The 114,351-nt window shown below is 57.8% G+C and carries 104 protein-coding genes and 2 tRNA genes (2 of these 106 only partly in view); 38 read left to right on the forward strand and 68 right to left on the reverse strand.

What is annotated here, in order from left to right:
• Positions 1 to 161, forward strand: the final stretch of a protein-coding gene (locus tag HKD40_RS00510) for a GyrI-like domain-containing protein (RefSeq protein ID WP_169193766.1). The gene continues 337 nt to the left of window position 1, outside the view; the window shows 161 of its 498 coding nt (coding positions 338-498); its start codon lies off the left edge, out of view; the stop codon is at positions 159 to 161.
• A gap of 1 nt (position 162) precedes the next feature.
• Here the strand turns inward: HKD40_RS00510 and HKD40_RS00515 are convergent, their stop codons facing one another.
• The 6 genes from HKD40_RS00515 to HKD40_RS00540 form a co-directional block, all read right to left on the reverse strand.
• Positions 163 to 939 (reverse strand): APH(3') family aminoglycoside O-phosphotransferase, encoded by a 777-nt coding sequence (locus tag HKD40_RS00515; RefSeq protein WP_169193767.1) that lies wholly within the window; start codon positions 937 to 939, stop codon positions 163 to 165.
• Positions 914 to 1,570: a leucyl/phenylalanyl-tRNA--protein transferase gene (aat, locus tag HKD40_RS00520; RefSeq protein ID WP_169193768.1), complete on the reverse strand. Its 657-nt coding sequence runs from the start codon at positions 1,568 to 1,570 to the stop codon at positions 914 to 916. The genes HKD40_RS00515 and aat overlap by 26 nt, the downstream gene beginning before the upstream one ends.
• Positions 1,571 to 1,609: 39 nt before the next feature.
• Positions 1,610 to 2,956 (reverse strand): acetyl-CoA carboxylase biotin carboxylase subunit, encoded by a 1,347-nt coding sequence (gene accC / locus HKD40_RS00525; RefSeq protein ID WP_169193769.1) that lies wholly within the window; start codon positions 2,954 to 2,956, stop codon positions 1,610 to 1,612.
• Between the two features lie 10 nt (positions 2,957 to 2,966).
• Positions 2,967 to 3,458 (reverse strand): acetyl-CoA carboxylase biotin carboxyl carrier protein, encoded by a 492-nt coding sequence (gene accB / locus HKD40_RS00530; RefSeq protein WP_169193770.1) that lies wholly within the window; start codon positions 3,456 to 3,458, stop codon positions 2,967 to 2,969.
• Positions 3,459 to 3,491: 33 nt separating this feature from the next.
• Positions 3,492 to 3,929: a type II 3-dehydroquinate dehydratase gene (gene aroQ, locus HKD40_RS00535; protein WP_169193771.1), complete on the reverse strand. Its 438-nt coding sequence runs from the start codon at positions 3,927 to 3,929 to the stop codon at positions 3,492 to 3,494.
• A 93-nt stretch (positions 3,930 to 4,022) separates the two neighbouring features.
• On the reverse strand, positions 4,023 to 4,883 hold the full coding sequence (locus tag HKD40_RS00540; protein WP_169193772.1) for a DsbA family protein: 861 nt from the start codon (positions 4,881 to 4,883) through the stop codon (positions 4,023 to 4,025).
• 152 nt (positions 4,884 to 5,035) lie between these two features.
• Between HKD40_RS00540 and HKD40_RS00545 the strand changes: the two genes are divergently transcribed.
• From HKD40_RS00545 to HKD40_RS00555, 3 genes are all read left to right on the forward strand, one after another.
• Positions 5,036 to 6,181, forward strand: coding sequence for an aminotransferase class I/II-fold pyridoxal phosphate-dependent enzyme (locus HKD40_RS00545; RefSeq protein WP_248305849.1), 1,146 nt, complete (start codon positions 5,036 to 5,038; stop codon positions 6,179 to 6,181).
• Between the two features lie 10 nt (positions 6,182 to 6,191).
• Positions 6,192 to 6,704 carry a GNAT family N-acetyltransferase gene (locus tag HKD40_RS00550; protein ID WP_169193773.1) on the forward strand — a complete coding sequence of 171 codons (513 nt, stop codon included), beginning with the start codon at positions 6,192 to 6,194 and terminating at the stop codon, positions 6,702 to 6,704.
• A 156-nt stretch (positions 6,705 to 6,860) separates the two neighbouring features.
• The gene (locus tag HKD40_RS00555; protein ID WP_169193774.1) at positions 6,861 to 7,436 is read left to right on the forward strand and encodes a hypothetical protein; all 576 of its coding nucleotides are present in this window, start codon (positions 6,861 to 6,863) and stop codon (positions 7,434 to 7,436) included.
• Positions 7,437 to 7,470: 34 nt separating this feature from the next.
• On the opposite strand, the gene HKD40_RS00560 is transcribed toward HKD40_RS00555, so the two are convergent.
• Positions 7,471 to 10,191 (reverse strand): ribonuclease E/G, encoded by a 2,721-nt coding sequence (locus HKD40_RS00560; protein ID WP_169193775.1) that lies wholly within the window; start codon positions 10,189 to 10,191, stop codon positions 7,471 to 7,473.
• Between the two features lie 672 nt (positions 10,192 to 10,863).
• Between HKD40_RS00560 and HKD40_RS00565 the strand changes: the two genes are divergently transcribed.
• From HKD40_RS00565 to HKD40_RS00575, 3 genes are all read left to right on the forward strand, one after another.
• Entirely contained in the window at positions 10,864 to 11,958 is a 1,095-nt protein-coding gene (locus tag HKD40_RS00565; protein WP_169193776.1) for an N-acetylmuramoyl-L-alanine amidase, read from the forward strand.
• 76 nt (positions 11,959 to 12,034) lie between these two features.
• Positions 12,035 to 14,500: a penicillin-binding protein 1A gene (locus HKD40_RS00570; RefSeq protein ID WP_169193777.1), complete on the forward strand. Its 2,466-nt coding sequence runs from the start codon at positions 12,035 to 12,037 to the stop codon at positions 14,498 to 14,500.
• A gap of 97 nt (positions 14,501 to 14,597) precedes the next feature.
• Positions 14,598 to 14,681: transfer RNA gene (locus HKD40_RS00575), tRNA-Leu, on the forward strand.
• 157 nt (positions 14,682 to 14,838) lie between these two features.
• Here the strand turns inward: HKD40_RS00575 and HKD40_RS00580 are convergent.
• Entirely contained in the window at positions 14,839 to 15,147 is a 309-nt protein-coding gene (locus HKD40_RS00580) for an AzlD domain-containing protein (protein WP_169193778.1), read from the reverse strand.
• Complete coding sequence (locus HKD40_RS00585) at positions 15,131 to 15,859, reverse strand: AzlC family ABC transporter permease (protein ID WP_169193779.1); 729 nt, start codon at positions 15,857 to 15,859, stop codon at positions 15,131 to 15,133. The genes HKD40_RS00580 and HKD40_RS00585 overlap by 17 nt, the downstream gene beginning before the upstream one ends.
• Positions 15,860 to 16,075: 216 nt before the next feature.
• Here HKD40_RS00585 and HKD40_RS00590 point away from each other — a divergent pair, with 216 nt between their 5' ends.
• Complete coding sequence (locus tag HKD40_RS00590) at positions 16,076 to 17,437, forward strand: MATE family efflux transporter (protein WP_169193780.1); 1,362 nt, start codon at positions 16,076 to 16,078, stop codon at positions 17,435 to 17,437.
• Between the two features lie 23 nt (positions 17,438 to 17,460).
• On the opposite strand, the gene HKD40_RS00595 is transcribed toward HKD40_RS00590, so the two are convergent.
• Complete coding sequence (locus HKD40_RS00595; protein WP_169193781.1) at positions 17,461 to 17,733, reverse strand: hypothetical protein; 273 nt, start codon at positions 17,731 to 17,733, stop codon at positions 17,461 to 17,463.
• 110 nt (positions 17,734 to 17,843) lie between these two features.
• Positions 17,844 to 19,418 (reverse strand): SPOR domain-containing protein, encoded by a 1,575-nt coding sequence (locus HKD40_RS00600; protein WP_169193782.1) that lies wholly within the window; start codon positions 19,416 to 19,418, stop codon positions 17,844 to 17,846.
• 388 nt (positions 19,419 to 19,806) lie between these two features.
• Between HKD40_RS00600 and clpS the strand changes: the two genes are divergently transcribed.
• Together clpS and clpA are read left to right on the forward strand one after the other, a co-directional pair.
• Entirely contained in the window at positions 19,807 to 20,223 is a 417-nt protein-coding gene (gene clpS / locus HKD40_RS00605) for an ATP-dependent Clp protease adapter ClpS (protein ID WP_169193783.1), read from the forward strand.
• Positions 20,224 to 20,232: 9 nt separating this feature from the next.
• Positions 20,233 to 22,575 (forward strand): ATP-dependent Clp protease ATP-binding subunit ClpA, encoded by a 2,343-nt coding sequence (clpA, locus tag HKD40_RS00610; protein WP_169193784.1) that lies wholly within the window; start codon positions 20,233 to 20,235, stop codon positions 22,573 to 22,575.
• A 79-nt stretch (positions 22,576 to 22,654) separates the two neighbouring features.
• Here the strand turns inward: clpA and HKD40_RS00615 are convergent, their stop codons facing one another.
• From HKD40_RS00615 to sulP, 4 genes are all read right to left on the reverse strand, one after another.
• Entirely contained in the window at positions 22,655 to 23,074 is a 420-nt protein-coding gene (locus HKD40_RS00615; RefSeq protein ID WP_169193785.1) for a type II toxin-antitoxin system VapC family toxin, read from the reverse strand.
• The gene (locus HKD40_RS00620) at positions 23,071 to 23,322 is read right to left on the reverse strand and encodes a plasmid stabilization protein (protein ID WP_169193786.1); all 252 of its coding nucleotides are present in this window, start codon (positions 23,320 to 23,322) and stop codon (positions 23,071 to 23,073) included. Before HKD40_RS00620 ends, HKD40_RS00615 begins: the two co-directional genes overlap by 4 nt.
• 242 nt (positions 23,323 to 23,564) lie before the next feature.
• A complete protein-coding gene (locus tag HKD40_RS00625) occupies positions 23,565 to 24,035 on the reverse strand; it encodes an alpha/beta fold hydrolase (RefSeq protein ID WP_169193787.1) in 471 nt (156 codons plus the stop codon).
• Between the two features lie 178 nt (positions 24,036 to 24,213).
• Entirely contained in the window at positions 24,214 to 25,920 is a 1,707-nt protein-coding gene (gene sulP / locus HKD40_RS00630; RefSeq protein ID WP_169193788.1) for a sulfate permease, read from the reverse strand.
• 367 nt (positions 25,921 to 26,287) lie between these two features.
• On the opposite strand from sulP, the gene HKD40_RS00635 reads away from it, so the two are divergent.
• A tRNA-Asp gene (locus tag HKD40_RS00635) sits at positions 26,288 to 26,364 on the forward strand.
• A gap of 211 nt (positions 26,365 to 26,575) precedes the next feature.
• On the opposite strand, the gene HKD40_RS00640 is transcribed toward HKD40_RS00635, so the two are convergent.
• From HKD40_RS00640 to HKD40_RS00680, 9 genes are read right to left on the reverse strand one after another with little or no spacing between them, the layout of a single operon-like run.
• Positions 26,576 to 27,604 carry a GntR family transcriptional regulator gene (locus HKD40_RS00640; RefSeq protein WP_282567870.1) on the reverse strand — a complete coding sequence of 343 codons (1,029 nt, stop codon included), beginning with the start codon at positions 27,602 to 27,604 and terminating at the stop codon, positions 26,576 to 26,578.
• A 42-nt stretch (positions 27,605 to 27,646) separates the two neighbouring features.
• Positions 27,647 to 27,976, reverse strand: a complete 330-nt coding sequence (locus HKD40_RS00645; RefSeq protein ID WP_169193790.1) for an L-rhamnose mutarotase — start codon at positions 27,974 to 27,976, stop codon at positions 27,647 to 27,649.
• On the reverse strand, positions 27,973 to 28,809 hold the full coding sequence (locus tag HKD40_RS00650) for an amidohydrolase family protein (RefSeq protein ID WP_169193791.1): 837 nt from the start codon (positions 28,807 to 28,809) through the stop codon (positions 27,973 to 27,975). The genes HKD40_RS00645 and HKD40_RS00650 overlap by 4 nt, the downstream gene beginning before the upstream one ends.
• Positions 28,810 to 28,817: 8 nt before the next feature.
• Positions 28,818 to 29,792: an aldo/keto reductase gene (locus tag HKD40_RS00655; protein WP_169193792.1), complete on the reverse strand. Its 975-nt coding sequence runs from the start codon at positions 29,790 to 29,792 to the stop codon at positions 28,818 to 28,820.
• Between the two features lie 9 nt (positions 29,793 to 29,801).
• Complete coding sequence (locus HKD40_RS00660) at positions 29,802 to 30,908, reverse strand: mandelate racemase/muconate lactonizing enzyme family protein (RefSeq protein ID WP_169193793.1); 1,107 nt, start codon at positions 30,906 to 30,908, stop codon at positions 29,802 to 29,804.
• Positions 30,905 to 32,431: a sugar ABC transporter ATP-binding protein gene (locus tag HKD40_RS00665; protein ID WP_169193794.1), complete on the reverse strand. Its 1,527-nt coding sequence runs from the start codon at positions 32,429 to 32,431 to the stop codon at positions 30,905 to 30,907. The genes HKD40_RS00660 and HKD40_RS00665 overlap by 4 nt, the downstream gene beginning before the upstream one ends.
• A 1-nt stretch (position 32,432) precedes the next feature.
• On the reverse strand, positions 32,433 to 33,386 hold the full coding sequence (locus tag HKD40_RS00670) for an ABC transporter permease (protein ID WP_169193795.1): 954 nt from the start codon (positions 33,384 to 33,386) through the stop codon (positions 32,433 to 32,435).
• Positions 33,383 to 34,390 (reverse strand): ABC transporter permease, encoded by a 1,008-nt coding sequence (locus HKD40_RS00675; RefSeq protein ID WP_169193796.1) that lies wholly within the window; start codon positions 34,388 to 34,390, stop codon positions 33,383 to 33,385. Before HKD40_RS00675 ends, HKD40_RS00670 begins: the two co-directional genes overlap by 4 nt.
• 57 nt (positions 34,391 to 34,447) lie before the next feature.
• Positions 34,448 to 35,482 carry a sugar ABC transporter substrate-binding protein gene (locus tag HKD40_RS00680; RefSeq protein ID WP_210256985.1) on the reverse strand — a complete coding sequence of 345 codons (1,035 nt, stop codon included), beginning with the start codon at positions 35,480 to 35,482 and terminating at the stop codon, positions 34,448 to 34,450.
• 805 nt (positions 35,483 to 36,287) lie between these two features.
• Here HKD40_RS00680 and HKD40_RS00685 point away from each other — a divergent pair.
• Positions 36,288 to 36,929 (forward strand): hypothetical protein, encoded by a 642-nt coding sequence (locus HKD40_RS00685; protein ID WP_169193797.1) that lies wholly within the window; start codon positions 36,288 to 36,290, stop codon positions 36,927 to 36,929.
• On the forward strand, positions 36,919 to 38,928 hold the full coding sequence (locus tag HKD40_RS00690; RefSeq protein WP_169193798.1) for an autotransporter outer membrane beta-barrel domain-containing protein: 2,010 nt from the start codon (positions 36,919 to 36,921) through the stop codon (positions 38,926 to 38,928). Before HKD40_RS00685 ends, HKD40_RS00690 begins: the two co-directional genes overlap by 11 nt.
• Positions 38,929 to 39,049: 121 nt before the next feature.
• Here HKD40_RS00690 and HKD40_RS00695 read toward each other — a convergent pair whose 3' ends face one another.
• The 12 genes from HKD40_RS00695 to HKD40_RS00750 form a co-directional block, all read right to left on the reverse strand.
• Positions 39,050 to 39,727: a hypothetical protein gene (locus HKD40_RS00695; protein ID WP_169193799.1), complete on the reverse strand. Its 678-nt coding sequence runs from the start codon at positions 39,725 to 39,727 to the stop codon at positions 39,050 to 39,052.
• Complete coding sequence (gene ugpC, locus HKD40_RS00700) at positions 39,727 to 40,773, reverse strand: sn-glycerol-3-phosphate ABC transporter ATP-binding protein UgpC (RefSeq protein ID WP_169193800.1); 1,047 nt, start codon at positions 40,771 to 40,773, stop codon at positions 39,727 to 39,729. Before ugpC (HKD40_RS00700) ends, HKD40_RS00695 begins: the two co-directional genes overlap by 1 nt.
• A 3-nt stretch (positions 40,774 to 40,776) precedes the next feature.
• The gene (locus tag HKD40_RS00705; protein WP_169193801.1) at positions 40,777 to 41,619 is read right to left on the reverse strand and encodes a carbohydrate ABC transporter permease; all 843 of its coding nucleotides are present in this window, start codon (positions 41,617 to 41,619) and stop codon (positions 40,777 to 40,779) included.
• Positions 41,609 to 42,526, reverse strand: a complete 918-nt coding sequence (locus tag HKD40_RS00710; protein WP_169193802.1) for a sugar ABC transporter permease — start codon at positions 42,524 to 42,526, stop codon at positions 41,609 to 41,611. The genes HKD40_RS00705 and HKD40_RS00710 overlap by 11 nt, the downstream gene beginning before the upstream one ends.
• 181 nt (positions 42,527 to 42,707) lie before the next feature.
• Positions 42,708 to 43,979 carry a sugar ABC transporter substrate-binding protein gene (locus HKD40_RS00715; protein ID WP_169193803.1) on the reverse strand — a complete coding sequence of 424 codons (1,272 nt, stop codon included), beginning with the start codon at positions 43,977 to 43,979 and terminating at the stop codon, positions 42,708 to 42,710.
• A gap of 22 nt (positions 43,980 to 44,001) precedes the next feature.
• Positions 44,002 to 45,615: an FAD-dependent oxidoreductase gene (locus HKD40_RS00720; RefSeq protein WP_169193804.1), complete on the reverse strand. Its 1,614-nt coding sequence runs from the start codon at positions 45,613 to 45,615 to the stop codon at positions 44,002 to 44,004.
• 14 nt (positions 45,616 to 45,629) lie between these two features.
• Entirely contained in the window at positions 45,630 to 46,646 is a 1,017-nt protein-coding gene (locus HKD40_RS00725) for a LacI family DNA-binding transcriptional regulator (protein ID WP_169193805.1), read from the reverse strand.
• A gap of 469 nt (positions 46,647 to 47,115) precedes the next feature.
• Entirely contained in the window at positions 47,116 to 47,826 is a 711-nt protein-coding gene (locus tag HKD40_RS00730) for a ribonuclease activity regulator RraA (RefSeq protein ID WP_169193806.1), read from the reverse strand.
• 36 nt (positions 47,827 to 47,862) lie between these two features.
• Entirely contained in the window at positions 47,863 to 49,020 is a 1,158-nt protein-coding gene (locus tag HKD40_RS00735; protein WP_169193807.1) for a mandelate racemase/muconate lactonizing enzyme family protein, read from the reverse strand.
• A 48-nt stretch (positions 49,021 to 49,068) separates the two neighbouring features.
• Positions 49,069 to 49,857, reverse strand: coding sequence for a GntR family transcriptional regulator (locus HKD40_RS00740; protein ID WP_169193808.1), 789 nt, complete (start codon positions 49,855 to 49,857; stop codon positions 49,069 to 49,071).
• The gene (locus tag HKD40_RS00745; RefSeq protein WP_169193809.1) at positions 49,854 to 51,815 is read right to left on the reverse strand and encodes an ABC transporter permease subunit; all 1,962 of its coding nucleotides are present in this window, start codon (positions 51,813 to 51,815) and stop codon (positions 49,854 to 49,856) included. Before HKD40_RS00745 ends, HKD40_RS00740 begins: the two co-directional genes overlap by 4 nt.
• Before the next feature lie 121 nt (positions 51,816 to 51,936).
• The gene (locus HKD40_RS00750) at positions 51,937 to 53,331 is read right to left on the reverse strand and encodes an extracellular solute-binding protein (RefSeq protein ID WP_169193810.1); all 1,395 of its coding nucleotides are present in this window, start codon (positions 53,329 to 53,331) and stop codon (positions 51,937 to 51,939) included.
• Positions 53,332 to 53,703: 372 nt separating this feature from the next.
• Here HKD40_RS00750 and ugpC (HKD40_RS00755) point away from each other — a divergent pair, with 372 nt between their 5' ends.
• Positions 53,704 to 54,762, forward strand: coding sequence for a sn-glycerol-3-phosphate ABC transporter ATP-binding protein UgpC (gene ugpC, locus HKD40_RS00755; protein ID WP_169193811.1), 1,059 nt, complete (start codon positions 53,704 to 53,706; stop codon positions 54,760 to 54,762).
• A 71-nt stretch (positions 54,763 to 54,833) separates the two neighbouring features.
• On the opposite strand, the gene HKD40_RS00760 is transcribed toward ugpC (HKD40_RS00755), so the two are convergent.
• The 8 genes from HKD40_RS00760 to HKD40_RS00795 form a co-directional block, all read right to left on the reverse strand.
• On the reverse strand, positions 54,834 to 55,667 hold the full coding sequence (locus tag HKD40_RS00760) for a sulfite exporter TauE/SafE family protein (protein ID WP_169193812.1): 834 nt from the start codon (positions 55,665 to 55,667) through the stop codon (positions 54,834 to 54,836).
• Between the two features lie 8 nt (positions 55,668 to 55,675).
• The gene (locus HKD40_RS00765) at positions 55,676 to 56,680 is read right to left on the reverse strand and encodes a 2-dehydropantoate 2-reductase (RefSeq protein ID WP_169193813.1); all 1,005 of its coding nucleotides are present in this window, start codon (positions 56,678 to 56,680) and stop codon (positions 55,676 to 55,678) included.
• Positions 56,681 to 57,472, reverse strand: coding sequence for an SDR family NAD(P)-dependent oxidoreductase (locus HKD40_RS00770; RefSeq protein ID WP_169193814.1), 792 nt, complete (start codon positions 57,470 to 57,472; stop codon positions 56,681 to 56,683).
• An 8-nt stretch (positions 57,473 to 57,480) separates the two neighbouring features.
• Positions 57,481 to 59,238, reverse strand: coding sequence for a M28 family peptidase (locus HKD40_RS00775; RefSeq protein WP_169193815.1), 1,758 nt, complete (start codon positions 59,236 to 59,238; stop codon positions 57,481 to 57,483).
• On the reverse strand, positions 59,235 to 60,068 hold the full coding sequence (locus tag HKD40_RS00780; protein ID WP_169193816.1) for an ABC transporter permease: 834 nt from the start codon (positions 60,066 to 60,068) through the stop codon (positions 59,235 to 59,237). The genes HKD40_RS00775 and HKD40_RS00780 overlap by 4 nt, the downstream gene beginning before the upstream one ends.
• 2 nt (positions 60,069 to 60,070) lie before the next feature.
• Positions 60,071 to 60,970: an ABC transporter permease gene (locus tag HKD40_RS00785; protein WP_169193817.1), complete on the reverse strand. Its 900-nt coding sequence runs from the start codon at positions 60,968 to 60,970 to the stop codon at positions 60,071 to 60,073.
• Positions 60,963 to 62,039 (reverse strand): ABC transporter ATP-binding protein, encoded by a 1,077-nt coding sequence (locus tag HKD40_RS00790; protein ID WP_169193818.1) that lies wholly within the window; start codon positions 62,037 to 62,039, stop codon positions 60,963 to 60,965. The genes HKD40_RS00785 and HKD40_RS00790 overlap by 8 nt, the downstream gene beginning before the upstream one ends.
• 61 nt (positions 62,040 to 62,100) lie before the next feature.
• Positions 62,101 to 63,153, reverse strand: coding sequence for an extracellular solute-binding protein (locus tag HKD40_RS00795; RefSeq protein WP_169193819.1), 1,053 nt, complete (start codon positions 63,151 to 63,153; stop codon positions 62,101 to 62,103).
• A gap of 173 nt (positions 63,154 to 63,326) precedes the next feature.
• Here HKD40_RS00795 and HKD40_RS00800 point away from each other — a divergent pair, with 173 nt between their 5' ends.
• The 3 genes from HKD40_RS00800 (at position 63,327) to HKD40_RS00810 (ending at position 66,705) form a co-directional block, all read left to right on the forward strand.
• Entirely contained in the window at positions 63,327 to 63,815 is a 489-nt protein-coding gene (locus HKD40_RS00800) for an Lrp/AsnC family transcriptional regulator (RefSeq protein ID WP_169193820.1), read from the forward strand.
• Positions 63,816 to 63,943: 128 nt separating this feature from the next.
• Positions 63,944 to 65,677 carry a gamma-glutamyltransferase family protein gene (locus tag HKD40_RS00805; protein ID WP_169194170.1) on the forward strand — a complete coding sequence of 578 codons (1,734 nt, stop codon included), beginning with the start codon at positions 63,944 to 63,946 and terminating at the stop codon, positions 65,675 to 65,677.
• 17 nt (positions 65,678 to 65,694) lie between these two features.
• A complete protein-coding gene (locus HKD40_RS00810) occupies positions 65,695 to 66,705 on the forward strand; it encodes an NADPH:quinone reductase (protein WP_169193821.1) in 1,011 nt (336 codons plus the stop codon).
• 19 nt (positions 66,706 to 66,724) lie between these two features.
• Here HKD40_RS00810 and HKD40_RS00815 read toward each other — a convergent pair whose 3' ends face one another.
• The 6 genes from HKD40_RS00815 to HKD40_RS00840 form a co-directional block, all read right to left on the reverse strand.
• The gene (locus tag HKD40_RS00815) at positions 66,725 to 67,237 is read right to left on the reverse strand and encodes a peptidylprolyl isomerase (RefSeq protein WP_210256986.1); all 513 of its coding nucleotides are present in this window, start codon (positions 67,235 to 67,237) and stop codon (positions 66,725 to 66,727) included.
• Positions 67,238 to 67,304: 67 nt separating this feature from the next.
• Complete coding sequence (locus tag HKD40_RS00820; protein WP_169193823.1) at positions 67,305 to 68,885, reverse strand: peptide ABC transporter substrate-binding protein; 1,581 nt, start codon at positions 68,883 to 68,885, stop codon at positions 67,305 to 67,307.
• The gene (locus tag HKD40_RS00825) at positions 68,882 to 69,904 is read right to left on the reverse strand and encodes an oligopeptide/dipeptide ABC transporter ATP-binding protein (protein ID WP_169193824.1); all 1,023 of its coding nucleotides are present in this window, start codon (positions 69,902 to 69,904) and stop codon (positions 68,882 to 68,884) included. The genes HKD40_RS00820 and HKD40_RS00825 overlap by 4 nt, the downstream gene beginning before the upstream one ends.
• The gene (locus tag HKD40_RS00830) at positions 69,901 to 70,905 is read right to left on the reverse strand and encodes an ABC transporter ATP-binding protein (protein ID WP_169193825.1); all 1,005 of its coding nucleotides are present in this window, start codon (positions 70,903 to 70,905) and stop codon (positions 69,901 to 69,903) included. The genes HKD40_RS00825 and HKD40_RS00830 overlap by 4 nt, the downstream gene beginning before the upstream one ends.
• The gene (locus tag HKD40_RS00835; RefSeq protein WP_210256987.1) at positions 70,902 to 72,074 is read right to left on the reverse strand and encodes an ABC transporter permease; all 1,173 of its coding nucleotides are present in this window, start codon (positions 72,072 to 72,074) and stop codon (positions 70,902 to 70,904) included. Before HKD40_RS00835 ends, HKD40_RS00830 begins: the two co-directional genes overlap by 4 nt.
• The gene (locus HKD40_RS00840; RefSeq protein WP_169193826.1) at positions 72,071 to 73,000 is read right to left on the reverse strand and encodes an ABC transporter permease; all 930 of its coding nucleotides are present in this window, start codon (positions 72,998 to 73,000) and stop codon (positions 72,071 to 72,073) included. Before HKD40_RS00840 ends, HKD40_RS00835 begins: the two co-directional genes overlap by 4 nt.
• Positions 73,001 to 73,540: 540 nt before the next feature.
• Between HKD40_RS00840 and HKD40_RS00845 the strand changes: the two genes are divergently transcribed.
• Together HKD40_RS00845 and HKD40_RS00850 are read left to right on the forward strand one after the other, a co-directional pair.
• Complete coding sequence (locus tag HKD40_RS00845) at positions 73,541 to 73,786, forward strand: DUF2798 domain-containing protein (protein ID WP_169193827.1); 246 nt, start codon at positions 73,541 to 73,543, stop codon at positions 73,784 to 73,786.
• Between the two features lie 115 nt (positions 73,787 to 73,901).
• A complete protein-coding gene (locus tag HKD40_RS00850; protein ID WP_169193828.1) occupies positions 73,902 to 75,383 on the forward strand; it encodes a SulP family inorganic anion transporter in 1,482 nt (493 codons plus the stop codon).
• On the opposite strand, the gene HKD40_RS00855 is transcribed toward HKD40_RS00850, so the two are convergent.
• The 6 genes from HKD40_RS00855 to HKD40_RS00880 form a co-directional block, all read right to left on the reverse strand.
• On the reverse strand, positions 75,380 to 76,027 hold the full coding sequence (locus HKD40_RS00855; protein ID WP_169193829.1) for a DUF1275 family protein: 648 nt from the start codon (positions 76,025 to 76,027) through the stop codon (positions 75,380 to 75,382). The genes HKD40_RS00850 and HKD40_RS00855 overlap by 4 nt on opposite strands.
• A 6-nt stretch (positions 76,028 to 76,033) precedes the next feature.
• A complete protein-coding gene (locus tag HKD40_RS00860) occupies positions 76,034 to 76,456 on the reverse strand; it encodes an HIT family protein (RefSeq protein ID WP_169193830.1) in 423 nt (140 codons plus the stop codon).
• 208 nt (positions 76,457 to 76,664) lie between these two features.
• A complete protein-coding gene (locus HKD40_RS00865) occupies positions 76,665 to 77,834 on the reverse strand; it encodes a GNAT family N-acetyltransferase (RefSeq protein WP_169193831.1) in 1,170 nt (389 codons plus the stop codon).
• Between the two features lie 128 nt (positions 77,835 to 77,962).
• Positions 77,963 to 78,424 (reverse strand): RidA family protein, encoded by a 462-nt coding sequence (locus HKD40_RS00870; protein ID WP_169193832.1) that lies wholly within the window; start codon positions 78,422 to 78,424, stop codon positions 77,963 to 77,965.
• Positions 78,421 to 79,752: a DNA polymerase IV gene (locus HKD40_RS00875; protein WP_169193833.1), complete on the reverse strand. Its 1,332-nt coding sequence runs from the start codon at positions 79,750 to 79,752 to the stop codon at positions 78,421 to 78,423. The genes HKD40_RS00870 and HKD40_RS00875 overlap by 4 nt, the downstream gene beginning before the upstream one ends.
• Positions 79,753 to 80,031, reverse strand: a complete 279-nt coding sequence (locus tag HKD40_RS00880) for a DUF3572 family protein (RefSeq protein WP_169193834.1) — start codon at positions 80,029 to 80,031, stop codon at positions 79,753 to 79,755.
• Positions 80,032 to 80,156: 125 nt separating this feature from the next.
• On the opposite strand from HKD40_RS00880, the gene HKD40_RS00885 reads away from it, so the two are divergent.
• Both HKD40_RS00885 and HKD40_RS00890 read left to right on the forward strand, forming a co-directional pair.
• Positions 80,157 to 80,528, forward strand: a complete 372-nt coding sequence (locus tag HKD40_RS00885; RefSeq protein WP_169193835.1) for a response regulator — start codon at positions 80,157 to 80,159, stop codon at positions 80,526 to 80,528.
• Between the two features lie 91 nt (positions 80,529 to 80,619).
• Positions 80,620 to 81,990: a PleD family two-component system response regulator gene (locus HKD40_RS00890; protein WP_169193836.1), complete on the forward strand. Its 1,371-nt coding sequence runs from the start codon at positions 80,620 to 80,622 to the stop codon at positions 81,988 to 81,990.
• A 307-nt stretch (positions 81,991 to 82,297) separates the two neighbouring features.
• Here HKD40_RS00890 and rpmG read toward each other — a convergent pair whose 3' ends face one another.
• The 3 genes from rpmG to rnr form a co-directional block, all read right to left on the reverse strand.
• Positions 82,298 to 82,465 carry a 50S ribosomal protein L33 gene (gene rpmG / locus HKD40_RS00895; RefSeq protein ID WP_046104197.1) on the reverse strand — a complete coding sequence of 56 codons (168 nt, stop codon included), beginning with the start codon at positions 82,463 to 82,465 and terminating at the stop codon, positions 82,298 to 82,300.
• A 96-nt stretch (positions 82,466 to 82,561) separates the two neighbouring features.
• Positions 82,562 to 82,957: a DUF983 domain-containing protein gene (locus HKD40_RS00900; protein ID WP_169193837.1), complete on the reverse strand. Its 396-nt coding sequence runs from the start codon at positions 82,955 to 82,957 to the stop codon at positions 82,562 to 82,564.
• Positions 82,958 to 82,959: 2 nt separating this feature from the next.
• Complete coding sequence (rnr, locus tag HKD40_RS00905; RefSeq protein ID WP_169193838.1) at positions 82,960 to 85,239, reverse strand: ribonuclease R; 2,280 nt, start codon at positions 85,237 to 85,239, stop codon at positions 82,960 to 82,962.
• A 198-nt stretch (positions 85,240 to 85,437) separates the two neighbouring features.
• Here rnr and plsY point away from each other — a divergent pair, with 198 nt between their 5' ends.
• Together plsY and dprA are read left to right on the forward strand one after the other, a co-directional pair.
• Positions 85,438 to 86,046 carry a glycerol-3-phosphate 1-O-acyltransferase PlsY gene (gene plsY / locus HKD40_RS00910; protein WP_169193839.1) on the forward strand — a complete coding sequence of 203 codons (609 nt, stop codon included), beginning with the start codon at positions 85,438 to 85,440 and terminating at the stop codon, positions 86,044 to 86,046.
• Positions 86,046 to 87,176 carry a DNA-processing protein DprA gene (dprA, locus tag HKD40_RS00915; RefSeq protein ID WP_169193840.1) on the forward strand — a complete coding sequence of 377 codons (1,131 nt, stop codon included), beginning with the start codon at positions 86,046 to 86,048 and terminating at the stop codon, positions 87,174 to 87,176. Before plsY ends, dprA begins: the two co-directional genes overlap by 1 nt.
• Here the strand turns inward: dprA and murB are convergent.
• Positions 87,169 to 88,188 carry a UDP-N-acetylmuramate dehydrogenase gene (gene murB / locus HKD40_RS00920; RefSeq protein ID WP_169193841.1) on the reverse strand — a complete coding sequence of 340 codons (1,020 nt, stop codon included), beginning with the start codon at positions 88,186 to 88,188 and terminating at the stop codon, positions 87,169 to 87,171. The genes dprA and murB overlap by 8 nt on opposite strands.
• 126 nt (positions 88,189 to 88,314) lie before the next feature.
• Here murB and topA point away from each other — a divergent pair, with 126 nt between their 5' ends.
• Entirely contained in the window at positions 88,315 to 91,050 is a 2,736-nt protein-coding gene (topA, locus tag HKD40_RS00925; RefSeq protein WP_169193842.1) for a type I DNA topoisomerase, read from the forward strand.
• A 73-nt stretch (positions 91,051 to 91,123) separates the two neighbouring features.
• Here topA and HKD40_RS00930 read toward each other — a convergent pair whose 3' ends face one another.
• From HKD40_RS00930 to ruvX, 4 genes are all read right to left on the reverse strand, one after another.
• Complete coding sequence (locus tag HKD40_RS00930; protein ID WP_169193843.1) at positions 91,124 to 92,170, reverse strand: dipeptidase; 1,047 nt, start codon at positions 92,168 to 92,170, stop codon at positions 91,124 to 91,126.
• A 120-nt stretch (positions 92,171 to 92,290) separates the two neighbouring features.
• Positions 92,291 to 93,583 carry a dihydroorotase gene (gene pyrC / locus HKD40_RS00935; RefSeq protein ID WP_169193844.1) on the reverse strand — a complete coding sequence of 431 codons (1,293 nt, stop codon included), beginning with the start codon at positions 93,581 to 93,583 and terminating at the stop codon, positions 92,291 to 92,293.
• Positions 93,580 to 94,554, reverse strand: a complete 975-nt coding sequence (locus tag HKD40_RS00940) for an aspartate carbamoyltransferase catalytic subunit (protein ID WP_169193845.1) — start codon at positions 94,552 to 94,554, stop codon at positions 93,580 to 93,582. The genes pyrC and HKD40_RS00940 overlap by 4 nt, the downstream gene beginning before the upstream one ends.
• Before the next feature lie 66 nt (positions 94,555 to 94,620).
• Positions 94,621 to 95,094: a Holliday junction resolvase RuvX gene (gene ruvX, locus HKD40_RS00945; protein WP_169193846.1), complete on the reverse strand. Its 474-nt coding sequence runs from the start codon at positions 95,092 to 95,094 to the stop codon at positions 94,621 to 94,623.
• Positions 95,095 to 95,155: 61 nt separating this feature from the next.
• Here ruvX and HKD40_RS00950 point away from each other — a divergent pair, with 61 nt between their 5' ends.
• The 8 genes from HKD40_RS00950 (at position 95,156) to gatB (ending at position 101,261) form a co-directional block, all read left to right on the forward strand.
• Positions 95,156 to 95,677, forward strand: coding sequence for a hypothetical protein (locus HKD40_RS00950; protein WP_169193847.1), 522 nt, complete (start codon positions 95,156 to 95,158; stop codon positions 95,675 to 95,677).
• 85 nt (positions 95,678 to 95,762) lie between these two features.
• The gene (gene gatC, locus HKD40_RS00955; protein WP_169193848.1) at positions 95,763 to 96,050 is read left to right on the forward strand and encodes an Asp-tRNA(Asn)/Glu-tRNA(Gln) amidotransferase subunit GatC; all 288 of its coding nucleotides are present in this window, start codon (positions 95,763 to 95,765) and stop codon (positions 96,048 to 96,050) included.
• 1 nt (position 96,051) lies between these two features.
• Positions 96,052 to 96,537, forward strand: a complete 486-nt coding sequence (locus HKD40_RS00960) for a GNAT family N-acetyltransferase (RefSeq protein WP_169193849.1) — start codon at positions 96,052 to 96,054, stop codon at positions 96,535 to 96,537.
• A gap of 32 nt (positions 96,538 to 96,569) precedes the next feature.
• Positions 96,570 to 98,054, forward strand: a complete 1,485-nt coding sequence (gatA, locus tag HKD40_RS00965; protein ID WP_169193850.1) for an Asp-tRNA(Asn)/Glu-tRNA(Gln) amidotransferase subunit GatA — start codon at positions 96,570 to 96,572, stop codon at positions 98,052 to 98,054.
• A 135-nt stretch (positions 98,055 to 98,189) separates the two neighbouring features.
• Positions 98,190 to 98,507, forward strand: coding sequence for a hypothetical protein (locus tag HKD40_RS00970; protein WP_169193851.1), 318 nt, complete (start codon positions 98,190 to 98,192; stop codon positions 98,505 to 98,507).
• Positions 98,508 to 98,936: 429 nt separating this feature from the next.
• A complete protein-coding gene (locus tag HKD40_RS00975) occupies positions 98,937 to 99,251 on the forward strand; it encodes a chorismate mutase (RefSeq protein ID WP_169193852.1) in 315 nt (104 codons plus the stop codon).
• 9 nt (positions 99,252 to 99,260) lie between these two features.
• Positions 99,261 to 99,749: a GNAT family N-acetyltransferase gene (locus HKD40_RS00980; protein ID WP_169193853.1), complete on the forward strand. Its 489-nt coding sequence runs from the start codon at positions 99,261 to 99,263 to the stop codon at positions 99,747 to 99,749.
• 12 nt (positions 99,750 to 99,761) lie between these two features.
• Entirely contained in the window at positions 99,762 to 101,261 is a 1,500-nt protein-coding gene (gene gatB, locus HKD40_RS00985) for an Asp-tRNA(Asn)/Glu-tRNA(Gln) amidotransferase subunit GatB (RefSeq protein WP_169193854.1), read from the forward strand.
• Positions 101,262 to 101,590: 329 nt separating this feature from the next.
• Here gatB and HKD40_RS00990 read toward each other — a convergent pair whose 3' ends face one another.
• The 3 genes from HKD40_RS00990 to purM form a co-directional block, all read right to left on the reverse strand.
• Positions 101,591 to 102,475: a DMT family transporter gene (locus HKD40_RS00990; protein ID WP_169193855.1), complete on the reverse strand. Its 885-nt coding sequence runs from the start codon at positions 102,473 to 102,475 to the stop codon at positions 101,591 to 101,593.
• A 124-nt stretch (positions 102,476 to 102,599) separates the two neighbouring features.
• Positions 102,600 to 103,178, reverse strand: a complete 579-nt coding sequence (gene purN / locus HKD40_RS00995) for a phosphoribosylglycinamide formyltransferase (RefSeq protein ID WP_169193856.1) — start codon at positions 103,176 to 103,178, stop codon at positions 102,600 to 102,602.
• Positions 103,175 to 104,251 carry a phosphoribosylformylglycinamidine cyclo-ligase gene (gene purM, locus HKD40_RS01000; protein WP_169193857.1) on the reverse strand — a complete coding sequence of 359 codons (1,077 nt, stop codon included), beginning with the start codon at positions 104,249 to 104,251 and terminating at the stop codon, positions 103,175 to 103,177. Before purM ends, purN begins: the two co-directional genes overlap by 4 nt.
• A 134-nt stretch (positions 104,252 to 104,385) precedes the next feature.
• On the opposite strand from purM, the gene HKD40_RS01005 reads away from it, so the two are divergent.
• Genes HKD40_RS01005 through HKD40_RS01020 form a run of 4 tightly spaced genes read left to right on the forward strand, consistent with a single transcriptional unit; the run spans position 104,386 to position 109,902 of the window.
• Positions 104,386 to 105,480, forward strand: a complete 1,095-nt coding sequence (locus tag HKD40_RS01005) for an AI-2E family transporter (RefSeq protein ID WP_169193858.1) — start codon at positions 104,386 to 104,388, stop codon at positions 105,478 to 105,480.
• Positions 105,481 to 106,206, forward strand: coding sequence for a hypothetical protein (locus HKD40_RS01010; protein WP_169193859.1), 726 nt, complete (start codon positions 105,481 to 105,483; stop codon positions 106,204 to 106,206).
• Positions 106,199 to 108,364 (forward strand): RNA degradosome polyphosphate kinase, encoded by a 2,166-nt coding sequence (locus tag HKD40_RS01015; protein WP_169193860.1) that lies wholly within the window; start codon positions 106,199 to 106,201, stop codon positions 108,362 to 108,364. The genes HKD40_RS01010 and HKD40_RS01015 overlap by 8 nt, the downstream gene beginning before the upstream one ends.
• 2 nt (positions 108,365 to 108,366) lie before the next feature.
• Entirely contained in the window at positions 108,367 to 109,902 is a 1,536-nt protein-coding gene (locus tag HKD40_RS01020) for a Ppx/GppA phosphatase family protein (protein WP_169193861.1), read from the forward strand.
• On the opposite strand, the gene rnd is transcribed toward HKD40_RS01020, so the two are convergent.
• Positions 109,903 to 111,072 (reverse strand): ribonuclease D, encoded by a 1,170-nt coding sequence (rnd, locus tag HKD40_RS01025; protein ID WP_169193862.1) that lies wholly within the window; start codon positions 111,070 to 111,072, stop codon positions 109,903 to 109,905.
• A 185-nt stretch (positions 111,073 to 111,257) separates the two neighbouring features.
• Here rnd and aspS point away from each other — a divergent pair, with 185 nt between their 5' ends.
• Together aspS and HKD40_RS01035 are read left to right on the forward strand one after the other, a co-directional pair.
• Positions 111,258 to 113,048 carry an aspartate--tRNA ligase gene (gene aspS, locus HKD40_RS01030; RefSeq protein WP_169193863.1) on the forward strand — a complete coding sequence of 597 codons (1,791 nt, stop codon included), beginning with the start codon at positions 111,258 to 111,260 and terminating at the stop codon, positions 113,046 to 113,048.
• 146 nt (positions 113,049 to 113,194) lie between these two features.
• Positions 113,195 to 114,351 carry the 5' portion of an EAL domain-containing protein gene (locus tag HKD40_RS01035; RefSeq protein WP_169193864.1) on the forward strand. Its footprint extends 445 nt past the window's final position, so only the first 1,157 of its 1,602 coding nucleotides appear in the window; it begins with the start codon at positions 113,195 to 113,197; its stop codon lies beyond the right edge, outside the window.

Here is a 114,351-nt window from a genome sequence, read left to right on the forward strand (position 1 = left end):
TGGGCGAGTGGGTTGAACGGGAAGGCTTGGAGCTTGATGGACGGCGCGACGGGCAGGGCTCGTGGAGCGATAGCACGCGGCTCGAGATTTATCACCTCGACCCCGGCGAGCATCCCAGCGGAATGCCCGTCACCGAGATCGCTTTTCGGTTAATGCGTTGAGTCAGTAAAGCTCGTCTAGTGTGTTGTAAAAGCGAAACTTTTCTGCGTTCCACTCGACCCCGTAAAGGTCGAGAAAGGGCCGGACGTGCTCTTGGCCGACATTGTACGCGATGGAGCGGCAGGCAATTGAAAGGTCTTGCCACACATCGGCCGTTCCCAGGCGGGTGCAATCGACCATGCCAGAAAAGCGCTCATCGTCGCTCAGAATATTGGGGGCTGAAGGATCGCCGTGGGTGACGATCAGCTCACTCTCTGTGGGTCTATTGACGTTGAGCCAGGCGATCACGTCCTCCGCCGTGGAACCGATCCAGTCCTGGTCGAAATCGCTTTCGTCAACGAGCTTTGCCGCAGAGCGTTGGGTGCCGAGATCGATGCGAGCCGCGATGGAGTGATCGAAGGGGCATTGGCGCGGGTCGAGCGCATGCATGCGCTTGAGGCCCTGCGAATAGGCGCGGATGAACAATTCGGGTTTGTCGCGCAAGTGCGTCAGGTCTGAACCGGGCACGGCACTCATCAGCAGCCAGACGCGGTCGGCGCTCTGTTCGGCGTCGATGACGCGCGGGGATTTGAAGCCCATTTTGGTGAGCCAGTTCAGCCGCTCGATCTCGCCGGGGAGTTCGGCGAGAGGGTGGTTGGCTTCCGATTTCAGGAAAACAAAATTGCCGTCGCGAAGCGCAATTTGCCAGACCGAAGCGGCAGACTTGCCGATGGTAATCTTCTGCCACTCGAGGTCCTTGAGAGGCGCAAAGCTCTCAGGCAGGTCGGTCGGTTTGCTCATCTATCTCTTCCCATGCCCACCAATCTCCCATGTGTTCGAGAGATTTAGCCAAGCGTTCCTCATAGTCTTCGCGTGGTATCTCAATTCCGCCTAGCGAGGCTAGATGTGGCGTGAGGAATTGGGTGTCGAGGAGAACGAAATTTCCCGCGCGGAGGCGTTCCACAAGATGGGCCATAGCCGCTTTTGAAGCGTCAGTTTGACGATGGAACATGCTCTCGCCGAAGAAGGCGCCGCCAATGGCGAGACCATAAAGTCCACCAACCAATTGCTCGCCGTCCCAAACCTCAACCGTATGGGCAATGCCGCGCTCAAATAGCTCGCCATAGACGGAGCGAATGGTCGAGTTGATCCAAGTCGAATGTCGATCTTTGCCGACAGTGGAACAGCCATTGAGAATGCCGTCCCAATCACTATCGACGCGAATGGTCCAGCCCGATTTCCGCATGGTTCTGCGCAAGGATTTGGAGGCGTGGAATTTCTCGAGCGGGATGATGCCGCGCTCTTCGGGAGACACCCAAAAGACGTTCTCGTCGGTAGCATCTTCCGCCATCGGAAATATGCCCGAGCAATAGGCGCGGATGATCAGTTCTGGAGTGAGTTCGATGTCGAACGGGTCTTGAGGGTCGGTCATGGGAATATGATAAGGGGCGCTTGCGCGCCCCTCAAATGATTAGACCTTGTTCTCAGCCAAGAACTTTTCCAGCCAATGGATGTCGTAGTTGCCGTTTTGAATATCGGCTTCCTTGATCAGGCGCTGGAAGAGCGGGAGCGTGGTCTTGACGCCATCGATGACGAACTCATCAACCGCACGGCGCAGACGCTGCAGGCATTCTTCGCGGGTGCGACCGTAAACGATCAGCTTGCCGATCAGCGAGTCATAATAGGGCGGGATCTTGTAGCCCTGGTAGACGGCGCTATCGACGCGCACACCAACGCCACCAGCGGGGTGGTAGAAGGTGATCGTGCCGGGTGACGGCGCAAAGGTCTGCGGATCTTCGGCGTTGATACGCACTTCGATCGCATGGCCAGTGAACTTGACCTGATCCTGCGTCATCGAGAGCTTTTCGCCCGAAGCAACACGGATCTGTTCGTACACGAGGTCGATGCCGGTGATGCGTTCGGTGACCGGATGTTCCACCTGCAGGCGGGTGTTCATTTCAATGAAATAGAACTCGCCGTTTTCGTAGAGGAACTCGATCGTGCCAGCACCGGAGTATTTGAGCTTGCGCATAGCGGCAGCACAAATTTCACCGATCTCGTCACGTTCTTCCGGCTTGATGGTCGGGCCACCAGCTTCTTCCCAGACCTTCTGGTGACGACGCTGGAGCGAGCAATCGCGCACGCCGAGGTGCACGGCATTGCCCTGACCGTCGCCCAGGATCTGGACTTCGATGTGGCGTGGCTTGCCCAGGTACTTTTCCATGTACACAGAGTCATTGCCAAACGCGGCCTTGGCTTCCGAGCGGGCAGTGGACCAAGCGACCAGGAGGTCAGCTTCAGTCTGCGCCACCTTCATGCCACGACCACCACCACCAGCGGTTGCCTTGATCAGGACCGGATAGCCGATGCGACGTGCATCTTCGAGGGCCTGTTCTTCGGTTTCCACGGCACCGGCAGAACCGGGAACAACTGGAATGCCGAGTTCAACAGCGGTCTTCTTCGCGGTGATCTTGTCGCCCATGATTTCGATATGGTGCGACGAAGGACCGATGAAGGTGACGTTGTGCTCGGAGAGGATCTTGGCGAAGCGCGCGTTTTCGGAAAGGAAACCATAGCCCGGGTGCACAGCGTCGGCGCCAGTGATCTCACATGCAGCCATGATAGCTGGAATGTTGAGATAGCTGTCCTTGGCGGCGTTCGGGCCGATACAGACGCTTTCGTCCGCAAGGCGAACGTGCATGGCATTGGCGTCAGCCGTGGAGTGAACCGCCACGGTCTGAATACCCAATTCCTTACACGCGCGCAGAATGCGCAGCGCGATTTCACCGCGATTGGCGATCAGGACTTTCTGGAACATGGTCGCCCCCTTACTCGATGACGACGAGCGGCTCGCCATATTCAACGGGCTGAGCATCCTCGACCAGAATGCGGGTGATGGTGCCAGAGCGGTGTGCTGGGATCTGGTTCATGGTCTTCATCGCTTCGATGATGAGGACGGTCTGACCTTCAGAAACCTTGGTGCCGATAGCAGCGAATGCTGGCTTGCCTGGCTCTGGAGCCAAGTAAGCAGTGCCAACCATTGGCGAGGTCAGGGTACCTGGGTTCGATGCCAGATCTTCTGCCTTCGGTGCAGCGGCTGGGACGGAGCCAGCAGGTGCGGCTGGTGCAGCAGCGGCCGGAGCTGGCGCTGCGTACTGGATCGGCGCCTGAGCATAGACAGGAGCTTCGTTCGGATAGGAACGGGTTACGCGGATGCGCATTTCGTCCTGTTCGATTTCGATCTCAGCAAGGTTTTCCTTGTTGAGGAGTTCGGCGATGGCGCGGATCAGATCCTGATCCACTGACGATGACTTGGTCATTCTTGTCGGTCTCCCGCTTCTCGCGTTGAAGCGTTATTTGAGTTTGTCGGCCAAGGCCATGAGGGCCAGTTTATATCCAAGTGCGCCAAAGCCGCAAATAACGCCGAAAGCCACCGACGACACATAGGAATGATGTCGGAAACTTTCGCGCTGATGGATATTGCTCAAGTGAACTTCAGCCACCGGAAGGGTCACGGCGCGTAAGGCATCGTGGATGGCGACTGAGGTGTGGGAATAAGCGGCTGGGTTTATCAAAATGCCGTCGGCCGTTTTCCGGGCATCTTGAATCCAGGTGACCAGCTCACCTTCGTGGTTAGACTGACGAAAATCGATAGCTATGCCCGCGTCTTTTGCAGTCGCGAGACAAAGGTTCTCAATGTCTTTGAGAGTTTCCGAGCCATAGGTCCCCGGCTCGCGCGTGCCGAGCAGGTTGAGGTTCGGGCCATTGAGGACAAGAACGCGTTTCGTCATGATCTTAGTCTTGTGCATTGCCATTCATAGTCGCTGCAAGGGCGGTTATACGAAATGCACCGAAAACGCCAAGGAAAACGGCGTTGGCCGGTTTTAAACACACTGTGCCTTACCGCATTCGCGCATGTTTGCAATTCGTTCCCGCAATGCATCGACGCCTATGGCGCCAGGGATGATTTCATTGCCGATGATATAAGCAGGTGTTCCCGAAATACCCAATGCTTGGGCAACCTTATAGGAATCCTGCAGGACTGTGGCGACGCTCTCGTCCTTCATGCGAAGTTCGAGATCGACAGGCGACAGGCCAAGGCCACGTGCTGCGGCAATGGCGGTATCTTTGGTCACTTTACCGCGGGCTGTGTAGAGCGCCTCGTGGAAGGTCCAGTAGTCGGCATCCGACTCGGCAACCAGAACGCCAATACGGGCCGCATCGACGGAATCGTCCGAAAGGATTGGAAGCTCTTTGAGGATGACGCGCAAATTGGGGTCTTCGGCCATCAGCGTTACGAGGTCAGGCATGGCCTTGCGGCAGTAGCCGCAATTGTAGTCGAAGAACTCGACCAGCGTGACGTCGCCATCAGGATTGCCGAGCACCACTTGATTGGGGGCGTTGTAGATAAGGTCCGCATTGGCCGCGAGCCCTTCTTCGGCCTTGGCCATGGCCTCGGTACGCTCAGTGGCTTCCAAATTCGCCACCATGCGGCGCAGAACCGTGGGGTTTTGCATCAGATAATCTTCAATCATCGGATTGAAGAAACTGGCGTCGAGCGGCGGCGGCGAGAGAACTTGTGGCGCGGGCAGGGCGTCGGCCAGCTTTGCGGTGACAACACTCTCAACCACGGCGCGCAGCTCGGCCTCTGGAAGAGCTGCAGCGGGACGATCAATGACGGCCCAGCCCAAGGCTCCAGCCAAAACACCCGCGAGAGCGGTGAGAGTAATCGTCGTCCTAGCCATGGATGTTCCTCAGGGCGCTGATTCAGTTCACTGCTTCTAGCAGAGGACTATGGTGATGCGTACCCATGATGGCGAAGTGAAGGTCAAGTCGATCATTTCGGTTGAAGCGCTGTTCGGGGCGGGCTAGCACCAGTGTAATTTCTGGAGGCCTCATGACTTCGACTGCTGCTGACGGGCTAATGCCGTTCTTCGCCATGGATATTCTCAAGCAGGCCAAGCTGCTTGAAGGGCAGGGACGCACAGTCTGCCATTTGGAAGTTGGCGAGCCGGGATCGGCCCCCGCGCCAGCCGTGCGGGCGGCTGTGGCCAAGGCCGTCGAAAACCCGCAGGGCTATACCAATGCCAAGGGCCTGCTCGAGCTGCGCGAAGGCCTTGCCGCCTATTACCAGCGCAATCACGGCGTATCCGTTGATCCTGAGCTGATCCTGGCCACCATGGGCTCTTCGGCAGGCTTTATTCTGGCCTTCCACACGGCCTTCAAGCCCGGCGCGCGCATTGCGATCACCCGTCCGGGCTATCCGGCCTATATCAATACCTTGTTTGGCTTGGGCTTTGGCATTGCCGAAATCCCGCTCACAGCCGAGAACGGCTGGCGGTTGACTGGCGCCGATATTGAGGCCGCCTATGCGCGCGAAAAATTTGACGGTCTGCTGTTTGCCAGCCCGGCCAATCCGACCGGCGCATCTGTGTCGCGTGAGCAATTGGCCGAAATCATCGCCACCTGCGAAAAGCTTGGTGTCACCCTGATCTCAGACGAGATCTACCACGGGATCGACTACACCGGGCCAAGCGTTAGTGCCTTGGAACTCACGCAAAACGCCATTATTATCAATAGCTTCTCGAAATACTATTGCATGACGGGTTGGCGCATTGGCTGGATGGTCATGCCCGAAGCCTTGGTGCGTCGCGCTGAAATTTTGCAGCAGAACCTCTTCATTTCCGCGCCGACCCTTAGCCAGATTGCGGCAACCGTCGCCCTTGGCGAAGTCGACTATTCCGAAGAGCAGAAGGCGGGTTACGCGGCAACGCGCGATGTCCTGTTCAATGGGCTCCGCGAGATCGGCTTCTCGTTGCCGCATGACAGCGACGGCGCGTTTTACGCTTATGCGGGCATTGAGAAATTCTCCAATACCTCGCTGGAATTCTGCGAGAAAATGCTCGACGCCATTGGTGTTGCGGCAACGCCGGGGATCGATTTTGACCGTGTCGACGGCAATCGGTTCGTTCGGTTCAGCTTTGCTGGCACTCGCGCCAGTGTCGAGGAGGCACTGGAGCGGATGCGGACCTATTTGAAATGAGGAGGGGCGCGTGGCTATACCCACAATCGAAACAGAACGACTGATCCTGCGGGAGCCGCGGGCCGAGGATTTTGCGGCCTATGCCGAGTTGATGGCGTCTGAGCGAGCCGAGTTCATGGGTGGACCATTCGACAAGAAGGCTGCCTGGGGCATGTTCTGTCACGGCCTAGCGCTGTGGCAGATGTATGGGCATGGCTCGTTGATGATCGAGCTCAAATCCACCGGCCAATGCATCGGCGAGCTTGGGATCAATGCCGGTCCGTTTTATCCAGAAAAAGAACTCGGCTGGATGCTTTACGACGGGCACGAGGGGCAGGGCTATGCCTTTGAGGCGGCGCTGGCGTTCCGCTCTTGGGCCTTTGATGTCCTCAAGCTGCCGGACCTCGTGAGCTATATCGATGACCGCAATGCGGGCTCGAGTAAACTCGCCGAGCGCATGGGGGCGGTGCGTGACGATAACTGCGTAAGGCAACATCCTGAGGATGTTGTTTATCGCCATTATAATCAAAGCCTTACAGCCTAAAGTGAAACAGCTCGCTGAATGTTTCGACATTCTGGCGGGCTGAGCCTCATCACGTCGCTTTGGCGAGATTGGAACTTTTTTAGCGCAACAGTCTTTCTCTTTCGGATCTGCGACAGCCCATAGGATCTAGCCAAAGTGCTACAAGTGGTGCCGACGATGCTGGGAAACTGTAAGGCGATCATTGTGGCCAATGAGGCCCACGGTCGCGTTGAGCTTATGCAATTGGCGCGGAAGATGGGCTTCGGCCAAGTTGTTTCCCACGACACTGTCGATGGCGGCTCTGATGATGAGCCCTTGGTGGTCTTCTTCCTTGTTCACTACAACATTAGCGTCGCTGCGAAACAGCGCCTCTTGGCGCAATTGCGGGTATCAAGCTTGGACCAGGTCCGCTTTGCCCCTATCATTACCTTCCTTCCCGACGGCCCGAGCGAAGACGTCCTCGCCCATATCGAAATGGGCTTTGACGATGTCATTAGCCTGCCGGAAAATCAACACATTCTGCAGTCGCGTCTAACCTCGCAGATTGGCAATGATCAGCTCTATATCGAAACGGCCAACTATCTCGGCCCGGACCGGCGCCGTATGGAGCGCAGTGGGCACCAGTACTCCGGGAGGCGGCAGGGGAATTTCGACCATAGCCGGCTTACGATCCATCGCTCTGTGAAAGAGGGGATAGCGGTTGTCCGGCGCGAAGTCTTTTTATCCGCCGCGCCGATTGGGCAGAGGGCATAAAGAAAGGGCGGTCCGAAGACCGCCCGTTGTGTTTTTAGTTCAGGCCTAGGCGGCGCTGCCACCAACCGACCTTCTTCTTTTCGCCGGGCGCTTCGGCGTTCTCAACTTCTGGCGCTGCTGCCTCAGAAGGCGCGGACGAAGTGACAACCAGACCTTCTGGCGGCAGTTCCTTCTTCACGCGTGGCTTGCGCTTAGGCTTGTCAGAGTCCGCTGGGGCTTCTGCAGCTGGCGCGGCGGCAACTGGCGCGGCCTCGACGACGGCAGGCGCGGCTGCACTCGCATCGGCTGCTGGCGCAGCATCAGCGGCTTCGGCCTTTGGCTTGCGCGCACGAGACTTGCGCTTTGGCTTTTCAGCAGGTTCTGCTTCGGCGGCGGCCGGAGCGGCTGTCTCAGCTGGGGTTGCATCGACCGGAGTGGTTTCTGCTGGCGCAGACTCTTCGGTTTCCGTGACCTTCTTGCGGCGCGTGCGCTTTGGCTTTGCCTGAGCTTCGCTTGCAGCAGGTGTCGCTGTTTCAGCATTTGGTGCTGCGGCAGCGACTTCGAGGACTGGCGTCGGTTCAGAAGCGGTATCAGCTTCTGGTGCGATGTCAGCTTCAACCGTGCTCACTTCTGCAGCAACAGCTTCGCCGATGGTCTGTGCGGCTTCCGCTTCACCGTCACGACGGTTGCGGCGACCACCACGGCGGCCACGGCGACGGCGGCGGCGGGTTTCGCTATCCGCGTCATCGGCTGCGTCCGCTTCAGATGGGGTCGCTTCGGAGGCGCTGGCCTCGTCGCTTTCTTCACCATCGTCATTGGCCGCAACTTGTTGCGCCGCAGGATTGCTGTCGCCATTGCGTTCGCCACGTTCACCGCGACGGCGGCGACGACGACGGCGGCGATTACTGCCTTCGCCTTCTTCGGCGTCGGCAGACTTGGCCGGGGTTTCTTCTTCTTCGTCGTCGCTTTCAGCTTCGGCGACGTCTTCTTCCACTGCGTCTTCGATGACGGCGCTGTCGACACGCACGTGTGCTGCTGCGCGCTGATCAACATAGGACGCGACGCGGGTTTCGCCCTTTTCGATGGCGAACTGGTGGCCGGTCATCTTGCCATCAGCCGTAATGGTGATGGAGAGATTGTTGCGGGCTTCCAGCAGCGTGAGTGTGTCACGCTTGTAGTTCAGAATGTAGAGAGCGACTTCGACCGGAACGCGGACATTGATCGACTGGCCAGGCTTGCGCATGACGTGTTCTTCAATGTGACGCATGATCATCAGCGCCAGGCTTTCGGTCGAGCGAACCAGACCTGTGCCATCGCAAATTGGGCACTTGTGGGTCGAGCTTTCAACCACACCAAAGCGGATGCGCTGACGGCTCATTTCCATCAGGCCAAAGTGCGAAATGCGGCCAACCTGGATGCGCGCGCGATCGTCCTTGAGGGCGTCCTTAAGACGGCGCTCAACAGCACGGTTCGAGCGGTTTTCCATCATATCGATAAAGTCGATAACGATGAGACCGGCAAGGTCGCGCAGACGCAGCTGGCGCGCGACTTCATCGGAGGCTTCCAGATTGGTCTGGAGAGCGGTGTCTTCGATGTTGTGCTCTTTGGTCGAACGACCCGAGTTCACGTCGATGGAGACCAGCGCTTCGGTTGGGTTGATAACGATGTAGCCGCCGGAGGGCAGGGTGACGACCGGAGAGAACATCTGGTCGAGCTGGGCTTCAACGCCATACTTGGAGAACAGCGGCTGATCATCCTTGTAGAGCATCACGTTCTTAGCGTGGCTCGGCATGATCATTGCCATGAAGTCCTTGGCTTCGCGGAAGGCAGCGTCGCCGGCCACGAGAACTTCATCGATCTCCTTGTTATAGAGGTCACGAATGGTGCGCTTGATCAGCGAACCTTCTTCGTAAACGAGGCATGGCGCTTCGCTCTCAAGGGTCAGCGTGCGGACGCTTTCCCAAAGGCGCATCAAATATTCAAAGTCGCGCTTCACTTCAGCCTTGGTACGCGAAGCACCGGCTGTGCGAAGTATGACGCCCATGCCCTGTGGCACCTCGAGATCGGAGGTGATCTCCTTGAGGCGCTTGCGGTCAGCAGCGTTGGTAATCTTGCGCGAAATACCACCACCACGGGCGGTGTTTGGCATTAGCACTGAATAACGGCCAGCAAGCGAGAGGTAGGTGGTGAGAGCTGCGCCCTTATTGCCGCGCTCTTCCTTGACCACCTGAACCAGCATGACCTGGCGGCGCTTGATAACTTCTTGAATCTTATACTGATGACGGCGCTGATGGCTGGAGCGACGACGCTCTGGCACTTCTTCAAGCGCGTCTGCGCCGCCGATGGACTCGACTGGCTCAGTATTGGCTGGTGCCTGCTCAATGTGGCTGGCATCGCCTTCGGAGTCTGCGTCGGCTTCAGCCGAAATTTCTGTTTCGGAAACAGCTTCAGCCGCTGGCGCGGCTTCTTCGACGTGTTCGTCTTCGCTGGTCTCTTCATCGAGCAGCAGGGCTTCGCGATCGGCTACCGGGATCTGGTAGTAATCGGGGTGGATTTCGCTGAACGCGAGGAAGCCGTGGCGATTGCCACCATATTCAACAAAGGCTGCCTGCAGGCTGGGTTCAACCCGAGTAACCTTGGCTAGATAAATATTGCCGCGCAGCTGGCGGCGGGTTGCCGATTCGAAATCGAACTCTTCGAGACGGTTTCCTTCAGTGACTACAATCCGAGTTTCTTCGGGGTGGATGGCATCCACCAGCATTCTCTTGGTCGCCATAATAAGCTCCGCGCACCCGCGCGCCGACAGAGACACGCCGTGAGATAGGCTGTCTGCATGTAGCGCGTTGCGGGGCGAATGGGTTGAGTTTGGTAATGCGCGAACCTCTCACGTTCGGCGCAGTTGTATTGATGGCAAAGGCTGGCTCACTGGGCGAAAGGGGACGGCAATCGACTTCTTCGATCGCGTCGCGCTGTTCTCGCCTGAGGGCCATATGACCTCTTCCTGTTAGGCCGCTACGTCAGTGCAGCAGGCCGTCCGGCTATTGGTACAAGCCGAAATTCTTCAACTGAAAGCGCAACCGCAACGTCCGTCTCGGACCACAGAGAGTGCTAGGGCACTCAGAACTAGTCACGAAACACGCGCGCTTTCATCCTTAGCGTGTAAGAAAGTTGGGACCGATTAGCAACAAGAAAGTCGAAACGCCCTTCTGTCATGGCATTGTCATGGGCATCGGTTGGCGCAGCGCACAAATCATCGCATAAGGCTCGTTCTATGCCGAAGAATCGCCGCAAGCGCGGTGCATTTGGGTGTCAAATCAGTGCGAGGCAAGGTCCAGTTTTGACCAGAGCTATTTTTAAGCGTGTCATAGGTTTGATCGTCGTTTTGGGTGGGCTGTGCGGGCCTGCTTTGGCGCAAAGTGCTGCCTTACCAAACGTCATAGATGCACGAGTGACGATCACGCCCGAACGGGCGCGCCTTGTGATTGATCTGGCTGCAAAGACCGAATTCGCATTCGTTTCTCTCGATGAACCAAATCGCTTGGCCGTCGACGTACGGGCAGGGACCTTCACGGTTCAAGAGACTGAAGGGGAGCCTGCGGGCGAGGGTTTTGTCACCCGTTTCGCCATTGAACAGGCGGCAGGCGACCGTGTGCGCACAGTGCTGAGTCTCTCGGCTCCGGCACAGGTGCAGCAGGCCTATGTCCTTGAACCCTATGACGGACAACCCGCTCGCCTCGTCGTAGACATCATTCCTGCGACACCCGAAGAGTTCGCCGCCAATGTTGCGCGCGATAAGCAAATCTCCGCGGCCACCAGCGAATCGACCCCAGCAGGCGGCTCCGAGCTGCCCATCGCTACGCGGCCTCTCGTGGTCATTGACCCCGGTCATGGTGGTATTGATAGCGGCGCCGAAGCCCCGGGCGGCTTCCGCGAAAAGGACATTGTCCTGGCGTTTTCGCTCAAGCTGCAAGAATTGCTGGTGCAATCGGGACGCTTTGACGTGGCGCTTACGCGTCAGGACGACAGCTATTTGCGCCTCGAAGAGCGCGTTGCCCTAGCGCGCGCCAACAAGGCTGATCTCTTCGTTTCGATCCACGCCGATAGTTTCCAGCAGCCCGAAATTCGCGGCGCGAGCATCTACACGCGCGACGAGCGGGCGACTGACATTCTCGACAAAGTTCTCGCCGACAATGAAAACACTTCGGACGTGATCGCGGGCTTTGTCATGCCGCAGGTGATGGCGCCGGAGGTGGTGGACATTCTGGTCGACCTGATGCGCCGCGAAATGCGGGCGCAGTCCTTTGCGGCGGCACAGGCCATCGTGCATTCGCTGGAGCCAAGCGTGCAACTGCGACGTTTTCCTGTGCGACAGGCGGACTTCTTTGTGTTGCAAGCCCCGGATGTGCCTTCGGTATTGGTGGAATTGGGTTATATGTCCAACCCCGCAGACGTAACCAACCTAACGCAATCGAGCTGGCGCGATCGCACCGCAGAAGCCATAGCGCGCGGAATTTCGACCTATTTCGATAGTTTGGATGAATAGGCCCAGTGACGTCTTCCGACTCAGGGCGTGTGGGATAATGTTTTGCGGGTAATCCGCGTTTGGAGTGTCTGACGGGATGTTTCGTCTACTCGGCTGGCTGTTCGGTTTTGGAATGTTCCTCGCTCTCGGTGGCGTGGGCGCAGCGGCCGTGTATCTGTCCACTGTGACGGCCGAGCTGCCCGACTACACTGTCCTCAAGGACTATCAGCCGCCGGTGACGACGCGCGTTCATGCTGCCGACGGTACGCTCTTGGCTGAATATGCGCGCGAGCGCCGGTTGTTCCAGCCGATTGAAACTGTTCCGCCGCTGCTGATTGAAGCCTTCCTCTCCGCTGAAGACAAAGATTTTTACAGCCACAACGGCATCGCGCTCGACGGCATTATCCGCGCGCTGCGCGACAACGTTCTGGCTCGCATGGATGGCAATAGCTCCATTCAGGGTGGTGGCTCCTCGATCACCCAACAGGTGGCGAAGAATTTCCTTCTGACTTCGGAACAGACTTGGGACCGCAAGCTGCAGGAAGCCTTGCTGGCCATTCGTATCGAAAGCACATTCACTAAGGACAAAATCCTCGAGCTTTACTTGAACGAGATTTTCCTTGGTTTGAACTCCTATGGCGTGGCCGCTGCAGCGCTCAATTATTTCGATAAGGCGCTCTATCAGCTGACCCTGCCGGAAGCCGCATATATTGCTGCACTGCCCAAAGGCCCGAATAATTATCACCCCTTCCGTCGCCCGCAGGCCGCTTTTGAGCGCCGCAATTGGGTGATCGATCGCATGGTCGAAAACGGCTATGTCGCGCCCGCCGAGGCCGCTCAGGCCAAGGAAGAAGCGCTCAACGTTATTCCGCGCGCCTCCGGCAGCCAGCTCTATTCGGCTGAGTATTTTACCGAGGATGTGCGCCGTGAACTGGCCAAGCTTTACGGCGAAGACCAGCTCTATGGTGGTGGCCTCTCGGTGCGCACCACGCTCGAGCCCCGTCTGCAAGAATATGCGCGCCGCGCCTTGATGGATGGCCTCATCCAATTTGACCAGCAGCGCGGGTTCCGCGAGCCTGTGGCCTCGGTTGATCTCAGCGAGGACTGGGGCTTGGCGGTCTCGGCCATCAAGCCACTCAGTGACGTGCCGGAATGGCAGCTCGCAGTTGTGCTGGAAGCCAATGGCAATGAGCTGACAATTGGCCTACGTCCCGAAAGCGACGCGGACGGCAAGCCCGGTGTTGACCGTTTGACAGGGACACTATCGGGCGGCGACGTGCGCTGGGTCTCCAAGCGCCTCGACAGCATTTTGGCTGTCGGTGACGTGATCTATGTGTCCCCGGTCGCCGGTAAGTCTGGCTCCTATACCCTCCAGCAAGTGCCTGAAATTGAAGGCGCCTTGGTGGCGATGGACCCGCGCACTGGCCGTGTTCAGGCCATGGTGGGCGGCTTCTCCTTCTCCGAAAGCGAGTTCAACCGCGCGACCCAAGCCCTGCGTCAGCCGGGCTCCTCCTTCAAGCCGATTGTTTATGCAGCGGCGCTCGATAATGGCTATACGCCAGCCTCCATCGTCCTCGATGCGCCGATTGAAATGCGCATGGCAGACGGGTCCGTATGGCGGCCTGAAAACGCGTCTCAGCAGTTCTATGGCCCGCAGACCCTGCGTCGCGGTATCGAGCGCTCGCGAAACGTGATGACAGTACGTCTTGCGCGTGAAATTGGCATGCCGCTGGTCGCGGATTATGCCAAGCTGTTCGGTGTTTATGACACCATGCAGCCAGTGCTCTCAATGGCCTTGGGCGCAGGCGAAACCACGGCGATGCGCATGACCTCGGCCTATGCCACCATGGCCAATGGTGGTCGCAAAATTCAGCCGACACTCATCGACCGTATTCAGGATCGCTACGGCAAAACCGTCTACCGACACGATCAGCGCATTTGCGAAGGCTGCAATGCCGAAGCGTGGAACGGGCAGGGCGAACCTCGCATCATCGATACGCGTCAGCAGGTGCTTGATCCGATGACCGCCTATCAGATCACGTCCATGATGGAAGGCGTGGTCCTGCGCGGCACTGGTACGGCCGCCGCGCGGCTCAATCGTCCAGTGGCTGGCAAAACCGGTACCACCAATGATTACAAGGACGCCTGGTTCGTCGGCTTCACGCCGGAATTGGCCGTGGGCGTCTACATTGGCTATGACACGCCGCGCTCCATGGGTTCGGCTGGTTCGGGCGCGGGCATGGCCGTTCCTGTCTTCGCTGGCTTTATGGCCAATGCTTTGGAAGGCAAGCCTGCAACGCCGTTTAACGTGCCGACCGGCATGGATCGCGTACGCATCAATCCCGATACCGGGACGGCCGCCTATGAAGGCGAAAGTGGCATTGCCGAAGCCTTTAAGCCCGGGACGGGCCCGAACCTGATGACGTCGGTGATCGGTGTTGGACACGCCGCTAACGACGCGCTGGTGCGCGATCAGATGCTGCAGCAGCAATATAACGGGGGCATCGTCCCCCCACAGCCCGAGCCTGAGCCGCAACCGCGCCGCACCTTGTTCGGCTGGTAAGGCGTGGGTGCAAAATCTGTGCGTAGGTGTTGAACCGCAGGAAAAACGCACAGAATCTGTTGCGTAGCAAAATGGCTTACGGTAACACCCTAAGCGTGCCCCTCTGGCGGAATGGTAGACGCGCTTGACTCAAAATCAAGTATCGAGAGGTGTGCCGGTTCGAGTCCGGCGGGGGGCACCAATCAGTTATCGCTAGAACTGAAATCAAAAGAAAGCCGATCCGGAAACGGGTCGGCTTCTTTGCTTTTTGGGGGCCAATGCCGCGGCCCTAAGTGCGGGCGGCTTTGACCCGCAGCTAGCCGCTCCTCGTATGCAAGCGTGCTATGGCGCGAAAAGCGTTACGCCCCAATCCACATCCGCACCAAATACACCGTGCCCACCCCTGCAACCATGGCGGCAAACAGGTTTTTCGTACCGATAAAAACCAGCGCTGTGGCCGCAGCCGCCACCAGTTCCGCTGGGCTGCCGGTGACGAGGGCAGGCGCGACCAGTGCGGCGAGAACGGCACCGGGAATATGTTTCAGCCAGGCGGCGGCAAAACCGTCGCGGGGGAGCCGGTCCGCTAGGAGCAGGCCCGAGACTTTCACCGCAATGGTGACAAAGGCCATGCCGAGGATGGCGAGGAAAGCTTCAGGGGAGATGTGCATGCTTGCGCACCTCAAAAAATGCGCCCGCGAGCGAACCGGCGATGCCGCCAATGAGAATGTGCCAGCTGCCATCGATCAGTTTTGACGCGATGATGGCGACGAGTGCCCCGACGATCCATGGAATGAGGTCGGCCTTGCCCTTCCACATGCCAAGGAGCAGGGCGAGGAAGGTCGCTGTGAAGGCGAAGTCGAGGCCCCATTGCGCTGGGTCATCAATGGCTGAGCCGAGGCCATAGCCAATGAGATTGGTCAGCATCCACGAGAGCCAAGCCAAAGTGCCGCCGCCCAAAAGGAAGGCAACCGAGCCCTTGCCATGGGCCATGGCCGAGACTGTCATCGCCCAGTTCTCGTCGGTGACGAGATACATCTGCAGGGCTTTAAAGCCGAGAGGGCCGGGCGGGTAGAGCGGGCGCAGGGTGGCAGTGAGCAGCAGATAGCGCAGGTTGACGATCAGCGCTGCCAACATCATTGCCCCTATGGGCAGGGTTGAGGCCGGTGTGCTCCACAATTCCAAAGCGACAAACTGTGAGGCACCGGCAAAGACCATGGTGCTCATCAAAACCACTTCGAGGGCGCTGAGACCGGTTGAGCGGGCGAGCACGCCCCACACCAGGCCATAGGCCGCAACAGAAATGGCGACGGGCACGCAGGCGCGGGCGCCGGCTAGGAACTGATTGCTGAGGGAATCGGGGGCTTGGGCAAGGTGTGACATCGTTCATGTGTCTAGCATGGTAGTTGAGAACGGAAAGATGCCCCGCTCGCAAAGTGATGCACGCCTTAGGTGTGGATGGCCTTGGCTGAATTGACGCTTTGTTAATCCGGGCGTAGAGACGCGACGTAGTCATTGGGCGCGATTGTTTCGACTCAATGACTGTTTCTACGGTTTGCTGAGCCGGGCCAGTCGCACTTTGGCCCTTCGGAGCGTTTCATGAATCCCTTTTCTGCGCGCCCTCTCTGGCAGAGGTTCGCCATTTTTCTCGTCCCGCTTATGGCGTCGAATATCCTGCAGGCGCTGTCAGGAACCGTGAACTCGATCTACGTTGGGCAAATGATTGGGGTGGAGGCGCTGGCGGCTATTGCGACCTACTTCCCGCTGATCTTCTTGCTGATGAGCTTCATGATCGGTCTCTCCGCTGGCGCGACCACGCTTATCGGTCAGGCTTGGGGCGCGAGGGATATTGCCAAGGTCAAGGTGATCGCGGGCTCTGCCTTTGCGGCGACGATTGTCTTCGGTCTTATTGTTGGTGTGTTGGGCGGAACCTTCGCTGAGCAGATCATGATGGCTCTGGGTGCGCCCGAGAATATCCGGGATATGGCGATTAGCTACGCGCGCATTTCGCTGTTTGGCATGCCGGCATTCTTCCTCTTTCTTGTGGCAACCTCGATCCTGCGGGGTGTGGGTGACACCATTACGCCGCTGCTCTCGCTGATCATGTCGATGGTGGTGAGCTTGCTGGTGACCCCAGCGCTGATCCTCGGTTGGGGCGGTTTACCCCAATTGGGTGTCACCGCTGCAGCGTGGGCAACCATTGCGGGCTTTGTGACCGTCCTGATTTTCCTCTTCGTCTATATGCGCGCGCGCAATATGCCGCTCGCGCCAGACCGTGACTTGCTGGCCTCCATCCTGCGTCCTGATTGGAAGCTCTTGCGCCTGACCTTGAAGCTGGGCATTCCGGCAGGTCTGCAGATGATCATCTCTTCCATTGCCGGGATTGTGGTCGTAGGGCTGGTCAACCGTTTCGGCTCTGACGCAACGGCCGCTTATGGCGCACTGGGGCAGGTGATGAGCTATGTGCAGTTCCCGGCCATGTCGATTGGTATCGCGGCCTCGATCTTTGCGGCACAGGCCATTGGTGCCCGCAAACAGGATCAGCTTGGCCCTATCACCCGTACTGCGCTGATCATGAATTTGATCGTTACCGGTACGCTGGTTGTGCTGGCCTATCTCTTCAGTGAAGCTGTTGTGGCGCTGTTCCTGACCGACCCTGAAGTCGTTCAGCTGACGGAAGACCTGCTCCGGGTCGTCCTGTGGAGTATTATCTGCTTTGGTGGCAGCGTTGTGTTCTCGGGCGTGATGCGCGCCAGCGGCACGGTCTATATGCCCATGGTGATTTCGCTGTTCTGTATCATCGGGATCGAGATCCCCGGAGCGATCTGGCTCAGCGGCACCGAACTGGGTCTGCGTGGGATTTGGATTGCTTACGCTGCGAGCTTTACGGCCATGCTGATCTTGCAGGCGGCCTGGTATCAGTTCGTCTGGAAGCGCAAAAAGATTGTAGCGCTCGTTTAGAGCGCCACATCAAAAATTTCTGCTTAGGATTTGTTGCCCAGCGTGAGGCGGATGGCCCGCTTCCCGCCTGGGGCAAACACGTCGAGTTCGACGAAGGCCGGCTCCTGCGCCATGCGGCGGGTTCGAGCCGAGAGCGTCATCACCACACCAAGCAGGTCGCTCACAGAGCGCTTCTTGGGCAGCATGCGTTCCGTCATGCCCGAAAGTGCCTTATTGCGCACTTTCATATCAGGGGAGGCGAGCGGCGAGCGACCAATGAAACTGGCCAGTTCGACGAGAGCTTTACGGTCACTCATTGGGCTACTCCGTACACAAGCACCAATTTTGTTTCCTATAGGATGGGGCTCAAATGAGCTGATCATCCCGGTGGTATGGTTTGGCGGGAAGCCGCCACGTCGTTCGTTCATTAGCCTTGCATGGCCAGGCACTGCATATCCTGGCCCTTTAGGCGCTCGCACATGGCGTTGGCGGCACTGCGGTCACCAAAGCCGACGAAGCGGGCGCGGTAGAAGGTCTTGCCGTTCCGATCAAACGGTTCGACGAAGGAGCGGAAGTCGCCCAGAGAGCCAACCTTGCGGGCGGCATCAGAGAGCATGGTGCGTGCACCGTCTTCCGATGGACCTGCGCCGATCTGCACGATCCAGCCAGCGACTTGGGCAGAGCCCGTCTGTGCCGAAGCTGTATTGATTGGGTCGACGTTTGGCGTCTGGGTGTTCGAGCTGGTTGGGCCGATGCCGAGCGGTGCCGATGGCGTAGTCTGGCCAAGGGCCGATGGCGGCGCACCCAGCTTATAGGTGTCGCTCAGCCAAGCGCCGATCACGTCCGAATTGTAGTCCGGCACGCTTGGCGCTGCCAAAGCATTGGCTGCCTGTGCGGCTGGCACGAGGCCGAGGTCTGCAGGGGCAGGCGCTGGCATCGCAACTGAGACCGCGGGAGCTGGTGCCGATGCGACCGCAACTGCTGCCTGTGGCTGTGCACCATTGGCGGCAACAAGTGCAGCGAGGCGGAACTCAGGCATTGGCGTTGGCATGGCGAAGGTTGCCTTATGCTGCTGATTAGGCTGCGCCAGTGCGAACTGGGTGCTGCCCTGACGGCCAGGCACTGGAACCATAGCGGTCTGCAAGTAGCCGCCGGAACGGCCCTTGTTGAAATAGGTGTTGACCAGCTGGCGGACCTTCTCGTCGCGCGATGCGGCAGAGTTGAAGCCGAAAGCAATAACGACAACGTGGCGATCATCCTTGCGGGCTGCGGTCATCAGGTTCGAGCCAGCCGCATTGATGAAGCCGGTCTTGATGCCGTCCACAGCGCCCATGTAACCGAGAACGCGGTTGTGGTTGCCGTAGGTGCGCTTGCCGTAGGAGAACGAGCGGGTCTGGAAGAATTCGTAATAGTTCGGGAAGTGCTGGTAGACAGCAATCGCCAGAATAGCCTGATCGCGTACAGTGGTGACCTGACCGCCATCGGGAAGGCCCGAAGCGTTGCGATAGGTGGTGCTGCCCATGCCCAGAGCACGCGCAGTGGCGGTCATACGCTCAGCGAACTTGGCTTCAGTTCCCGAGATATGTTCCGCGATAACGCGCGACATGTCATTGGCCGAAAGGGTGACGAGAGACTTGATGGCGTCTTCCACCGAAATAGTGGCGCCAGCGCGCAGGCCGAGCTTAGTCGGAACGGCCGCAGCAGCATGACGGGACACGGTCATCTTGGAATTGAGCGAGAGATTGCCCGCCTGCAATTCTTGGAACAGGACGTAGAGCGTCATCACCTTCGCGACTGATGCCGGATAGCGACGAGAGTCAGCCTGATCTTCATATAGGATTTTGCCCGATTTCGCGTCGACCACGATACCGGCATATTTGCGTAGGTTTTCAATTGCATAGGTCGGCGCTGCAGCAGAAATGCTGACAGTTAGCGCAACGACAAAGGCAGCGGCTGCGCGGGCAATAATGCCGCGCCAAGGGGATTTTGCCAGGGAAGCCACCCGGTACTCCGTTTACTCACTCGGGCGAAAAATGCCCGTACGCAACACAACTAACGCGGCCGTCCAATCGGGGTTTGTCCCCCAAACCTGACTGAGCAGCCTTTTGTAAGCTACGGTGGGGCGGTTACGATTTCGTAAAATGCAAAGCTTTTTCACCGGCACTGTTGAATCAATGTCACGAGAGTTTTTCGGCAATGTGATGGGTGACGTGCCGCTTTGCTGTTTTGTCGCTTCAATGTGCGGCGAATTGAGCTATTCTATGGGCAAGTTTGAGCTGGGTTCTGCACTCTCGCCTGTTCGGGGTGGCCGAGCCCTTAACATGGGTCCATTCTTACCTACATAATGGGTCCAACCCGCTGCTTCGTTTTGTCTGGCGACAGTCTACTTTATGAAAACACTCTCTACGCAGATCCCTGTTTCCTTTTATTCCCAACGCTCTGCTGGGCCCGATGGGCCTTGGCTCGGGCCGAAGGATGATGGGGATGACCGATCGGGCGGAAACGACGCAGATTTCGAAACCGGGACGGTGACCAAAACGCGTCCCAAAACCAAGCGTCCGAACCTCTATCGGGTGCTGCTTCTCAACGACGACTACACGCCGATGGAATTCGTCGTTTCGGTGCTTCAGGACGTCTTCAACAAGTCACGAGAAGACGCCATGACCATCATGCTGCATGTTCACCAAAAGGGGGTCGGTGAGTGCGGCGTATATCCATACGAAGTGGCTGAAACCAAGGTCACTCGCGTCATGGATACGGCACGCAAAAACCAGCATCCGCTGCAATGCGTGATGGAAAAACAGTAGGAACATCATATGCCCTCATTCTCGCGCGGACTCGAAAAGGCCCTGCACCAGGCGATGAACCTTGCCCGTGAGCGCAACCATGAGTTCGCAACGCTTGAGCATCTGCTGCTGGCGTTGACCGACGATCGGGAAACCATCGCCGTTTTAACCGGCTGCGACGTCGATATTGATGCGCTCAAAAGCGACCTCGAAGATTTTATCAATGAAGAACTCGATAGCCTTGTCGTCCATAACGGCCAGGAAGCGCGCCCAACCGCTGCTTTTCAGCGCGTTATTCAGCGCGCGGTGATCCATGTTCAATCCTCCGGCCGCGAAGAGGTGACCGGTGCCAACGTGCTCGTGGCGATCTTCGCCGAGCGTGAAAGCCATGCTGCCTATTTCCTTGAGCAGCAGGACATGAGCCGCCTCGACGCCGTCAATTTCATCTCGCACGGCATCACCAAATCCGGCCCAAATGAAGATCGTCGCGTAAACGGCGCTGAAGATGGGGAAGGTGGCATCAACAACGCGCAGGAAGGCAAGAAGACTTCGGCGCTCCTCGAGTTCTGCGTTAACCTCAATGACAAGGCCAAGAAGGGCAAGATTGACCCGCTGATCGGCCGTGACGCTGAGCTGCGCCGCACCATTCAGGTTCTCTGCCGCCGCTCCAAGAACAACCCGCTCTATGTGGGCGATGCCGGGGTTGGTAAAACCGCCATCGCCGAAGGTCTCGCGCGCAAAATCGTCGAAGGCGATGTGCCTGACGTTCTCAAGGACGCCATCGTTTATTCGCTCGACATGGGCGCGCTGCTCGCTGGCACGCGCTATCGCGGTGACTTTGAAGAACGCCTCAAGCAGGTGATGAAGGAACTCGAAAAGCAGCCGGAAGCCGTGCTGTTTATCGACGAAATTCACACCATGATCGGCGCTGGCGCCACTTCGGGCGGCGCGCTCGATGCGTCCAATCTCCTCAAGCCAGCTCTGGCTTCCGGGGCGATCCGCTGCATCGGCTCGACCACCTATAAGGAATATCGCCAGTTCTTCGAAAAGGACCGCGCACTTGTCCGTCGTTTCCAAAAGATCGACGTCAACGAGCCAACCGTTCCTGATGCGATTGAGATCGTGAAGGGCCTGCGCCCTTACTTTGAAGAGTTCCACAAGCTCAAGTACACCGACGATGCCCTCAAGGCCGCCGTCGAGCTGAGCGCACGCTATATCAATGATCGCAAGCTGCCCGATAAGGCCATCGACGTGATCGACGAAACCGGCGCCAGCCAAAAGCTGCTGCCGGAAGGCGAGCGCAAGGAAATCATCGACGTCGAAGACATCGAAGCAACCATCGCGACCATCGCCCGCATTCCGCCTAAGACCGTTTCCAAGTCTGACGCGGAACTGCTTTCCGGTCTCGAAAAGAGCCTCAAGACCGTGGTCTTTGGCCAAGACAATGCCATCACCGCGCTCTCATCCGCCATTAAGCTGGCGCGTGCGGGCCTGCGCGAACCTGAAAAGCCAATCGGCTCTTATCTCTTCACCGGCCCGACCGGCGTGGGCAAGACCGAAGTGGCAAAGCAGCTCGCCGATACGCTTGGCGTTGAACTCCTGCGTTTCGACATGTCGGAATATATGGAGCGCCACACGGTCTCGCGCCTGATTGGTGCCCCTCCGGGCTATGTCGGCTTTGATCAGGGCGGCTTGCTCACCGATGGCGTTGATCAGCATCCGCATTGCGTCGTGCTGCTCGACGAAATCGAAAAGGCCCATCAGGACCTCTACAACATTCTGTTGCAGGTGATGGACCACGGCAAGCTCACGGACCACAACGGGAAGTCGGTCGACTTCCGCAACGTGATCCTGATCATGACCTCCAACGTGGGTGCGGCGGAACTCGCTCGTGCGCCCATCGGCTTTGGCCGCAAGCGCGAAGTGGGTGACGACGAGGAAGCGGTCAACCGCCAGTTCTCGCCAGAATTCCGCAACCGTCTGGACGCGATCATCTCGTTCGCGCCACTGCCGCGCGAAACTGTGCGTCGTGTGGTCGAAAAGTTCGTGCTCCAGCTCGAAGGCCAGCTGGCCGAACGCGGCGTGACCATCGACCTGACCCCAGAGGCCGCCGATTGGCTGGCGGAACACGGCTATGACGAACGCATGGGCGCGCGCCCCCTCGGACGCGTGATCCAAGAGCACGTCAAGAAGCCACTGGCCGATCAACTGCTGTTCGGCGAGCTGGTGAACGGTGGTTCTGTCACCGTGGCTGTGGTGGGTGAAGGCCGCGAAGCGAAGCTGGAACTGGTGGCCGTGCCCCCACGCCCCGCCAAGCCCAAAGCCCTGCCCAAGCCAAAGAAGCCAAAGGCAACGGCGAGCAAGGACAGCTAATATCCGCTGGATTTTAGTTGGTTGAACAAACAGAAGGCCCGGGGAAACCCGGGCCTTTTTGTCTAGTGCAAACCCTAGCTCAGTTTTCGTGCCAAGGGTCTATGACAGTGAGCCCTGCCGCTAGAAACGCGGCCTTATCGCGAGTGGCGACAGAGCAGTTTTGGGCGCTTGCGATAGCTGCGATATAGCCGTCAGGCGTTGGAAAACCCAAGCCTGCCTGTCGGGCAGAAACGGCTAAAGTGGCATAGTGCTGGGCTGCAATCGTATCGAAAGCCAACGTCCACCCAGCGAACAATTCGGATATCCCGTTGACTGCCTCAGTCAGCGCCGCCTTGCGCCGACCATCAGGCATCACCGCAACGCCGAACAAGAGTTCAGCTAAGGTGACGCTGGTGATGAAGGTTGATTGTGGGTCTTGCCTGTCGAGCCAGTTGACGACTTGTGATGATGGCGTTGGACGCAGTGCTTCGGAAACGACATTCGTATCCAGTACGATCATCGCAAGCTTATTGGCTCAGCGGCAGTTTTGGCCTTTTGCTCTAACGCGTCGACGTCGCCGTCCTCAAGCTCGGCATCACGGCCCAGCTTATAGAGTGCAGAACCCAATGGCACGGTTTTGGGCGCGTCGACGGCAGCGTCAAGGATGGAGCGGATCTCTGCTTCGGTGCTCCGGCCATTCTGCGCCGCACGCAAACGCAGTGCTTTATGCGTGTTTTCCGAAAGGTTTTGTATCGTCACTGCTGGCATCACGCGCTCCATCGGAAGGTGATAACGGCGTTAAATATAGTCGATCTGGCAGGGGTAGGGAAGGTCGGTGGTCTTTCGCGGCCCGGGCACGCTCCGCGTTGGATCATACTCTGCCATCACAACCTCGCATACCACTTCACCTCTCCCTCAGGGGGCTTCGAGCTGGCCGGAGGTAAAATCATCCCTGTGGGATGATTTTAGGTGAGAAGGCCATGAGAGCTATGCTCGAATGGCTTGGTCGGCTAAAGGCCGAGTGAGGGGGCCTTTGTGGGACTAGTGTAGTAGAGAGCCCCGCCGAATTGTCCCTGTTTCGGGTCCGCAACGGCGGCCCAGAGCGCTGTGACTTTTGGGACATTGCTGCGGCCCGCAACGGCAGAGGCGACGAGGCCGCCTTGGCTCCAACCGATGATGCCGATGTTGTCGGCGTCTACGGTGTCGAGCGTCTTGACGAAATCCAGCGCGGCAAGGCCATCGGCGATCTGGCCGGAATAGGTCGTGTCAGGGAATTCGCCATCGCTTTCGCCCGAATTCCGGAAGTCGATGCGCAGGCTCGCGATCCCCTCGGCGGCGAGCTTGTCGGCGGTATAGGTGAAAATGCCCTTGCCCACAGATGGGATTTCCAGCTCATCGCGGGAGCCGCCAAAGCCGTGGAACAGCAGAACCACAGGGGCAGGGTCGCCCTCGGGGGTGACGAGCGTGCCGACGACTTTCATGCCGTCGACCTCATATGAAACAATTTAGTTTCCGGCGCGGCGAAAGCGGTGCTGGTGAGCAGCAGGGCTAGGCCAAAGCCGAGTGCAATGCGTGATGCCATTTGCGTTCCCTCCGGGCCGGACTTTCCGGCCCTACAAGGAGGATAGTCACCAAATTCGCGGACGCGCAATGGCTCGATTACCCCCGCAGCGCAGACACTGCTTGGTGCTGACTGAGAAAAACCTCGCCGGACAAATCACGCAGAAAATCGGTGGATTTGAGCTTGTCCATAACCGGACCTTTCACCTCAGAGAGGTGCAAGTGAACACCCTGAGTGTCGAGGCGATGTTGGATCGCTTCGAGGCTTTCGAGGGCCGATAGGTCGATGAAATTCACCGCCGAACACATCAGCACCACATGCTTCACCCGGTCATTGCCCGCGACTTGATCGGTGATCAAATCCTCCAAAAAGCGCGCATTGGCGAAATAGAGGCTTTCGTCGACGCGGATAGAGAGGATTTCTGGATGCGTTTCCACCGTGTGGCGCTTGATATTGCGAAAATGTTCGGTGCCGGGCACTTGGCCGACCACAGCGGCGTGGGGCTTTGACGAACGGTAGAGAAAAATTAGGATTGAGGTGCCGACGCCAAGCGCGATGCCGGTTTCAACGCCGAGCAGAAGCGTTCCGATCAGCGTAATGGCGACAGCCGCAAAATCGGCCTTGGAATAGGCCCAGGCGCGTTTGAATACGGAGAAATCGACCAGTGTCAGCACCGCGATCACAATGGTCGCCGCCAGTGTTGCCTTGGGCAAAACGGCGAGGAAGGGCGTCAGCAGGAGTGTTGCGAGAGCAATGCCGATGGCCGTGAATGCACCCGCAGCCGGGGTGGCCGCGCCCGCATCAAAATTGACAACGGATCGCGCAAAGCCGCCGGTCACCGGATAGCCGCCACCAATACCTGCCGCCACATTGGCCATGCCGAGGCCAATTAATTCTTGATTGGGCGAGATGCGCTCGCGGCGCTTGGCAGCCAGCGTTTGGGCGACGGAGATGGTTTCTACAAATCCAACGATGGAAATGATCAGCGCCGGAACCAGCAGCTGTTGCACTGTGTCGAGCGAGAAGCTTGGAAGTGACAGCATGGGTAGGCCCTGCGGCACATCACCGACTAGGGCGACGCCCTTAGCGCCGAGATCGAAAATCACCGATAGCGCCATAGTCAGAAAGACCACAAACACCGGACCGGCGCGGACGATGACGTTTGCCACTCCTTTCGGTACATGGAGCCGCTTCAGCCAGTTTTTGAGATCGAAGCGGATCCAGAGCAAGAGCCCGAGCGAAAGCGCGCCGATGCCAAAGGTATAGAGATTGATCGCGCCAATGCTGCTCGCGATGGCGCTGAACAGGCGGGGCAGGGCGTGTCCACTGGTTGAAATGCCCAAGAGCCCGCCAAATTGGCTGGTCGCGATAATCAGGCCCGACGCGGTAATGAAACCTGAAATCACCGGATGGGACAGGAAATTCGCCAGAAAGCCGAGGCGGAATAGGCCCATCAACGTCAGCATCGCGCCTGACATCAGCGCTAGAATGATGGCGGCGCTGGCATAATCCGCCGTGCCTTCGGTCGCCACGCGACCGACCGCTGTCGCCGTCATCAGCGAGATCACGGCCACAGGCCCAACGGCCAGCGCCGAGGCGGTGCCGAAAATCGCATAGGCGATCAGCGGCAGGATCGAGGCATAAAGACCAACCTCCGGCGGCAGGCCCGCCAGTAGGGCATAGGCTAGCGACTGCGGAATGAGCATGATCGTGACGATCACCGCCGCGAGCACATCGCTGGTCAGGGTCTGGCGATTATATTTTCTACCCCAGTCAAGAATGGGGAGGTAGGATTGGAGGCGCACGCTGGGCTCCTGGCGGTTCAATCTGGCCCAGAGGCCGCAGAAATATTCGCGCGCTGGCGGGCCGAATGGAAGCCGACGTCTGGTGACAGAGCGTGTGGCGCGGTTTTCCGGCTCTCTCGCGCAGTATTTTCATTCGTATATACGCAATATCTAATATATAGCAAGCCTATTGTTGCGCCTTTGGGGCGCGATATGCCTTTGCCGGGCCACGCGTGGCGCCCAAAAGTGCCAGCCAAGTGCCAATGATAGGCCCATCGGTGCCACAGATGTTGAAAAGCTTTGAGAATTTTCTTGGGGCCGCTTTACAGGGGCAAATCACGCCCCTATACAGAGCGCACGTTGCGCCGAACGAGAGTTCGCAAGCGCTGCGGGAGTAGCTCAGTTGGTTAGAGCGCCGGCCTGTCACGCCGGAGGTCGCGGGTTCGAGCCCCGTCTCTCGCGCCATTTTCTCTCATGAAATTGTCGCATTTTGACACTCTCAGACGCAGTCTGTAGTGTTCTTGTCTTTCGCAATTCCAGCTCAATAGTGCCGCCGGGTAAGGGTGTTTGGCATGAGTTATGGACTTTCGGAGACCGGATGCTGAGCGTCAGTGCTGCCGATTTTGATTCAGTTTCCGCTTCGGACCTATATGCCGTTGTTCTGTGACGAGCTTGCTCATCCCTGTTGCGGCTGGATGAGGTAGCTTGGAATGCGGGATGTGGGTGTGGTCACGGATGCCTCGAGCACTTTTACGGTGCTGACGAGCGCTGCTTGGAGGTGGTGGAGCATTTCTTTCGCAGCGGTCGCGTCGTCTCCTTTGTAGAGTGCCTCTAGGATTTTGAGGTGCTGTTCGGCCGAGGGCAGTATTTCTTCGTCGTTGAGATAGCGCTCGAAGGTGAGATGCGTCGCGATCAGGGGCAGTTGGCTGCGCTCAATGATCTGGCGGAATTGGGCGTTTGAGCACGCTAGGACGATGTCGCGGTGTAGGTCGTTTTCGAGCAGGACGATTTCCGCCTCACTTGATGCCGTGCCACGCGCGACGAGTGACCGAGCTCTGTCCAAGCGGACCTTTATGTCCTCTTTTTCCAGTGACCTAGCGCCCTGAACCAAGGCGAGCGGCTCAAGCACCGAGCGCACTTCATAGTGTTCTTCAACATCGCGGACCGTGAGCCGCGGCACGTACCAGCGGCCATTGTTGCCCTGCTGCACGAGGCCGACGCGCTCAAGGCGTGTCAGCACTTCGTGGGCCACGGTGCGGCTGACGCCAAAAGTTTCCGCTAAGCTGGTGCCAACGATTTGGAAGGGGCCATAGGCCATGGAGGCGGCCACATCGCGCTCAACAAGCGGATAGAGACGGTCACGCCAGCCGCGTTGCTGCATTTCGTCGAGCTTGTCGGCCTCAAGCGATAATCCCGCTTCGAAGAGATCGAGCCGTAAAGGGATATTGGTCGTTGAGCCGACCAGAAATCCGCGACCATCAAAGCTGCAGATCAAGCCGTCTTGGGCCAGCTTTTCCAGAGCCGCTGCAGCAGGCGAGCGGCTGACACCGAAGGCTCGGGCAATCGCGGATTCTGTTAGCACCAGACCTTGGCTAAAAATGCCGCGCGTCAGGTGATCGTGCAGAACAGCGTAAATGGCATCGGAGCGTTTGCCGGGGGCCGTTGGGCGGCTATCGACCTGTGACGAGATTTCTATGGTCCTCAGCTTAGAGTGGGGCGATTTGGATTGCTTCTTCGAGGATGAGGTTTAGTCGACGTGAAAAACTTCTTCTGTCGATGCCCACCATTCGCCCGGCGCGCGCGTGGTCAGTGGTTCCTGCTTTGGTCCGCAGACCGCCCACCAGCGTTGCGTCTCTGGATCCTCCGCCATTTTGGCCATGTCTGCTTCATAGTCTGAGCCAACATACTCAAAATACGAGAACATCAAATTCTCCGGCTCGCGCAGGAAAATCGAATAATTGGTGATGTTGCAGGCTTCAATTTTGGCCAGCACGCCGGGCCAAACCGCGGCATGGAGCGCCTTATACTCTGCAATCTCTTCTGGCTTGACGCCAATGACCGAGCCAACGCGTTTCATAGCGCAGCCTCCAGACGATAAATCCGCTTGGCATTGCCGTTGAACAGTTTTGCGCGATCGCTTTCCGTTGCGCTGGCGGTGATGGCGAGCGATGCCTCCAGCCAGCGTTCCAAACTGCCGTTGAGCAGCAGCACCGGATGGTCCGAGCCCCAGACAACGCGATCCCAGCCGAAAACCTCGATGAGGTGTTCGACATAGGGTTTGAGGGTTTCAGTGCTCCATCCCGGCGCTGCGTTAACAGCAATGCCGGAAACTTTCGCTGCAACATTGGGCAGGCTGGCGATCTTCTTTAGCCCCACGCTCCAGCTCTTAAAGCCCTCATTGGCGATATCGGGATTGCCACAATGGTCGAGCACAAACTGCACTTTTGGAGCCGAGGCCGCGAGCTCATAGGCGAGATGCAATTGGTTGGCCCGCACGCAGAGATCAAAGCTCAACTCCGCCTCTGCCAAGAGCCGCACATTCTCCACGAACTGCGAACTCTCGCTCAGCTCATCGGGCATGGTGTGCAAAATTCGGCGCACGCCTTTGACGTGGGGCAGGGCTTGTAGTGCCTGAACATGTTTGGCGAAATCCGCATGTTCCGGCCGTCCTGCGGCAATCGCCCCGATCACGCGCGGATGTGTGGTCGCCATAAACTCGGCTTCGGCGAGCATTTGCCCTTCGGCAACATCTGCCTCCATATGCAGCGCCGCGACGATGCCCAGCTTTTCCGCCGTCGCAAAATACTCATCGGCCGTCCACGCACGATCTATCGCCGGATAATTGGCCAGCCAGGGCACATCAAATTGCGGGCGGTAGACCAGATGCAAATGGGTATCGATGATCTGCATGGTTCCTCCTAACCGAGCAAATGGCGTGCTGGATTAGACAGCGGCTTGGCCAGCAAGTCGAGATTCTTCTTGAGATTTGAAAGCTCTGCACCGCCTAGCAGCACACTCGCGACGACGTCCTTGGGTCTTGTTAGCGCAAATTGCAGCGCTGCATGGGCCAGCTCGGTCTCCTCCGCTGCAAAACGGCGTTCGAGCTCTGCGTCCTGCTGCAATACATCCGGCGGCGCCGGCGCATAGTCAAACCAAGCACCCGGTTTCGGCCCAACGGCCAAAATGCCCGAATTGAACACGCCGCCCAGCACCAGCTTTGTCCCTTTTTCCCGACACAGCGGCACCAGTTCCGCCTCTGCTTTGCGGTCGAGCAAAGTCCAGCGCCCCGCCAGCAGGATCACGTCCAGCGCATGATCTTTTAGCAGTTCAAGGCACACTGCCGTTTCATTGACGCCCAGCCCATAGGCGCCGATGAGGCCCTTGGCTTTCAGCTCCGCCAGATAGGGTAGCCCGCTTTCTAGAAGGTCCCGCATATGGGCCGGATTGTGCTCCGCCCCGAGCATGTAAGTGCCAATATCATGCACGAGCACAATATCGATCTTCTCAAGCCCCAATCGCTCTCGACTGCCTCGAAGGCTCTTTTCTATTCCGGCGGCCGTATAGTCGTAGTGCACATCATTGGGCAGTGGATCGATAAATCCATAGGCCTCGGCGCGCTGTGGGCCGGGCGTCAATACCCGTCCCACCTTGGTCGAAACCGCAAACTGATCGCGCGGCTTGCCCGCCAAAAACTGTCCCAAGCGCGCCTCGGATCGCCCACTGCCATAGCGCGGTGCGGTGTCGAAATAACGAATGCCTCGATCCCACGCGAGCTGCAAAACCTGTTGTGCCTGCTCATCGCTAATCGCAACTTCTAGGTTGCCGATTGACGCGCAGCCCATTGATATTTCGCTCACTTCGACCCCGGTCGAGCCAATGCTGCGCCTGTTCATTCCCGCCCCCTAACGCACAATGATATGCGTGCCTTCGCTGGTCTGCTTCTTGATGGCATCCCAATCCCAATCAATCCCCAGCCCCGGCTCCTCCGAGGGCACGGCGCGCCCATTGCGGATCATCATGCCGGTATGGGTCAGGCCATCGAGCTGCGGAATATATTCGACCCACCGACCATTCGGCACAGCCGAGCACAGCGACACATGGAGCTCCATCAGAAAGTGCGGGCTGACCGCGACGTTAAACGTCTCCGCCAGATGCGCCACCTTCAGCCAGGGCGTGATCCCGCCGACACGCGCCACATCGACCTGCACGATGGAGCACGCACGACGCTGCAAATATTCCCGGAAATGGGAGGGGTGATAAATCGACTCTCCCACGGCAATGGGCAGTGTGGTCGATGCGGAAAGCCGCTGGTGCCCATCCAGATCTTCGGCGGGCAGGGGCTCTTCATACCAGCCAAGATCAAGCGGCTCATAGAGCCGCGCGCGACGTATGGCTTCGTCAACGCTCGCGCCCTGATTGCCATCGACCATGATCTCGAAATCGGCTCCTAGCGCATCCCGTACCGCCGTCAACCGCTTGACGTCTTCTTGCGGCGGACGCCCGACCTTGATTTTAGAGCCGCCAAAGCCGGCCTCTTTAGCGCGCAGCGCGTCTTCGATGAGTTCAGAAGGCTCGATGTGCAGCCAGCCGCCCTCGGTGGTGTAAAGCGGCACGGAGCGCTGCGCGCCCCCGGCCTCTTTATAGAGCGGTCGGTTTGCCCTGCGACAGCGCATATCCCACAGCGCGGTATCGATTGCCGCCAAAGCCAAGGCAGTAATCGCGCCCACGGCAGTCGCGTGGGTATGGAAGAAGAGCTTTTTCCAAATCTCTTCGATCATCTCCGGGTCATGCCCAATGATCTGTGGCGCTAGGTGCCGGGCAATCAGATCAACGATGGCATGGCCGCCGTTGCCGATGGTGTAGCTGTATCCGGTGCCAACCAAGCCGTCGTCGGAATAAATCCGGACAATGGGCGTCTCTTGGCTCACAAAACTCTGAATGGCATCGGTCCGTTTCACCTTCGGCACCAGATCGACCATCAGCACCTCAATGCGATCGATTTTGCTCATGCGAGCACCTCCTCCGGCGATGTTTCGGAATTGTGGATGGCAGCAATGATTTGGCTGCTCATATTTTTGTAGATGTGGTCGTTCTTGTACTGACCGGCGATGGCAAAATCCTTCATCACTACGATGTGGTCAGCCAGCGCGATCATTTCCGGCATATCGCTCGATATGACGATTGTGGTCATGCCGCTATCGGCCAGTTCCACGATCAGCTCGTGAATATAGGCCTTGGTTTTGATGTCGATCCCGACGGTGGGCTCATCAATAATCAGGATGTCGACTTCAGCCGCCAGCCATTTGGCCAGCTGCACTTTCTGCTGATTTCCGCCGGATAAATTGCCCACCAATTGCTCTAAGCTTGGTGTACGAATTTCTAGCCGCGCGGCTAGAGGTTTGGCCGCCGCCGTTTCTGCACCTGCATGAAGGAAACCCAAGGCATTGGCCAGGCGTCGCCAGATGGTTACAGCGATATTGGAGCGGATCGGGTGCGAGAGGATCAGTCCTTCGCTTTTTCTGTCTTCGCTGAGATAGCCAATACGATGCCGGGTGAGAGCGTCTTCGACGGATGAAATCTGGACCGGCTTGCCATCAATTTTGACGACGCCTTTGGTAATCTTAGCGTCAACAATCAAGGCCCGAGCCAGCTCCGATCTACCTGCACCAACAAGGCCGTAAAGGCCAACGATCTCGCCTTTCTTGACGTAAAGCGTAATGTCCTTATGGCCTAGGCTCGTTGAGAGGCTTTGCAGTAAGAGCTTGGTTGGAGTGTTCTCGGGTAGGTTACGGTTTTTATAGTCCGTCTCCTTCTCTTCGCGCCCAATCATCAGGGACACCAGCTTGCCGCGTGTCATCTCCGACATAGGCTCGCTACTGGCCGCAATTTTGCCGTCACGTAGAACAGTCACACGATCGCAAATGGCAAAAACTTCTTCCAGTTTGTGGCTGACAAAGACAATAGCGACGCCCCGATCTCGCAATTGCCGCAATAGGGCGAACAGGGCGTCGGCCTCCGTTTCGCTGATCGAGGCGGTTGGCTCGTCTAGCAGCAAGACCTGCGCTTCGTGGCGCAGCGCCTTCGCTATTTCGACAATCTGCATCTGCGCTACGGAAAGGTTCCGCACCTGCGTATGGGTGTCGATTGGTAACCCAATGCGATCGAGATATTTGCGCGCTTCTGCATGCGCCGCCGCATAATCGACGAGCCCGTTTTTGCGCGGCAAATGCTCGAGCACAATGTTTTCGGCCACACTAAACCGAGGGATCAGATTGCGCTCTTGGTGCACCGCCGAGATACCGTGGGCAATGGCGTCGCGCGGTGAGTGTAGCTCAATCGGCTTGCCGTTGAGCAGCACACGTCCACTGTCAGGTCGGTGAACGCCCGTGATGATTTTGATCAGCGTTGACTTGCCGGCGCCATTCTCGCCCATAAGGGCGTGAATTTCGCCCGGACGAAGGTCGAGTGAGACGGTGTCGAGCGCTTTAACACCCGGAAAGGCTTTGGTTGCGCCTTCAATTGACAGCACCATTTCAGTCGCCCCCTGTCCGAATGGCTCGGAGCCGATTGATCCCAACCGCTCCGAGAATGAGCGCACCGAGAATAAACTGGACCCAATATGGGTCGACCTTGACCAGCACCATGCCGTTCTCGATCAGCGCAATCAGCACTACGGCGAGCAAGGTGCCGATGATGGAGATATGCCCGCCCGACAGCGACGCACCGCCGATGATCGGCGCGGCAAAGGAGATGATCAGCCAGTTGGAGCCAATAGTTGGTTGCGCTGATCCAAGCTGTGCAACCGCCAGGACGGCCGCCACCGCTGCTAGGAGGCCCGACAGTGTATGAGCCTTGATGATCGTGCGCGGCAGCGAAATGCCCGAGAGCTGGGCGGCATTGGCATTGCCACCAACCGCCAACATGTGTCGCCCCGTTGGTACACGCGAAAAGAACAGCGCCAGTAATCCGGTGACGATCAGCGGCACAATCAGCAGCAGAGGCAAAATGCCGATACGGCCAGTACCAAAAGACACGAATTCAGCAGGCAAATTGTAGAACGGAATTGAGCGGGTAATGCCAAGATTGATGCCCGCGAAAGCCGAGCCGGTGGCCAGAGTGACGATAAAGCCGTTGATGCCGGTCCGCACGGTCAGCCAACCATTGATAAATCCGGCGAGGCCGCCAACGGCAATCGCCGCCGGCACTGCCAGAACGACTGGCACACCCAGCGCATCCATAAGCCCGCCTACCGTGATGGCGACGAGGCCGCCGAGCGACCCGATAGCCAAGTTCATCTGGCCCACACCCAGCGTCACCATCTGCGCATAGGCAACGAGTAGCGCCACGCAAAAACTGCGCATGAGAACGAAAAGATTGAATTCCGTCAGAAATGACGGTGCGGCGATAGCGAGCCCGACCATGCCCACCAGAATGGCGAGCAGAATGCCCGACCACTCCACCTGCAAAACGCGATTGAAAGAAGTCATGCGCGGCGCACCTGTCGTTTGAGCGCTTGGCTGGCGCGATAGCGTTCGAGCAGCACCGCCGAAAGCAGGATCACACCGAGGAAAAGTTGCAGCCAGAAATTGCCCACCTGCAGCACTAACAGCCCACTGCGAATAGTGCTGACCAGAGCCGCGCCGAGCATGGTGCCGATAACCGAGACCATGCCGCCAGCCAGTGCTGTTCCGCCAAGTACAGGCGCGAGGAACGACGGCAGCAGCCAATCATCGCCGCCAACTGAAGGCATGGCTGCGCCAAGGCGCGAGGTCAGCATGATCCCCGCCGCTGCCGCCAGCACGCCAGAGAGTGCGTGTGAGATGATAAAGGTCCGGCCGGTATTGATCCCCGACATTTGCGCCGCCCGCGTATTGGCCCCCGTCGCCAGGATTTCCCGGCCAAGTCGGGTGAAGCGATAAAGGACGAAAAGCAACGCGCCGATGGCCATTGCGACCCATAAGAGCGAGGGCAGGGTGAGAAAGCTCGACTTGCCAAACTCGCCGACGCTGACGGGCAGGGCATTGTACGGCACCGCCTTGGTCAGGATCAGCATGCCGCCCGAAAAGAGGCTGGCGCTGGCAAGGGTGACGATGAAACTGTTCACCCCGGTTTTGACAATCGTAAAACCGTTGACCCACCCCAGCGCCGCTCCGCCGAGCAGGGCGCCTGCCAAAGCAATCGGTATCGGCAGGCCGAGGGTTTGTAGGAGAAAGCCGGTGAGCATCACCGCGCAGACACCAATGGCTCCCACCGAGAGGTTCATTCCACCTGTGGCCAGCACCGCCATTTGCGCAAAGCCAATGACGATATCGACCGCAAGGGAGCGCCCCAGCGAATTGAGATTGAAACGCGAGAGAAATCCCGGCGCGAGACTTGAAAAGATGATCCAAAACGCAGCGACGATGACAAACAGGCCCAGTTGTGTTGAGCCTTTGCCCAAAAAGTCCAGCAGCGAGCGGCGCGGGGTCAGCGCGCTATCAGTGGCGGTCATGGCAATAATCCGGAAAGGCGATGCCGCACCGACAACGGAGCGGCATCGCGTCAAGGCCTAGTTGCAGGTCAGATACTTGTCCTTGAAGCCCGACTGGATTTCCGTGGTCAGTGCCTTGAGGTCGTTCTGGTAGGCGTCAATATTGGCCGCCGAAATCACCAGGGTTCCGGAGTCTATGAACTTGGCTGTCTGTGGGGTTGTCACAAACGGCGCATCGGCCTTCACCGTGCAGCTGCCCGAGGCCAACAGGTCGAGCACATAGGCGCTGATATAGGCCTGACCATAGGGGTTCTGGGCCATGGTTCCGGCAACAAAGCCGTCACGGATCGCATCGAGAACAATTGGGTCATCGTCAATACCGACGAACTTGATCCGCTTGTCACCCAGATTGCGCAGCGCTGTCGAGGATACGACCGAGGGGATATAAGCGGTTGCAATCATGCCACCGATTTCATCCTTTTGCGCGGCCAGTAGGGCGTTGATTTTTTGGTCCGCAGCTTCCTGCGCATCGGTATCCGCAACGGTCTGCAGGAGCGTCACCGCGCCATTGGTTTCATCAACCGCCTTTTGCACAGCATCGCTGCGCAGTGTGGTGTTTGGGTCGACCAGCAGGCCAGCAAGATGCACGATCGCGCCCTTGCCACCCATGGCCTCAATCAATGCCTTGGTGCCAAGGTAAGCCGATTGATACACGTCCGTCCCGAAGCAGAACTCGACCTGTGTTGGGTCCTGAGCGCAACCCGCGACGGCGAGCGAGGGGATGCCATTGTCCTTGAGTTCGGCAACGGTCGAATTGATCCCAACCGCATCACCGGGGAAAATACCGAACCCGGTGTAACCCTGCGCGGCGAGGCTTTCGAGCAGCTCGGTCTGCAGCTCCAGCTTCCAATCCGATGGAACTTTGAATTCCACAGTGGCAATGCCAAAATCTTTGGCTGCATCGGCCGCTGCCTGTTCCCATGGCGTGAAGTATGGGTGCGGGCCGCCCGAAATGATAGCGATCTTATTATCGGACGCCGAACCAGCCACTGGCGTCAGAGCCGTGGCGACAACCAGCGATGCAGCAACAAGGCTGCTCAAACGAAATGTCATGTGATCCTCCCAGATCGCGACGTCAGAGCTCCTCCTCCTCGCCGCTTGTCACAATAGCTAACATTAAGTGTATTTGGTATGCAATATGCGTTTAGGAGCGAGGCATCTGGTTTGGCTATGCACCATGCAGCTTAGTTCCGAGAGAGTTGCACACGAGCCAGAGCAAACAGCGGGCCGCCGCCAAATCACATTCGGCAACATGAGTCGCTTCTGTTTGCGATGAACTATTGGTGTGTGTCGATCAGAATGTATTTGTCAAGGAATTGTGCAATTACTCAATTCCTTGTCTCTGTGATATTATTTCAGAGATTGAATGCTTGCCTTAAGGGGGTCGTCATTAAGCAAAAATAATTAGTATTCGCGCGGTACTTCTGTAAATGATATTTTATGGCGATGCCTGTAGTTAACTTTGTATTTGCGTTATTGGTTCTTCCTCCTTCATTACCGTTAATTCCTCCTTGCTTTACCAAGTTGGCGCAGGAGGGTTGGGAGATGACCAATGCACGTCGCTAGCCGAACGCTCATTCGCATTTGTAGGCTTGCATCCACCGGCATCCTTTCAATGCTGACCTGTTGTGTCTCGACCAGTCAGGGATACGCGCAATCCGCCTGCCAACCCCAAACTGGATCGCTCAGTATTACCATTGGTTCGTGTTCTGATCGGGATGTCACGCGGGAGAAAACATCCGGCTCAGGTGCCGTCGTCGACGTGACAGGTGGTCATTATACTGGGCAGGGTGTGGTCCTGCGCAGTCTGGGTACCCACTCCATCGGATTAAAGCTGGACGGAGCGACGAGTTCAGCAGTGCTGAGTGACAGTACCATCAGCACGGCCGGGAGCCATAGCTATGGAATTGCAGCTACCTCGGGCGCACAGTTCGTCGCCGAAAAAGTGGGAATTACCACAAGTGATGACGGAGCTGACGGCGTTCTCGCTCAGAACACAGGTACTGAAATAACGCTCCGCAACTTAGATATTGTAACGCAAGGTCCTTCGGCGCGCGGCATTCGGGTGTTGGACGGTGCGTTCGTCAGTGCTGAACAGATTGCTATTGTTACCGAGGGAAGCGGAGCTTCCGAAGCTATCCGTGTCGAAAACGGTTCCGAGATGACCTTGGTTGACGCAGATATCTCCGTTCTGGGCAGTGACTCTTGGGGGATTTTGGTCGACACGAGCGTCTTCGACGCAAGCGGTATCCAGATTGCGACTGATGGCGCTAATGCTACTGGTGTCGATGTATATGGTGCGGGCGCGTGGGGGGGGCTAGGTTCTGGCACTATCGAGACCAAGGGCAGCAATTCCTACGGTGCGGGCGCAGGCGCTGGTGCCGAACTTTCCCTGGAACATTTTACAATCACCACGTCTGGTGGTGGAGCAGTCGGTGTCTATGCTTGGGGCGCAGGGTCACTCGTGGACCTCAGTGGACCTCAGAGCAGTGACGGTTGAGACGCAAGGGTCGGCGTCATATTCGCTTGAAGCGCAGCTCGCCGGGAAAATCCAAGCTTTCGGCGGCACCTTCACGACGTCGGGTGCTTCTGCCCATGGTATTGCGGCATTTGATGGTGGTGTGGTCGAGGCGTCAAATGTCGATATCGCGGTAACAGGAACTGATGCCTCCGCCATTGCCATTTGGAATGTATCAGCGGCGGATACCAATAGTGTGACCATCAATGGAGGCAGTCTTTCTGCCTCCGCGGCACCAGTGATGTTGGTAGATGGGGGCATAGGAACAATCGCTCTAAACGGCGCCATTGATATTGTCGCGCCTACCTCAACTCCTCGTTCCGTCCTACTTGCCGTAAAAGAGTCATCGGTTGGGTCCAGTGATGTCGACGTGACGCTTACCGACGTTACTCGCGTTCATGGCGATATCGATGTCACTGGGGCTGGAAATGTGCGGAACGCTACCATTGATGGCTCGGAGTGGATCGGCGATCTCTTCGCTGACAGCAACAACACAGCCAATATTGCCCTCAAGGGCGCACGCTGGACCGGTATGGCAACTAACGCCAGCACAGTTTCTCTCAACCCCTCCGTCTGGACAATTACGGGGGACTCCAATGCGGCCTATGTCGACAACGCGGGTGAGCTAAGATTTGACCCAGCAGCCGCTGGTTTTCCGATCCTCGTTGCCAGGGACTATTTCGGTCGAGATGGGCGCTTGCGCCTGAACACGCAGCTGGATGGGGACGGTTCTCCGTCAAACCTACTCGTTATTGACGGCGGTACAGCGACGGGCAAAACCACAGTCTCCATAAACAATGCAGGTGGTTCCGGTCAGCAGACTATCGGTGACGGCATTCTGGTGATCGACACACGGGCAGGCGGAATGACTGCCCGAGACGCTTTCGCGCTTGGCGGTCGGGTCGCCGCTGGCGCTTATGAATATGTTCTGCAGCGCGGCAGTTTGACCGGTGGTGACGACGACGATTGGTTCTTGAGATCGCATGTGCCCATTGCCGCTCAAGCGGACATCCCACTTTATAGGCCGGAAGTTCCTCTATACGCGCCTATAACGGATCTTTCCCGCCGCATGGGCATGACGTTGGTCGGAACATTGCATGAGCGCGTTGGTGAGCAGGCAGGCATGGGACCTAGCTCAGATGCAAGGCTCATGAATGCTGTGTGGACTCGTGCCATCGTCGAAGGGGGCCGCGCACAGTGGGGTGGCGAACTCAATGTTAACGCAGAAGATGTTCATCTGCTGGGCCTACAAACGGGCGTTGATATCTATCGCGGCGAACACGAAGATGGTCGTCGCGATCATATCGGTGTTTATGGCGCGCTCGCTGCTTCTAAGGCGCAAGTTAGCGGATACGCGCTTGGAGCATCGCAACTCCCTGTGGGCGTAGTGGAATTGGGTGCCACGGCCGTCGGCGCCTATTGGACACATTACGAGCCCAACGGTGGTTACATCGATGGTGTCGCGCAGGCGCATTGGACACAGGTCGCCGCGATCTCAGACTATGGCATGCGTCTCGATACAGAAGGGCTGGGTCTAACGGCTTCGGTCGAAGCGGGGCAGCCCATTGCGCTGGATCAAAACTGGACGATCGAGCCGCAAGCGCAACTGATTTATCAGACTATGCGATTAGGTTCTACGGAGGACGATATTTCTCCGGTCTCGTTTGGCAGCACAGATGCGCTCACAGGTCGAGTGGGGTTCCGCCTCCGGCAAGGCTCCTCAGCGAGCGATAAAAAGCTTCAACCCTATGTGAAGGCAAACCTTTGGCACGGTTTCCGGGGCATCGACACAACCTCATTTGCCAGTCACGCCATGGAGACGCCCTTCGGCAGCACCTCAGCCGATGTTGGCGTCGGGTTCACCGCAAAAATCAGCCGTACAGCGAGCGTATACGGGCACGTCGATCACCGTTGGTCCCTCGGTGAAGGGCAAACGTCAGCCTCAACACAAGGCGTTTTGGGCGTTCGGGTTAATTGGTAGGCAGATAGTTACGGTCCTCTGGGACGGGCTGGCAGTATATTTTAAGCGTCATATCAATTGAACTGTCCGCCTCGGCCAGGACTCATACTGAGCGATCGGCAAAGGCGGACAGTTTGGACACTTACGCCGAGACAATGCCGCTTACGGCTTTGAACATGCTTTCAGCTGTGTCGCCGGTGACGATGGCGCCGAGGAGGGGGGCGGCGATGCCGATTTCGCGGAGGCGACGGGCGTCAGCGGGTGTGAGCGCGAGTTGGCTCGGCAGAATGACCGGCACATCGACCGCATCAACAATTGCTTTGTATCGCGCCAAATCGTCTTCCGTCATCGCGGTGCGGTAGCGGTCAAAGGTCATGATTGACGCTTCGATGATGCAGCCGGGAATAGCGGCGATGCGCTGAAGATCTTCGGGCGTGCTGGTTGAGGCCAAAGCAGGCATCGGGCGCAGTTTGGATTTCAGCAGATGCGGCTGGAGGTGGTCGACATAAACGTTGAACCCCTGAAAGCCGAGGTCGTACAGCGCGTCCATCTCCGCTTCGCTTGGCACGATTTCTTGCCCGGCCATTACCAATAGTGGGCAACCAAGTTTGGCCAGTTCCTCAAAGAACGGTCTTTCTTGCGCAAAAGTGCCGAAGGTGCGGTCGGTTGCGCGGTGATAGGCGTTCAAATGGGTCTTGATCGCCGTCGCACCGGCATCCAGCGCTGCTTTTGCGAGATCGATGTCATGGCGCGCCAAAGACACGATCACTGGGAAATCGCCGTTGGTGAGCGAGGCATAAAAGGGGGTAGTCGCGTACATTAGTTAATCCGGTTGCCGAGTGCGGCGTCGAATAGGTGGACCGCAGAGAGTTCAGGGGCAATATGGATGGTTTCGCCGGGCTTGGCGCTGACCCGCTCGCGGAACACGCCGACGATTGTTTGGCCACCCATTGTCATTGTGACCTGCGTTTCAGAGCCCATTGGCTCGACGAGACCGACCACTGCGGCAATGCCGGACGACGCCAGCGAGAGGTGTTCCGGGCGGATACCGTATTTGACCGGACCAGTTGGTGAGACGCCTGTAGGAATTGGCAGGGTGACGCCATTGCCGACGAAATTGCCGCCCTCGATGGTCCCCGAAATGATGTTCATTGCGGGCGAGCCGATGAAGCCCGCGACAAAGACATTTTCCGGACGATCATAGAGATCGAGCGGCGCGCCGATCTGCTCAACCTTGCCGCCATTCATGACGACAATCCGATCGGCCATGGTCATGGCTTCGATCTGGTCGTGGGTCACATAGACCGTGGTCACGCCGAGACGCTGGTGCAGGCCCTTGATTTCGCCGCGCATAACGACGCGCAGCTTGGCGTCGAGATTGGACAGCGGCTCGTCAAACAAAAACACCTGCGGGTTGCGCACGATAGCGCGGCCCATGGCAACACGCTGGCGCTGGCCGCCCGAGAGCTGACGGGGATAGCGCTCAAGGAGCGGGGTGAGCCCGAGAATGTCGGCCGCCCAATTCACACGTTCGGCGATTTCAGCCTTGGACGCGCCACGGTGCTCAAGCGAAAAGCCCATGTTGGTGGCAACCGTCATATGCGGATAGAGCGCATAATTTTGGAACACCATGGCAATGTCGCGGTCCTTGGGTTCAAGTTCATTGACGACACGGTCGCCGATGGAAATGTCGCCACCACTGATGGTTTCAAGGCCCGCGATCATGCGCAGCAGGGTCGACTTACCGCAACCAGAAGGGCCGACGAGCACGATGAACTCACCATCGGTGATGTCGACATTGATCCCGTGCAGGATGTGAGTGTCCCCGTAAGACTTGCGGACATCGTTGAGAGAAACTTTGGCCATGGATCAGCCTTTCAGACCGGTATGGGCAAGACCTTCGACAAATTGCTTTTGCGCCACGATGAAGACGATGAGCACCGGAATAGCGGTCATGGTCGCGGCAGCGAGCTGAATGTTCCACATGGCTCCACCATAGGCGTCCGTGAACTGGGTCAGCGCCTGGGGCAGGGTGAACATGTGCGTCGAGGAAATGAAGACAATAGGCTCGAGGTAGAGGTTCCACGAGTGGAGGAAGGTGAAGATGGCGACCGCGCCGAGCGCTGGCTTGGCCAGGGGCAGGGCGATCTTCCAGAAGATTTTAAACCGGCCCAGACCATCAACACGCGCGGCTTCTTCAAGTTCGCCCGGCAGGGAGATGAAGAACTGACGCATGACAAAGGTCGCGAAAACCGATGGCGCACCAAAAATCGGCACGAGAATGAGGGGCCAATGAGTGTTGACCATGCCCCAGCTCAGGAACAGCTGGAACAGCGGAACGATGGTGACTTCGGACGGAATAAGCAGGCCCAGCAGCACGATCATGAAGATCGCGTTTGAGAAGGGAAACTTGATCCGAGCAAAGGCGTAGCCCGCCATGGACGAGATGACCATGGTGCCTGCCGTGACGATGGCTGCAATATAAGCCGAGTTCCAATATTGGCGTGCGAAGGGCTGGAGCTCAAACACCTTCTGATAGGTGGTCCAGTCAAAACGACGGGGCCAGATATCGGGCGGGAAAGCGAAGATGTCGCTGATCGGTTTGACCGATGAGGTAATCATCCACCAGGTCGGGAATACGAACGGCACCAGCAGCACGCAGAGCAAGCCGTAGAGCGCCACCTTCATGCGGGGAGAAAGATCAGTTTTCATAGAACACGATCCGCTTGCGCATCTGCCACTGAACGACGGTGAGGACCGCAACGATGACAAAGAGTAGGATTGAGAGAGTGGAGCCGTAGCCGAAGAAATTGAACTGGAACGCCTGCTGGTAGAGGTAATAGACCAGCACCGTGGTCGACACGCCCGGCCCGCCCTTGGTCAGGATTGCGATCTGCGCAAAGACCTGCAGCGAACCGACAATCGTGATGATCGAGGTGAGCAGCATGGTTGGCGAGATCATCGGCAAGGTGATGCGGCGGAATTGCTTGAACTGGCCTGCGCCATCGACGCGTGCTGCCTCATAGAGTTCCTTCGGCACGCCCTGTAGGGCCGCGAGGAACAGGATCATATTGAGGCCAACGTTCTTGAAAACCTGAACGACGACGACCGAGATCATGGCCGTGTTGGGGTGGCGCAGCCAGTTCGGACCCTCGATGCCAATCATGGCAAGCAGGCCGTTGATGCCGCCGTTCACCTGCAGCAAGAAGCTCCAGACGATCGTCCATGCGACGAGAGAAACCACAACTGGCGAGAAGAACAGCGTGCGGAAAACGACAATGCCTTTGAGCTTCTGATCCATCAAAATGGCCAAGACCAGCGCAAGGCTCATATTGAGAACGACGAGGCCCAAGCTAAAGACGGCCGACGCCCACAAAACCGGGGGGAGGTTTGGGTCGCGCAGCAGCATCTGATAGTTGGCGTCACCCACAAAGGTGAAGGTATTCGCCAGCACGTTCCACTCGTGCAGCGAATAATAGAACACCAGCGCAAGTGGCATGAGAACGAAGACGATCGTACCCACAAGCTGCGGTGCGATGAAGAGATAGCCGGCGGCCGCATCGCGACGAGCGATGGTCCAGAAGGGCGGCTTATGCGGCGCTTGTACTGGCTGAGACATTGAGGTTCCTGCGTCTCCCTCCCGCTTGCGGGGAGGGATCAAGGGTGGGGGTTAGCCACGGGCACAGTGTGTGCGGGGGCATACCCCCACCCTGGTTCACGACGGACTTGGCGTGCCAGGTCCTGTTCAGCTTCCCTCCCTGCGAGAGGGAGGGAAGAAGGAGCCGAAGCTCAAGTGGTGCTTAGCGCATCAACAGTGGGCTAACGCTCGAGCAGACGTTGTCGAGAACTGCGCCAACGTCAGCTTCTGCAACCCAGAGAGCGTCAAGCGATGCGCGGATGGTCTGCTGAATCTGAGCATAGTTGGTGTGGCCAGCCACAACATTGCCGGTGGAGATGCCGTTGATCACAACGGTTTCGATCTGTTCAGCCGAGAGCAGCGGATTGGTCGCGGTGAAGGTTTCGGTGTTCAGGAGAGCCGCACGCGCTGGTGGGAAGAACTGCGCCAGCTTTGCGCTGTTGGCTTCGTTGGTCCAGAAAGCGAGGAAGTCGACAGCAGCGTCAACATTCTTGCCCGAAGCAAGGGCACCAACACCGGCCTGACCGACAACCGAATAGGTGCCAACCTTACCAGCTGGAAGCGGAACGAGGTCCCAACCGAAGGCGTCTTCCTTTGGCAGCAGCGAAGCACGCGAGATCTGCGTGACGGTCATTGCTGCGTCGCCGGTGAAGAAGTCTACGTTTTCACCTGGGCCTGGGAAGGAGCCATCCTTGAAGATGCCGGTGTGGAAGGCCGTCATGGCTTCGACCATTTCTGGCGTGTTGAAGCCGCAAGTCTTGCCATCTGCAGACCATGCATCGGCGCCCCAACCACGGAAGAAGGCGGTCAGGTTCTGCCAGTTCTGATAGTTGAAGTCGCGGATGATGATGCCATCCTTACCTGCGTCAGCAACAGCTTTGGCCGATGCCATGGCATTGTCCCAAGTCCATTCGCCAGCCGCGATCATTTCGGCTGGAGTCTTAGCGCCAGCTGCGGTGATCAGATCGGTGTTGACGAACATCGCGAATGGCGAGGTCGAGAATGGGTAAGCATAGAGCTGACCATCGCGCTGCCAAAGTGCACGTGCGCCTTCTGTCACGTCGGCCAGATTGTAGCCTTCGATGGCGTTGAAGCGATCGGTGAGCGGAGCCAGTGCGCCAGAGGCAACAAAGTCCTGCGCGCTGGTTTCGAAGATCCAAGCCAGATCCGGTGCGTTGCCGCCTGCGATCTGAGTGGTCAAGGTCGTGGTGTAGTTGTCGAACGGTAGAGGTTCGAAGGTTACGGTCACGCCTGGATTTTCAGCGGTGTAAGCTGCCGCGATTTCGTTGAACAGCGCCATGTGCGCTTCGTTCGCGCTCCATGTGGTCATGCGCAGGTTCACTGCGTCGTGAGCCCATGCGACGCCGCTGAATGCGAGCGGCAGCATGATGCCGGCGAGGGCCGCAGTGGCCTTGAGCTGAGCAATACGGTTCATAATTCTCTCCCTTGAAAGTTTCTTAGTACCCACGGACGTCCGGCCAGCGGATCTCGATCCCCTCGCGATACAGCTGAGCTTGGAAGTCCTGGAGTTTTCCGTCGTCGGCCTGCACCTGGTGCGGGGTGAGGCCATTATTGAGGCAATGAGCGGCAAGCATGCCCGCCACTTCTCCAACGTTCCATTCCACCGGATGCAAGCGATAGCAGCCGTTGGTGATGTGCGTGGTGCCCATGTTCTTGCCACCCGCGAGGAGGTTCTTCACGCGACGTGGCAGCAGAGAGCCGAGCGGGATTTCGAACGGTGCGGATTCAACGTCCACATAGTTATCGCCGCCGGTAGAGGGGTGAAGGTCGATGCGGTACATGCCGATACCGACGCTATCACGATAGTTTTTCGAGAGATTATTGCCGTGGACGAGCATGGAAACGTCCTGCTCGACAATACGGGTCACCGGCAGAATGCGGCGGCTCTCGCGAATGTAAGGGGCCATGGCCAAGCCATGTTCGGTGCCGGTGATGTCACCGCGCAGGCGCAGGCCCGGGAAGCCATAGCCACCATCGGTGCGTGGCGCTTCGGTCTGCAGCCAGTAGAAGACCGAATAGGAAAGATCGGCAGCTTCCTTGAGCATGCGCGCTTTTTCGTCTTCCGACTTATCGATGATATTGCCATCGAGATAGTCGATCATCGGCCAGTTCACGAGGCAGATGTCGGAATTGTAAGCGCCCGGCACGAAGTTGCGACGCGCTGCAATACGGCGGAAGGTCCAGAGGTTGCCGTCGCCAGCATTGCGGCGCTGATCGGCATCCACTAGCAGCGGATTGTCATCCACATTCGGGGTGAATGTACGCGTGGTCTGCTCGAGCGTACGCGGATGCGGCGCGGTAAAGCCCAGCATAGGCCCGCCCCAGAAGTGCGGCTCGTAGGTGCGCCAGTAGTCGTAATTGTCCGGCTTATCGATGACGTGATTGCCGTCGACATGGTCCATGGCAAAGCAAACCGAGACGGCCTGAACATTGTCTGGCTGCGCTTCAGCAGGCGCGCTGGGTTCGCCAGTGTCTGACTGCGCTTCAAAGCCCGAAGCATATTCAGTGCCGGTCAGTGGCAGCAGATCGCCCAGTTCGGTGGCGTCGACAAAATACGGAGCCGAGCAGGTGATGACACGGTCGCTGTCGCGATGGCGCAGCGTTACGGACTTCACTTCGTCGCCGATAACTTCAGCCGAAATAGGCAGGTAGGGCTTTAAAATGGTCAGCTTGCCGCCGCCAATAGAGGGCGCGAGCATGCTTTCGAGAACGGCAAGGCCAACGCGTGGCTCTGCGCACAGGCGGCTGACATAGCCCGCACCGGGGTTAAGGTCATCCCAAGCGCGGCTGGCTTCGGTCAGCGGGTAGTGATCGCGATAGTACTGGCGGATACCCGAACGCAGTTTGCGATAGGAACGGGTAATCCCGAACTGTTCAACCCAGGAGTGCTCGTCGGGCGGAACGGCCTGACTGGTCAGCTGACCACCAATCCAGTCGTATTCCTCTGTCATGATAACAGAGCGGCCCGCGCGCAGAGCGCCGAGCGCTGCTGCAACACCGCCGAGGCCGCCGCCAACAATAAGAATATCTGCGTGAAGCTCTTTGGTCATAATTTCCGGTCGAGTTAGCGAGAAACGGGGCCGAGGGTGTCACCCTCAAGCATTTGGCAAGTGAGAAGCTGTTGCTGAACGTCTTCGTTCTGCTCCAAGCGTCGCACCAACATCTGAGTAGCGCCGCGCCCCATGGCTTCACGGGGGATGGCGAAAGAGGTGAATTTGCGGCCCGGCTCTTCGGTCCGAATGTGGTTGCCGAGCACCACGATAGAGAGCGCGTTGGGCACCAAGACGCCGCGCGCACGGGCGGCCGCTTCCAACCCGATGGCGTCGACCAGTTCGGTGCAGAACACACAGGTCACGCCAGCGGCCAGCAGGCCATCAAGCAGGGCATTGGCGTCTGAGCCGACATGGTGATGGGTAAAGGCGAGTTCCGCCCCAGCCATTTCCTGCTGGAAGCCTGTCCAACGGTCGGCACTCGATTCAGCGCCTTCTTTGAAGCCGATAAACCCAAGTTTTTGGTGGCCCATGCGCTTGGTGCGCGCCACGAGCTCCGCCGTGGCTTCCGCATAATCACTCCCGACATAGGGCACCGGCCCACCCGCATCATCACGTCGGCCAACAGCCACGAAGGGGAAGTCGCCACCGACGAGGCGCGGCAGTTCATCGCGATCAAATTGGCGTCCGAGAACAATGCAGCCATCGGCCAAGCGCAGGCGGACATTGTCGCCAAAAATTTTGCGCTTCTTGCCAGCGCCGGTCAGCAGCAGCAGGTCATAACCCAGCTCCTGCGCGGCATCTTCAATGCCCAGCAAGAAGGGGAGAAAGAAGTCGGCCTGATCGGACGGGAAGGCAGGTTCGTAGGTGAACACACCCAGAATGCGATTGAGCCCATTGACCATGCGCCGCGCGACAGGATCTGCCACATAGCCTGTGTCGCGAATGACTTTGAGAACCCGTTCACGCGTATCATCAGGAATGCGACGCGCATCAGAAGGCGAACCATTCAGAACGAGAGACACAGTCGCCTGGCTGACGCCAGCGAGCTGAGCAATATCCTTTTGCGTGAGTCTCTTGTGGGCTGCCATACGAGTTCTCCAATGTGCTGATACGTATCAGCGCTTATACGCATTAGCAATAGGGACGTGGCGTTGGGATACCAGGATTAGGGGTGTCGGTAGCCCGTAGAACAGGCTCTCGAATGTGAATTGATAAGCTCAACCAAACGGTTGGCGATGTGCGGTGAGTTAATCGACCAGCCGCAAAACTGTGTGCAGAAGTGTGTCGTTTTCGCGGTAATCGAGGTCTGGACGAACGGGCCAGGACCGATGAATCGGCCTTGGCGCCGGGCCAAATAATGTCGTCACGAAGCGGCTTTGGTGTGTCGTTTAAGCAGGCAGAAAAGACCCCTGCTCGACGTATCGAGCAGGAAAAAATGATTGCTAATTTCTAGGAGTTTAGCTGGGCCAAGCAGCAAGCGTTATGGGTGCCGATGAATAGGGTACGACCGTCTTGCACCACAGCCCGAGCTGCCTAACTGTTTAGCTTGCGCCAGGCTTAGTATTCTTCCTCAGCGTCGGGATGGAGCGGGTAGTAGCGCTGCAGGGACTCGCCCGCCATCAGCTTCATGCGTGAGAATTCTTCCCATTCGGCGTGCTTCTGGCCGTCTTCGATCACAGCTTGAGCCATGGAAAGGGGGACCACGACCACGCCGTCATCATCAGCAACGATAATGTCGCCGGGCACGACGGTAACCCCGCCACAGGCGATAGTGACATTGACCGCATTGGGGTAAATATCTGTCTGGACGTGGAAATTGGGCGACCAGCCTTTTAGCCACAGCGGCAAGTCCAGCTTTTCGACATTGGGCCTATCGCGCATTACGCCATCGATCACGATACCGGCGCCGCCACGACCTTTGAAATAGGTGGACATCATATCGCCGAAAATGCCGGAGCGCATGTCGCCGCGGGCGTCGACGACGACAACGTCGCCTTCTTCAACCTGATAGAGGACATGGCGATGCAATTGCGTCTCCGGGTCCGCATACTCGCCATGGTTGTAGAGGTCGGGGCGCTGCGGCAGACACTGCAGGGTCAAGGCTGGCCCACAGATCACGTTACCCTTGGTCTGCGGTAGAATGCCGGTCATATGCGGATTGCGGAAACCCATGTGTCCCAGCGTTCCTGCAATTGTTGCTGTACCGAGGCTGCGCAGTGCTTCAATAATGTGGCGTGGTGGCCGGGTGATTTTTGCAATCTCGATCATGTCAAATCCCTCCTATGCAATCCGTTTTGCGAAATATCAGGCGAACCAAGTCGTGCCGGGATATTGATGCGCTCGTGCGACCTCTTCATTGAGCTCAAGCCCAATACCGGGGCGGTCGGAGAGGGTGATTTTGCCGTTCTTGATGATCTCGCCACCGTCGGTGATCGTCGACCAATAGTCCCGGTGGAACCAGTGATACTCGAGCACGAGGAAGTTCGGCACGGTCGCGCACACATGGGCCGAGGCCATGGTGCCGATCGGCGACGAGACATTGTGGGGCGCGAAGGGGATGGAATAGAGGTCCGCCATTTCCGCGATTTTGCGACACTCCGAGAGCCCGCCGCATTTGGGAATATCGGGCATGATGATGTCGACCGCTTGCTGTTCGAGCAGTTTTCGGAAGCCGTGCCGGAGATAGAGGTTTTCGCCAGCGCAGATTGGGGTTGAGGTGCTGCGCGTGATTTCGGCCATGACGTCGATATTCTCGGGCGGCACTGGTTCTTCAAGCCACATGAGCTTGAGCGGTTCGAGATCGCGGGCGAGGCGAATGGCGCTGTGCTTGTCGAGGCGCGTGTGCAGATCGCACGCTACATCTACCGATGGGCCCGCTGCGGCGACGACCATATGGGCGAGCTCGACCATGCGCTCGTGCTCCCACTTATTGGGAGTCATGTTGAAGGCGTCTTTCTGGTACCAGCCGGTTTCGCTGCCCGTGTGCCCATAGGCGCGAATGTCGAGATCGACTTTGAGGGCAGAAAACCCTGCTTCGAGCACTTCATCGACCACGGCCTGCACTTCAGCCATATTCATGCCCGGAGAAACTTCACAATCGCAGTAAAGGCGGATGTCGTCGCGGAACTTGCCTCCCAGCAGTTCATAAATTGGGACGTTGAGCGCTTTGCCTTTGAGATCCCATAGCGCGATTTCAATGCCCGTCAGGGCGGTGATGAGGGCGCCTGCGAACCCGCCCTCGAAAACGCGGCGGCGACGCAGGTCTTCAAACAATGCGTCGATGGCAAAGGGATCGCGCCCGATCAGCATTTCGGTGAGTTCATGCTGGATAATGGCGATGGCCTGATGCCCGCCATGAACGCATTCGCCGATACCGGTAATACCGGCGTCCGTTTCAATCTTCACCCATAGGTGCATGCAGTGGCCGGTGGTGGCCGCTGTTTTGACCGACGTGATTTTCATTGTTCCCCCTCTGCCGAAGGTGGGCTCCCTCGGCCACTCCTCGTCTTGTTATGGTGTGGATGTGCCCTTGCGACTGTTGGCAGACAGCGTGTTCTCCGCTTCTTCGCGGTCGTTGAACGCCTTCTTGCCCATCTGCAAATGCGATTGCAGGGCATATTGAAAATGGATGCGATCGCGCAGGGCGAGGCCGTCAATGACGCTGTCGTGCTGCTCAAAAGTGACGCCGGTGAAATCGCGGAGTTCCTTGGCGCGTTCCATAATCCGCAGCATCACCGGCTTCATGATGCGATAGACGTCGAGAACGGCGCGATTGTTGAGAATGGCGACCAGACGGAGGTGAAACTGAAAGTCCATCTCCGACGCCTGAACAATCGTGGCTGCATCACGCAGCTTGCCATTAATGTCGCGCAACTCGACAATATCGGTGGCGGTAATCCGGTCAAAGATGATGTCGACCGAGCTGATTTCGATCAATTGCCGTAGGCCCTGCACGTCAGAGAATGTCTGACGCGAAATATCGAGCGTGTTGAACGAAAACAGGTCCAGTGCGCGTTCCATGCGGTCATCGATGATGATCGCCCCGATCTTGGGTCGAACGGACACCATGCCGTAGGCCTTCATGATACGCATGGCCTCGCGCACAGTATTGCGGCTGGCTTGAAAGCGTTCGCACAGCTCGCGCTCCGTAGGCAGGCTATCGCCCACGGTCAGCCTGCCGTCTGTGATCAGTCCCCTGATGTTCTGAACCATCGCATCCACAGCGGACGGGATTGAGTTGCGAACAATAGTGTCGTTGAGCGACTGCCCATCAGACGACCGTGTTGTAGCGTCGCTCATCCTTTAACAGCCCCGACGGTGAGGCCTTCGGACAAGAAGCGTTGCGCATAGACGTAGAGAATTGCGACCGGCACGGCGGTCAATAAGGATGCTGCCATCAGCTTACCCCAAGGGAGAATATCGCCCACCACAAGCGACTGCAGGCCGATGGGAAGCGTGCGCAGAGATTCACTGGTGATGAAGACGAAGGCAAAGAGAAACTCGTTCCAAGCGTTGGTGAACGCAAACAAGGTGACGGAAAGGATCGCCGGAGCTGCCAGAGGAAGCGTAATGCGCCAGAAGATATAGAGACGACTTGCACCATCAATACGGGCCGCTTCTTCCAGTTCGACCGGGATGGACCGAAAGTAACCCATTAATACCCAAGTCGCGAAGGGCAAAAGGAAGGTAGGGTAAGTAATAATGAGCGCGATGTGTGAATTGATCACGCCAATGGTGGTGAGTGTCTGATACAGCGGGATGAACAGAAGCGTGCCGGGCAAAAGGTAGGTGATCAGCAGCAGCGTTGTCAGAAGCCCTGCGCCGCGGAAGCGCAGCCGTGAGAGGGCATAGGCGGCAAGGGACGCTAGCGCGACCGAAATCACCGTGCTGACAGCGGCAACGAAGACCGAGTTCAGCAGCCAGGTCAGGAAGGGCGTGTCGCCGACGAGTGAGCGATATTGCTCCAAGGTCGCTGGCTCTGGCCAAAAGATCGACCGACGCTCGCTGATTTGCGCCGTGGATTTGAGCGAGGTGGTGATGATCCAATAAAAGGGAAAGAGCACAAAGGCGAGGAGCGGCAAGAGGACGATCACCCGCGCTATGGGCCCCGCATTGGAGCGCGCCGATTTCCGGAAAATCGGCTGGACGGGTGAGCGGCCCGTCGCGACGCGCACCCGGCGGATCAACCATTCGATACCGGCAAAGGCCAGATTGATCGGCAGGAAGATCAGATCGATGAAGCCGGTGAACACCCGCGCTGCAATTTTCATGACACTGTGACCGGTGCCGCTGCGCTTTGCCGAGGCGCCATCGCGCTTATCGTCGTGGCGCATGAACCGCGCCAAGAGCCAAATCAGGATCGCCATCAAGGGCGCAACACTGAAGGCTATGGCGATGCCGGGGCCATATTGGAGCGAGCCCAAAGCTTTCTCATAGGCGAGGATCGAATAGAGCTTTGTCGCGCCGCCCGGTCCCCCCTGGGTCATCAGGAAGGGCAGGCCAAACTGATTGAAGGTCGAGATAAAGGACAAGAGCAGCGTTACGACGACGACATAGCGAAGGCTGGGCAGGGTGACGCTACGGAACCTTTGGACAGCATTGGCACCATCGACCTGGGCGGCCTCAATCTGCTCGCGGTCGACCGCCTTCAGCCCGGCTAAGAGCAAGAGGACAAAGAAGGGAATACCCTTCCACACATTGACCGAAATAATGCTGCCCATGGCCATGGTCGGATCCGACAGCCAACCCAGTGGCCGGTCGATTACGCCAACCCCTTGCAGGATCGGATTAAGCCCGCCGAACATCGGATCATAAATGCTTTTCCAGGCGAGTGCGGTGACGATCTCTGGAACAATCCACGGCAGCAGCATGATGCCGCTGAGCAGTGCGCGGAAGGGCAGGCGGCTATTGAGGATAAGCGCCACGGTCATGCCGATGACGAATTTCAGGCTGAGCGACCAGAAGGTGAATTGGATGGTGTTCTGCATCGCCTGCAGAAAATCGCTGCTGCTCCACAGGCGCTGGTAATTGCGCAAGCCAACCTGGGTTGTCTCACCGGTTAGAAAGTTAAGCGAAGTGGTGCTGATGAAGATGGCGCTGACAAATGGCCAGAATATGAGCAAGGCCATGATGATCACGAGTGGAAGGATGAAGGCGTAACCAACCTTCCAGTCACGCCCCAAGAGCCCTTCGAGCTGCTTCTTGCTGGTCAGCTTTGGTCGGGGCAATTGTGTGGTCAGGCTCATACGGTCGTCCATAAAGGCGCTCCATCAGATCGCTATGGCGCAACGAGACCCTGGGTGGCAGGGCCTCGCCGCTCCGGGAAGAAAGGGAGACAGCGGCGACCCGATAGGACCGCCACTGATCGCTTGTGCTGGCTTAAAGGATGCCGCCTTCTTCGAAGATCTGGACGATCTTGTTGTGTCCGTCAGTCACAGCTTCTTGCGAGGTCATACGGCCGGAGATGACATTGCTCATGGCTTGTTCGAGCACGCCCTGAGCACGGATCGCGTCGATCTGTGCGGCAGGTTGGGCTGGCCAAGATGCGCCGATGTATGGATCCTTGACGCTGACCTGGCTCTTGATGATCTCAAAGTTCGGGTCAGAGGCAATAAGTTCTGGTGTCCAAAGGTTTTCATAGGCTGGCATGAAGAGGCCGCCTGCGACGGAAGACATTTGCGTGAAATTGGCCGGGTCGAGCAGGTCCAATGCAAGCTGCTTGGCCAAATCGACATTGGGCGCGCCCTTGAAGATGGTGAGCCACCCGCCCACTGCGCCGCCATCACGGCTACCGCCATCGTTGCCATTGGGCTGACGGAGAAGAACCGTGTTGGGGAACACCGGATTGTTGTCGCGCTTGGCGGCCGCATAGAGCGAGAAGGCGTTTGCGGTATAGCCAACACTGCCCGCCAGATAGGCTTCGTTGTTGGAAATATCGCCCCAGCTTTCTACGCCCGGCGGCAACATGGCCGCATATTTGCCGTTGCGATCATAGGTTTCGCGGACGAACTCGAACGCAGCCACGGTGTTCGGGTTGTCGAATTCAACCTTAGTGCCAGTGGCGTCGGTGAAGTGGCCGTTGAAGGCATTGAGAATTGCCGAGGCAACGCCCCAGCCGTCGCCGGACTGGTTGACGGTCAGGCCCCAACCATAAAAGCCATTGGCCGGATCGGAGATGGCCAGAGCCGCGTCGCGGCGCTTCCCCCACGTGTCCAGCGTGCGCCAATCAATGCCCTTTTCGAGCAATTTATCGTTGCGGAAGAAGGTGCCCGTTGAATTGGCGATGAACGGGACCGCAGCCCAGCGGCCGTCGACCTTGCCGTTCTGCTCTGCGTTGATCCCCGGCATAACATTGCCGTAGCGTTTTGTGGCTTCTTCCACCACGTCGGTGACGTCTTCGAGCAGCCCCAGAAGCTGCATTTGAGGCACCGAGATCGTGCTGGTGTAAGCCAGATCTGGCGGGTTTCCAGCACGTACGGCGGCCGACATTTTGCCTAAGAAGTCGCCGAAAGACTCCGGATTTGTGGTTGAAATGTCGAGTTGGGCACCGTTGGTGGTGGCAAATTTTGTCACGGTGTCGCGGAAAAGGTTTTGGGCCGCTTCGAAGTATTCTGTGCGGTGAATAACGGTGAGCTTGCCTGCTGCGCCTTCCGGCAGAGCTTGCTCAGCTTCCTGCGCCAGCAGCGGCATACCATTGCTTGCTGCCCATAGGCCTAGGCCTGCAGCACCACCATTTTTTAGCACGTCACGGCGATTGATCTTCTTAAAAGTCATTCGTCCTATTCCTCCTTTTGGACATGACTGCGCGCTCGCTGAGCCAGTAAAGGCGGCGATGAATACTGCGATGCGCTTTAACCTCCCGTGTGAAGACTCTCCTTGCCTTCACCTATCCGCGCCAAAAGCAGGCTTTTGTCCCATCAATAGGCCCGAATATGCACTATGACTGACGCAGGATGGGGTTTGAGTCAACATTTGTCCCACAAAAGACTTGATGCTTGGAAGTTCGCGCTTTAACAAATTGGCATTAGCTATGTTGTTCTTGCCGGTTTGAGGAGGCGGGCGTGAACAACTTGTCAGTTCTATTTAAAGAACAATTTGCCGTTCTTGGGCTGACAAAACCGCAAATCATCGTTCTGGGAGGACTAGATGGGTGCCGTAACGATCCGCAATGTTCGCAAGGCCTATGGCGCAGTCGAGGTGCTGCACGGCGTTTCCATCGATATTGAGGATGGCGAATTCGTCATTCTCGTCGGCCCGTCGGGGTGCGGAAAGTCGACACTGCTGCGCATGATTGCCGGGCTGGAAGACATCACTGGCGGCGACATTGAGATCGGCGGACAGCTGGTCAACGATCTGGAGCCCAAAGATCGCGATATCGCCATGGTGTTTCAGTCCTACGCGCTTTACCCGCATATGACGGTCGAGGAGAACATGGCGTTCTCGCTCAAACTGGGCCGTGTCCCCAAAGATGAAATCCGCCGTCGCGTGCTCAATGCCGCGCAGATTTTAGGGCTCCAAGATTATCTCGAGCGCTATCCGCGACACTTGTCAGGTGGGCAGCGCCAGCGCGTTGCGATGGGCCGGGCGATTGTCCGAAACCCCAAGGTTTTTCTATTCGACGAGCCTTTAAGCAATCTCGATGCAAAGCTGCGCGTGCAGATGCGCAGCGAGATCAAGCTGAACCATCAGCGCCTTAAGACCACTACCATCTATGTGACGCATGATCAGATTGAAGCCATGACCATGGCCAATCGGATTGTGGTCATGCATTCGGGCAATATCGAGCAGATCGGCACGCCACTGGAGCTCTATGATCGTCCGGCAAACCTGTTCGTCGCCAGCTTCATTGGCTCACCCGCCATGAACATAATTTCGGGCGCGTTGGATGGCACCAGTTTCATCTTCCCGGACGGCAAAAGAGTTGACCTCGGTGCCTTGCCGAGTGGCGTGGTAAATGGACCAATCAGCCTTGGTGTTCGACCCGAGCATTTTACCCTCGATCCCCAAGGGGTTCAGGCCGAGGTCGTGCTCATTGAGCCGACTGGATCGGAAACGCAGGTGACGCTGCGCCTCGGGGGCAAGGATATTGTCGGGGTGTTCCGCGAGCGCATCGAGGCGCAACCCGGCCAGTCCATTGGTATCAGTTTCCAGCGTGAGCTGGCGCATCTGTTTGCGGCTGAAGACGGCCGCCGTATTGAACGCTAGAAAACTCAGCGTTCGCGCCTCGGCGCGAAAAAGGTATCCCGGCTCAATGGGGCAGAGCCGGGATGACTGGTTTACAGCCAGATATTCTGGATCACGTCCCAGCCCATACGGAGGGCCGTGAGGGTCAGAAAGGCTGCAAAAGAGTAGGACAGCGTTTTGCGGGGAATGCTGTGCGCCAGCTTTGCACCATAGGGAGCCACCAGCATGGTGAGCGGGATCAAAGCCACCAGTGCGATCAGGTTCAGATAGCCGATAGATCCTGCTGGCAGGCCTTCAGCGCCAAAACCGGTGATGATGTAACCAATGGTGCCAGGGATGGCGATGACGAAGCCCAGAGCGGATGCCGTGCCGACAGCCTTGCGGATATCGTAACCGAAGGTTGTAAGGATCGGAACGCTCAGCGTGCCGCCACCAATGCCCATCAGCGACGAAATCAGACCGACAACGGTGCCGAATGCGGCTTTGAGAGCCGGATGCGGGAAGTCGGTTGCGACAGCCGGGCTGTTGGCGCGCAGCGTCATATTGATCGCCACGAGCAGTGCCACAACGGCGAAGATCGCCGTGAGCACAATGCCCGAAACATAGGCGGAGAAGATCGCGCCAGCGATCACGCCAATCACAATCGGCAGGGACCAAGACTTGATCAGATCGAAGTCAACGGCACCCTTTTTGTAGTGAGAGCGCGCTGAGGAGAGCGAGGTGAAAATGATCGTGGTGAGCGAAGTCGCAACCGCAATCTTCATACGCAGGCCCTCATCGATCCCGAGGCCGCCCAGAACGAAATAGAGCACTGGGACAATGATGATACCACCACCGACGCCCAAAAGGCCGGCAACGAGCCCGCCCATGAGCCCGGCAAAGATCATCGCGACGACAAAGAGCCCGTAATCTGCGAAAAATTCCATGGTGGTGCTTAGCCTTCCAGAGCTTCGAGCAGGGCGATGCCGAGTTCGGCGTCACCCGCTTCCACTGCCTTGACTGCATTGCGCAGCGCTCGCAGCCAAGGGGTTGGGACGCCAAGCTGTTCGCCAATCTCGATAACTGGCAGAACTTGGAAATCAACTTCCGTCGGACGCTTGAAGGTCGCTAGATCGCGCCACACGCCAGTGCGGCGATTGTCATGGGAGTTCCAATAGCGCGTCTGGGCGTCCCAGGAGGCCTGCATCTCGGCTTCAGTGCCGCCAGCGCGGAACGCCTTTGGATCAAACCCATCGCTGTTTTCGATGCGAATGCCCTTGGCGTCAGCAACGGCCGTGACTTCCGCGCAGATCTTGGCCAGAACCGCGCGCGCCTTTGGACGTTGGTAAACGTCAACGACGTCCATATCGGCGATTGCAGTGCCGAAGTAGACCGCGCCAAGTGCCATTTTGGCCCAGAGATAGCCAAAAATATTGTCGGTGATATCGACCTTATGAACCGGCGCGAGCAATTCGCCCAGTTCCTTGATCCGGTCAGTGATCTGGCCGTCAACTTCGCCAATCTTGAAGCTGCCGCTGCCACCGTTCTTGATGTGACCCGGTTCGACAAAGAAGCCACCAAAGGTCAGGTACCCACCGATGGTGCGGTCCGCGCCAACAGCGTCGGCGATGCGGTATTCTTCAAGCCCGTTCTGCAGCGAGACAACGCAGCCGTCCGCCGCGAGAACGCGCTTGACCATGTCGAGCGTGCTTGCCGTGTGCGGAGCCTTAACGGCCAGCAGAATGATATCGTAGGTGCCAGAGACGTCCTCCGGCAGTATGATGTTTGCGGGCACACTCACGTCGCGCACGCCGCTCAGACGCAGCCCATTGGCACGCACCGCCGCCACATGGGCCGCGTTCGCGTCAACGAGATCAACAGTGTGACCTTGTTCGATCAGATGCACGCCAGCGATGGCGCCGATAGCGCCAGCGCCGACAACGAGAATAGACTGACCCATTTAGCGCAACTGACGCGAGAAGGGCATGTGGGTGCGGCCGGTGTGCGTGCCCCCGGTGACTTCGAGGATCGCACCTGTGGTCCAGGACGAGCGGTCCGAGGTCAGGAAAGCTGCCGCTTCCGCAACGTCGATTGCCGCGCCGGTCCGGCCGATTGGCGTGCCTTCGAGGGTCAGGTTGACATATGGGTGCAGGCTATCGTCGGTTTCGGTGACGATATTGTCGAGGATCAGGCCCGGAGCAACGGCATTGACGCGGATGCCATATTGGCCCAGCTCGATGGCGAAGATGTGGGTGAGCAGTTCAACCGCAGCCTTCGAGCCGCTGTAATGCGCGCCACCGGCACGACCCGAGCGCGCCGCGCCCGAGGAGATGTTGATGATGGAACCCTTGACGCCGGCGTCGATCCACTTGCGGGACAGCGCCTGACAGGTGAGCATGGTGCCACGCGTGTTGACGTTGAACACGCTGTCCCATTCTTCAACGGTCACATCGAGCATGGAGCAGTTTGGGAAAATACCATGCGCATTGGCCAAGAGGTCTGGCAGGCCGGCGAAAGCTTCTGCTTCCGCCACCATGCGCTGAACTTCGTCAAACTGCGACTGGTCGCCCTGTACGGCGAACACTTTGCCGGGGTAGGTTTCAGCGATTTCTGCGGCAACAGCCTTCACGCGACCAACATCGAGGTCGGCCATGACCACAATGGCGCCTTCGCGAAGGTAAACTTCGGTAATCGCACGGCCCAAGCGACCTGCAGCGCCGGTAACCAGCGCGATTTTGTTTTCAAGAAGCATTTTTGAGATCAGTTCTGCTTGCAGTCGAGTTCGGCCGAAGCCTGTTCGAGAATTTCGATGGCCTGTTTCAGGCCCCACGCCACGCGATTGCGGGCACGCGATGCGCCAACGGTTAGGAACTTGAACGCGTCGGTACCGGCCTCAACCTGCGCCATGTCGCGAAGCGGACGGAGCGACGGATAGATCGGCGTCATGATCGCCGCATCTTGCTCAAAGCGGTCCGCCTCGCTGTAGTCGAGGATGACCAATTGGCGAGAAACACCGATCAGCGCCGCGTTTGCTCTGGCGTAGCCGGCTTCGTCCGAGAGAGTGGCAAGGCGTGCATTGAATGCCGTCGCGATTTCGGTCAGGCGGTTAGCGCGCTCTATCAGCACCGACATGTCGAACTTGCCAACAATGCCTGCCTGGATAGCGTTCAGCTCTTCAGAGAAATAACGACCGTGTTCGGCCCAATCGAGCGGCAGAACCTTGTCGGCGAGGAGGCGCCAGACCGTGTGGAAGTAAATCTTGGTGTCGCGCACCAAAATCTCTTCGTCCATCTTGTCGAGCAAATCATCGGGCGTGTGCCACCACCAACCGGTGCCAGCACCCTTGCGGTTGCCGCCGCCGAAAACGGCTGCCGATGCGTTCGCATCCGCGCCAGCTGGCTGTTCGCTCATATTGCCGTAAATGGCCGAAACGCCGATGCCCCAGAAGGACTGGTCGCCAGCGCGGGCCATGCGGCGATTGGAGAACTCTTGCTGAGCCTGGTCCCAGATCGATTCAACGGCCAATGCACGCAGTTCTGCCGCAGCAGTCGTGTCGGTCACGATGATGTTGCCCTTACCGCCAGTCGAGTCGACGTTGACGTGCACAAGCGCGCGCTTTTCCAACTCTTCCCAATGCTCTTCAGCGTACCAGGTGGAGCCGGAGTAGCGACCCTGCGAGTGGCCAGACCAGAAGACGATGCGCAGGCCACGCTGCCACAGATCGCGGCGCTCAGCGGCAACACGACCAACTTCCATCATGGTGGCATTGGCGCCGCCATTGTCCATCACGCCATAGTACCAAGTGTCGTGGTGGCCGGTGAAGAAGACGAATGGCTCTTCGTCATCGCCCGTCGCGCTTGGCAGGTCGGCCACCAGAATGGGGGTCTTGCGCCAGCGGGTATCGACGTCCGCGTGCAATGTGACCTGGTAGTCTGGGTTTTCAGCCAGCTTCGCCCGGATCGCCGTGCCGTTTTCGAGCGGCGTGCTGACGACAACGGTCTGTGGCAGATTGCCGACAGTTTGCTCGGTCGGGCTGCCCCAAACCGGTGAAATGCACATTTCGTGCGTGTGCTCGTGTGGGCTGACATGGAGCTGGCCAAGTGCGCCAGCTTCAGTCGCGCGCTGTGAAACGACAGCGCCTGCAACGCCATCAACGATGACGATCTTGCCGCGAACGTCCTTGCCAGCGAATTCAGCCGCAGAGCCCGAACCCACATCGACGAGACCCGCCGTAATCCCTTCAGCAGGCGAGGACTGCGAGAAGGAGTGGGTGATGCAACGGTGTTCACCGTCTGGGGTGACGATGCGCGCCTTTTGAGGAAGGCTGATATAGGCGTCGTGCAGGATGAGATCGGTCTTAAAACCGTAAGAGTTCATCTGCGCTTGGATATAGGCCAAGCTCTTGAGCTCTTCATCGATGCCGGATTCTTTCCGCCACTTTGAGAACTCGACGAGGTGTTCCCACATCAATGGGCCGTTGATGGAATTGAGCAGATCTTGGGGGACGATCGCCTTCATTCTGATGCCTCCTTCGCCTGCAGCGACGCAAGCGGAATAGTTTTATTGCGCATGATCAGGCTCAGGATCGCGACGATGATAATCGCGAACAAAATCAAGAGACTGGACAGCGCAGCAATGGTTGGGTCCTGCCATTTCTGCAGGTAGAGGAACATTTCAATCGGCAGGGTGTTGGCGCCCGCGCGAACGAGGAACAGCGTTGTTTCCACCTGGTCGAACGAGGTCATGAAAGCAAACAGCGCCGAGACCACCATGCTCACCGAAATCTGCGGCATCACCACCTTTGTGAAAGCGCGGACTGGCTTGGCGCCCAGATCCATTGCCGCTTCCTGCAGCGACCAATCGAAATTGGCGAGCGAGGCGGTGATGACGGTCACGATGAAGGGCAGAACCACAACGACGTGCACGAACAGCAGGCTGGCGTAATTGCCAAACATGCCGATGCGAACAACGAACATGAACGCAGCAACGCCCAAAACGATGTTCGGCAGAACGATCGGCGAGAGCAGGAAGGCACGGATCAGGTTTGCCAGCTTGGGCTGGTAGCGGACGATGGCATAGGACGCCATGGTGCCAATGACCATCGCAATCGCTGTCGCCAACAGCGCGAGCATCACACTGCGACCTGTAGCGAGATAGAACGTGTCCTGTGCGAACAGGTTTTCATACCAGCGGGTCGAATAGCCCTCAGGCGGGAAGACGTTGTGCGCCACGCTCGAAAACGAGTTGAGGATCACAATCGCCAGCGGCGCGAGCACGTAGAACACGCCCATCACCGCGAACAGGCCCAGCAGCAAATAACGATAATGGGGGATAGTTTTATCAGACATCACTATACCTCACTAAAGCGCAGCAAGCGGTTGGAGATCATCACGGTGATCATAGCCAAGCCGAGCAGTGCGATGCCGCCAACAGCCGCAAGTGGCCAGTTGATTTCGGTGGTCGCGGTGTAGACCTGCAGCGGCAGGATCAGGATGCGGCCGCCACCCAAAATCTGTGGCGTCACGAAAGCGCCAAGCGCCAGGGTAAAGGCGATTTGCGCACCAGAAACCAGGCCGGGCAGGGTGAGGGGGAAGGTCACGCGACGGAATGTGGTCCACCAACCGGCACCAAGGTCCATTGCGGCTTCGCGCAGGTTGGGGTCGATACGCTGCATCACCGAGAAGATCGGGAAGACAACGAACGGCAGGAACACATGCGTCAAGCTGATGACGACGCCGGTCAGATTGAAGACGAGGCGGACCGGCTCAGGGAACTGCAGGATCTGCTGCAAGAACCAGTTAATCGGGCCCTGATCGGCCAGCAACACGGTCCAGCCATAGGTGCGCACGACGACCGAAACGAGGATCGGCGAGAAGATGATCACAGCGAACCACTTCTGCATCCACGGCTTTTGCATGCGCCAGAGCGCATAGGCCAGCGGATAGCCAATCACGATCGACACAAAGGTCGTCACTGAGGCCATCTTGAGCGTGTCGAGAATGACCATGTGGTAATAGGAGTCCGTGAAGAACTCGATATAGGTGTCGAAGCTGAAATCCTCAATCAGGCGACCCCGCTCAAAGCGGTAGAAGCTGTACTGAAAGAAGGTCAGCAGCGGCATTACGAAGGCGCCGAGCATCACGGTCATAACCGGTGACAGCAGGAGCCAAGGCATGATGCGACGGGTGAACGGCGGCTTTGCTGGTGTTATCGCCAGCTTGCCCGAGGTGTTGGAGACGGCATCAGTCATCGCCGAAAAGCGTCGTTGCCGCCCCCTCCCAGCCAAGGGCCACGATGGTCCCAACCGCAGGGGCAGCGCTGGTACCATCGTGGTGGAGTTCGACCGTTAGGTCGATTGGGGTGTTCTGAATTTGAACCGTGACGAGGATCGAAGAGCCTGAGAACACGGTCTGTTTGACGAGGCCCGAGAGGCGCACCTGCGCGTTGGCAGCAGCATCGCCAACGCGGACGCGCTCGTGACGGACGGACACGACACCGGTCTTGCCATTGCCGATCTGGCCGATTGGCGTGGCAAAGCTGGCTTCGCCGACACGGACCATCGCGGTTTGGCCGGAGACTTCGAGGATTTCGACCGGCAGCAAATTGGTGTTGCCAATGAAGCTGGCGACGAACCGGGTCGAAGGGCGGTCGTAGATTTCTTGGGGCGAAGCAAGCTGGTCGATTTTGCCCTTGTTCATCACGGCGATCTGGTCGGACATGGTCAATGCCTCGCCCTGATCATGGGTTACGTAGATGAAGGTGGTACCGACTTCTTGCTGGATGCGCTTGAGCTCCATCTGCATTTGCAGACGCAGCTTCAGATCGAGCGCGCCGAGCGGCTCGTCGAGCAGCAGAACCTCAGGCTTGTTGACCAGTGCGCGGGCAAGGGCCACACGCTGCATCTGGCCACCCGAAAGCTGGCGTGGCTTGCGTTCTGCCATCGGCAAAAGGCTAACCATTTCAAGTGCATCGGCGACGCGCTTACGAATTTCGTTGCGCTCGAGCTTTGCCACTTCCAAGCCGAAGGCGACGTTCTGAGCGACGGTCATATGGGGGAACAGCGCCCAGCGCTGGAACACCATATTGGTGGGGCGCGAGTAAGCTGCAACATTGTGCATGTCTTTGCCCGCAATACGGATCTGGCCGCTATCTGGCCATTCGAACCCGCTCATCATGCGCAAAGTTGTTGTCTTCCCGCAGCCGGAGGGGCCGAGAAGGGAGAAGAAGCTACCCTTGGGCACAGAAAACGAGATGTCGTCTACCGCAAGATAGTCAGCGAAAACTTTGCTGACATTTTGGAACTCGACGTCAAAATTCATTTGTAACTCGCTTGGAATGCACGGCAAACATGCGGAGGGGCGCAGAGCGCCCCTCTCATGATCAACGCATGTTAACCTTGACTTCACGATCCCAGCGCTGACGCCAATCAGGCGTCACTTCGCCGATGTGGCCGTAGTCAAACACAATGGATTCCTCAGCCAGGCTGAGCTGCAGCATCGGGTTGGTCTTCTGCTTTTCGGTAAGAACAGCATTGGACACAACCGGGATGGACGAGGTCAGATCGCCGTAGCGGCCAGCGTTTTCAGCTTCGAGCAGCGAGTTGATCAGCGACGCGCAGACGGCCTTTTCAGCTTCGTCCGAACCGTCAACGATAGCGAGGTAGCTCGGGAACGCGATCGCGCCTTCCTTTGGAACTGCGAAGGCAAATGGGCCACCTTCTTCGATCCATACGTTGGAGATCGAGGAGAACCATGGCGCAGCCCAGGCGTCGCCGCTCACCAGCAGGTTCTTCACAGCGTCGTTGGAATCAACCAGCGCGCGGAAGTTCTTGGCGTTTTCGGCCCAGACCTTGAAGCCCGGATCGATATTGAATTCGTCACCGCCGTTGAGCTTTGCAGCAACAGCCATCATGCGGGTGTCGTAGTCGAACATGGTCACGCGGCCTTCATAGGCCTCGCTCCAAAGGTCGGCCCACGAGGTCGGTGGGGTTGGAACCGCATCCTTGTTGTAGAGGATGCCGACAGCGTTCATCTGGTAGCCAACACCGCGATCTTCAGCGCGACGGAAGTTTTCCATGACGTTGGTGAGGTTTGGAACAGAGGCAACGTCGAGAACATCCCACATGCCCTCTGCGTCGCCCTTAGTGATGGCGTCAGCATTGAAGAAGCCGCAGTGAACCAGCGGATTGTCCGGGGTGGTGCGGCGTGCCGCGACCATCTGCGGGTAGGTGATCGCGTTGTTCGATTCCAGAATGTTGATGGTCACATTCGGGTTCGCGGCGCGATAGGCCTCGATAATTTCAGTAGGGACAACGCCCTGGTTCGAACCAGCCCAGATGAAGAAGGTAATTTCAGTCTTGTCTTGGGCAAATACGGCGGGAGCGACGGCTACGCCGCCAAGGAGTGCTGCCGTCAGCGCTGCAATACGTATCATACTTAGTCTCCGTATGGGGACGTGTACTCACGTCTCCCGACCCTTTTGAATGCGCGGCGCGTGGGGCATGCACTGCGCATCTCGTATAAATACGATACGAAAATTGCGCATAGTCAAGAATGAGTTTGCAGAATGATGCGAAATGCGTAATTTTATTGCAGGGAGGATGCGGGATGCAAAAAGTGGTTTTGGATCAGCTTGATCAAGACATCATCGCCTTGCTGGCGAAAGATGGTCGGGTTTCATTTCGTGAAATCGCGCGACAGTTAAACGTCTCGGAGGGGACGGTGCGGTTGCGATTCACGCGCCTGCAAGACGAAAACCTTATTCGCGTGACCCTGGTGGGTAGTCCTATTGCTTTGGGCGTTGGGGTGTCAGCGATGACATTGCTGCGGGTAAAGCCCGGACACACGCGCGAGACAGCCGAAATTCTGGGTCAGCAAAGCAATGTTCGCTTTGTTGGTCTCTCCTTTGGCCCAGCCGATGTGATGATACAATCCCTCCATAAGGATGTGGCAGATCTCCATCGGTTCGTGTCGGAAGTGGTGCCCAAGGTTGCCCCTGCAGTGACCAGCACCGACACCTTCCAAATTGCTGAGGTCACCAAGAGCTCCTGGACCTGGGGCGATTGGTTTGAATACCTCGAGTCCGATCAGGACTAGTTCTGAACTTCAACTTCTCAAGGCTTTGTCTGTTGTCTCCAACCCAACCGAGTTTCGTTTCGCGTCCTGAAATTGTTGGTAGCTTCGGGGTGGTCTCGTCCACGCACTGGATCGCCAGCGCCGTGGCAATGTCCATTCTTGAGCGTGGCGGCAACGCGTTTGATGCTGCGGTTGCCGGTGGTCTTACCCTGCAAGCTGTTGAGCCGCATTTGAATGGCCCGGCGGGTGAAGTTCCGATTGTCTTTTACAATGCGCGCACCGAGCAGACTGAAGTTTTGTGCGGGCAGGGGGTAGCACCCGGCGCAGCGACGCCAGAGCGTTTTACCGATCTTGGTCTTGACCTTATTCCCGGCTCCGGCCTTCTTGCTGCCGTTGTTCCCGGCGCATTCGACGCTTGGCTGGTGATGCTGCGCGATCATGGCACCATGCGTCTGCGCGATGTGTTCGAGCCGCTTATTCACTATGCCCGCAATGGCATTCCTGTTTTGCCGCGCATCAATTCAGCTGTGGCCGGGATGCGGACCGTCTTTGAGAACCATTGGCATGGTTCGCGCGATGTCTACCTCAAGAATGGTGATCTGCCGCCAGTGGGCACTATGCACCGCAATCCGGTCATGGCCGACACGTATGAGCGCATTCTGTCTGAGGCCGAGGCTGTCGGCGGCGATCGTGATCGCCAGATCGAGGCCGCGCGTCGCGCTTGGTACAAGGGCTTTGTCGCTGAGGCGATGGATCGCTTCAGCCAATCCGGCGATGTCCTCGATGTCGACGGCGTCCCGCACAAGGGTCTTCTCACCGCCGACGATATGGGGCGTTGGGAAGCCAGCTACGAAAAGCCACTGTCGCTAAAGTTCCGGGACTTTGAAGTCTTTAAGCCTGGCCCATGGAGCCAGGGGCCGGTCATGCTGCAGCAATTGTCGCTGCTCGATGGTTTTGCCCTCGAAGACATGGACCCATCAGGGGATGAATACATCCACCTGATCCTCGAGGCCGGCAAGCTCGCCTTCGCCGACCGCGAGGCCGCTTATGGCGACCCGAAATTCAGCGATGTTCCGATGGAACACCTGCTCTCCAAATCATACTCCGAAGAGCGCCGCCGCCTGATGGGCGAGACAGCTTCGCAGGATTTGCAGCCCGGTATTGAAACCGACGCTGCTTGGGAGGCGCATCTCGCCGCCATTCACACACGCGAGACCAAGGCCGCGGCGGGCGCAGGCGAACCCACTGTTGCTCCGGTCCTCGGCGTTGGTGAGCCAACAGTCGCTCCGCCACCAGCCGAGCGTGGCGACACCTGCCACATCTGTGTCGTGGATCGTCATGGCAATATGGTTTCTGCGACCCCAAGCGGCGGTTGGCTGCAGAGCTCGCCGGTCATTCCGGAGCTGGGCTTCCCGCTCAACTCGCGCGCTCAAATGTTCTGGCTCCAGCCCGGTCTGCCGAGCACGATTGCGCCCTATAAGCGCCCGCGCACAACACTGTCGGCTTCGCTCGCCCATCGTGATGGCAAGCCGTATATGGCTTGGGGCACGCCGGGCGGTGATCAGCAAGATCAGTGGTCGTTGCAACTCTTCCTCCGCCACGCGGTCTCGGGGCTCAACCTGCAGCAGTCCATCGAAGCGCCTAACTGGCACACGGATCACTTCCCAAGCTCGTTCTGGCCACGCGCCGCTAAGCCCAACACCGTCGTTGTCGATGGTCAGATGCCGGAAGCCACTGTCACCAAATTGCGTGAACGCGGTCACGACGTGGTTGTTGGTCCTGTCTGGTCCGAAGGTCGCCTCTGTGCGGTCTCGCAAAAGGACGGCATCCTCAAGGGCGGTGCAGACCCACGCACCTCCCAGGGCTATGCCATCGGCCGCTGATGAAAGATTTTTCCGACATGAGCACCTCAATTGTCGCCAGCTATTCCAGCTTCGGTTCTGCCGCTGAGGTGCTTTCTTTCTCCGAGCAAGTCCGCCCAACGCCTCAAAAGGGTGAGGTGGTCGTCCGCATCCACGCCTCCGGCATCAATCCGTCAGACGTCAAAAAGCGGTCTGGTTGGGGCAGCACAATGCCTCCTGCTCAGCCCATTGTCCCACACAGCGATGGCGCGGGTGTGGTCGAATGCGTCGGTGCCGGTGTCCCAGAGCATTGGGTCGGTCGCCGCGTCTGGGTGTTTAACGCACAGGGCGCCGCCTCCTATGGTGGTTCGGGCCCGGAAGCAGGCACTGCTGCCACCTACAGCTGCCTGCCGCTGTCCCATGTCGTGCCTCTGCCCGATAATGTCTCGTTTGAGGTTGGAGCTTGCCTCGGCATTCCCGCCCGTACCGCGCATTACGTCACCTTCTGCGATGGTCCGGTCGCCGGCAAAACACTCCTCGTGCAAGGCGGGGCTGGGGCCGTTGGTGAGCTGGCCGTTCAGTTCGCCGTAGCCGCTGGCGCGACCGTCATCACGACAGTCTCTTCGCCAGAAAAAGCCGAGGTCGCACGTGCGGCTGGAGCCCACCACATCATCAACCGCAAGACCGAAGATGTGGTGAAGTGCGTTCGCAGCATCGCCCCGCAAGGCGTTGATCGCATTATTGAAGTTGATTTCGGCGCGAACGCTGCCATTGACGCTGCCGTGCTGAAACTCGGCGGTCAGATTGCCAGCTATTCCTCGCCATCCGACCGTACCCCGGCCATCCCTTACTATCCGCTACAGTTCACCAATGCCCATATTCGGCTCGCGCCGATCTTTATGATTTCGGAGGGCGACAGTCTGCGTGGGCTTGCGGACATCAACTTTGCGCTCTCGATGGGGCAGCTTCGTCCAACCATCGCTGCGACCTTCGCCCTCCGCGAAATTGCCGATGCGCATGAAGCCGTAGAAGCCCCAAAGCAGCCGGGCAATGTGGTGTGCCTCGTCTGAGACACACCGGGGGTGTGGACTAGACCCGCGTGAATTTTTGCGCTGACACCGGCGTCTGCGGATATTCGGTTGGCTCAGCGGTCGCGAAAATCTTCATCACAATGTCTTCGCCCTCGACCACCTTGCCAAAGGCAGCGAAGCCCTGACCATCCGGGTTGCGTCGGCCACCAAAGTCCAGCTCTGGCTGATCGCCAATGCAGATAAAGAACTCCGATGTCGCCGTGCCCGGGTCAAGGCGCGCCATCGACACCGTCATGTGCTGATGCTTTATTCCTGTCACAGAGGTCGGCTCATGGGCGATGGGTGGGAAGATTTGCGGCTGGTCATCCTTGGGATCGATGCCCATCTGGACGACTTCGATTTTCGGGTCACGCTCCGGCGCTTGGTTGCCCAGCGTTACAACCCGATAGGCGCGCGCCGTGTCGAGGTGCCCGCCGTCGACATAGGCGAGGAAATTCTCTGTCGTGATCGGAGCCCGTTCCGGCTCTAGGCCTAGGGTGAAATTGCCCAGCTCGGTTTCGACGCGGACCATAATCATATGCGATGACTTTCAAGAGAATGGGTGCCCCCGCCGAAAGAGCGGCGAGGGCATTGAGCACTTATTCAGCGATGGTGGCGTCGCGGAAGTACGGCACGTTCAGCGACGAACGCCAGAAGCCGGACACCTGCGGGCTCATCATCATGTAATTGTAACGATGATATTGCGGCAGGATGGCGTGGTCGTTCATCAGGATCGCCTCAGCCGCACGCATATGGTCGCGTGACGTGGCTTCATCGGTTGCCTGCTTTGCCGCTTCGATCTCAGCGTCATATTCGGCATTCGACCAGTTGTTGAGGTTGTTGGCCGAACCGGTGACAAAATTGTCGAGGAAGGTCATTGGGTGCGGATAGTCAGCGCCCCAGCCCATCTGTGCGATCTGGTATTCGACCTTCTGCACTTCTGGATAGAACACCTGCCATTCGGTGGCCTGGATCTCGACGTCGATGTTGAGATTTTCCTTCCACATCTGCTGAATAGCTTCGAGCAGCTTTTCGATTGGTGGGGAGGTGTAGGTCACAAAGACGGTCGAAGGGAAGCCTTCGCCATTCGGATAGCCAGCCTCAGCAAGGGCGGCCTTCGCGCCTTCAACGTCTGCCGTTTCCGAAAGACCAAAATTGTCGCGGCCTTCGGTATAGTCTTCGCCGCCAAGGCTCATGCCGGGTGGTACGAGGCCTAGCGCTGGCGTGTCAGCCGACTGCAGCACGAATTCGATGATTTCCGAGCGGTCGATGGCCATGGAGAGGGCCTTACGCACGTTCAGATTGTCGAGTGGTGCTTGGTTCGGGTTGAAGAACGCATAGGTGGTGCCCAGCGCCGGAACGACCATGAAGGCGTCCGATTCAACCGACAGGCGTGGAATTTCTGGCGATGGCACAGCTTCGATGCCGTCAACGTCGCCAGCTTCCATAGCGGCAAGCGCGGTTGCTGGGTCTGGGATCAGGCGGAATGTGAGCTTATCGAGGCTGACAGCGTCGGCGTCGTAATAGTTCGGGTTCTTCTCAAAGACGACGGACTCGCCCTGATTGAACGCGGTCACGCGGAATGGGCCGGTGCCGATAAAGGTCGCCGGGTTGCGGGTCCAGCCTTCAGGGTCAGCCGAAACAACGTCCTCACGCACCGGGTAGAATGCCGGGTAGTTCAGGAGCTGCATCATATAGGGGACGCGCTGCTTGAGCGTGAAGGTGAGGGTCTTGTCGTCTGGAGCCGAGACTGCAATTGCGCCAGCGTCGCCACCGTTATAAGCCTCTTCAGCGCCAACGATGTGGTAGAGCATCTGCGAGTTCATCGCGCCGGAGGCTGGGTCGAGCACGCGCTTCCACGCATAGACGAAGTCCGAAGCCTTTACCGCCTCGCCGTCCGACCACTTGGCGTCGCGCAGCTTGAAGGTATAGGTGAGGCCGTCCTCAGAAATTTCCCAGGTTTCGGCCAGTGCCGGAATGACTTCGCCTTCTGGGCTGTAGCGGATCAGGCCTTCAAAGGTGTTGCCGATGATCGGTGCTGCGAAGGTTTCCGCAGTGGTACCGGGATCGTATTTGGCGCTTTCGTTGTTGACCACATAGGTCAATTCCCCAGCAGCGAAGACTCCCCCAGTCGTCGCCAGCAGCGCTGCCGTTATCATCGGCAGAAGCATCTTGTTCATGACGTTCTCTCCTGTTGTGAGGTCGCAAAGACCTCGTTTGGCCTGTCCGCCAATTCCTTGGCGAAATGGCAGGCGGAGACATGGCCTCCGCCAATATCAACCAATGGCGGCTCGATCCTCGCGCACAGCTCGGTGGCGAGCGGGCAGCGGGTGCGGAAGCGGCAGCCAGTGGGAATGTCGAGTGGGCTCGGAATTTCGCCCTGCATCGGCTCAACCTTGCGGGTCACTGATTGGTCCGGCACGGGAATGGCCGAGAGCAGCGCCCGCGTATAAGGGTGCGACGGGCGATGATAGAGATCAGCGCTCGGCGCTAATTCAACAATCTTGCCCAGATACATAACCCCGATGCGGTCCGAGATGTGGCGCACCATCGAGAGGTCATGGGTGATGAAAAGATAGGTCAGCCCGAGTTCGTCTTGCAGGTCCTCAAGCATGTTGACCACCTGCGCCTGAACGGAAACGTCCAGCGCCGAGATCGGCTCGTCGCAAATGACGAGATCCGGCTCAAGCGCGATAGCGCGGGCAATGCCGATACGCTGGCGCTGACCGCCCGAGAATTCATGGGCAAAGCGCGCAGCGGCGTCGGTAGGCAGGCCAACACGGTCCAACAGTTTGCTGACCTTAGCCCTTCGTTCAGCCGGCGTGCCGACCCCCGCGATTTCCAGCGGTTCGGCAATCAGCTCGCCAACGCTCATCCTCGGATTAAGGCTGGCATAGGGGTCTTGGAAAATCATCTGCACGCGACGCCGGAACTTTGCCAACCGACGCTCTGGCAATGCGCCCACGTCCTGGCCGTCAAAGATCAGACTGCCAGAGGTCGGCTCATGCAGACGGATCACCGTCCGAGCCAATGTGGATTTTCCGCAACCGGATTCGCCGACTAGGCCGAGGGTTTCGCCCTTCATCAAATCCAAGTCTACGCCGTCTACCGCGCGCAGGATTGGGGCCTGTGTGAATGGTGGAGCCGGGAGATGAAAATGCTTCTTGAGATTGCGCAGCGAGAGGAGAGGCTGGGTCATGCGACCACCTCATGCAGTCCTGCGACCTTGGGTGCCTCGGGGTGCTGGATCCAGCACCGGGATTGATGGCTGTCGCCAAACAGCGGGGGCAGGGCCGCGACGCATTGGGTCATGGCGTGGGGGCAGCGTGGTGCGAAGGGGCAGCCGGGCGGCGGAGCGAGCATATTGGGTGGGCTGCCTGGAATTGGCGTCAAACGCTGGTGGCTATCATCGCGCAGGTCCGGAACCGCGCCGATTAGGCCGAGGGTGTAAGGGTGTGCTGGAGCCGCAAACAGGTCCCGAACATTGGCGGTTTCCATCACCATGCCGCCGTAGAGGACCAGCACCCGGTCGCACACTTCTGCAATGACACCGAGATCATGCGTGATCAGAATAACGGACATGCCCAAACGCGTTTGCAGGTCTTTCAACAGCGACAAAATCTGCCGCTGGATAGTCACGTCCAAAGCCGTTGTTGGCTCATCGGCGATCAGCAGTTTCGGGTCGCAGGCCAGCGCCATAGCGATCATCACGCGCTGACGCATTCCGCCTGAAAACTCATGCGGATAAGACTTGAGCCGAGTGGCCGCCGAAGGGATGCGCACCAATTCAAAGAGTTCGATTGCGCGTGCCCGGGCCTCGGCGCGGGTCGCCTTTCGATGGCGCAGAATGGTTTCCATCACCTGCTCACCCACGCTCAGTGTGGGGTTGAGCGAGGTCATAGGGTCTTGGAAAATAACGCTGACCCGGTCGCCGCGAATATCGGCCAGCTCTGCTTCGTCGAGTTTGAGCAGGTCTTGGCCCTCAAAATGGGCCGAGCCCGATTTGATCCGGCCACCGGCCTTGAGCAGTTTTAACACCGACATGCACGTAATCGACTTGCCCGAGCCGCTCTCGCCGACAAAGCCGAGCATTTCTCCCGGGCGCACGTCAAAGCTGACGCCACGCACTGCTTGCACCTCGCCACGGCGGGTAAAGAACGATGTGGTCAGGTCTTTGACTGATAAAATGGGCTGGGTCATGCGCTCAACCTCGGGTCGAGTGCATCGCGCAATCCATCGCCAAGGAAGTTGAAGGCGAACATCGTCAGCGAAATGGCAGCTGCTGGGAAGAACAATTGGTGCGGATAGGCGCGCAAGGTTTCGACAGCTTCCGATGTCAGCGAACCCCAAGAAGCCAATGGCGGCGTCACGCCAAGGCCAATAAAACTCATGAAGCTTTCAATGAAAATGGCCGACGGGATCAGCATGGTCAGCGTGACAATGATTGGCCCCAGCGCATTGGGGAGCAGGTGGCGCGTCAAAATCCGCGCCGGAGACGCGCCCATGGTGCGGGCCGCCGCCACATAGTCGAGGCTTTTGAGCGAGAGGATTTGGCCCCGCACAATGCGCGCCATGTCCACCCAGAACACTGAACCAATCGCGATAATGATCGACAGCAGACCGGAGTTGAACACCACCATCAGCAGGACAACATAGAGCGTCAGCGGGATGGTCGAGATGATTTCGACAATACGCATCATCACGGCGTCGACCTTGCCACCGACATAACCGGCTATGCCGCCGTAAAAGACGCCGATGAAGAAATTCACCAGCGTCGCCACAAAGGCCACGGTCAGCGAGATCTGCGCGCCATAAAGCTGGCGCACGAGAATATCGCGACCAAGCTGATCCGTGCCAAAGAGATAGGTGCGGTTCCAGCTCCAGCCGGATGGTCTTAGCTCCGCGCCATCTTCAAGCAGAATGCGGGCAGGGAGCTTGCTATAATCAAGCGTAATGGGCTGGCCGCCGATTTCGAAGGCCTGCTGCTTCTTGATCATGTCGCGCCGTTCGCCCCGCACAAGGCCCAGCACAAACCCACTCTCATCGACCTCATAGATGTTGAAGTTCGATGCGTTGAGGAACACGCGCGCAGTTTCGCCTTCGGCATTGGTCAGCGCATAGGTTTCAAAAGCGGGCGGAATATTCGCGAGCTTGAGGTCCTGCTTGTAATAGGTGTGTGGCGACAGCATCGGGCCAAAAAATGCGGCCAAGACCAAAGCGATGATGAAGACGATACTGGCGACGGCGAGCTTGTTGGAGAGCAGGCGGCGGCGCACTTCCTGACCATAGGTCGGCGCGGGTGGTTGAACCGGCGCGGCCAGCGCTTCCGGCGGAAGCTTGGCCCACATATCGGGAGAAATCTCGGTCATGCTTTGGCCTTGCTCAACTTGATGCGTGGGTCGAGCCAAACGTAGAGCAGGTCGACAATGAGGATCATGACCATCAGAATGGCAGCGTAGAAAATGGTAATGCCCATGATCGCCGTGTAATCGCGATTGGTAATCGAGAGCACGAACTGGCGACCGATGCCGGGCAGGGCAAAAATCTGCTCGATGACGAAAGAGCCGGTGATCAGATTGGCGACAACTGGCCCGAGCACAGTGACGACAGGCAGCAACGAATTGCGCAAACCGTGCTTGATCAGGATTTGACCTGGTCGCAGGCCTTTGGCGCGCGCCGTGGTCATATAGTCCTGTTCAAGCGTCTCCAGCAGCGACGAGCGCGTCAGCCGCGAGACAAAAGAAATCCAAAAGCCCGATAGCGCGAAGACCGGCAGGATGTAGCCGCGCCAGTCATCCAGACCAAAGGTCGGGACCCAGCCTAGGCGCAGCGCAAAGACATAAAGCGATACCGTGGCAATCACATAAGAGGGAATGGCAACGCCGAGCGTGGCGATGAACATTACCGTCGTGTCCGGCCAGCGATTGCGGTTCAGCGCCGCAACAATCCCCAGTGGCACACCCAATGCTACAACACAGATAACGGCCAAGAGGCCCGTCTGCAGCGTGACCGGCAGGCCCGATGCAATCATCGTGTTCACGGAAACGCCGGGGTATTTAAACGAGGGTCCGAAATCGAGCCGCAGCATTCCCCCGAGGTAGTTGAAATATTGCTGCCAGCTCGGCTGGTCGAGGCCATATTTGGCATTCAGCGCAGCGGCAATTTCCGGCGCAAGCATCTTCTCAGAAACGAACGGACCACCTGGAACGGAATGCATGAGGAAGAAAGTCAAAGTTATAATGGCCCAAAGCGTGAGCGCCATCATGCCCAGACGTTGCAATATATACGACTGCATTGGTCGTCTGTTCCAATTCAGAAATTTCGAGGGCCGATCTACCCTACTAGATCAGCAGTAGCTTGCTGGAAAATCAATCTAATTTTTCAGGGCAACGTAGGAAATTGATGTTGCTGCTGAGCCGCCTTTATTGGCAGTCGCGCTGCACAACAGTGCGGTGTCTGCGCCACTCCAGATGCCAACACAGCGCCCATCGTGCGGCCCTTAAAGGCCAGCAAGACGCCCATATGAGGCCAATTGGTGCCACTGTGGTCGCGTAGCCCCAAGCACGCGAAAAGGGCCGCTATTCCAAAGCATTGCTATTGATTCAGCCTAAAAGGGAAGCCCCGGCAGCGCATAAGAGCATTGACGGCTCTCGGGGTGTCTCGCTCTGTTGGACGGTGTATAACGGCCCTCTGCCGATATTGAGGTCGCCGGTTGGGTATCCCGGCGCTGCTTTTGCAGTACTCGTCGCACTGCGTCCCAACGGCTCCATTAGATTTTTAGTTTGCACGGCAAGGGCCTAGGTCCGGGCTGGTGCATTTTGTATTGGAGAGGCGCATGCTTCCGAAAAAGACAACTCTGGTTCTGCAGCTGAGCATGACCTTCATGATGGCCTTTGTGATGTCGGGTTCGCTCGGCTTTATTACTGCCGGAACAGACTTCCTAAGCCATTGGCCAAAAATGTTTTTCATCGCTTGGCCGCTGGCATTCATCTGGACCCGCATTATCAACCCGATCGCGTTCAAAATTGCATTCAAGTTCGCCCCGCCGCACAAGCAGGGTGGCGCTGCTCCGCAGCACTAATTTTGCTAGGAAAGCCGGGGCTCTGCTCCGGCTTTTTTGTTTGTGAGGGCGCTGGCTCGACCGTATAAGCGGGGCAAATTCTCGTCTTCTGCCCTCGGGCCAATCCGGTTTTTGCATGTTTAATTTTGCCAACTACCGCGCCGAATGGGTGCGGGATGTGCGGGCGGACCTCTTGTCTGGTCTGGTCGTTGCGCTCGCGCTAGTCCCTGAAGCCATTGCGTTTTCGATGATTGCTGGCGTTGATCCGAAGGTCGGACTATACGCGTCGGTGGTGATTTCCATCGTCATCGCGTTTTTAGGCGGGCGTCCGGCGATGATCTCGGCAGCGACGGCGGCGACAGCGGTCCTGATGGGGTCGCTGGTGCGCGATCACGGGCTCAATTATCTGCTGGCGGCCACTATTTTGGCAGGGGTTTTGCAGTTGGTCGCCGGGTGGTTGAACCTGCAAAACGTCATGAGGTTCGTTTCGAAGTCGGTCATGTCCGGCTTTGTAAATGCCCTCGCCATCATGATTTTTATGGCGCAAATCCCCCATCTCGTGGGTGTGCCGTGGCTCACCTATCCGCTGATCGCGGTATCGCTGGTCATCATCTATCTGTTCCCGCGCCTGACCACGGCGATCCCATCGCCGCTGGCAACAATTCTCATCATTGGGGTGGTGGCCTATTTCGCGGGCTTCGACATTCGCTATGTCGGAGACATTGGTGAGTTGCCTAATGCCTTGCCAAATATACTCATTCCCGATGTCCCGCTAAGCCTCGAAACCCTCCTGATCATCCTGCCTTATTCGGTGGGCGTGGCGGCTGTTGGCTTGCTCGAAAGCCTGATGACGGCACAGATTATCGATGAGGAAACCGATACGAATTCCTCAAAACGGCAGGAAACTTTCGGACAGGGCATTGCCAACATTGTGTCGGCATTTTTCGGCGGCATGGCCGGATGTGCCATGATTGGTCAGTCCGGGATTAACGTTCGCTCCGGTGGCCGTGGCCGCCTATCGACATTCCTTGCAGGGTTCTACCTGCTGGTTTTGTTGGTCGCTGCGGGGGACTTGCTCAAAGTTATCCCCATGCCTGCGCTTGTGGCTATCATGATCATGGTGTCGATTGAGACGTTTGATTGGCGGTCAGTGCGTAATTTGAAGGATCATCCGCGGTCCTCCTCGATTGTCATGCTCGCGACGGTTGCTGTGGTGCTTTACACCCATAACCTCGCCATTGGCGTCGTGGTTGGGGTCTTGTTATCGGGAGTGTTTTTCGCCTGGAAAATCGCGCAGATTTTTGGAGTGCGTTCGGAATTGAGTGCCGACCAGACCACGCGGGTCTATCACGTCGAAGGCCAGCTCTTCTTTGCCTCAGCGGAGCGTTTTGTCGGGGCGTTTGATTTCACCGAAAAACTGGAACGCGTGGTGATCGATCTCACCCATGCTCATATCTGGGATATTTCCAGCGTCGCCAGCATCGATAAGGTCGTGGCCAAATTCCGTTCCCTTGGCACGCAGGTTCAAATCTCGGGGATGAATAAAGCCAGCGCGACCATCGTCGATGAGTTGGGCGCGAAGCACACCAAAAATCCAGACATTTTGCTCGAAAACTAATGTCGGGACCGGGTGGCGCGGATTGTTTGGGCAAGGAAGAAGGCGCTATAGACCGCTAGGGCGATGAACAGGGTTCGGATGCCCATGTGGCTATAGAACCAAGCCCCCAATGCTGCGCCGCCAAATAAGGCGAACCAAATGGCGATGTGTTGCAGCCAGCGCCATTTGGGGCTTTTTCCGCGAAGTGCAAGAGCCAAATCCTGGCCCGCCACATAGAGCGTTCCAGTGACGAAGGTGGCACCGAGGCGCACCGTGCCACGTGCGGGGAGAATGGCGTTTTGCGCGCCAGCGGCCAGCGATAACAGCAAAAGAGATTGTTCGGGTGGAATGCCTGCCACCATGAGGCCGAGCGCCGCTGCGACGGCTAAAGCGGTGAAGCCGGTAACCAAAGCTGAGGACCATCGGGTCTGTGCTGTGGCCAGAAACGTCGCAATGGTGCTGCCCAAGAAGAAAAGCGCGATGAGCGTCAAGGTCAGGGCGAGGACCGAATATTCGCCGTTAAAGAGAGCGGCAGCCCCTTGCGTGGTGTTGCCGCTCATGAAGCTCGTAAAATAGCCGCCCAGTTCGATAAAGCCGACAATGTCGACTAATCCTGCGGCTCCGGTCAGCACCATTCCGAGGATGAGGTGTTTCGCCGGAGTCATTGGTGTTTACGCAGAGAGCCTTGCGCCGATGGTTTTTGCCAATTCGGCCAGTTCTACATCATCGCCGCGTCCCGAGGCATGGGCACCTAGGGCTTGGCCTTCATAGGCTGGAATAACGTGGAAATGCAGGTGGAAGACGGTTTGCCCAGCCGGTGCCTCATTGAACTGCGCAAGGCGAATACCGTCGGCATTGGTCACGGTTTTCACCGCATTGGCGACGCGCTGAACCAGTGGTATCACGGCCGAGAGCGCAGCAGGATCGGCGTCGAGTAGGTTACGGCTTGGAGCCTTCGGGATGACCAGCGTGTGACCCTTGGCTTGCGGAAAAATATCCATCATCACCAGCGCGGTCTCATCCTCATAGACCTTGTGGCACGGCATCTCGCCCTTGAGGATCTTGGCGAAAATATTGGTTGGATCGTAGGTCATGACGAAGACTCTGTGCAGTGAAGCGTTTGGTTCTATGTAGGCGGGCGTTGCGGCTTGAGGGAAGGGGCTTTAGCAAAGGGGACTGGCAAGGATCAGTTCGCACGCCCTTACCCATCCTCCCTCTGTCCTCCACCTCCGTCATTGCCCGACATGATCGGGCAATCCAGCGCGATGCGGGGCGATCTGGATCGCTCGGAGGAGCGGGATACTACTGCCGCTCGCCTTTGCGAAACGGGGTGTATTCTTCTAACTCGATCTGAGATCGCAGCACCGCTTTTCGCTCATGAATGAGGAAGTCATCCACGGCCGCGCGGAGGCCGGGGTGAGCGATGTGGTGTACCGAGTGCGTCAGAACCGGCTCATACCCGCGGGCCAGTTTATGCTCGCCTTGTGCGCCTGCCTCCACCACCGCGAGGCGGTGTTGTATCGCGAAATCAATGGCTTGGTAGTAGCAGATCTCGAAGTGCAGGAAGGGCACGTCACGCGTGGCGCCCCAGTTGCGGCCGTAAAGCGTGTCCTTGCCGATGAAGTTGATCGCGCCGGCAATTGATTCATCGCCGTCATAGGCGAAGATGAGCAGGATGCGGTCGGCCATGGTCTCGCCCAGACGCGAGAAGAACTCGCGATTGAGATAAGGCCGCCCCCATTTGCGCGCACCAGTGTCTTCATAGAAATCGTAGAAGGCGTCCCAATGGTGCTCTTTAATGTCCGAGCCGGTTAGCCAACGGGCAGTCAGGCCATCGGCTAGGGCATCGTTGCGTTCGCGGCGGATGGTTTTGCGCTTACGGGACGCCAATGTTTCCAAGAAGTGGTCGAAACTCTCGTAACCGCGATTGAACCAATGAAATTGCGTGTCAGTGCGCCGGAGCCAGCCCAAATTGCCCGCCAATTCGGCTTCGCTCTCGGGTACGAAGGTGAGGTGGGTGGAGGAGGCGTTGAGGCGTTGCGTCAACTGCTGTGCGGTTTGCAGTAGGGCGGCCTGCGCATCCAAATCACCATTCGGAACCAATAGCTTAGGCGCTGTTGCTGGCGTGAAAGGTACAGAACCCTGAAGCTTGGGATAATATTTCCCGCCAGCACGTTCCAAGGCGTCAGCCCAGCCGTGGTCGAAGACATATTCGCCCATGGAATGGGATTTTAAAAACAACGGCATAAGCCCGATTGGCGCGCTGTTCTGGTCCTGCAACACAATGTGCTGCGGTAACCAGCCGGTTTCCGCTGTGGCGCAGTTGGATTGCTCCAGCGCCAGAAAGAAAGCGTGGTCGAGAAAGGGATTGTCCACAACGCCATTGGTTGAGGGCACAAGGCTGTTCCAGACATCGGCTGGAATGCTGGCTGTCGTGGGGTGAATGTGCGCCGAGAATTCGTTCAAGCTCACGCCGCACTCCACGTCTCAAATTGCTTATGTTTGAATATGCTATCTGCAGGCCGGAGCTTCAAGGGAAAGCAAAGGACCAGGTGCGTCTCGCGCTACCCAGCCCCTTGAAACTTAAATGAAATGCAAATTTAGACTTCGATTACGGCGTCGATTTCGACAGCTGCGCCGAGCGGCAGCGAGGTTACGCCGAAGGCGGCACGAGCATGGGTGCTGACTTTCTCGCCAAACACGCCGACGAAGAGGTTGGACGCGCCATTGGCGACGAGGTGCTGTTCGGTGAAGTCAGGTGTCGAAGCGACCAGAACGGTCAGCTTGACGACGCGCTTGACGTCTTCCAGCGCAATGCCGGCCGAGTGGACGATGTGGGCCAGAATATTGACGGCGCAGAGCTCCGCAGCATTGCCGCCCTGAACCACATTCATCGTGTCGCCAAGCAGGCCCTGGACGATGCCATTGGCGTCGCTGGAAATTTGGCCGGAGATGAACAGCAAATTGCCAGTGCGAACGACAGGGGCATAGCTGGCCACTGGTGCCTTTGGGGCAGGAAGTTCGTAGCCATATTCGCGGAGCTTCTCGATGGGGGTGGTCATCTGATCTTGCCTTCCAAGTCGTCTGCTTCTTGTTCCGAACTCGCCTCCGGCGGCGTGCCGGTGCGAGCATTATAGAGTTTTCCGCGCATAACCGCGGTTCGGCCAAATTTGGATCGAACACGATCCATGGCCCTTTCAGCTGCCGCCTTGCGCGCCACTTGGGGCTCAAGGAGGTCAATCGGGTCGATGCCAGTGGCCTCGTCGAGCCCTGAAATGCCAATGCCAATGAGGCGGAATGCGGTTCCATCCACCTCCTTCTGCATCAGGCTCAGGCCGGTCTCGTAGAGGACATTGGCCAGCTGTGTGGGCATCATCAGGTGTCGCGCGCGGCTTCGCAACTTAAATCCAGCTGTTTTGAGCTTTAGGGTAACGGTATCACCCACCAGGTTTTTGGTTTTGAGCCGTTCCGAAAGTCGCTCACAGCACTGCAAAAGCTCTGTTGAGAGTGCCTCTATATCGGAGAGGTCGTGGTGGAAGGTGGATTCTGATGACACCGACTTCATCGAGCGGTCCGTCGAGACTTTTCGGGCATCCTGACCTTGGGCAAGGCGCGACAGGCGCGCGCCCGATTCTCCGTAAAGCCGCATGAGCCGGTGCGGGTCTTCTGCCTGCAGCTGGCCGATGGTGTAATAGCCATCGCGTTGAAGCGTTTCCGCGAAAACCTTGCCGACGCCAAAGATAATGCTGATCGGCTTGTCATGCAGAAAGCTTAGCGTCTCCTCCGCCCCAATAACAGCGAAGCCCCGCGGTTTATCGAGGTCGGATGCGATTTTAGCCAAGAATTTGTTATGGCTTAGGCCGACCGAGATGGTGACGCCCATTTGATCCGAAACAGCTTTGGCGAACTTGGCCAGCATGACAGCTGGAGGCGCTTTGTGTAGCGCCGTAGTTCCGGTGAGGTCGAGAAACGCTTCGTCAATCGACAAGGGCTCCACCACTGGCGTCATTGTATCCATCAGCGTGCGAATTTCTCGGCTGACGGCAACATATTTGGCCATGTTGGGTTTTATGACAACGGCGTCGGGGCAGAGCTGCAGGGCCTTGAACATCGGCATAGCCGAGCGCACCCCCGACTGGCGGGCAATGTAGCAGCATGTGGAGACGACGCCGCGCGTGCCCCCGCCGATGATCAGCGGCTTGTCTCGCAGCGAGGGGTCGTCGCGTTTCTCCACTGACGCATAAAATGCGTCGCAGTCGACGTGGGCCATGGAAAGGTCAAACAGCTCGGCGTGGCTACGAATGCGCGGCGAGCCGCAGCGAGGGCAGCGATTGGGGGCTGCTGCTGCCGCTCCGGTGCTCAGGCAATCGCGACAAAGCCAAGCGCTCATCTATGCCTCGGGATTAAGCTTGTGCCAAATGCGCATGAAGTTCTCCGGCGTCATCCCGGTGTTCGCGCATAGGGCGAGCAGAATCGCTTCGTTTGATGCAAAATAGTCGATAAGCCCATGTTGCAGCATTTTCGTGCCGACGGCATTGCGTAAAGCCTGTGGGTCGATGCCTGCATGCTGCATAAATGCCAAAAGCTCTTCGGGATGCTCGGCCAGATAGGCTAGGCAGGCGTCGGCTGTGCTCGACAAATCTGGGGTAACGCGCTCAGAAATCGGCACCGTCCGGCCTCATTTGGTTTTTTGTAACGGTTTCAATGCTAGCTGATGTGCGTGGCGAAGCGAAGAACCGAGCAGCGTTCAGCCACCGTTTTTGGGGTGCGTAGTTTGTACCCAAGTGAGGGAATATGCCTAAGTCTGTGATGATCGTCGAAGACAATGAGCTGAATATGAAGCTCTTCAACGATCTTCTGGAGTCGCGTGGATACACGGTCATCCAGACTCGCAATGGCGTCGAAGCGCTCGATTTGGCGCGTGCGCATATGCCTGATCTGATCTTGATGGATATCCAACTGCCAGAGGTTTCGGGCCTTGTTGTCACTAAGTGGCTTAAGGACGATGAAGAACTGGCGCATATCCCAGTTGTCGCGGTCACTGCTTTCGCCATGAAGGGCGATGAAGAGCGAATTCTTCAGGGCGGCTGCGAGGGATACATTTCTAAGCCAATCTCCGTGTCTCACTTTCTGGAAACCATTGCCGGTTATATTGGGCCAGCCTGATTTTCCTTGCAGGGAAATCTAGCGAGGTTTTAGTGGCTCGACACGAACGGGGGGAGCTTGTTCGTGGGTCGCATTTATCTGGGGTAGTGGTTTGACCGCGCGCGTACTTATCGTCGATGACATTCCAACGAATGTGAAGCTGCTCGAAGCGCGGCTGCTGGCTGAATATTACGACGTGGTTACGGCCAATTCGGGCGCGAAAGCGCTCGCCATCTGCCAAGAGCAAGATATCGACATCGTCCTTTTGGACGTGATGATGCCTGAGATGGATGGCTTTGAGGTCTGCCGTCGGCTGAAAGCTGACCCTAAGACGCAGCACGTGCCTGTGCTGATGATCACAGCACTCGATCAGACCTCGGATCGGGTGCAGGGGCTCGACGCCGGAGCTGATGATTTCCTGTCAAAGCCTGTGGATGACACGCAGCTTCTGGCGCGCGTAAAGAGCCTGGTGCGGCTCAAATCGCTGACCGATGAGCTGCGGGCTCGGGCGCAAACCAGCCAGCAGATTGCAGCCGAAGATGCGCTGCAGGCGATGAACTCTATTTCCGCTAAAGATGGCTCGGTCTTGATCGTTGATACCGATCGCCGTCATGCGGAGCGCATTGCAGGCTATCTGCAAGCTGAGCATCGTGTCGAAATTCTCACCGAGCCTATGGACGCGGTGTTCCAAGTCGCTGGTGGCAGTTATGAGCTGGCCTTGGTCAGCATGAGCCTCAAGGACTTCGATCCGCTCCGTGTGTGCTCGCAAATTCGTACGGTTGATCAAGCCCGTGGCCTGCCCATTATTTTGATGGCCGATGAGGCGGACAAGCCCAAGGTCGTGCGTGGGCTGGATCTGGGGATCAACGACTATATATCGCGCCCTGTTGAACGCAGCGAACTGATGGCGCGGGTGCGCACCCAGATCCGCCGCCAACGCTACGCGGACGTTCTTCGAGACAGTGTCAATTCCACCATCGCTCTTGCGATAACCGATGAGCTGACGGGCCTCTACAATCGTCGCTATTTTGATCGGCACATGAGCCTCGTGATGGCGAAGTCGCTTGAGCAAGAGCGCGATGTTGCGGTGATGATCCTCGACATCGATCACTTCAAGTCGGTCAACGACAACTATGGTCATGACGTTGGCGATGCGGTGATCCGTGAATTCGCAGCGCGGTTGCGCCGCAATCTTCGTGGCGTCGATATGGCGTGCCGTTTTGGCGGTGAAGAGTTCTTGGTGCTGATGCCGGACACAGACGTTCGCGTAGCGGAATTGGTGGCAGAGCGCGTGCGTGAGGCGGTTGCTGACCGTCCATTTGAGGTTGGCCTGAGCCGTCCTATCTCGATCACCATATCCATCGGCATGGCGCTCTATGAGAACATGGATGATACGCCGGAGGTCATCATCAAGCGGGCTGACGTGGCGCTCTATAGGGCCAAGCACGCAGGTCGCAACCGCGTCATGGTCGACGCGGCGTAAGTCCCGTTAGGGTTAGCTGTTATAATTAACGGTAAGAACTCATTGGCCCTCAGCCAGTGAGGCGCTAGGGTCTTCATGACGGTTAGGGCGTGATTTAGCGCATCTATACCCGTGAAGTTCCCTAGGCATATCTCAGGTCCGCCGCAACTCCTGAGTCGCCCTGGGACGGCTGGTTCGGTGACGCACAGAGTGGCCTTGTTGTCGTTGTATCCCGAACCAGCCACCTCTTCTTTTTAATCCAACAGCGCAAAACAAAAGCCCCGCAGAAACTGCGGGGCTTTGTTTATTCCGATAAGGAATAGCCAGATTACTTTATCTTGGCTTCCTTGAATTCCACGTGCTTGCGGACAACTGGATCGTACTTCTTGAAAGCGAGCTTTTCAGTCTGGGTACGTGCGTTCTTCTTGGTCACGTAGAAGAAGCCGGTGTCGGCCGTCGAGACGAGCTTGATCTTGATAGTGGCGGCCTTAGCCATGATTGTGGTCCTTCACAAAGCGAAACGCGCTGCAGCAGGGCAGCGCCGAATTTGGCCGCAAACTACTAATTTGCGGTCGAAAGTCAAGTGTTGGCGTCAGTCCTTCTGACCTGTTCCAAAGCCATACATGCGCAAAGACCACTGTAGGCCTACAATTGCACCCTTAATGGAGGGAAGCATAATCAGGGGAAGAACGATTGCGAGCGGAATCATCGTCAGCACATAGGTGATGGGCTGGATCTGATGGGTCATGTCGAGGTGCAACATCAGGAAGACGATAATGTGGCCCACGATGGTGATCGCGACGTAGGGAGGCAGGTCGTCAGCACGGTGATGTCTGAGTTCCTCGCCGCAAACATTGCATTCGTTTGCAACTTTGAGATAGCCGGCGAACATCTTGCCCTTGCCACAGTGCGGGCAACGACATAACGCGCCACGCCACATGGCCTGACCAACGGTACGTTCGGGAAGAACTGCGCTGTTTTCAGTCATGACTACCTCTTTCTGCGTCCCTTGGGGCCGAAGCTATTAGATGCGCCCTTACGCAGGGGGCGTGTAGGCGGCTTATTGCCGCGCTTGCCCTCAGAAAGCAACTCAAAGCGCAATGAGCCGGCCACGGGGGAGGCTTCGACGAGGCGAACTTCGACTCGGTCGCCAAGCGTGAAGCTTTCGCCTGTGCGCTCGCCAACCATCGCCTGGCGTTCTTCGACGTAGCGATAGTAGTCCTTGCCAAGTGTCGAGGCAGGAATAAAGCCATCGGCACCGGTCTCGATCAATTTTACGAAGAGGCCTGAGCGGGTGATGCCGGAGACACGACCCTCAAAGCGTGCGCCGATCCGCTCCGAAAGAAATTGCGCAAGCAGACGATCGGAAGTTTCGCGTTCCGCCAACATGGCGCGGCGCTCAGTCGTCGAAATGTGCTGAGCAATGCCACTGAGCTTGGTCTGCTCCTGATCCGTCATCCCATCGTCACCAAGGCCCAAAGCGCGGATAAGCGCTCGGTGCACGATCAAATCGGCATAGCGGCGGATGGGCGAGGTGAAGTGGGCGTAGCGGTCGAGATTGAGCCCAAAGTGGCCGTAGTTCTCCTTGGAGTACTCAGCCTGAGCCTGGGAGCGCAACACCATTTCCGACACTTGCTCGATATTGCCCATGTCGCGGGCCTTGCCGAGGATGCGGTTGAAATCGACAGCGCGGACGTTGTCGGCCTTCTTGACGCTGATATCGAGGCTGCCCAAGAACTCGCGCAGCGCGTGGAGTTTTTCGGACGATGGTTCATCGTGAACGCGATAGAGCAGCTCAGTGCGCTTCTGCTCCAGCGTTTCGGCAGCAGCGACGTTGGCCGCAATCATCATCTCTTCGATGAGACGATGCGCATCGAGACGCTCAGGGATGAAAATGTCCGCGACCATGCCGGTCTTGTCGAGCTTGATTTTGCGTTCGGGCAGGTCAAGGTCGAGGGGGCCACGGGCATCGCGTGCTTCTGACATGGCGCCGTAGGCCATCCACAGAGGCTTGAGGATCGGCTCCAGCAAAGGCCCCGTCTGATCGTCCGGATTGCCGTCAATGGCCGCCTGTGCCCGCTGGTAGCTGAGTTTAGCTGCTGAGCGCATAAGAATGCGATGGAAGCTGTGGCTCGTCTTCCGACCGCCAGCGTCGAGGACCATACGAACGGCCATGGCCGCGCGCGACTCGCCTTGCTTGAGCGAGCAGAGCTCATTGGAGATGCGCTCGGGCAGCATGGGCACGACCCGATCCGGGAAATAGACCGAATTGCCGCGCAGATAGGCTTCGCGATCGAGCGAGGTCCCTGGGCGGACATAAGCTGCAACGTCGGCAATCGCGACAGTGACGACATAGCCGCCAGGATTGGCTGGATCGGTATCGAGCACAGCGTGAACCGCGTCGTCATGGTCCTTGGCGTCTGGTGGGTCGATGGTAACCAGCGGCAAGTCGCGCCAGTCTTCACGGCCCTTGAGCGTTGCTTCCTCGGCCTCTTCTGCTTCGCGGGTGACAGAGGCGGGCCACTTGTTGGGAATATCGAGATTGTGGATTGCAATCAGCGACACCGCGCCTTCGGACTTTGGATTGCCGATGACGGTGGTGACGCGAGCACGCGGGATCATCAGGCGCCCGGAGAGCTTAACGTCGACCTCTACGAGATCGCCGTCTGAGGCATCGCCAAGGTCGCCAAGCGGGATACGCATTTCTTTCTGCTTGCGATCAACCGGAATGAGACGAGCGCCTTCCTCATCCATGCGGACAATACCGATGTGGCCGCGACGGGGCTTGTCGAGCACCTTCATCGGCTTAGCGGTGTAATCGGGCACAATGTCTTCGCCAGCGTCAATGCGGGCCAAGATGCGGTCGCCTGGAGCGGGTGCAACGCGAGAATGCGAATCCACCAACACGCGAACGCGTGGGATTTCACCTTCTTCCGGGTTCCACTGCGCTGGGAAGGCGTGGAGGCTGTCTGGGTCTGCGTCCGTCGGAATGTCGAGGACGGTTACATGGGGCAGGGCGGCGGTACGGCGCAGCGCCTTGCGGGTGCGCGTGATGACGCCTTCACCCTCAAGGTCAGAGAGCAGTCTTTTAAATGGCCGACGCATGTCGCCGCGAATGCCAAAAACTTTGGCCAGATCGCGCTTGCCCTTAATATCGTCTTCCTGCGCCAATGCTTCTAGGATCTGTTCCTTGGTCGGCAAGGCATCGGCGGCGGGCTGACGGGAGCGCTTTGGGCCGGATGTGTTTTTTGCTTTTGGTGTCTTGGCCATGGTCTATTCTTTGGGAGTTGCTCCCTATGTAGGCGAATAAGGGTGGTTTTCCAACGCATACGGGTGATTTGCTGGGCAATAAGTGCCGAGTGCGACCCCGGCAGCGCTTATCAGTCCCGGTAAAACGGGCCTCTACCCCTTGTGAACCGCGACTTTCAAAGGTTAGGTGTTGGTTAACGAAACTGCGAGAGCGCGTGTATGTCCGCTGAAATTCTCACCCTCTTTTATGCCGTCGGCTTGGGATATTTGTTTGGCTCGATTCCATTTGGGCTGATCCTGACCCGTGCGGCGGGGCTTGGCGATATTCGTCAGATCGGCTCTGGCAATATCGGCGCGACGAATGTGTTGCGCACCGGGAATAAGAAGATTGCCGCGCTGACCCTCATTCTGGACGCATTGAAGGCAGTTGTTCCTATTCTGCTTGCGCGCCACTTTTGGGGTGAAGACGCTGCACGCATTGCCGCTGTTGGTGCTTTCTTCGGGCACTGTTTCCCTGTTTGGCTCGGTTTTAAGGGTGGCAAGGGCGTTGCGGTCATGATTGGCTCGCTTCTGGCTCTCGCGTGGCCGGTGGGGCTGATTTTCTGCGCTGTTTGGTTGCTGCTGGCCTATGTTCGCAAAATCTCGTCGCTGGCGGCGCTAACCGCCGCTGCAACAGCCCCGATCTTTGCCTATCTGTTCGTGGGCGCAGGGCTGGCGATTGTGGTGCTGATTTTGGCGCTGCTCTTGTTCTTCCAGCATCGTGAAAACATCGCACGTCTGATTAACGGCACGGAGCCCAAGATCGGCGGAAGCAAAAAGCCTGCTTGATGACTTGGCGCCGGGAAGGGGATAGAAACCCCTCTCCGGCGCAAAGACTGGCCATACTCAGACTTATCCGTACGGATAATATTGGCCCGATCACGTTTCGCCAGCTTCTTAGCCGATTTGGCTCAGCGGAAGCGGCCCTCGAAGCACTCCCTCAAATTGCGAAGCGCGCCGGCCGGCCCATGGTCGCGTGTACGCTGGCGCGCGCCGAAGACGAGTTTGCCGATATAGAGCGGCTCAGGGCGCGTTTGGTGATTGAGGGGGATAGCGACTATCCCAATCTCCTCAGCCACATTGGCGGTGCGCCGCCGGTTCTCACTGTTCACGGTGGGGAGAAACTTAATTGGCAACGCACAGCGGGCATTGTTGGGGCGCGCAACGCTTCGTCGGCAGGCATAAAAATGACGCGACTGCTTACGGAAGGTTTAGGACAGGCAGGTTTCACCGTCGTTTCTGGACTGGCCCGAGGCATTGATGCGGCGGCACATTGGGCGGCTCTTGAAACCGGCACAGTCGGCGTGTTGGCGGGCGGCTTGGATCGGATCTATCCGCGCGAGCACCTTCAGTTGGCTGAAAAGATAGTCGATGGTGGCGGGGCGCTGGTCAGCGAAATGCCAATGGGTTGGGAGCCTAGGGCGCAGGATTTTCCGAGACGTAATCGTTTGGTTTCTGGGCTGTCGTTGGGCGTCGTCGTTGTCGAAGCCGCCAAGCGGTCAGGTTCGCTGATCACCGCGCGCCTAGCCTTGGAGCAAAACCGTGACGTCTTTGCAGTGCCGGGGTCTCCGCTTGATCCGCGCGCTGAGGGCGGAAATTTGCTCATCCAACAGGGTGCGCGGCTGGTCACTTGCGCGCAAGACATTGTCGAGGTTCTGCAAGACTTTGATCCGGTCCGGACAGCCCTCTTCGAGCCGGAATGGCACCCTGACTTTACGGGGGTAGACGATGTTGAACCGGGCGAGGATGTGCGTGCACGGCTGAGGCAGGCACTATCCGTCGTGCCCACCCCAGTTGATGATATTCTGGCCCAGATCGAGGTGTCGCCCGCCGCGCTACAAATGCTGCTGCTCGAACTCGACATTGCTGGCGAAATCGAATGGTCGAGCGGCCAGTTGGTCGCTCTTCGTTTTATGTGAAAATCGGCTCTTCGTGGAGCTGGATACCAAAGCGGTTTTTAACTTCGGTTTTGACGTGTTCAGCCAATTTGGCCACATCGGCCTGTTCGCCATGGGCGTGGTTGACCACAACCAATGCGTGGCGCTCGGAAATACCAACCGGCCCGAGCTTGTAGCCCTTAAGCCCCGTTTTTTCGATCAACCAGCCCGCTGATAGCTTTGTGCGACCATCGGACTGCGGAAAGTTCGGTGCTGTTGGAAACTCGGCCAAAACCGGAGCCGCGGCATCGCGTCCAACGATGGGGTTTTGGAAAAAGGAGCCTGCATTGGGTTCGGTGCGGTAGTCGGGCAGCTTTGAGTTGCGTAGGGCAACGACCCGTTCCATGACGATTGCAGGCGTCACCAGCGGAGTTTCGGACAAATCCGAGAGCCCAGCGAAGCCGAGGTTGGCGCGCCAAGCCTTGGCTAGTCCCAAGCGAATTGCGAGCACAACATAACGATTGGGCTCTTCTTTAAAGACGGAATGGCGATAGGCGAACTTGCACTCTTCTTTTGAGAAGGTGCGCGTGGTGCCGGTTTGCCGATCCCAAGCCGACAATTCGAGGAAACTATCAGCCAGTTCGGCGCCATAAGCACCAATGTTCTGGACCGGAGCCGCGCCTGCGGTGCCTGGAATGCCCGCTAGATTCTCAAGCCCGCCGAAACCGAGGCCTACGGTGAATGCGACGAAGTCATGCCAATTTTCACCGGCGGCCGCCTCAACCACGATGTGTGTTTCTGTTTCTTCAACAAGCTGGCGCCCCTTAAGGGCAATGACGGCGGTGATGCCCTCAAAGCGCGGAGCGAGTACCACATTGGACCCGCCGCCAAGCACTTGGACAGCGATGCCCGATGTGTTGGCGTGCGCAAAAAGCGCAGGCAAGTCGTCGATATCGGTGATTTCGATGCCGAAACTCGAGCTGGAGCGCAGCGCTAAAGTGTTGCGATGGGTCAGGTCGAAATTGGGAATCAAGCGGTCATGAATTTCAGTCATTGCGGGCCTAAAAATCATTGTTCGGGCCCCGAGGGCAAGACCATGTCTATAAGGATACGTTGACTTCTAATTGCGGCTTGACCATGTTGCGGCCTCTTCCCTTAGGCATTTGCGGAACGCTTACCCATGAAGGTCGTCGTCGTTGAAAGTCCGGCTAAAGCCAAGACAATCAACAAATATTTAGGCAAGGACTATGAAGTTCTAGCCTCCTTCGGGCACGTTCGTGACCTGCCAGCGAAGGATGGTTCGGTACGTCCGGACGAAGATTTTGCCATGTCTTGGGAGGTCGACACTGCTTCAAAAAAGCGGTTGAGCGATATTTCTTCCGCGCTGAAGGGGGCCGATGGCCTTATTCTGGCGACTGACCCTGATCGCGAAGGCGAAGCCATCTCTTGGCACGTTCTCGATGTTCTGCGTCAGAAGAAGGCGCTGAAAAAAGATATGACGGTGCAGCGCGTTGTGTTCAACGCGATCACCAAGGACGCGGTGACGGCGGCTATGGCGAAGCCGCGTGATATCGATATGCCACTGGTCGACGCCTATCTGGCGCGACGCGCACTCGACTATCTTGTCGGCTTCACGCTTTCCCCGATTCTCTGGCGCAAGCTGCCCGGTTCGCGTTCGGCGGGCCGTGTGCAGTCTGTGGCCTTGCGCCTCGTGTCGGACCGCGAAGCCGAAATCGAAAAATTTAAGGCCGAAGAATATTGGTCGCTGGAAGCCAAGCTTTCCCAATCGGGTAAGAGCTTCTTGGCGCGCCTTTTGTCGGTTGACGGCAAGAAAACCGATAAGCTCGATATCAAGACCGGCGAGAATGCTGCGGAGCTCAAAAAGCTCGTCGAGGCTGGCCAGTTCAACGTCTCCAACGTTGAAAAGAAGCCAACCAAGCGCAATCCGTACGCGCCGTTCACGACGTCCTCTCTGCAGCAGGATGCGTCATCGCGTTTGGGGCTGTCGCCCTCGCGGACGATGCAGATTGCCCAGCGCCTCTACGAAGACGGTCTAATCACTTATATGCGTACCGACGCCGTGCAGATGGCCCCTGAAGGGATCGCCATGGCGCGCTCGGTCATTGGCAAATATTTCGGCGACGAATTCCTGCCGGAAAAGGCCCGCATTTATCAGACCAAGGCCAAGAACGCACAGGAAGCGCACGAAGCGATCCGCCCAACGGATATGTTCAAGCGCCCAGAACAGCTGCATCTCGATGCGGATCAAGCCAAGCTTTATGGTTTGATCTGGCGTCGTACACTGGCCTCGCAGATGAAATCGGCTGAAATTGACCGCACCACGGTCGATATTTCGGTGAACGTGCCGGGCCGTGTCGTTGGCCTTCGTGCGACTGGCTCTGTTGTCACTTTCCCGGGCTTCCTAAAGCTCTGGGGCGTTGAAGCGAAGTCTGACGAAGACAACGAAGACGAAGACGATCGCGAGCTGCCGCCACTCGCAGTTGGTGATAAGCCAAGCCTGCAGTCCGTTGATATTGAACAACATTTCACTCAGCCGCCGAGCCGTTACACCGAGGCGAGCCTGATCAAGAAGATGGAAGAACTCGGCATTGGCCGTCCTTCCACCTATGCTGCAACGCTGTCGACACTCAGGGACCGCGATTATGTGCGGCTCGAAGGCAAAGCACTGCATCCGGAAGATCGCGGGCGCATTGTTACCGCTTTCCTCGAAAGCTTCTTCAACCGCTATGTCGAATATGGCTTCACCGCCGGATTGGAAGAGCAGCTCGACCAAGTTTCGGCGGGTGAGCTGGAATACAAGGTGCTGCTGCGTGATTTCTGGAAGGATTTCACAGCGGCCACTGAAGAGATCAAGGATCTGCGCGTTTCAGAGGTGCTTGACGCACTCAACGACATGCTCGCGAGCCGCATTTTCCCGCCAAAGGAAGACGGATCAGATCCGCGCGTTTGCCCAACTTGTGGTGAAGGCCAGCTTTCGCTGAAGCTCGGTAAATTCGGTGCCTTTATTGGTTGCTCGAATTATCCTGAGTGCAAGCACACTATGCAGCTCTCGGACGCGGCCAATGGCCAGAGCTCGGAAGCCATGGCAGGCGACGGCGTGTTGGGAACGGACCCAGAATCGGGCGAGGACGTCTTCCTCAAAACCGGTCGTTTCGGTCCTTATGTGCAGCTCGGCGATGGCAAAGAGCCAAAGCGCTCATCGCTGCCGAAGGGGTGGGATGCGCCATCTCTGACGCTTGAAAAGGCTCTGCAATTGCTGAGTCTGCCACGTGAAGTTGGTCTGCACCCGGAAAGCGGCTTGCCAATCCAAGCTGGTCTTGGTCGCTATGGACCGTTCATTCTGCATGACGGCAAATACGCCAATTTGCCGGACGTAGAAGAAGTGTTCACTGTTGGCATCAACCGTGCGGTTGATCTGATCGCGCAGAAGGCCGCTGGCGGCTTTAAGCGTGGTGGCGGCACGGCTGTGGCAGCCATTCAAACATTTGAGCACGACGGTGGGCCGATTACGGTTCGCGCGGGTCGCTATGGCCCCTATGTGAACCAGGGCAAGATCAACGCGACCATTCCGAAGGATGTTGCGCCAGAGGCCGTAACGCTTGATCAGGCGATTGCCTGGATTGCGGCGCGCGCTGAAGTGGCAGGTACCAAGAAGAAGGCCGCGCCGAAGAAGGCGGCTGCTAAGAAGCCTGCCGCTAAGAAGGCGACCACCAAGAAAGCCGCTGCGGCTGAAGATGGTGCCGAAAAGGCTGCGCCTAAGAAGCGTGTAACCAAGAAGGCTGCCGCTGCTGCCGAAGACGGGGTGGAACCTCCGGTCAAGAAAACTGCTGCGAAAAAGGCCCCGGCAAAGAAGGCCGCGCCAAAGGCAATCGATCCAGAAGACGTACCGTTCTGAGGTTTGGTCGAACGAAATTGAAAAAGCCGCCGGGGTTCTCGGCGGCTTTTTTGTTTTGGGCCTGGTGTTAGCTCTAGCCCATGGTGCGTTCGATGACCGAGAGCCAGTTGTCTTGGGCGATCTTTCTGACCAGGGTCTGGCCGTACCCTTTGTCGAGGAGGGCTTTGAGAAGTTTTGGGACGCCGGTAACGTCTTTCAACTCCTTAGGCATTTGCGCGCCGTCAAAGTCACTCCCGAGCGCCACGCCGTCTTCACCCAAAGCGTCAACGAGGGCGTCGATATGGCGGACCATAATCTCAAGCGGTGTGTTGGTGTCCCATTTGCCGTCAGGACGGAGGAAGCCAGTGGCGTAGTTGAGGCCAACAACGCCCGCAGACTCCTTGATCGCGGCTAGCTGCCAAGCGGTCAGATTGCGGGCGCTGGGGGAAATGGCGTGGACGTTGGAATGGGTGGCGACCAAAGGCTTGGTGGAAAGGCGCGCTACATCGCGGAAACCAGCAGCGTTAAGATGGGAGAGATCGATCATTACCCCGCGCTTGTCGCAGAGTTTTATGAGGTCCTTGCCCGCGTCCGTAAGGCCCGGGCCGATGTCAGGATCGACATTGTGTAGGAAGGGGACGCCGGTGCCAAAAACATTGGCGCGGCTCCAGGTAATGCCAATGGAGCGTAGGCCTGCGGCGTAGAGCACCTCAAAGCTATCGAATTTCACATCGATCGCCTCCGCGCCTTCGATATGAAAAATTGCCGCTAATTTTTTGTTTTTAATGGCATTTTGCACGTCACCTGCGGTGCGGCAGACGGCTAGGGCGCCAGCGCGTTCGAGTTTGTAAAGCAGCGAAACCATTTCGATGGTCGAGGCAAGCGCATCGCGCACAAAGAGATTGGGAGGGAGTTGACCAGCGGAACTCGTGGGGCTGGAGACAACTGAAGCCACGTCGGCCTTGAGCGGCGGCGGGAAAATGGCGAAGAAGCCACCCGTCATACCGGCCTGATTGGCGCGGGGAAAATCGAGCTGGCCATCTATTGTGCCGTCGACAAACATTGCGATTTTGTCGGGCCGCGAGCTGTCTACCAGGCGAAGCAGGGTATCGTTGTGGCCGTCGAAAAAGGGAATGGTCATCGAATCGTCTCCGTCAGACCAAGACGGTAGCCGCTTCTTGTGGTGAAGTTGAGTAACGGACGCTCAATAATGAAACGCCGCCTCCCGAAGGAAGCGGCGGTGTTCATGTAAAGCTTGAACTCAGTCTTGGTGGGTGAAGACGGTTTTACCGCCCACCAAAGTGCGCATCACCTTGCCGGTCATGCGCGCGCCTTCAAAGGCGGTGTTGCGCGACTTGGAAACCAGAGCGCTCTCTTGCACCTGCCAGGGGTAGTCGAGATCTATGAGGACCAGGTCTGCCGGCGCGCCTTTAGCAATGCGACCGCTTTCAAGGCCGAGAATCTGGGCTGGGCGGATTGTCATAGCTTTCAAAACGGTATGCAGGTCCAGATCGTCCGAGTGAACGAAGCGCAGCGCCGCGGCCAAGAGTGTCTCCAAACCAATCGCGCCATTCGAGGCTTCAGCGAATGGACGGCGTTTCACTTCACTATCCTGCGGATCGTGATCGGAATGGATGGTGTCAATGACGCCAGACCGCAGGCCTTCGATGAGCGCACGGCGGTCGTCTTCGCTGCGCAACGGAGGGTTTACCTTGAAATAGGTGCGATAGCGACCGATGTCGTTTTCGTTCAGGCAGAGGTTGTTGATCGAAACGCCAGCGGTTGCCTTGGAATTGCGCGACTTCGCAAACTTCAGCAGCGTAAGCGAGTTCTCGGTCGAGATTTGCGCTGCGTGGTAGCGAACGCCGGTCGCGAGTGCGAGCTGAAGATCGCGCGCCAATGGCACGGTCTCCACTTCGCGCGATAGGCCCTTCAAGCCCAGAACGGTGGCAAAGAGTCCTGAGTTCATTACGCCTTCACCAGCCAGATCGGCGTCGAAAACGTGGTGAACGAAAGGCATGTCGTAGTTGGCAGCGTAACTCAGGGCGCTGCGGAGGAGCGAATTCGACTGGATCGAATTTGCGCCATCGGTGAGGCACACAGCCCCAGCTTCCTTAAGAAGGCCGAACTCGGTGATTTCCTTGCCCTGAAGGCCCCGGGTGATGGCTGCAGAGGGCAGCACGCGAGCGAGAGACTGTGCTTCTGCGCGACGGATGAGGAAGTCGACAATTGCACTGTCGTCCACCACAGGCGTGGTGTCGGGCATCATGACGAAGCTGGTGACGCCACCGGCGACGGCGGCCTTACCGGCCGAAGCCAAAGTCTCGCGATACTCTTTGCCGGGTTCTCCGACGAAGACGCGCATGTCGATAAGGCCGGGCGCAAGCACCTGACCATTTGCGTTGATGACTTCGGCGCCGTCTGGCACGCCAACGGGACCGTTGAGCGCGATGTCTGTGATGACGCCGTTTTCAATCAGAACCGCGCCGGGATGATCGGTGCCGGAGGCTGGATCAACAATGCGGGCATTTTCGATGAGGACGGGCCGGGTCATGCGTCGTTCCTATTGAGCAGAGCATCGAGCACGGCCATGCGTGCGGCAACGCCCATTTCCACTTGATCGGTGATGACTGAGCGCGCGCTATCGGCGATCGCTGGGTCGATTTCGACGCCGCGGTTCATTGGACCGGGGTGCATGACGATCGCGTCGGACTTCGCGAAGCCGAGCTTGCGTTCATCGAGGCCGTAAAAGTGGAAGTATTCACGCACCGAGGGGATCATCTTGCCGCTAGCGCGTTCATGCTGCAGGCGCAGCATCATCACCACGTCCGCGCCCTTTAGGCCCTGTTCCATATCGGTATAAACCTCAGTCGCGAGGTGTTCTATGCCGGAGGGCAGGAGGGTTTTTGGTGCGATGACCCGGGTGCGAACATGGAGCGCTCCGAGGAGCAGTAAGTTCGAGCGGGCAACACGCGAATTGGCGATGTCGCCGCAGATTGCAACGGTCAGGCCCGCAAGTGTGCCCTTGTGGTTGCGAATGGTGAGGGCGTCGAGGAGAGCCTGGGTCGGGTGCTCGTGCGCGCCGTCGCCCGCGTTGACCACCGAGCAGCCAACCTTCTGGCTGAGCAGTTCGACCGCGCCGGAAGAACCGTGACGCACTACCAGCACATCGGGGCGCATGGCGTTGAGCGTGGCAGCGGTGTCGATCAGCGTTTCGCCTTTAGTGACGGAGCTGGTCTTCACCGACATGTTCACGACCGTAGCGCCGAGGCGCTTGCCCGCGATTTCGAACGAGGACTGGGTCCGCGTCGACGGCTCGAAGAAGAGGTTGATTTGTGTCTTCCCCGCCAAAGTGTTGAGCGACTTACGCTCTTGGCGGCTGACAGCAATCATCCGTTCGGCACGATCAAGCAGTTCGATAATCTCGTGCTGCTTGAGGTCGGCAATAGAAATCAGATGGCGCTGGCGGAAGGGCGGGAAGTCACCGGATTGCCCGGCGACGGATGGAGAAGTGTCCTGCGGCATGTCGCATCCCTAGCGATTTGGTGCGGTCTATCGGCTGGGGGCGCGATGAGCAAGCCCCTCACGAATTTATCCCCGCCGGAGCCGGTCCAGCGCCCCCTGCAGAATATAGCTGGCGGCCAGTTTGTCGACCACTTCGGCGCGACGGTCACGGCGCATATCTGCGTCGATCATCATGCGCGTGACGGCAGATGTGGAGAGGCGCTCATCCCAATAAGCAATGGGCAAGTTGACCTTGGGGGCGAGGTTGCGGGCGAAGGCGCGTGTCGATTGCACGCGGGGGCCTTCCGAGCCGTCCATATTGAGGGGGAGACCCAAAATGATCGCAACGATTTGATTCTGTGCGATCAATTCGATGATGCGCTCAGCGTCCTGAGTGAACTTGGTTCGTTTGATGGTTTCAATCGGGGTCGCGGAGTAGCGCATGCCATCACTGATCGCGACACCAATGGTTTTCGTGCCGAGGTCCAACCCCAAAATCTTGCCGGAAGGCGGAATGTCGGAGAGCGGATTATTGTCGTCGGTCACTGAATGGGTACTCATTGGATTGATTGGGTCTGTCCTATAGGGTGCGGGGCAAAATGGCGATGAAAAAGACTTCCCTATGAAACTCACTTGGTTCGGCAATACGGCATTTCGCATACATGCAGGTGGGAAGATCCTCGTCATTGATGCTCAAGGCGCAGTTGGGGTTGACCATAAGGAACTGTGTTCCGGAGCGGATGTGCTGCTGCAGACGAGCGCGCCGGTCGACGTGATCTCTGGCAGCAGCTGGAAGCCGATGCCGCGGCAGCGCTTGCTCGATGCGGATGGGGCGCTCCGTGAGGTTGTGGTCGCAAAGCTCGGGCTGGGGGCGTTTGTCTTTGATTCAGAGGATGAGCCGCCCTTGTTGCTTCTCTCCGAGTCTGTGCCCGAGCTCGGGAAATGGGCCGATAAGGCTGTGGTTCTTATTGCCGGGGGCGATTTGGCAGGGCTTGCCGACACGCTGACGGATGCCGCCGCGCCGCGACTGATCGCCCTAGCTGGAGGCGATGAAGAGATTGGCGCCGCCTTTGAAATTCTAAGATCTAAACTGGATGGCACCGGCGTTGTGGCGCTGGAACATGGGCTTGCTGTGGAAGCGTAATCGCGCCACGGTGCCATTTCGATTGTCTTTTGATACCGGGCATTGCTAATAACGCCCCAATACGCCGTTCTCGCTGGAGTTTGCCATGTCTGTCGACGCCAATACCGTCAAGCGCATCGGGCGCCTTGCCCGCATCCGCATCGAAGAAGACGAAGTCGCTGGCTACCAGACCGAAATCAATTCGATCCTCGGCTTTGTCGAGCAGTTGTCTGAAATTAACGTCGATGGTGTTGAGCCAATGACATCGGTCATGCCGATGACCCTGCGCCGCCGTGACGACGCGGTCACCGACGGCAACATCGCCGAAAAGATCGTCAAGAACGCCCCATTGACCGAAGATAACTTCTTCATGGTCCCCAAGGTCGTTGAATAATATGGCGGTTTCCATCGCCATTGAGACCCCTTTGCAGGACGGCGTGCGCGAGCTCGTCGCTCAGCTCAACGCTTTCCTGCTGCCCACCTCGCCAGTTGAATTCCAGTTCAAGATGACTGTGGAACAAATGGCGGGTGAGGACACGACGGTTTTTGTCGCTCGCGACGAAAACGGCGTGGCTGTCGGCATGGGGGCACTCAAGGTGCATGGTCCCGAGCTTGGCGAAGTCAAACGCATGTTCACCCTGCCGTCCGTTCGCGGGCAGCGTGTTGGCACTCTATTGCTCGACCGAATCGTCGGCTTGGCGCGGGAGAAGGATCTTCCCATCGTCATGCTCGAAACTGGACCAGAAGACGGCATGGCGGACGCCCATCGTCTTTATGGGCGTTACGGGTTCTCCCGTCGCGGTCCGTTTCTCGACTATCCAGAAAGCCCCTGGTCCAACTTTTTTGAATTGAAGCTGACGGCACCCGCCTTCGCTGGTTGAGCGCAGCCGACGCTGAAGAGAAAGAAACTCCATTGACCGATCTTACCCGTCTGAGCATCGCCGAAGCCCGCAAGGGCCTCACCGAAAAGACGTTTACTGCGACCGAGCTGACTGAGGCCTATGTCTCGGCTATCGACGCAGGCAATGCGGCGCTGAATGCCTATGTCGTTACGACGCCGGATAAGGCGCGCGAAATGGCGGCAGCATCGGATGCCAAGATTGCTGCCGGTACGGCTGGCACGCTTGAAGGCATTCCACTGGGCGTGAAGGATCTGTTTGCGACCAAGGGCGTCCACACCCAGGCCGCTTCGCACATCCTTGATGGCTTCAAGCCGGAATACGAATCGACCGTCACCGCAAACCTGTGGCGCGATGGTGCCGTGATGCTGGGCAAGCTCAACATGGACGAGTTCGCCATGGGTTCGTCCAACGAAACCTCGTACTACGGTCCTGCGATCAATCCTTTCCGCGCTGAAGGTTCGGAAGAAAAATTGGTTGCCGGTGGGTCATCGGGCGGTTCGGCAGCGGCTGTTGCTGGCTGGCTCTGCGCTGGCGCGACCGCAACCGACACTGGTGGCTCGATCCGTCAGCCAGCTGCCTTCACCGGCACTGTTGGCATTAAGCCGACCTATGGTCGTGCATCGCGTTGGGGCACTGTTGCTTACGCGTCTTCGCTCGATCAGGCTGGCCCAATTGCCCGCACTGTTGAAGACGCAGCGCTGCTGCTGACCTCGATGTCCGGCTTTGATGCCAAGGATTCGACTTCGGTCAACATCCCGGTTCCAGATTTCGCGGCTGCGGTTGAGCGTGGCGTAAAGGGCATCACCATTGGTGTTCCGCGCGAATACCGCATGGACGGCATGCCAGAGAAAATTGAAAACCTCTGGAAGCAGGGCCTCGAATGGCTCAAGGCTGAAGGCGCAACCGTCAAGGACATCTCGCTGCCACACACCAAGTATGCCCTCCCGGCCTACTACGTTGTTTCGCCAGCAGAAGCTTCCTCGAACCTCGCGCGTTATGACGGCGTGAAGTATGGTCTCCGTGTGTCCGGTAAGGACATCACCGACATGTACGAACTCACCCGCGCTGCCGGTTTCGGTCGCGAAGTGAAGCGTCGTATCATGATCGGCACCTATGTGCTGTCGGCAGGCTACTATGATGCCTACTACGTCAAGGCGCAGAAGGTTCGCACGCTGATCAAGAAGGACTTCGAGGATGCGTTCAACGCAGGCGTTGACGCGATCCTGACCCCAGCGACCCCATCTTCTGCCTTCGCTATTGGCGATGCAAAGCTGGCCGCTGATCCGGTTGCGATGTATCTCAACGACATCTTCACCGTGACTGTGAACATGGCAGGTCTGCCGGGTATTGCTGTGCCAGCCGGTAAGGATGGCAAGGGTCTGCCGCTCGGTCTGCAGCTGATCGGTAAGCCATTTGACGAAGAGACTCTCTTCGCCGCAGCGCGCGTCATCGAGAAGAGCGCCGGTGGTGATTTTGCACCCAAGCAGTGGTGGTAAGACCCCACTAAACCCCTAGATCAGGTGGCGGCGCTTGATTGTGCCGCCTTTCCGCATTATTTCCGGGTCATGCACAAGTTGAAACTGGTAATGACGCCTCCAGCCGAGGCGCCCGGGCCAACAGGAACATCACCGATGGCCGCAGATATTTTTACGACGCTCGACTGGTCTGAGCCGCCGAAGGATATGAGTAAGCCGTTGCAGGCGCTCTGGTGGCTCAAGAAAGGCGAGTTCCGTATTGGCATGGAATGGGAGCGCGCGCACGCGATCGTCCAGTCGATGGAAGGTGTGCAGGCGTTCGATTGGGTCCATGCCTTGATGCATTGGATTGAAGCCGATCTCGCCAATGCCGACTATTGGTATCGCCGCGCCGGTAAGCGCCGCGCGACGGCGAGCGTTTCCACAGAATGGGAACACATGGCCGCTGCGTTAAGCGAAGTGACCAAGCACTAAGTGCACGCGTAACCCGTGATTGAATTGCCGCTCTCTGGGAACAGGGGGCGGCAATTTCTTTTGACGAAGGCACAGGGGCCTGAAAGTGGCATTAGGCTGGCATTTATGGGCCTGTGGAGGGGCACCGTTGTCGTTCTATTTGGCGTTTTGCGCGCACGAGCCAAGCCCATAGGACGCGAAAGCGTAATGGGAATAAGTGCTTGAAGAGGGGAGCTTGGGCAGGCAGCCGAGAGGGGCCTCGGGGGCTTATTTTACCTCAGAAGTAAACGCTGAGGAGAGATGAAGGGATGCTTTGTGCGGATGGGGGCCGCAAGCTAGGCTTTTTCTGTTCCCTGCCGGACCGAGCGTACCGAAACCGCCATTGGTGGCATTGAAAAGCGGGTGGAATACATGTCACAATTTTCCGAGCTTTTTTGACTGGATACGCTTGTGACTGCCGCTAAACTTCCCGCGCAATGCGAGACAAAAGAAGACGTTCGTTTCGAGATCGACCGCATTGATCGGGCGCTGTTGAATTTGTTTGCGGAACGCCACGCTTATGTCACGCGCATGGCTGAGATTAAAACCGATCCGCATGAAGCGTTTGACCCGGTGCGTATCGAAGCAATTATTTCCAAGGTTCGCGCGCTCAGCGTTGAGCAGGACTTGGATGAAGATCAGGCCGAGCTGATTTGGCGGACGCTGATCGATTGGAACATCAATTTCGAAAAGGGCATTATTGCCGCCCGTCGCCGGGCAAAATAGGAAATTTCCATGCGTGTCTCTCAGCCGGATCGTGATCTTGACTGGGAAGCACTGGGCTCATTGGCTTTTGCCTCCTGGCAGCAAAGCGAATTTGGAGCGCAGGATGCTGGGCGCTGTGATCGCGAAAAGCTGTTTGCAGAGTTTTGCACCTTTTGTCGCGACAAGTCGGAAACCATGCATGTTGCGACAATCGGCGATGTGCCAGTGGGCTGGGGCGCAAGGGAATTTTCCGATAATGTGATTTCTGACCTGTGGGTCGCACCATTTGCGCAAAGCCAAGGCATCGGTGCGGCCTTGCTTGCAGCGCTGGAAGAGGTTATCGCCAACGCAGGCTACACTTTCGTGGAGCTTGAAACCTCGGCCGGCAACACCGGGGCGGTACGCTTCTACGAGCGCAACGGATATATTCCGGTGTGGCGCGGTATGAAGTTTTCCGCCAGCCTGAACTACGAACTCGACAAGATTCGCTTCCGCAAGGCATTGCCGGAAGCGGCATAGGACTGCCGAAACATGACACTCGTTGACACCCGTACTCCCGACAAAAAGCGTCTGATCTCCGGTTCGACCGGCGATTGGGAAGTGATCATTGGTATGGAAGTGCACGCGCAAGTGACCAGCGAAAGCAAGCTGTTCTCTGGCTCGTCGACCGCTTTCGGTAATCCTCCTAATGCGAACGTCAGCTTTGTTGATGCCGCCATGCCCGGCATGCTGCCGACCATCAACGAAGAATGCGTGCGTCAGGCTGTGCGCACAGGTCTGGGTCTGAAGGCTCAGATCAACAAGCGCTCGGTCTTTGACCGCAAAAACTATTTCTACCCTGACTTGCCGCAGGGTTATCAGATTTCGCAGTTCAAGGACCCAATCGTTGGCGAAGGTGTGATCACCATCGACGTCGATGGGGAAACCATTGAGATCGGTGTCGAACGTCTGCACCTTGAGCAGGACGCGGGTAAGTCGATCCACGATCAGCACCCAAACATGAGCTTTGTTGACCTGAACCGTTCGGGCGTCGCCCTGATGGAAATCGTCTCCAAGCCCGACCTGCGTTCGTCCGAAGAAGCCAAGGAGTATCTCTCCAAGCTTCGTGCTATCCTGCGTTATCTCGGTACTTGCGACGGCAATATGGAGCAGGGCTCCATGCGTGCTGACGTGAACGTATCGGTACGTCGTCCGGGTGGCGAATTCGGTACGCGTTGCGAAATCAAGAACGTCAATTCGATCCGTTTCGCGGGTCAGGCGATTGAATATGAAGCCCGTCGCCAGATCGACATTCTGGAAGATGGTGGCTCGATCGATCAGGAAACGCGCCTGTTTGACCCGAAGAACGGTGAAACGCGCGCTATGCGTTCGAAGGAAGAAGCGCACGATTATCGCTACTTCCCAGATCCAGACTTGCTGCCACTTGAATTCGACGATGCTTTCGTCGCGGCTTTGGCTGAAAATCTGCCAGAACTGCCAGACGAAAAGCAGGCACGTTTTGTGCGCGATTTTGGTGTCACCAAGTATGACGCGCATGTGCTGACGCTCGAACGCGAAACCGCTGACTTCTTCGAAAGCATCGTGGCGCACGGCGGCAGCAAGCGCGACGGCAAGGCTGTTGCGAATATCCTCAATGGTGACGTGGCTGCTTTCGCAAACAGCGAAGGCAAGGCAGTTTACGAAACCCACATCACCCCAGCGCAGATTGCTGGTGTGGTTGACCTGATTGCTGCGGGCACGATCTCGTCGAAGGGCGGCAAGGACGTGCTGCAGATCATCATCTCGGAAGAGAAAGACGGTGATCCGGCAGCTATCGTTGAAGCCCGTGGCCTAAAGCAAGTGACCGATCTTGGCGCGATTGAAAAGATCGTGGACGACATCATCGCCGCCAACCCGGAACAGGTTGAGAAGGTTAAGGCGAAGCCAAGCATGATGGGCTGGTTTGTCGGTCAGGCGATGAAGGCTTCCGGTGGCAAGGCCAATCCGCAGGCTCTCAACGATCTCATGAAGCAGAAGCTCGGGATCGAGTAAGAACGCGGGTCTGGATGCAGATCCAGTCAGAACGTTGAATGAATGGAAAACCCGGCCACTGAGCCGGGTTTTTGTTTTTACATCGTCGGCACAGTGCCTGGAGAGGGCGGCGGCGGCACGTCGGGCCCCGGCGTGGGCGGAATGGGGTCTTCCACCGGCGGCTGGTGTGGCGGCACCTCCTGGGGCTCTGGAGGCACAGGATCTACGGGCTGGGGTTGGGGCGGTTCAGGTTGCGGCGGTACACCCGGGATTGGCTCTGGCACTGGAATTGGGTCTGGCATGGCGCGCTCCTTTGCTGGGAAGCGAACGGGTCCAAACCCGAAGGGTTCCTAGCGTTTTCGCAGGAGTTTCTGGATGCGGCCGTCAATGAAAAGCAGGCCGAAGAAGATCACCAACATGCCTAGGATTTGGATGGGCAAGATCGCCTCGCCCAAAAGGAAGGTGCCCAAAATCAGCGTGGAGATTGGCGCAATAAAGGTTGTGGTGGCGAAATTGGTCGCGCCAACGCGCGGAAGAATTCGATACATGATCAGAAAGGTGAGGGCCGTCGATAAGAGGCCCAGGCCGAGTAAGGAGCCGAGTGTTTCAATCTGCGTAATCTGTGGCAGGCCGTTGAGGCTTAACGCTACCGGCAGGCTCAATATGGCCGAGCCCGTAAGCGCGATGGCGGCGAAGGCGGTCGGCTCGACATGCTTGTAGGAGCGAGTGATGTTGAGTGAGAGCGCATAGCACAGCGTTGCCGCGAGACAGGCGCCGACGGCCCATAGTGCCGTGTTGCCGCCGCTTTGCAGGGCGGGTGACACCAGAATGGCAGCGCCAACGAAGCCAATGCCTACACCGATGAATTTACGGGGGCCGGATTTTTCACCGCCGGGCCAGAAGTGGGACATGATCGCAGTCATCATTGGGGTGAGCGCATTGATGATGGCGGCAACACCACTGGCGAGGTGGGCTTGTGCCGTTGGAAACAGCGCAAAAGGAATGGCATAGGCGATGACGCCGAGAAGGGCCAACTGCCCCCAGAGCTTAGGATCGCGCGGAACGGGTTTTTTCAGCAGGAAAAGGATTGCCCAACAGCCGATGGCCCCAATGCCGACCCGCAAGGTTGTGATCCAGAGCGGGCTGAGTTCGCGAATGAGAACGGCATTGAAAATAAATGAGCAGCCCCAGATAGATCCTAAGAGAACAATCCAACACCAATCACGCAGACTCATTATCGCCACTCCAATAGATGCGTTGGTCTACGCCTGCGCTGGAGTGGCGTCGAACCGATTTTGACAATGGGGGCGATCGATTTTGGTGATGGATAAAGAAAAGGCCGGATCGCTCCGGCCTATTTTACATTTTGCCAAGGGCGAGTTGTTTCAACGCCTCGGGGTAGATGCGGTGTTCTTCCACCAGAACGCGAGCCGCGAGGGTGTCTTCTGTGTCGTCGGGCAGAACGGGGACGCGGGCTTGCAGGATCGCGTCGCCTTCGTCGAGACCGGGCGTCACAAAGTGGACGGTGCAGCCGTGTTCCATTTCACCCGCCGCGAGAACGCGGGCATGGGTGTCGAGGCCTTTGTAGGCTGGGAGCAGGGAGGGGTGGATGTTGATCATCCGACCTTCCCAGCGGTTGACGAAGTCCTCACCCAGAACGCGCATGAAACCGGCGAGGCAGACAATATCGACCTCCCAGCTTTCGAGCATGAGGGTCATGGTGTCTTCGAACATTTCCCGACTGGGGAACTTGCTCTGCGCCAGCGAGGCTGTGGCAATGCCGTGGCTCGCCGCGATCTCAAGACCGGGCGCGGCTGCCTTGTTGGACAGCACGCCGACGATCTCGGCTGGAAAATCGGGAGCCTTTGCGGCCTCGATGAGCGCGCTCATGTTTGAGCCGCGCCCCGAGATCAGAATGGCGACCTTTTTCTTGCTCATAGAGCGAGCTTGCCGCGGAAGGTCACAGGTTCGCCCGTGCGCTCGGTCAACTGACCGACGACAGCTGCGATTTCACCATTAGCGGTGAGCGAGGCGACCAGCTTCTCAGCATCTGCCGGCGCGACAGCAACCAGCATGCCGACGCCGCAATTGAAGGTGCGGAGCATTTCGCGCTCTTCCATGCCGCCAACCTTGCTCATCCAGCTAAAGACGGCAGGAACGGTGACCGCATCGAGATCGACGTCAGCGGCGAGGTGGTCAGGCAGTACGCGCGGGATATTGTCGATGAAGCCGCCGCCGGTGATGTGCGCGAGGGCTTTAATACCCAGACCTTCCTTGAGCGCAGCCAGCAGTGGCTTCACATAGATGCGGGTCGGCTCGAGCAGGGCTTCTGCGAGGGTTTTGCCTTCAGCAAATGGTGCTGGTGCGTCCCAGGCGAGGCCGGAGAGGTCAACGATCTTGCGAACGAGCGAGTAACCGTTGGAGTGGACGCCAGACGAGGCGATGGCAACCAGCGTATCACCAGCGGCGATATCGGCGCGTGGAAGGAGGGTGCCACGTTCGGCGGCGCCAACGGCAAAGCCTGCGAGGTCATAATCATTGCCATGATACATGCCGGGCATTTCAGCGGTTTCGCCGCCGATCAGTGCGCAACCGGCCAGGCGGCAACCGTGGGCAATGCCTTCGACAATCGCCGTGCCCTGAGCCACGTCAAGTTTGCCGGTGGCGAAATAGTCGAGGAAGAAAAGGGGCTCGGCACCCTGAACGACAAGGTCGTTGACGCACATGGCGACCAGATCTTGGCCGATGGTGTTGTGCTTGCCCGTGTCGATAGCGATCTTGAGCTTGGTCCCGACACCATCATTGGCGGCAACCAGAACTGGATCTTTGAAACCTGCGGCCCTTAAATCAAAAAGACCACCAAATCCGCCGATCTCGCCGTCGGCGCCGGGGCGTCGGGTGGACTTCACTGCGGGCTTGATGGCCTCTACCAGAGCATTGCCGGCGTCGATATCGACCCCTGCCTGCTTGTAAGAAAGCCCATTAGGTGGCAGGTGTGGTGTGTCGGACATGAGCCTGGTGCCAAATGCTGAGGATAGCGGGCAGAGTGAACCGCGCGCCACCGGGGTTGGTTGAAACTTTCGGTGTTGGCCGTTAGACGGCTGATAGCTTCTCGATTTCCTATAAGCAAGGGCTACACGCAGCAATGACGCTCCGAAATCAAGTGACCATCTGGATCGGCCTCTTGGCTGCCCTGCTTTTATCGCTCTGGATTTTCCGGGGCATCCTGCTTCCATTCGTGGTTGGGGCGGCCTTGGCCTATCTGCTCAATCCGGTGGTAAACCAGCTTGAGCGCTGGCGATTTAAGCGCGTTTGGGCGACGGCATTGGTGTTGACGGCGATTATCGTCGTGATCATCGGCTTGTTCTTCATGCTGGTTCCGATGATCGGACAGCAGATTGTTGGCCTTATTCAGCGCGCGCCGAGTCTGTATCGCGACCTTCAGGGGCTCATAAATCAGTATTCGCCTGAGGTCAGCGCATGGCTCGGGCCTGAACGTGCCGCCGAAGTTGAGCGTGGTATCAACGAGATTGCGCGCAATTTGCTCGGTTGGATTACGCGACTGCCTGCCGAATTGGTCAATATCGGCATGTCTGGCGCGTCCGTCGTGGCGTTTCTGGTCGTGGCGCCGGTGGTGGCGTTCTATCTGCTGCTCGATTGGCAGGGGATGGTTGATGGGGTCGAAGGGCTTTTGCCACGCCAGCATAAAGGCGAGATCAAAGGCATCATGCGCGAGATTGACGATTCCATGGCCGGCGTTATCCGCGGGCAGGGCTCGGTTCTCCTGCTCGATGCTGCGTTCTATGCGACCGCGCTATCGCTGATTGGGCTGAACTTTGGTTTGGCCGTGGGTATTATCGGCGGCCTGCTGAGCTTTATTCCATTCGTCGGTGCGGCCGTCGGATTCGGGCTATCAGTGGGCATTGCGCTCGTGCAGTTCTGGCCAAACATGTGGATGGTAGGCCTCGTGTGCGCGGCCTTCCTGTTCTGGCAGTTCATCGAAGGCAATATTCTCTATCCAAAGCTCGTGGGCTCATCGATCAACATCAACCCTGTATGGATGATGTTTGCGCTCCTCGCTCTGGGTGCGCTGTTCGGATTCACCGGGCTCCTGCTGGCTGTTCCAATGGCGGCCATTGCCTCGGTACTCGTGCGGTATGGCGTGCGAAAATATAAGGAAAGTGCGCTCTATCTTGGGACAGATGCGCCAGCTCCAATCGACCACAAGGACCAGAATTAAATGGCTTTGCCTGAGAACGGACCCCGGCAACTTCCGCTGGAGTTCGTTCACGAACCCTCGCACGCTGAAGATGACTATCTCGTTGGTGCAGGAAACGCCTTAGCCTATGCCCGTATCGAAGCGTGGCCACATTGGCCTGACGGGGTGACCATGTTGATTGGTCCCACCTCGTCGGGAAAATCTCATGTCGCGCGCATTTTTGCTGAGCGCAGCGGAGCTGTGCTGGTAACGCCCCAAACGATAGCGGCGGTTGCTTCCGCACATGGCAATGAACCTCTGGTGCTAGAGGACGTTGATCGGCTTGATTATAATGAGGATGATCTTTTCCATCTGCTGAACCAAGCCATGCGCGGCGACAGAACTCTGTTGCTGACGGCGCGCGAAGACGTTGCCAAATGGGATTTGCGGACCGATGATGTCCGCTCTCGCATTCGGCGTGCGCCTGTGTTCACATTAGAAATCAGTGATGACATCGCGTTGTCACAGATTTTTGTGAAGTTGTTCGGTGATCGACAGATCACAGTCGACCCAAAGATAATCGGCTATGTGGTGCCGCGCATGGAGCGGAGCCCGGAAGAGGCCGAACGTCTGGTTGATTTGATGGACAAGCTGGCTCTTGCGAAAGGGTCGGCCATTACGCGTGCGATAGCGGGTGAAGCTCTTGCCGTACGGCAAGACGCAGATTCGGCGCTGAAATTGGACTGGGACGCAGACGACGATGAATGAGATGAGCGAAATCGCCGAACTGGATGGTGCCAACCCAGATGTGGAGGCGCTGCGCAAAAGCCCGGCGCGTTTCGTTAATCGAGAAGTCAGCTGGCTTCAATTCAACATGCGGGTTCTGGAGGAGGCCGGGAACGAAGCTCATCCTCTGTTAGAGCGCCTCCGTTTCGTGTCTATTTCGGCGAACAATCTCGACGAATTCTACATGGTCCGTGTTGCGGGGCTGAAGGGCCAAATTCGGGCCGGTTTGGCCAAGCAATCGGCCGACGGACTATCGCCGAGCGAGCAGCTGGAAGAAATTGCGACGCTCGCTCAGCACTTGCAGTTGGAACAGCAGGACCACTGGCAAGATTTGCGCGAATTGCTGGTCGAGCAGAATGTCGTCATCCATGAGCAGGACGACCTCTCGCCGGAACAAATTGCTTATCTGCAAAAGCTGTTCCGTGAAGAAATTTTCCCCGTCCTGACCCCAATCGCGGTCGATCCAGCCCATCCATTCCCGTTCATCCCGAACCTCGGGCTAGCCCTCGCATTTGAACTCAAGCGTCCAACCGGGGATCAAAACCTGACGGCGCTCGTGCGTATCCCGGGTAATCTCGATCGTTTTATCACGCTGCCATCGGCTCTGGTTTCTGAGGGCCGGACTGAGGTCGTGTCGATCGACACGCTGGTGAAGCTGTTCTTTCTCAAAATGTTCCCTGGCCATGAGATTGTTGGTTCGGGTGCATTCCGCATCATCCGTGACAGCGAAATTGAAATTGACGACGAAGCTGCCGATCTCGTTGTCGAGTTCGAATCTGCACTTCGGCAACGTCGCCGAGGTCAGGTCATCCGCCTAGAAATCGAGCGGTCGATGCCCCGTGCGTTGAAGCGGCAGATTGGCGAACAGCTCAGCGTCAAAGAGGCGGATGTCTTTGAGGTACAGGGGTTCCTCGGCCTCGCCGATGCCCGTAAAATCTGCGACGTTGATCGTGCGGACCTAAAATTCCCGCCGTATCACGCGCGTTTCCCAGAACGTATCCGCGACTATAACGGGGATAGCTTTGCTGCTATCCGCGCTAAGGACATCCTCGTTCACCATCCATTTGAGAGTTTTGACGTCGTCGCTCAGTTCCTGATGCAGGCAGCGCGGGACCCGGACGTGGTGGCGATTAAGCAGACGCTGTACCGGACGTCTTCAGACAGCCCGATCGTCAAAGCGCTGGTTATGGCGGCAGAGGCGGGCAAGTCCGTTACGTGCCTCGTGGAGCTGAAAGCGCGTTTTGACGAAGAGGCGAATATTCGCTGGGCCCGCGACCTTGAACGTGCAGGGGCGCAGGTTGTGTTCGGTTTCATTGAGCTAAAAACCCACGCCAAGCTGAGCCAGGTCGTTCGTCGTGAGAAGGGCAAGCTGGTTAGCTACTGCCATATTGGCACCGGCAACTATCACCCGATTACAGCCAAGATTTATACAGACCTCAGCTATTTCACGATTGATCCCTCGATCACCCGTGACGTTGCGCGCGTGTTCAATTTTATAACGGGTTATGCGCGGCCGACCGAACTCGAAACCATCGCTGTTTCGCCGGTCAATTTGCGCCAGACATTGGTCGAGAGCATCGCACGCGAGATCGAGTTCGCGCGCGAGAGTAAGCCGGCCCATATTCTGCTGAAGATGAACTCGCTGGTTGATCCGCAGGTCATCGACGCGCTCTATGACGCGAGTCGGGCAGGGGTGAAAGTTGACTTGATTGTTCGTGGGATTTGCTGTCTGCGCCCCGGTATTCCCGGGTTCTCAGAAAATATCCGTGTAAAATCTGTGGTCGGCCGGTTCCTCGAACACAGCCGAATTTACTGTTTTGGCAACGGGGAGATGATGCCGTCCCCTCGGGCAAAAGTGTATATTTCCTCGGCAGATTTGATGGGCCGGAACTTGGATGGACGGGTGGAAGTTATGGTCCCGATCCTGAACAAGACCGTGCACAAGCAGATACTGGATCAGATCCTTGGTGCCTATCTCAAGGACAACGAACAAAGCTGGGAAGTCTTGCCGGATGGCAGTTCACACCGCATAAAGCGCTCTGAGGGTGAAGAAGCCTTCAGCGCTCATAAGTATTTTATGACTAATCCCTCCCTGTCTGGGCGCGGTAGTGCCGGGATGGTTGATAACGACGAGGCTTAAGTTTGACCCAATTCTGGGGCGTCGACGCCGATCCTACTGCCCAAGGTCGTTTGAAGGGGGCGCGCCCTGTCGCAGTCCTTGATATCGGATCAAACTCAGTTCGTTTGGTCGTTTATGAGCGGCACGCCCGCTCACTAACACCGCTCTACAACGAAAAGGCCTCCTGCGCCCTCGGACGTGGGGTCGGCCAGACTGGGCGTTTGGCCGAAGCCAATATGGCGACGGCGCTTGAGGCGATGAAGCGTTTCGCCCTTGTTGCGCGCATGATGCGCGTTGGCACTGTGGTTGTGCTGGCGACCTCTGCCGTACGCGACGCCGCAAACCGCGATGAGTTCGTCGCGGCAGTCGAAGAGATTATGAACACCGAGGTTCGTGTTCTCTCAGGCGAGGATGAGGCGCACTTTGCGGCATTGGGGGTCGTTGCCGGTATCCCCGGGTTTGTCGGCGTTGTCGGCGACCTTGGTGGCGGTAGCCTCGAGTTTTCAGCACTCCAGAACGGTTCAGACAGCAATAATCAGTCCTTCGAGCTTGGTGTCATTCGCCTGCAGGACGATTCGAACGGTTCTCCCGCGACTGCTGCGGAAATCGTGCGCAAACAGCTTAGTAGCTCCATGTTGAAAAACACTGGCGAGGAACAGCGTTTCGCGGCCATTGGCGGCACTTGGCGCTCATTGGCGAAGCTTCATCAAGCGCGCAGCAATTATCCGCTGCATATGGTGCAAGACTATGTGGTGTCGGCAGATGAGATGATCGCTTTCTGTAGCGACATCGTGAAAGCAGATTCCCTCAAAAACTATCCAGGCTCGAACTCGGTGTCGAACTCGCGGCGAGAACTCGTGCCTTTTGGCGCGGCCGTTTTGATGGAAGTTCTTAAAGCCGGTCGGTTTGCATCGGTGGTCTTCTCGGCGCTCGGCGTGCGCGAAGGCTATCTCTACGGCATGTTGGACGATACCGAACGTGTGGTCGATCCGTTGATCCAAGGGGCCGAGGAGCTTTCAATTCTGCGCTCGCGCTCCCCTGAACACGCTACGGATCTAATAGATTTCACCACGCACTATTTCCGCTCGGCAGCCGTTGAAGAAACTGGCCAGCAGCGTCGCTTGCGCCTCGTCGCATGTCTATTGGCCGATATAGGCTGGCGCTCACATCCCGACTATCGCGGCGAGCAAAGCGTCAATGCGCTTGCCTATGGCTCATTGACGGGGATTGATCACGTCGGTCGTAGCTTTTTAGCCCAGACCATGGCGGTTCGGTATGATGGGCTCAAGAGCAAGTCGGCTCTGGCGATTGCCGGCCTCACGTCATCTGAGATGACGGCGCGCGCGCGTTTGATCGGCGCTTTGTTCCGCGTTGCCTATCCAATGACAGCGGCTATGCCGGGCGTGTTAGGGCGCACGTCACTATCAGTCGTTGATGAGGCTTTGGTGCTGAGTTTGCCGACCGACTACGCGTTCCTCAACGGCGACCATTTACGCAATCGCTTGCGTCAGCTCGCCGATGAGGCCGGGTTCGAAACGTGGAGAGTGAAGGTCGGCTGATTACTCAGCCGATTCTTCTTCTGGTACATCAAACTCGATAACGCCCTTGCGGGTGGCCACGAGGCCAACGCGGCCGTGCTTGATGGCAAGCGCTTTTTCGCCAAACAACTTGCGACGCCAGCCTTTGAGAGCAGGGACGTCTGCATCGTCGTCGAGCACGAGGGCGTCGATTTCGTCCGATGTGGCGATGATTCTTGCCGCAACGCCGTGCTGTTCCGCGACAGACTTGAGCAGAACACGGATGAGATCGCCAACAGCACCTTTAGGGGATGGTCCGCGATAGCGCTCAGGCATGGCCGGAAGAGCCGACTTTGGAATAGCCTCCACGTCTTTCATCAGCGCGATGATTTCAGCGGCGGCACTGGAGCGGCCATAGCCGCGCGGTACCGCACGCAGTTTGTCAAAGGCTTCAGGGGTCAGCGGACGTTGAGTCGCCAACTCGCTCAACACGTCATCCTTGAGAATGCGGCTTCGCGGCTGGTCTGATTCCTGTGCGCGTCGTTCGCGCCATTGAGCAAGCGCCTTCATAGCAGCCAAATCGCGCGGGCGATTGAGCTTCATCTTGAGGCGTTCCCAAGCATTTTCAGGCTGGACGACATAAGTGTCTATAGAACGCAGAACACCCAGTTCGTCTTCGACCCAATCCCACCGGCGGGTCTGTTCGACCTGCTTTTTGAGCTCGCGATAGATGTCACGCAGATAGGTGACGTCAGCGAGCGCGTAGGTGAGTTGTTTATCGCTGAGCGGGCGAGCCGACCAATCGGTAAAGCGGGATGATTTGTCGAGTTCGACCTTGCAGATGGCGCGCACAAGACTGTCGTAGGAGGCGCTATCGCCAAACCCGCAGACGCTGGCCGCTATCTGAGTGTCGAAAATGTTATTGGGTACCGCGCCCGTCAACTTCACAAAAATTTCCACATCCTGCCGAGCGGCGTGGAAAACCTTGGTCACGTCTGGATTCGCGAGAAGCGTGAAAAAGGGCGCGAGTTTGATATCGGGAGCAAGCGGGTCGATGAGAACCGCTTCGTCATTTGTGGCAACTTGGATCAGGCAAAGGCGCGGCCAATAGGTGGTTTCGCGCAGGAATTCCGTATCCACGGTGACAAATTCATACTGGGCAGCGCGCTCGCAAAACGCGGCGAGCGCCTCTGTGGAGACTATAATGTCCATGCGTCTACCGTCTTACTATGGTCGATATTCTTCCTATCAGGGTCTACTCAATAGCTCCACCGTCGATTTTCCTTGCTTGTAGCGGGGGAAAGCCGCTAATCCCCCGAGCTTGACAGATGGGAGTGGCCATGCGCTTTTCCCGACTGCCTTTCCGGCCTTCCCGTAAGCTATTTCCGAGCATTGACATGACACTTCATCGCTATCGTTCCCACACCTGTGGTGCCCTCACAGCGAATGATGCTGGCAATAATGTGCGCCTATCAGGCTGGGTGCACCGTGTTCGCGATCACGGCGGTCTGCTGTTTATCGACCTTCGCGACAACTATGGCATCACCCAATGCGTGATCGACCCCGATTCTGCTGCATTCAGCACCGCTGAAAAAGTACGCTCTGAATGGGTTCTGCGTATCGATGGCGAAGTGAAGCCACGTGATCCATCGGCAGTGAACACCAATATTTCGACTGGCGCGATTGAGATTTTCATCCGCGACATCGAAGTTTTGTCCGTTGCCAAGGAATTGCCGCTGCCCGTTTTCGGCGACGCGGAATACCCAGAAGACATTCGCCTGCGTTACCGCTTCCTCGACCTGCGTCGCGAGAAGCTGCACAACAACATCCTGAAGCGCACCCGCGTTATCTCGGCGATGCGTTCGGGCATGGGTGACGCTGGCTTTACCGAATTCTCGACCCCGATTCTGACCGCGTCGTCCCCAGAAGGCGCGCGCGACTTCCTCGTGCCAAGCCGTATCCACCCCGGTAAGTTCTTCGCGCTGCCGCAGGCTCCGCAGCAGTACAAACAGCTGCTGATGGTTGCTGGCTTTGACCGCTACTTCCAGGTGGCACCATGCTTCCGCGATGAAGATCCACGTGCAGACCGTCTGCCGGGCGAGTTCTACCAGCTCGACCTAGAAATGAGCTTTGTCACTCAGGAAGACGTCTGGAACACTGTTGAGCCCGTCATCACCGACGTGTTCGAAAAGTTCGCCGAGGGCAAGCGCGTCACCAAGAACTGGCCGCGTATTCCTTACGATACCGCGATCCGTAAGTATGGCTCGGACAAGCCAGACCTGCGTAACCCGATCGAATTGCAGAACGTTACCGAGCACTTCGTTGGTTCAGGCTTCAAGGTTTTTGCAAACCAGATCGAAGCTGATCCAAAGGTTGAAGTTTGGGCTGTTCCGGCCAAGAACAAGGCGGGTGCTGAGCCAATCGGCCGTGCTTTCTGCGATCGTATGAACGCATGGGCGCAGGGCGAAGGTCAGCCAGGCCTTGGCTATATCTTCTTCAAAGAAGGTGCTGGTTCTGGTCCGATCGCCAAGAACATTGGTGAAGAACGCACAGCAGCTATCGCGGCTCAGCTCGGCCTCACCGATGGGGATGCTGTGTTCTTCGTCGCTGGTCGTCCAGAGAAGTTCTACAAGTTCGCAGGTGAAGCCCGCACCAAGGTCGGTACCGATCTCGGCGTCGTCGACACCGAACAGTATGCACTGTGCTGGATCGTCGACTTCCCATTCTACGAGTGGAGCGAAGAAGAAAAGCGCGTCGACTTTGCGCACAATCCGTTCTCCATGCCGCAGGGTGGCATTGATGCCCTGAACTCGGCGGATCCGCTTTCGCTCAAGGCTTACCAGTACGACGCTGTCTGCAACGGCTTTGAAATTGCTTCTGGCTCGATCCGTAATCAGGAGCCGGAAACCATGGTCAAGGCCTTCGAAATCACCGGCAAGAGCCGTGAGGAAGTCGAAGAGCAGTTCGGTGGTCTCTATCGTGCGTTCCAGTACGGCGCGCCTCCGCATGGCGGTGCAGCCTTTGGTATCGACCGTATCGTGATGCTGCTGTGTGGCGCGCAAAACCTGCGTGAAATCACGGCCTTCCCGATGAACCAGCAGGCGGAAGACCTTCTCATGGGCGCACCAAGCCCCGCGGACAACAAGCAATTGCGCGAGCTCAGCATCCGCTTGAACGTACAAAGCTAAGCTTCACGCGAAGTGTTTTTTGAAAGACGCCCTCCGGGGCGTCTTTTGTTTTGTGCATACGTTGGCCCCCCGACCATGTGTTAATTGCTCGGAAAGCCAACACGGCATAAAAAGCTAACGTTCTCCTCTGAAACGGATTCTCGGTCGTGAAGTTCAACATCTCGCACCTGCTGATGTTACTCGGCGCGGCCGTAGCGCTGGTGCCAATCGTCGCCGTCGATTTTGTCATCGACGCCTATGTAGAGCATCGGGAAAAGTCGGTGGCCGAGCGGCACGTCAGCGTGGACAGTTCCACTGTTGCGTCCTCGGCTTCAGAGGGTGTAGCCGCGCTTCGTAAAGTATGGTCCGACAGCCCGTCCTTGTGCGCACAGACCTTTGTCCAGAACGCTCAGGCGGCGGTTCAGAACAATGTCAGCGTGCTTCAATTCGTCGTCGAGAATAGTGATGGCACCCAGTATTGCGACGCGTTCGGTACAGGCGTCACCTATGCTCCGCTTTCGACAGCGCTGCCAATTCCAGGCCAGTCAGAGACACTGACTGTCGTGCGCTATGGCGCGATGGACGCGCCAGTTTTGAAGATCACACAGGAGATCGGGGAAACTCGCAAGCTCTCTGTGTTTGTGCCGCTTCTGCCACAGAGCATTGAATCGCATCTGCGGACCATGGCGCCTTCAACGATGAAGCGGTTCTCGCTGACCAATAACCAACCTGTTTTGGTGCTGGGGACTAGCGGTGAGTTTGAGGCCGACAAGGCGCCGGACGACTTTATTCTCGCTGCAGGTTACGCCTCTCAGTTCCCGATTAAGGTTGAGCTTGCGATCCCGTTTGACGTTGCCCGTTCGCATTACCGCGATTTGGACCTCGTCTTTACCGTTCTTGCGGCACTGCTCAGCGGCGCGTTCTTGCTCGGGGTCCTGAGTTATTTCCGTCGCTCCCGCGTTCCAGCTTTCAATCTGGAACGTGCAATCGAGCGGAATGAAATCAAGCCGTATTATCAGCCCGTCATCAATCTTCGCACGGGCGATCTGGTTGGTTGTGAGGTGTTGTGCCGTTGGGAAAAGCCTAATGGCCGCGTTGTACCGCCGAACAGTTTTATCGAATACGCTGAGAATACCGGTCTCGCTATTCCGATGACGGTTTCGCTGATGCAGCAGGTTCGAGGCGATCTCTCGGAACTCTGCAAGACGATTCCGAACTTCAAGATCTCCATAAATCTGTTTGAGGGTCATTTCCGCGATGGCGGGATTGTGGAGGACGTTCAGGCTATTTTTGGCAATTCGCCGATTAGCTACCGTCAGCTGGT

It is taken from the genome of Devosia sp. MC1541, from assembly GCF_012847305.1.
Taxonomy (GTDB): domain Bacteria; phylum Pseudomonadota; class Alphaproteobacteria; order Rhizobiales; family Devosiaceae; genus Devosia.

Excerpts from the sequence above, each read along its gene's own strand:
- HKD40_RS00515 (WP_169193767.1), bottom strand. The coding sequence starts at position 939 with ATGAGCAAACCGACCGACCTGCCTGAGAGCTTTGCGCCTCTCAAGGAC.
- aat (WP_169193768.1), bottom strand. The coding sequence starts at position 1,570 with ATGACCGACCCTCAAGACCCGTTCGACATCGAACTCACTCCAGAACTG.
- accC (WP_169193769.1), bottom strand. The coding sequence starts at position 2,956 with ATGTTCCAGAAAGTCCTGATCGCCAATCGCGGTGAAATCGCGCTGCGC.
- accB (WP_169193770.1), bottom strand. The coding sequence starts at position 3,458 with ATGACCAAGTCATCGTCAGTGGATCAGGATCTGATCCGCGCCATCGCC.
- aroQ (WP_169193771.1), bottom strand. The coding sequence starts at position 3,929 with ATGACGAAACGCGTTCTTGTCCTCAATGGCCCGAACCTCAACCTGCTC.
- HKD40_RS00540 (WP_169193772.1), bottom strand. The coding sequence starts at position 4,883 with ATGGCTAGGACGACGATTACTCTCACCGCTCTCGCGGGTGTTTTGGCT.
- HKD40_RS00545 (WP_248305849.1), top strand. The coding sequence starts at position 5,036 with ATGACTTCGACTGCTGCTGACGGGCTAATGCCGTTCTTCGCCATGGAT.
- HKD40_RS00555 (WP_169193774.1), top strand. The coding sequence starts at position 6,861 with ATGCTGGGAAACTGTAAGGCGATCATTGTGGCCAATGAGGCCCACGGT.
- HKD40_RS00560 (WP_169193775.1), bottom strand. The coding sequence starts at position 10,191 with ATGGCGACCAAGAGAATGCTGGTGGATGCCATCCACCCCGAAGAAACT.
- HKD40_RS00570 (WP_169193777.1), top strand. The coding sequence starts at position 12,035 with ATGTTTCGTCTACTCGGCTGGCTGTTCGGTTTTGGAATGTTCCTCGCT.
- HKD40_RS00580 (WP_169193778.1), bottom strand. The coding sequence starts at position 15,147 with ATGCACATCTCCCCTGAAGCTTTCCTCGCCATCCTCGGCATGGCCTTT.
- HKD40_RS00585 (WP_169193779.1), bottom strand. The coding sequence starts at position 15,859 with ATGTCACACCTTGCCCAAGCCCCCGATTCCCTCAGCAATCAGTTCCTA.
- HKD40_RS00590 (WP_169193780.1), top strand. The coding sequence starts at position 16,076 with ATGAATCCCTTTTCTGCGCGCCCTCTCTGGCAGAGGTTCGCCATTTTT.
- HKD40_RS00595 (WP_169193781.1), bottom strand. The coding sequence starts at position 17,733 with ATGAGTGACCGTAAAGCTCTCGTCGAACTGGCCAGTTTCATTGGTCGC.
- clpS (WP_169193783.1), top strand. The coding sequence starts at position 19,807 with ATGAAAACACTCTCTACGCAGATCCCTGTTTCCTTTTATTCCCAACGC.
- clpA (WP_169193784.1), top strand. The coding sequence starts at position 20,233 with ATGCCCTCATTCTCGCGCGGACTCGAAAAGGCCCTGCACCAGGCGATG.
- HKD40_RS00615 (WP_169193785.1), bottom strand. The coding sequence starts at position 23,074 with ATGATCGTACTGGATACGAATGTCGTTTCCGAAGCACTGCGTCCAACG.
- HKD40_RS00620 (WP_169193786.1), bottom strand. The coding sequence starts at position 23,322 with ATGCCAGCAGTGACGATACAAAACCTTTCGGAAAACACGCATAAAGCA.
- HKD40_RS00625 (WP_169193787.1), bottom strand. The coding sequence starts at position 24,035 with ATGAAAGTCGTCGGCACGCTCGTCACCCCCGAGGGCGACCCTGCCCCT.
- HKD40_RS00645 (WP_169193790.1), bottom strand. The coding sequence starts at position 27,976 with ATGAAACGCGTTGGCTCGGTCATTGGCGTCAAGCCAGAAGAGATTGCA.
- HKD40_RS00650 (WP_169193791.1), bottom strand. The coding sequence starts at position 28,809 with ATGCAGATCATCGATACCCATTTGCATCTGGTCTACCGCCCGCAATTT.
- HKD40_RS00655 (WP_169193792.1), bottom strand. The coding sequence starts at position 29,792 with ATGAACAGGCGCAGCATTGGCTCGACCGGGGTCGAAGTGAGCGAAATA.
- HKD40_RS00660 (WP_169193793.1), bottom strand. The coding sequence starts at position 30,908 with ATGAGCAAAATCGATCGCATTGAGGTGCTGATGGTCGATCTGGTGCCG.
- HKD40_RS00665 (WP_169193794.1), bottom strand. The coding sequence starts at position 32,431 with ATGGTGCTGTCAATTGAAGGCGCAACCAAAGCCTTTCCGGGTGTTAAA.
- HKD40_RS00670 (WP_169193795.1), bottom strand. The coding sequence starts at position 33,386 with ATGACTTCTTTCAATCGCGTTTTGCAGGTGGAGTGGTCGGGCATTCTG.
- HKD40_RS00675 (WP_169193796.1), bottom strand. The coding sequence starts at position 34,390 with ATGACCGCCACTGATAGCGCGCTGACCCCGCGCCGCTCGCTGCTGGAC.
- HKD40_RS00680 (WP_210256985.1), bottom strand. The coding sequence starts at position 35,482 with ATGACATTTCGTTTGAGCAGCCTTGTTGCTGCATCGCTGGTTGTCGCC.
- HKD40_RS00695 (WP_169193799.1), bottom strand. The coding sequence starts at position 39,727 with ATGTACGCGACTACCCCCTTTTATGCCTCGCTCACCAACGGCGATTTC.
- ugpC (WP_169193800.1), bottom strand. The coding sequence starts at position 40,773 with ATGGCCAAAGTTTCTCTCAACGATGTCCGCAAGTCTTACGGGGACACT.
- HKD40_RS00705 (WP_169193801.1), bottom strand. The coding sequence starts at position 41,619 with ATGAAAACTGATCTTTCTCCCCGCATGAAGGTGGCGCTCTACGGCTTG.
- HKD40_RS00710 (WP_169193802.1), bottom strand. The coding sequence starts at position 42,526 with ATGTCTCAGCCAGTACAAGCGCCGCATAAGCCGCCCTTCTGGACCATC.
- HKD40_RS00715 (WP_169193803.1), bottom strand. The coding sequence starts at position 43,979 with ATGAACCGTATTGCTCAGCTCAAGGCCACTGCGGCCCTCGCCGGCATC.
- HKD40_RS00720 (WP_169193804.1), bottom strand. The coding sequence starts at position 45,615 with ATGACCAAAGAGCTTCACGCAGATATTCTTATTGTTGGCGGCGGCCTC.
- HKD40_RS00725 (WP_169193805.1), bottom strand. The coding sequence starts at position 46,646 with ATGGCAGCCCACAAGAGACTCACGCAAAAGGATATTGCTCAGCTCGCT.
- HKD40_RS00730 (WP_169193806.1), bottom strand. The coding sequence starts at position 47,826 with ATGATCGAGATTGCAAAAATCACCCGGCCACCACGCCACATTATTGAA.
- HKD40_RS00735 (WP_169193807.1), bottom strand. The coding sequence starts at position 49,020 with ATGAAAATCACGTCGGTCAAAACAGCGGCCACCACCGGCCACTGCATG.
- HKD40_RS00740 (WP_169193808.1), bottom strand. The coding sequence starts at position 49,857 with ATGAGCGACGCTACAACACGGTCGTCTGATGGGCAGTCGCTCAACGAC.
- HKD40_RS00745 (WP_169193809.1), bottom strand. The coding sequence starts at position 51,815 with ATGGACGACCGTATGAGCCTGACCACACAATTGCCCCGACCAAAGCTG.
- HKD40_RS00750 (WP_169193810.1), bottom strand. The coding sequence starts at position 53,331 with ATGACTTTTAAGAAGATCAATCGCCGTGACGTGCTAAAAAATGGTGGT.
- ugpC (WP_169193811.1), top strand. The coding sequence starts at position 53,704 with ATGGGTGCCGTAACGATCCGCAATGTTCGCAAGGCCTATGGCGCAGTC.
- HKD40_RS00760 (WP_169193812.1), bottom strand. The coding sequence starts at position 55,667 with ATGGAATTTTTCGCAGATTACGGGCTCTTTGTCGTCGCGATGATCTTT.
- HKD40_RS00765 (WP_169193813.1), bottom strand. The coding sequence starts at position 56,680 with ATGGGTCAGTCTATTCTCGTTGTCGGCGCTGGCGCTATCGGCGCCATC.
- HKD40_RS00770 (WP_169193814.1), bottom strand. The coding sequence starts at position 57,472 with ATGCTTCTTGAAAACAAAATCGCGCTGGTTACCGGCGCTGCAGGTCGC.
- HKD40_RS00775 (WP_169193815.1), bottom strand. The coding sequence starts at position 59,238 with ATGAAGGCGATCGTCCCCCAAGATCTGCTCAATTCCATCAACGGCCCA.
- HKD40_RS00780 (WP_169193816.1), bottom strand. The coding sequence starts at position 60,068 with ATGTCTGATAAAACTATCCCCCATTATCGTTATTTGCTGCTGGGCCTG.
- HKD40_RS00785 (WP_169193817.1), bottom strand. The coding sequence starts at position 60,970 with ATGACTGATGCCGTCTCCAACACCTCGGGCAAGCTGGCGATAACACCA.
- HKD40_RS00790 (WP_169193818.1), bottom strand. The coding sequence starts at position 62,039 with ATGAATTTTGACGTCGAGTTCCAAAATGTCAGCAAAGTTTTCGCTGAC.
- HKD40_RS00795 (WP_169193819.1), bottom strand. The coding sequence starts at position 63,153 with ATGATACGTATTGCAGCGCTGACGGCAGCACTCCTTGGCGGCGTAGCC.
- HKD40_RS00800 (WP_169193820.1), top strand. The coding sequence starts at position 63,327 with ATGCAAAAAGTGGTTTTGGATCAGCTTGATCAAGACATCATCGCCTTG.
- HKD40_RS00805 (WP_169194170.1), top strand. The coding sequence starts at position 63,944 with ATGTCCATTCTTGAGCGTGGCGGCAACGCGTTTGATGCTGCGGTTGCC.
- HKD40_RS00810 (WP_169193821.1), top strand. The coding sequence starts at position 65,695 with ATGAGCACCTCAATTGTCGCCAGCTATTCCAGCTTCGGTTCTGCCGCT.
- HKD40_RS00815 (WP_210256986.1), bottom strand. The coding sequence starts at position 67,237 with ATGGTCCGCGTCGAAACCGAGCTGGGCAATTTCACCCTAGGCCTAGAG.
- HKD40_RS00820 (WP_169193823.1), bottom strand. The coding sequence starts at position 68,885 with ATGAACAAGATGCTTCTGCCGATGATAACGGCAGCGCTGCTGGCGACG.
- HKD40_RS00825 (WP_169193824.1), bottom strand. The coding sequence starts at position 69,904 with ATGACCCAGCCTCTCCTCTCGCTGCGCAATCTCAAGAAGCATTTTCAT.
- HKD40_RS00830 (WP_169193825.1), bottom strand. The coding sequence starts at position 70,905 with ATGACCCAGCCCATTTTATCAGTCAAAGACCTGACCACATCGTTCTTT.
- HKD40_RS00835 (WP_210256987.1), bottom strand. The coding sequence starts at position 72,074 with ATGACCGAGATTTCTCCCGATATGTGGGCCAAGCTTCCGCCGGAAGCG.
- HKD40_RS00840 (WP_169193826.1), bottom strand. The coding sequence starts at position 73,000 with ATGCAGTCGTATATATTGCAACGTCTGGGCATGATGGCGCTCACGCTT.
- HKD40_RS00845 (WP_169193827.1), top strand. The coding sequence starts at position 73,541 with ATGCTTCCGAAAAAGACAACTCTGGTTCTGCAGCTGAGCATGACCTTC.
- HKD40_RS00850 (WP_169193828.1), top strand. The coding sequence starts at position 73,902 with ATGTTTAATTTTGCCAACTACCGCGCCGAATGGGTGCGGGATGTGCGG.
- HKD40_RS00855 (WP_169193829.1), bottom strand. The coding sequence starts at position 76,027 with ATGACTCCGGCGAAACACCTCATCCTCGGAATGGTGCTGACCGGAGCC.
- HKD40_RS00860 (WP_169193830.1), bottom strand. The coding sequence starts at position 76,456 with ATGACCTACGATCCAACCAATATTTTCGCCAAGATCCTCAAGGGCGAG.
- HKD40_RS00870 (WP_169193832.1), bottom strand. The coding sequence starts at position 78,424 with ATGACCACCCCCATCGAGAAGCTCCGCGAATATGGCTACGAACTTCCT.
- HKD40_RS00875 (WP_169193833.1), bottom strand. The coding sequence starts at position 79,752 with ATGAGCGCTTGGCTTTGTCGCGATTGCCTGAGCACCGGAGCGGCAGCA.
- HKD40_RS00885 (WP_169193835.1), top strand. The coding sequence starts at position 80,157 with ATGCCTAAGTCTGTGATGATCGTCGAAGACAATGAGCTGAATATGAAG.
- rpmG (WP_046104197.1), bottom strand. The coding sequence starts at position 82,465 with ATGGCTAAGGCCGCCACTATCAAGATCAAGCTCGTCTCGACGGCCGAC.
- HKD40_RS00900 (WP_169193837.1), bottom strand. The coding sequence starts at position 82,957 with ATGACTGAAAACAGCGCAGTTCTTCCCGAACGTACCGTTGGTCAGGCC.
- rnr (WP_169193838.1), bottom strand. The coding sequence starts at position 85,239 with ATGGCCAAGACACCAAAAGCAAAAAACACATCCGGCCCAAAGCGCTCC.
- plsY (WP_169193839.1), top strand. The coding sequence starts at position 85,438 with ATGTCCGCTGAAATTCTCACCCTCTTTTATGCCGTCGGCTTGGGATAT.
- dprA (WP_169193840.1), top strand. The coding sequence starts at position 86,046 with ATGACTTGGCGCCGGGAAGGGGATAGAAACCCCTCTCCGGCGCAAAGA.
- murB (WP_169193841.1), bottom strand. The coding sequence starts at position 88,188 with ATGACTGAAATTCATGACCGCTTGATTCCCAATTTCGACCTGACCCAT.
- topA (WP_169193842.1), top strand. The coding sequence starts at position 88,315 with ATGAAGGTCGTCGTCGTTGAAAGTCCGGCTAAAGCCAAGACAATCAAC.
- HKD40_RS00930 (WP_169193843.1), bottom strand. The coding sequence starts at position 92,170 with ATGACCATTCCCTTTTTCGACGGCCACAACGATACCCTGCTTCGCCTG.
- pyrC (WP_169193844.1), bottom strand. The coding sequence starts at position 93,583 with ATGACCCGGCCCGTCCTCATCGAAAATGCCCGCATTGTTGATCCAGCC.
- HKD40_RS00940 (WP_169193845.1), bottom strand. The coding sequence starts at position 94,554 with ATGCCGCAGGACACTTCTCCATCCGTCGCCGGGCAATCCGGTGACTTC.
- ruvX (WP_169193846.1), bottom strand. The coding sequence starts at position 95,094 with ATGAGTACCCATTCAGTGACCGACGACAATAATCCGCTCTCCGACATT.
- HKD40_RS00950 (WP_169193847.1), top strand. The coding sequence starts at position 95,156 with ATGAAACTCACTTGGTTCGGCAATACGGCATTTCGCATACATGCAGGT.
- gatC (WP_169193848.1), top strand. The coding sequence starts at position 95,763 with ATGTCTGTCGACGCCAATACCGTCAAGCGCATCGGGCGCCTTGCCCGC.
- HKD40_RS00960 (WP_169193849.1), top strand. The coding sequence starts at position 96,052 with ATGGCGGTTTCCATCGCCATTGAGACCCCTTTGCAGGACGGCGTGCGC.
- HKD40_RS00970 (WP_169193851.1), top strand. The coding sequence starts at position 98,190 with ATGGCCGCAGATATTTTTACGACGCTCGACTGGTCTGAGCCGCCGAAG.
- HKD40_RS00980 (WP_169193853.1), top strand. The coding sequence starts at position 99,261 with ATGCGTGTCTCTCAGCCGGATCGTGATCTTGACTGGGAAGCACTGGGC.
- gatB (WP_169193854.1), top strand. The coding sequence starts at position 99,762 with ATGACACTCGTTGACACCCGTACTCCCGACAAAAAGCGTCTGATCTCC.
- HKD40_RS00990 (WP_169193855.1), bottom strand. The coding sequence starts at position 102,475 with ATGAGTCTGCGTGATTGGTGTTGGATTGTTCTCTTAGGATCTATCTGG.
- purN (WP_169193856.1), bottom strand. The coding sequence starts at position 103,178 with ATGAGCAAGAAAAAGGTCGCCATTCTGATCTCGGGGCGCGGCTCAAAC.
- purM (WP_169193857.1), bottom strand. The coding sequence starts at position 104,251 with ATGTCCGACACACCACACCTGCCACCTAATGGGCTTTCTTACAAGCAG.
- HKD40_RS01005 (WP_169193858.1), top strand. The coding sequence starts at position 104,386 with ATGACGCTCCGAAATCAAGTGACCATCTGGATCGGCCTCTTGGCTGCC.
- HKD40_RS01010 (WP_169193859.1), top strand. The coding sequence starts at position 105,481 with ATGGCTTTGCCTGAGAACGGACCCCGGCAACTTCCGCTGGAGTTCGTT.
- HKD40_RS01015 (WP_169193860.1), top strand. The coding sequence starts at position 106,199 with ATGAATGAGATGAGCGAAATCGCCGAACTGGATGGTGCCAACCCAGAT.
- rnd (WP_169193862.1), bottom strand. The coding sequence starts at position 111,072 with ATGGACATTATAGTCTCCACAGAGGCGCTCGCCGCGTTTTGCGAGCGC.
- aspS (WP_169193863.1), top strand. The coding sequence starts at position 111,258 with ATGACACTTCATCGCTATCGTTCCCACACCTGTGGTGCCCTCACAGCG.